Origin of the sequence: Gluconacetobacter tumulicola, assembly GCF_014174215.1 — a bacterium.
Lineage (GTDB): Bacteria > Pseudomonadota > Alphaproteobacteria > Acetobacterales > Acetobacteraceae > Gluconacetobacter > Gluconacetobacter tumulicola.
In genome coordinates, this window is record NZ_JABEQL010000008.1 from 1 (window position 1) to 115343 (window position 115343).

Below are 115343 nucleotides of genomic sequence, written 5' to 3' on the forward strand. Positions count from 1 at the left end.
TATCGTCCGCCGCAGGTCTTTCGGCGGCGTCTTGCCCCGCGGACGCACCGCTTCGATCAGTGGCTCCCAAACCGCCCACGCTTCGTCGGTGAAAATCTGTGTCGCATTGCTGTCTGTCATTCCCCATATATAGGAATAAACTGCAAGATCTGACAGGCCCTAGCTGATGAATTTTGGCATGACTTTTGACTGACAAAGAAAGATGTGCATCTCGGGAATCAAGATCTTCGGGCCATAAGCCGACGTTACTCCAATCCCTCCGAACGTTTGAACGCATTATCGCTTCCCGTTCTGTTGATAGCATATTCACCTCCATCTGACTGAAGTAATACGCTTCGAAACAATTGCGATCATAATGTCTCACTAACTGGATCAGTGCGAACCTATTTAAGAGCCTGTTTGGAAAATTTGATCTGGTGTGATTCAAGCTCTGGATGTGGACGCCAGAGCAGAGGGCCCGGATGGCCGTAACCATCCGGCGAGAACAGCGGAATCAGTTCTTTTTGGCTGTTACCTTGGATAGCCTTTTGCGCGCGGCGTTTCTGCGGTTGGCAATACGGCTCAGGGCGATCCTGATGGGTAATTCGTCAATATCCTCGGGATCCCACTCCTTGAGGAATTCTCTGGCTTCCGCGTGATTTGGGTGCTTGGGGTCATTACGGGCTTCCAGCAGATGGTAGAATCCCGGAATGCCGCCACAATCTTCCGGTGGACCAGCATTTTCACCGGCAATATACCGCGGGTAGCTTTCGCCGATTTCGGCCTGGCGGATGTCATTGAGGACCAGCCGGTGACGCCAGCCATCGCCAAAATCGTATTTATAGACGAGCTCGATGCCGGTTTTCTTGCGCAGGAGGTTGCGCAACCGGGTTTTGGTCGCGTCGCGCCGCGGCGGCTCGCGCCAGTCGTCCAGATTAGGAGGGCCATAGGATTGCTCGCCCAGCGCAAAAGCCCACAGATGGCAACCGAACCAGCCCATGGTCGCCTGGATGACGTCGTGCAGCGTTTTGGAGTGTCAGCGACGTCGGCACCTCGAGCGCCCGCCAGATCAGCGGCGTGCTGTCTTCGAGCTCGATATGCAAGGAGGCGAGTTCGTTGAAACTGTCGGCCGCTTGCTGGCCGCCGCGGTCGGATCCGGCGAACAGCCACGCCTTGCGGCCGATCGCAATTCCGCGCAGGGCGCGTTCGGCGGCATTGTTCGTGAGGCAGATCCGGCCGTCCTCGAGGAAACGGGTGAATGTCTCTGCGCGTCGCAGCATATAGGCCATGGCCTGGGCGACAGGCGCCTTCGCTGACATCCGCGCACAGGACTGCCGCATCCAGTCGACCGACCCGGCCACCATCGTGGCGGCCGTGAGCGGCCGGTTACTGAAAATCGGGGTGACCTCTGTCGAGACCGTTGCGTATGTTCGGGGCTGGAAATGTGAAAGATAGATACAAGATCGCTAGCGGCGACATGGATGAGACAGTCTGTTAGATGTCAGGGCAGGATTGCCCCGTATGAGGGTGCCGGGGACGATGGAGGAGCGTACCGATGCCAAATCAGACTCTCGGCTCTGGCCCGATGGGTTGTTGCCATCCGCGACAGGCCGCGGATGGCGGTGCGCCGGCGGGTGCGGTCCGCGACCTGCCGCGCTGGGACCTGCGGGATCTGTATGAAAGCCCCGAATCGGATGTGCTGCGCACCGATCTGGAGCAGGCCGAATCCGACGCCGCCGCCTTTGCCGCCGCCTGGAAGGGGCGGTTGGCCGGGGCTGCGCCTGGCGAAGTGGCGGAGGCGATCGGGGAGTATCAGCGGATCGACGAGGTGCTGGGGCGGGCGGCGTCCTATGCGCAATTGCTGTTTGCCGGCGATTCGTCCGATGCCGGGATCGGGCGGTTCTCGCAATCGATCAATGAGCGACTGACGGATATTTCCAGCCATCTGCTGTTCTTCACCCTGGAATTGAACCGAATCGGGGACGAGGACCTGTCCGCCCGTCTGGCTGACCCGGCGCTGGCGGTGTGGGCGCCGTTCCTGCGTGACCTTCGGGTTTTCCGTCCGCATCAGTTGAGTGATGAGATCGAGCAGGTCCTGCACGAGAAATCGGTGACGGGGGCCTCGGCCTGGAGCCGTCTGTTCGACGAGACGATGGCCGGGCTGCGTATTCCGCTGGATGGGCGGGATTTGACGGTGGGAGAGGCGCTGAACCGGCTGTCGGACCAGGATCGCGGGGTGCGCGAGCGGGCGGCGAAGGCCATCGGCAGCGTGTTCGGCGGCAATATCAAGCTGTTCTCGCTGATCACCAACACGCTGGCCAAGGACAAGGCGATTACCGATGGGCTGCGGCATTATCCGCGCCCGGGGTCCTACCGCAATCGCAGCAACATGGTGGAGGACGAGGTCGTCGACGCGCTGGTGCAGGCGGTGACGGAGGATTATCCGCGCCTGTCGCATCGCTATTACGCGATGAAGGCGCGCTGGCTGGGGCTGGAGAAGCTGGAACATTGGGACCGCAATGCCCCGTTGCCGGCGGCGGACGAGCGGACCATTCCGTGGGATGAAGCCACGCAGCAGGTGCTGGCGGCCTATGAAGGGTTCGACCCGCGGATGGGCGCGGTGGCGCGGCGGTTCTTCGACAATCCGTGGATCGATGCGCCCCCGGTGCCGGGCAAGGCGTCAGGCGCGTTCGCGCACCCCACCGTGCCGTCGGTCCACCCGTATCTGCTGCTGAATTATCATGGCCGCACCCGTGATGTGATGACGCTGGCGCATGAGCTGGGCCACGGGGTGCATCAGGTGCTGGCGGCGCCGCAGGGCTATCTGATGTCGGGCACGCCGCTGACGCTGGCCGAGACGGCCAGCGTGTTCGGCGAGATGCTGACCTTCCGCGCGCTGCTGGATGCCGAGACCGATCCGGCGCGGCGGCGGCTGATGCTGGCGGCCAAGGTCGAGGACATGCTGAACACGGTCGTGCGCCAGATCGCGTTCTACCGGTTCGAGACGCTGGTGCATGACGAGCGGAAATCGGGCGAATTGCTGCCCGAACGGATCGGCGCCATCTGGCGGCAGGTGCAGACGGAGAGCCTGGGGCCGGCCTTCAACTTTACGCCGGATTATGACGTGTACTGGACCTATGTCCCGCACTTCATCCATTCTCCGTTCTATGTCTATGCGTATGCGTTCGGGGATTGCCTGGTGAATGCGCTGTATGGCGTGTTCACCTCTGGCCATGTGGGGTTCCAGGACAAATATCTGGACATGCTGCGGGCAGGCGGCACGATGCGGCACCGCGAATTGCTGGCGCCGTTTGGGCTGGACGCGGCCGATCCCGGTTTCTGGCGCAAGGGGCTGGACGTGATCGCCGGATTTATTGACGAACTGGAGCGTGCCTGACGTGGCGGACGAACGGGATCTCGACAATACCGGCATGTTCGGCGAGCTGCGCCGGATGGTGCGGACGTCGGGCGCGGTCGGCGGCATCGCCGCGCGCATTGCAGGCCACAAGATGGGGCTGCGTACTGATCACGCCACCCATGCCGGTGACCTGAAATCGGTGCTGGGCGGCCTGAAGGGGCCGCTGATGAAGGGCGCGCAGCTTCTCTCCACCATTCCCGGTGCGCTGCCGGACGAATATGCGGCGGAACTGGCGCAGCTTCAGGCCAATGCGCCGCCGATGGGGTGGAGCTTCGTGCGCCGACGCATGAGCACCGAACTGGGGCGCGACTGGGAGCGGCGCTTCCGCTCGTTCGAGCATGAGGCCGCTGCGGCCGCCAGCCTGGGGCAGGTGCATCGGGCCGTGCTGCCGGACGGGCGCCGGGTGGCGTGCAAGCTGCAATATCCGGACATGCAGGCGACGGTGGATTCCGACCTGCGGCAGTTCCGCATGGCGGTGGGGCTCTATTACCGCATCGACAGCACGATCAAGCAGGATGACGTGCTGGTGGAGCTGACGGCCCGCCTGCAGGAAGAACTGGACTATCTGCGCGAGGCGGCGAACCTGCGGCTGTACAATCTGATGCTGGCCGAGTGTCCGGATGTCAGCGTGCCGATGCCAGTCGAGGATCTGACGACGCGGCGGCTGCTGGTGATGGACTGGCTGGACGGCAGGGGCGTGCAATCGGTGCTGGATACCGACCCCGCGCAGGAGCAGCGCGATTCCATGGCGCGCGCGCTGTTCCATGCCTGGTACGTGCCGCTCTATCGTAACGGCGTGATCCATGGCGACCCGCATATGGGCAATTTCACGGTACGGTCGGATTATGGGCTGAACCTGCTGGATCTTGGCGCGATCCGCATCTTCCCGGCCCGTTTCGTGCAGGGGATCATCGACCTGTATCGCGCGCTGGAGACCAATGACGAGGATCTGGCCTATCACGCCTATCAGGCCTGGGGCTTTGTCAACATGTCGCGCGAGACCATGCGCGTGCTGAACGAGTGGGCGCGCTTTGTCTACGAACCGCTGATGCAGGACCGCGTGCGCGCGATCCAGGAGAATGACGACCCGCAATATGGCCGGGCGGTGGCCGAGCGGGTGTATGCCGGCCTGAAACAGACCGGGGGCGTGCGGCCGCCGCGTGAGTTCGTGCTGGTGGATCGCTCCGCGATCGGTCTGGGCAGCGTGTTCCTGCGGCTGGGGGCGAAGCTGAACTGGTATCGGCTGTTCCAGGAGCTGATTGCCGATTTCGATGCGGCGAAACTGGCGGCGCGGCAGGAAGAGGTCCTGCGGCAGGCGCGGGTGCCTCCCACGGCCTGAGACGCTTTTTCAGCATATCTTAACCCTGCTCGATCGAACATGGCCAAGCCTTCCGACGGAGGGCGGGGCGGCTGTGCCTGGTCCGTGTCATGTGCGATCGCGGAGAATCGGGCAGAGACTGTTTCCCAGAAGCGGTTTGTTTCTCAAAACCATGCGATATCGTGCTATCGTGAGCGCCTCGACGGTCCCGAAAGGGGAGGGGAAAGCGGGATAGGGGCGAACCGATCGGGAAGATGCCATGTCCGCCTGCCTCGTTCCGATGGTCGTGGCGGCGAAGCGTGTCTGGCCGGGTGGAATCGGTCCTCTTGATCTTTCTGTTCGAGGTTTGAATGCGACTCGTAGTCATTGTCGACGACCGTTCGACCAATCGGACCATCTTCGCCCGGCTGGCGGTGACCCTCGGGACCGACATTCGGGTTGAAAGCTTCGCGACGCCGCAGGAGGCGCTGGACTGGTTCGGGACATCGCCGGTGCCCGATCTGATCATTACCGACTACAAGATGCCCAGGATGGACGGCGCGGCCTTTACCGCCCGCATCCGCGCGCTCGACTGGGGATATGACGTGCCGATCGTGGTCGTCACGGCCTATGAGGACCGCAATTACCGGATCAGTGCCCTTGATGCCGGCGCGACCGATTTTCTGCTCAGTCCGGTCGATCATACCGAATTCCTGACGCGTGCCCGTAACCTGTTGCAGTTGAGCTGGTACCAGAAGCGGGTGCGTTCGCGCGCCGTGCAACTGGAAGAAGAGCTGATCAGCAGTCGCCAGGCGCATGACGATCTGCTGCGCGGCAGCCGCGACCGGCTGCTGCAGGTGATCGATACTGTTCCCGCCATGATCAGCGCGACGGATATCGACGGAAACTATATCTTCGTTAACAAGTTTCACGAGAGCGTCCTCGGGGGGCAGTCGCGCACGGTCGATGCGGCGTCATTGACGCTGGACCGGCAGGTCCTGGAGGGCGGGGTGCCCACGGCCCGTTACGAGGAAACCATTGTCGATCGGCATGGCGTGACATGGAGTCTCCTGACATCGAAGATTCCGTTTTATGACGATGCGAACGGCAAACATTATGTATTGACCACGTCTCTTGATATAACGGACCGTAAGAAATCCGAAAAGGAGCTGCACAGTCTTGCATATTACGATCAGCTGACGGGCCTTCCCAATCGATCCAATCTTGAAAGACATACGCAGACGCTTTTGCTGCGGGGTGATGATCGGCCATTTGCTTTTTTTCTTCTGGATCTCGATCGGTTTAAAAGTGTCAACGATACGCAGGGTCATACGGTCGGGGACCAGTTGCTGCGCCAGGTTGCGGTACGGCTGACATCGGTTTTGCCCCGTAACTGCTTTGTCGCCCGTCTGGGTGGTGACGAATTCGCGATTGTCCATGATATCAGGCGTATGGACGATGCCGGCGAACTGGCCGAGCAGATCATTGCGATCTTTGCGCGCCCGTTCATGCTGGGCGACCTGGCGGTGAATGTCGGCGTCAGCGTCGGGATCGCATTGAATTCCGACCCGGCCCTCACATTCGAGACGATGCTGAAACGCGCCGATCTTGCGATGTACCGCGCGAAGAACGAGGGGCGGCATCGATATACCTTCTTCGAAACGGCGATGGAGCAGGCCGTCTCTGTCGCGGCCGATCTGGAGCAGGCGCTGCGCCAGGCGATCGAGAGTGGTGCGTTCACGCTGCACTATCAGCCCGAGATCGACCTGGCATCCGGCCTGGTGACAGGGGTCGAAGCGTTGATCCGGTGGGTGCGGCCGCAGGGGGAACTTGTCTATCCCGGCCATTTCCTGCCGCTGGCGGAGGAAACCGGCCTGATCGTGCCGATGACGGTCTGGTCGTTGCGCGAGGCCTGTCGTCAGGGAGCGGCATGGGTGCGGGAGGGCATCCCTATCCGTATGGCGGTCAACCTGTCCGGCATGTTGTTCCGTTATCATGACGTCCAGCAGATGGTGCTGGATGCCATCACCGAAAGCGGCCTGGACCCGGGTTTCCTGGAACTGGAACTGACCGAGACGGCATTGATCGAAAATCCGGAAAAGGCGGGACGACAACTGGTGGCGTTGCAGCAGATGGGCGTGTCTGTCGCGATCGACGATTTCGGGACCGGCTATGCCTCTCTCGTCTATCTGACCACATTGCCGATCCACAGGCTGAAGATCGACGCGGTTTTCGTCCGGGAAATCGATTCCTCGTCCAGCAGCCAGGCGATCATCAAGGCGATCATCGCTCTGGGCAACAATTTGAATATCCCGGTGATTGCGGAAGGTATCGAACGGGAAGACCAGTTGTACTGGTTGAAGGCGCAGGGATGCCACCAGGCCCAGGGTTTCCTGTTCAGCCGTCCTGTTCCGCCTGACCAGTTCCGTCACCTGGTGCGAAGTGGGGCCTTGAGCGTGTCGGATGGTCCGACCCCATCGGCCGAACGACCTTCCGGGAAGTGAGATATGGTGAGTCATATGCTCATTCCCTGGTTGCGGGGTGGTCGGGCCGTCCGTGTTCCGGACACTGAAGGCAGGGTGGGTCGACGTGCGTAACCTGCTGGCGCTCATGCGGCGGGGTGGCGACGGCGAGCACCAGATTGTCCTGAACCGGCTGGCGATCGCCGTCATCATTCTGATCTATGTCGTCGGACTCTTTCTGTGTGGCGGTTTCGAGGACAGGGATCAGTTCATCTGGTCGGTTGTATGTGCCGTCCTTTATCTGGCGGGCGGCGTGGCTATTGCCGCCGCCCTGGTTGCGTGGCCGCGTCCCTCTCCGGCGCGGCGGATCGTCCAGATGATATGGGACATCGGTTTTCTGTCGTTTGGCATGTATCTCGACGGGGTCGCGGTCATCCCGTTCTATCCGCTCTATCTGTGGGCAATCCTCGGATACGGGTTTCGTTTTGGCCTGCCTTATATTACGGGTGCCGCCTTTCTGGCCGCCGGGGGGTTCATGCTGGCGGTGCATGCGCTGCCCGTATGGCGGGATGCCGGTCACCTGCTGGCCGGTCTGACGCTTGGTCTGCTGGTTGTCCCGCTTTATTCGGCGTCACTGATCCGCTTCCTGTCCAATCTCAGGCGACGCGCGGAAGAAGCCAATCGGGCAAAGACGATGTTTCTGGCCAGCGTCAGTCACGAACTGCGCACACCGCTGAATGCCGTGATCGGCATGACGCGCCTGCTGAACGACACGGCGCTGGATGCCGAGCAGCGCGAGATGCTGCAGACGGTGCGCGTCGCGGGGACCTCGCTTCTGGGGATGGTCGAGGGGTTGCTGGATTTCGCGCGGATCGAGAACGGGCGCATGCCGGTACAGGCACAGCCGGTCGACCTGATGGCCCTGCTGAACGCGGTCCGGCGCATTGCGGGGGTGTCGGCGGGGGAAAAGGGCCTGCTTCTGGCCTGTCATGTCACCGCCCGTACGCCGCTATGGCTGATCGGGGATGAAAAGCACCTGCGGGATGTCTTGCTGAACCTGGTCGGCAATGCGGTCAAGTTCACCGCGCAGGGGCATGTGACCATCCGGGTCGATGCCCTGCCCGCCGGAAGCGGTGGGCAGGCCCGTCTGGCAATTGAGGTTGTGGATACCGGTATCGGCATCTCGCAGGCTGCGTTGGAACGGATTTTCGACCCGTTTACCCAGGCGGATGCAACCGTGATCGACCGGTTCGGCGGGTCTGGACTGGGACTGGCAATCTGCCGCCAGCTGGTCACGCTGATGGGGGGCGAGATCGGAGTCCGCAGCCGGGAGGGGCATGGCAGTACGTTCCGTGTGACCTTGCCGCTGAGGATCGGGACGGCACCGGGCGGCGAAACCGGGACGGGGCTGCCGCCTGTGCTGCTGTGGGCGCGCCAGCCTGATCGTTATCAGGCGCTGACGGCCCGTTTGACGGCCCTGGGGGCGCGGCTCGCCACTGTTTCACCCGATGAGGGCGTATCGGATGTTCTGGAGCGGCTGGAGCATCCGTACGTTGTGTTGACCGACATGCCGGACGAGATGCTGCCTTTGCCGGCCGACCTGCCGGTGGTGCTTCTGCAGCCGTCAGGCGTGGAGGGATCGCTGGCCGAAACGGTGCGGCGCGAGAGTGTATCGATGCTTCCCGCCGATGCGGACGATGGGTGGATTGGGACGGCGCTGACCGTCGCCGCGGCCTTTTTGCCCGTTCCCCAGGGAGATCCGTCCGATTCGGATGCGGGCGGGCCCGACATGTCTACCGGCCGTTCGCTCTCGATCCTGGTGGTCGAGGATAATATCGTGAACCGGAAGATCCTGTGCAGGCTGCTTTCCCGGATCGGGCATCGCTGGCAGGCGGTGGCGAACGGCGAGGAAGCCCTGGATATCCTGCAGGAGATGCCATTCGATCTGGTCCTGATGGACCTGAACATGCCGGTCATGAACGGGATCGAGGCGACGAAACTTCATCGGTTTTCCGAGGTCGGGGGCGGGAGAGGGATTCCGATCGTCGCGTTGACGGCTGACGGGACGCCCGAGACCCAGAAGCGGTGTCGGGAGGCGGGGATGGATGCGTTCCTGCTCAAGCCGGTGGCGCTGGAGGCCCTGGCGCAGGCGATCGAGGCGCTGGTGCCTGCTGAGGCGGGTATCCGACATTCATGCGATCGTCCGTCCGGCGGCGATGACCGCCCTAGGCGGGTGGACGCGACCGTGGTGGTGCCCTTTCCTGTCCCCACCATCAATCGCAGGCTGGTGCAGGATCTGCTCGACCTGGGCGGCGAGCGCTTCCGCGCCGAAGTCATTGGCGATTTTCTGCTGGACGCCGCGGAGATCGTCATGCGGATGGATCACGCGGTGAAAGATGGGGATCGGTCGCGCCTGCTGGACGAAGCGCATGCGTTGCGCAGCGCCGCCGCCAATGTCGGAGCGGAGCGTCTGGCGGCCTTATGTCATGAATGGCGGGGCATCCCCCATATGAACGGGCAGGAAAGGGCGCGGGCCCATCAGGAGGCGATCTGGCTGGAGATGAACGCGGTGGAGGACGCATTGCGGCCTTATACGGTCGTGCCGTTTGCGGACCGTTCATCCTAGAGGCTGCCCGGAGCGTTTTCAAAGGGCGGGTGCCTGATGAGAACGCTCCGGTATCCTGTTCGGTTAGCTGGCGACGCTTTCCGGTCGCGGTGCGCCTATGCGCCGGTTCTGGGCGTTGACCAGCCGCATCATCTTGCGCAGGTCGGCTTCGGTGAGTCTTAGCGCGGCCTCCACCCAGATATCGGTAATGTCGCGCAGTTCCTGATGGCTGATCGGATTGACCAGGCGCTTGATGCGTTGGATCGCGTCATGCGCGTTATGACGCCTGTCGATCCGGGCCAGATGTTCGCAGACGGCAGATTCGCCTTCACCCGTTTCGGCGACAGCGTCGACGATCCCCATCTCGTGCAATTCCGTCGCCGTGTAGGTCTGGCCGCTGAGGATGATCTTTTCGGCCATGCGGGGATTGAGGCGCCGCGACAGGAGCGTGTATGCGCCCATGCCGGGGAACAGGTTGAACAGGATTTCCGGCAGGCCGAACTTGGCGTGCTTTTCGGCAATGATGACGTCGCACGACAAGGCGGCTTCGAACCCGCCGCCGAGTGCGTCGCCTTGCACCAGCGCGACGGTGGTCAGGCAATGGCCGTAACCGTCGGCGTTGGCGAAGACCACGTCGACGCAATGATAGGCATAACGGCGCAGGCCGTCCCGGTCGCCCTGCATGATTTTCTCGGCGAACAAGGAGAGGTCACCGCCGAGATTGAAGATGCCCGGAACCCGTGACCCCACGACGATATGCCGGAACGGCAGGGCGCCATCCGTTTGCTGGGCCAGGTGGTGGATGTTCTGCTGCACGGTGTGCAGATCGCGCAGCAGGGGGGGAGAAAAGCTGGGGCGCCCGCCGGGCCGCATGAAGGTCCACAATGTCTGCGCGGCCTGATCGAGCCGGATGTCCACGGTGGGCAGGCTGTCCAGCGTGGGCGATGATGTCTGGCCGAAGACCGCGTGGTGCGGGTCGCGCGCGTTGTCCGGCGCCAGATGGGCCGGGTTGAAGGGCAAGGCAGGCGCGACGGCTCGAAGGCTGGATTTCAGTGACATGACACTCTCCTTTTCTGAACCGGGCAGACGCCTTCATGCCTGTCGGATGCGGGCGTTTCGGTTCGCGCTGGAGCGTAGCTGCCGGTCGCGTGTCATGGCGATCATCAAATCCAGGCCTTCCGTTTCTTGCAGAAGCAGGAAGGGGGCCGGTTCAGGCATAATGAATATTGCCGATGGATTATTCTGTCCTGGCGTCGTTTGTTGGCTGTTTCGGGCCTGGATGGCTAGCGGAACTTTGATCGTCTTCAGCCTGGGGGAAAAGGCAGGGACGGTTGGCGCGTGAGGGCAGGGATGCCGTCCGGCATGGCGCGTCGGGCGCGTTCGAGGCGCAGGGTAAAGGCCAGGTCGGGACCGGGCGGGTGGGGGGCCGCCAGCAATCGGTCCAGATCGTCGGTGGCCAGGCCCCGGATGCGCCGCCCGCGCAGGGGGCCGTGGGGCACCTTCACCAGCAATGCCGGCTGGCGCGACCATTGCAGCAAATCCTCGATCGAGGCCAGCGCCAGCATGTCGCGCAGATGGTGGGCCGTCACATAGGCGTCGGGGCCGGCGCGGTGGGCGGGGTTGCCCAGATGCGTCTCCAGCCCGGCCGGACGGCGGGAATAGCGCAGCCCCTGGTTGGAGTGGCCGGGCTCGTCCGGCCACAGGCGCAGCGCGCATTTATAGGTGCAGATCCATCCGGTGCCGGCCATCAGCGTGGGCGGCAGGTGGGCGCGCAGCCAGCCCTGCTCGAAGCTGGCGCGATGGGCGGCGAAGGCTAGCGGGCGGGCCGGTGGGCGCAGGATGTCGGGTGCGATGGTGGCGATGGACGGCGCGTCGCGCACGTCCTGGTCGGTGATGTGGTGGATGGAAGTGGTCCAGGGCGCGATCGGGCCGCCGGGGTGGGTCAGCCGTGCGCGGGGGCTGTCCGCCAGTTGCCAGCCGTCCGGGGCGTGGGCCACGTCCTGCCAGCCGATTTCGACGATTCCGCCACGTGTGGCGTCGCGGTCGCTGGTTTCCAGGTCGATGACGCGGACATAGGGTGCGGATTGGGGGGACAGGGTGCCGTCCATCCAGCCAGTCTAGGGACAGGCCGTGCGAATCCCAAACCGATTCGGCACGCCCGGCGTGCGGGCTGGTGCGCGTATGACGGCTCTTGCGCTGGCGCCGCGCGATCCCCACAGTCCAGAACCATGTCCGCGCCCGCCCGCAAGAAGACCCGTCGTCCCGATCCCTCGGAAGAGATCGTGACCTTTCAACCCGAACGCCAGCCGGCGAAGGAGAAGACGCGGCGGCTGGTCATCCAGTCGCCCTATGAGCCGGCGGGCGACCAGCCGCGTGCCATTGCCGAACTGGTGGCCGGGGTGGGGGAGGGCGAGCGCGACCAGGTGCTGCTGGGCGTCACCGGATCGGGCAAGACCTTCACGATGGCCAAGATCATCGAGGCCACCCAGCGGCCGACCCTGATCCTGGCGCCGAACAAGACGCTGGCGGCCCAGCTCTATGGCGAGATGAAGCAGTTCTTCCCCGACAATGCGGTGGAATATTTCGTCAGCTACTACGATTACTACCAGCCGGAAGCCTATGTGCCGCGCTCGGATACGTATATCGAGAAAGACAGCCAGATCAACGAGCAGATCGACCGGATGCGCCATGCGGCCACCCAGGCGCTGCTGGAACGCAATGACGTCATCATCGTGGCCTCGGTATCGTGCATCTATGGTATCGGGTCGGTCGAGACCTATTCGCGCATGGTGGTACGGCTGGAGGCCGGGGGCGAGATCGACCGCGACAAGCTGGTCAAGGCGCTGGTCGAACTGCAATATCGGCGCAATGACGCGGCATTCCAGCGCGGGACCTTCCGTGTGCGGGGCGAAACGGTCGATATCTTTCCGGTGCAGAACGAGGACCGGGCCTGGCGGGTCTCGCTGTTCGGCGACGAGATCGACGCGATTACCGAGTTCGATCCGCTGACGGGCGACAAGACCGGCGACCTGCAGGAGGTCAGTGTCTACGCCAACAGCCATTACGTGACGCCGCGTCCGACGCTGACGCAGGCGGTGACCAGCATCAAGCACGAGCTGCGCCAGCGGCTGGCGGATTTTACGGCGGAGGGCAAGCTGCTGGAGGCCGAGCGGTTGCAGCAGCGCACCACGTTCGACCTGGAGATGATCGAGACCACGGGTGTGTGCAAGGGAATCGAGAATTATTCCCGCTATCTGTCCGGCCGCAAGGCGGGCGATCCGCCGCCGACCCTGTTCGAATACCTGCCCGAGGATGCGCTGCTGATCGTGGATGAAAGCCACGTGACCGTGCCGCAGATCGGCGGGATGGAGCGGGGGGATTTTGCGCGCAAGTCGATCCTGTCGGAATTCGGGTTCCGCCTGCCGTCATGCCTGGACAACCGGCCGTTGAAATTCGCGGAATGGGATACATTCCGGCCGATGACGATCTTCGTCAGCGCCACGCCGGGGCCGTGGGAGATGGGGCGTGTGGGCGGTGTGTTTGCCGAACAGGTGATCCGCCCCACCGGGCTGATCGACCCGGTGACCGAGATCCGCCCCGTGGAGCGGCAGGTGGACGATCTGCTGGCGGAGTGCCGCACCACGATTGCGGCGGGGGGCAGGGTGCTGGTCACGACCCTGACCAAGCGCATGGCCGAGGATCTGACCGATTACATGAACGAGGCGGGCATTCGCGTCCGCTACCTGCATTCCGACGTCGATACGCTGGAGCGGATCGAGATTATCCGCGACCTGCGCCTGGGGGCGTTCGACGTGCTGATCGGGATCAACCTGCTGCGCGAGGGGCTGGATATTCCCGAATGCTCGCTGGTGGCGATCCTGGATGCGGACAAGGAGGGTTTCCTGCGCTCGCGCACCTCGCTGATCCAGACCATCGGGCGGGCGGCGCGCAATATCGACGGTCGGGTGCTGCTGTACGCCGACACCATGACGGACAGTCTGCGCTATGCGATCGAGGAGACCGCGCGGCGGCGGGCGAAGCAGTCCGAATGGAACGTCGAGCACGGTATTACCCCGCAATCGGTCCGCAAGCATATCGGCGAGGCGCTGTCCTCGGTCTTCGAGCAGGATTACGTCACTGTGACGCCGACGAAGGCGGGGGAGGTGGCGGAATTCGTCGGCAAGGATCTGGGCAGCACCATCGCGGAGCTGGAAAAGCGAATGCGTGCGGCGGCGGCGGACCTGGAATTCGAAACCGCGGCGCGGCTGCGCGACGAGATCAAGCGGCTGGAGGCGCTGGATCTGGGGCTGGACCCGGTGCCGGTGCCGGTTTCGACCGCGGGTGTTGCCGGCAGCACCGGCCGGCCGTCGCGGCGCAAGGGGCAGGTGCCCGAGCCGCTGGGGCCGGGCGGGGGTGGCTACGACCCCGCCAAGGGGCGCGGTGGCCGTCGGCGGGGACGCTAGAGCTAACAGGGACGGGAAGAGAGACGGATGATCGAACTGAAGGCGGGGGCGGCCCGGCTGGGCCTGATTCCCGAACTGGGTGGCGCGGTCGCCTTCTGGAAAAGCGGGAAGGTCTGCGTGTTCGACGCCGTCAGCGATCCGAACCTGCTGGCACAGAAGGGGCGCAGGGTTGCGGCCTATCCGCTGGTGCCGTTCTCCAACCGCGTCGCGGACGGGCATTTTCGCTTCGACGGCGCGGAATACCGGATGAAGCCGAATTTTGCCGGCGAGCCCCATGTGATCCATGGCAATGGCTGGGAACATCCGTGGGAACTGGAATTGCTGTCCGACGACAGTGCCACGCTGCAACTGGAATGGCATCCGCCCTATGACCGACCCATGGATGAATGGCCGTTTGCCTATCGGGCGCAGGTCCGGTTCGATCTGCGCGAGGAGAGTCTGGCGGTGGGGATGGTGATCGAGAATATCGACCAGCGGCCGCAGCCGGTCGGGTTGGGGTTTCATCCCTATTTCCCCCGGCGCAGCGGCGTGAAGCTGGGATTTTCGGCTGATACGGTGTGGACGAATGACGAGCAGCATCTGCCGGCGCTGCGCGTGCCCGCCACGGGGGAATGGTCGTTCGAGCGGATGCGCGCCGTTGAAGGCGAGGCGATCGACAATTGCTATGCCGGTTGGGACGGTGCGGCCTTCCTGCGCTGGCCCGATGACGGGCTGGCGCTGACCATTTCGGCCAGTCCGACCTTTCGCCACCTTGTGCTGTTCACGCCGCCGGACCGGAATTTCATTGCGGTCGAGCCGGTGAGCAACATGAACGACGCGCTGAACCATACCGGCGTGACCGACCGGGGGATGACCATCCTGGCGCCGGGCGAGCGGCTGGAAGGGCACATCCATTTTGCGCTGACCGCGTGCTGAGGCACAATGCGGCCCATGACGCATGATGACGACGACGATGACGAAGCACGGCCCCGGGCCATAGATGGGGTGTCGCGCTACATTACCCCCACCGGCATGGATGCGACGCGGCGGGAACTGAGCGCCCTGCTGTATGAAGAGCGGCCGCGCATCGTCGAGATCGTGTCGTGGGCCGCCGGCAATGGCGACCGCTCGGAGAATGGCGATTACCTCTATGGCAAGAAGCGGCTGCGGGAGATCGACCGCCGGGTCCGCTTTCTGACCCGCCGCATCGAGAAGGCGATCGTGGTCGATCCGGCCGCGCAGACGCAGCGGAATCGGGTCTTCTTCGGGGCCACCGTGACCTATGTGACCGAGGAGGATCTGGAGCGGACGGTCGTGATCGTGGGGGTGGACGAGGCGGATCTGGCGGCGGGACAGGTCAGCCTGGCATCGCCCATCGCCCGGGCCCTGCTGGGCGGCCATGTGGGCGACGAAGTGCGGGTCCTGACGCCGGCTGGGGCCGAATTGATCGAGATTCTGGCGATTTCCTATCCCGAACCTGTCGGGGTGGATGCGCTATGAGGTTTTTCGCGGTCGAGAACTCGACTAAGAAGCAAGGGCCGGTGACAGATCGTGTCACCCCGGTATCGGATTGTACCCGGAGGTCGCGTTGATGTCCCGCTCGCTGAAAATTGCCGTGCAGATGGATCCCCTGTCGGGGATCGACATCAATGGCGATTCGACTTTTGCCCTGATGCTGGAGGCACAGGCGCGGGGGTACGATCTGTTCGTCTACCAGGTGCAGGGGCTGAGCCTGCGCGAGGGGCGCGTGGCCGGTGGGGCGCGGGCCGAGCGGCTGACGGCGCGTGCGCGGCCGGCGCGGGTCCGGCGGGTTGCGGGCGACCATGCCGAACTGGGCGAGGAGCAGGTGCTCGACCTGTCCGCGATGGATGTGATCCTGATGCGGCAGGACCCGCCTTTCGACATGGCCTATATCAGCGCCACGCACATGCTGGAGCATGTGCATGGCATCGGGCCGGGCAAGGCGCTGGTGGTCAACGATCCGGAATCGGTGCGCAACGCGCCCGAGAAACTGCTGGTCACCCATTTCCCGGACCTGATGCCGCCGACGCTGGTGACGTGGGACGTGCTGGCGATCCGCGAGTTCCGCGCCGAATGGCGCGATATCATCGTCAAGCCGCTGTTCGGCAATGGCGGGGCCGGCGTGTTCCGCATCCGCGAGGATGACGAGAACCTGAATTCGCTGCTGGAGATGCATTTCGCGCGTTCGCGCGAGCCGCTGATGATCCAGCGCTATGAGCCGGCGGTGCGCCGGGGGGACAAGCGCATCATCCTGGCCGACGGGGTGCCGATCGGCGCGATCAACCGCGTTCCGGCGCAGGGCGAGGCCCGGTCGAACATGCATGTGGGTGGCCGTGCCGTGAAGGTGGAACTGAGCCCCCGGGACCGCGAGATCTGCGAGGCGATCGGGCCGATGCTGCGCGAGAAGGGGCTGATCTTCGTGGGCATCGACGTGATCGGCGACTGGCTGACGGAGATCAATGTCACCTCGCCGACGGGCCTGCAGGAAATCGACCGTTTTGACGGCATCAATTCCGCCGGGCTGATCTGGGACTGCATCCTGCGGAGACTCGACGGTGGCGTGTAACCGGCGCCGGGATAGCGGACGAGAGAGAGGAGTGGGTGATTTGCGCTGTGCCACGGGGCTTTGCTCCACTATCCCCTTGAAGACAATCGCCCGGCAGGGCACAGAGGGTTCCCGATGAGCAACGTTCTTCAAGACGCGCCGGCCGAGGCGGATGCCGCCAGCCTGGCCTGCGCCCCGGCGCCGCGTTCGGCCCTCGATGCCGAGGCCGTCAAGGCCGCCTATCGCCGCTGGGCCGGTGTCTATGACACAGTGTTCGGCGGGGTTTCGGCCTTCGGGCGCAAGCGGGCGGTCGCCGCCGTGAACAGCCTGCCGGGCACGGCGGTGCTGGAGGTGGGCGTGGGCACCGGCCTGGCCCTGCCGCATTATCGCGCCGACAAGCGCATTACGGGCATCGACCTGTCAGGCGACATGCTGGATCGTGCGCGCCAGCGGGTGGCGCGGATGAACCTGCGCAATATCGACGCCCTGCTGGAAATGGATGCCGAGGATACGCGGTTCGCGGATGCGTCGTTCGACATCGCGGTGGCGATGTTCGTGGCCTCCGTCGTGCCCAATCCCCGCCGGCTGCTGGCGGAGCTGAAGCGCGTGGTGCGGCCGGGCGGGCATATCCTGTTCGTCAATCATTTCCTGGCCACCGGCGGCGTGCGGCTGGTGGTCGAGCGCGGGATGGCGCGGGCGTCGCATTCGCTGGGCTGGCACCCGGATTTCGCGATGGAAGCGCTGCTTCCGCCCGACGATCTGGCCCGCGCGACCATCCAGCCGGTGCCGCCGGCGGGGCTGTTCACGCTGGTGACGCTGCCGCGCCTGGCTACGGCGGCCCGGGTGGAGAAGCCCGCCGCCTGACGCTGCCCCGCCATGTCGGCATGGCCGGAATGCCGGCCATGCCGGGGACAGGGCCTGGTGGCTCTCGTCTTGGCGGCCAGGGTTCGGTAACATGATCACGATTTCGAGCACGGCCGCCCTGTGGCGGCCCATCGGCGCAGGAGAAGTGGCGTATGCCGGCAGAGAGGCAGGTCCGGATGAATGTCGCAACCGGCGGCTTCCTGACGCGGAGCGGTGGCGTGAGCGGTCATAAGGCGGTTGGAACGTTCTATCTGGTCATGGCGGTTCTGGCCGGTCTGGTCGGTGGCAGTCTGGCGCTGCCGCTGCGGGCGGGGCAGGCTGCCGGCGGCGCGTGGATGGCGATCGACCACGGTGCGCTGATGGTTCTGTTCTGCGCCCTGCCGGCGCTGGTCGGCGGGTTCGGCTCGTGGTTCGTGCCGCTGCTGCTGGGCGCGCCCGACATGGCATTCCGCCGCCTGAACCTGGCCTGCTGGGCCGGTATTGCCGCCAGTTTTGGGCTCGTCGTCGCCGGCGTGTCGACGGCGGGTGCGATGATGCTGTGGTGTGTGGCGATGCTGGGGCTGGCGATCAATATCGTCGCGACGGCGTTGAACATGCGGGGTCGTGGCGTGGGGCTGGGCGATATGCCGCTGTTCGTCTGGGCGCAGGTTCTGACGGCGATGATGATGGTGATCGTGCTGCCGGTGCTGGCGGCGGCGCTGACGCGGGGCCTGCTGGCCGGTGCGGCCGTCGATGTCGCGGCGCGGGCCCTGCGCGTGTTTTCGGGCCCGGAAGTCGGTCTGCTGCTGCTGCCGGCGGCTGGTGTGATCTGCCAGTTGGTCGAAACTTTCTCCGGTGTGGCGCTGTGCCTGCGTCGGCCGGTGCTGGGGGCGATGGTCGTGCTGTCGGTCGGCGGGGCATCTGTCTGGGTGCATGATCTGTTCGCGACCGGGTTGGCGGCGCAGCCTGCCGCGCGGCCGCTGGTCGAGCAGGCCGTCATGGCGCTGCCGATGCTGGTGCTGCTGGTGGCCTGGGGGCGGACGATCCTGGCCGGTCGGCCGGTTTTCCGTGTGCCGATGCTGTGGGCCGTTGCCTTCATGGCGATGTTGGTCGCCGCCCCCTTGCAGGCGTTGGCGGTCGGCGGGTCCGACGCGCATGCGCTGGTGCTGCCGGCGGCGCTGTTCGCCGCGTTCGGCGGTTTCTATTACTGGATCGGCAAGATGGCTGGCGGTGCCTATCCGGAAGGGGCTGGGCGTTTTCATGTGGCCCTGGCGGTTGGCGGGAGCATCGCGGGCTTGGTGCCCGGCGGTATGATGGCTGGGGTGGCGATGCAGGGCCTGTCGATGGTCGTCTTCGTTGCCGTGCTGGGTGTGGCGCTGCTGGGGCGTCGCCATGTTGCCGGGAATTACTGGGGGACGGGTGCCCGCACCCTGGAATGGACGCTGCCGTCGCCCGCGCCGCGTGATTCGTTCGCCGGCTTCATGGTGGGGGGAGCCGGGGCATGAGCGCCACCGCCACCGCCACCGCGCCGGAGGCGCCGCGTTTCGAGGCGGCGCTGGTCGGGACCGAGGCCCGCGACTGGTTCGCGCTGCTGAAGCCGCGCGTGATCTCGCTGGTAGTGTTTACCGGTGCCGCCGGTATGGCGATGGCGCCGGGGCATCTGAACCCGGTGATCGCGTGTGTTGCCATCCTGTGCATCTGCATGGCGTCGGGTGCGGCGGGTGCGATCAATATGTGGTACGATCGCGATATCGATGCGATCATGACCCGTACCGCGCGCCGCCCCATTCCTGATGGGCGTATTCGGCAGGATCAGGCGCTGGGGTTCGGGATTGGCCTGTCGGCGGCGTCCGTGCTGCTGATGTGGCTGGCGACGAATGCGCTGGCCGCGTTCATCCTGGCCTTTTCCATCTTCTTCTACGCCGTGATTTATACGATGTGGCTGAAGCGCTCGACGCCGCAGAACATCGTGATCGGCGGGGCGGCGGGTGCCTTTCCGCCCATGATCGGCTGGGCGGCGGCCACCGGGTCGCTGGATGTGATGCCGGTCGTGATGTTCGCGATCGTCTTTCTGTGGACGCCGCCGCATTTCTGGTCGTTGTCGCTCTATGCCTGCAAGGATTATGGCCGGGCCGGTATTCCGATGCTGCCGGTTGTGCGTGGGGCCCGGCATACGCGCTGGCAGATCCTGATCTATACGCTGATCCTCTCGGCGGTATCGCTGGTGCCGTCGGTGCTGCATCAGGCGGGGTGGTTGTATTCCGCCACCGCGCTGCTGCTGGATGCCGGATTCGTGGGCTGCGCGGTGCGTGTGCTGAGGGACCGGCAGGATGCGACCGGTGTCAGCCTGACGGGCGATGGCGCGGCGCGGCGGGCGTTCCGCTTCTCGCTGCTCTATCTGTTCCTGCTGTTCTGTGGCCTGCTGGCCGATCATTTCCTGATCATGGGCTGAGGAGGCCGGTGATGGAGCAACCGCTTGCCCTGACGCAAGACGAGGCCCGCGAATGCGTGCGCCGCCATCGCGGCCGGGTCCTTGGCGTGGCCTTTACCCTGCTGGGACTGGCGGCCGTGTTTTACGGTCTGGCGCTGGTCCGCATGTGACGGGCCGCCTGTCCGTGAAGGCGGGCAGGGATGGTCAGGGACTGGTTTTTTCGGCCGTGTCTGCTTTCAGATAGAGGAATGCCAGCGCCGCTTCGTCGTTGGGAAAATAGCCCCGCGCCTGGACAGCCCGGCCGAGCATCGCATTCAAGGCCTTGATGGCGTGTGTGGTGGCCAGGAGCATCCGGCCCCAGGGGCTCTCTGCCGCGAAGGCGGCTTTCCCGGCCAGGGCGGCGCGGTCCTTCAACGCCATGAAATCCGGTAGATGGTGCAGCAGATGGTCGATCGAGGGGTGGACCCGCGCCTGCGGAAAGGCCGTGCGGACGGCATCCGGAAAGCCGTCGGGCCCGTCGACCACGGCCATCAGAATATCTTCCACGCCCCGGCGCTTCAGTGAGTCCATGATATGGCGGCCCAGTGCGGCGCCCTCATGCCGTTCGATCCATAGGCCGAGAAGATCCGTGGTGCCGTCGAGGCGCATGCCCAGCACGATATGCACCGGCTTGTCGCGGATGATGCTGTCGTCGCGGATTTTTACCAGCAGCGTGTCGAAGAAGATCGCGGGATAGAGTGCGTTCAGCCGGCGGCGCCGCCAGGCGGTGAGCGCATCGCGAAGCGGGCCTGTCCGGCCGGTCGGTTCCGGCGCGGGCGCGTTTTTGTCGATTTCGGGAATATGATCCTGGAGTTCGCGGCTGCCGGGGAGCGGCGCATACATCGCGGCAATCCGTTCATCGACGCCGGGAACTGGCTGCGCGTTGTGGGCGGTGGATGTGGGGTCAAGGGCGTTCGCGAGGTCGGGTCGCGTGTCCGCCGCGATCTGGTCGGTGGTGGCCTGCGGCCTGTTGCCCGTGTGGTCGGTGGCCTGGCCGTTGAGGATGCGGGTGCCCGGGTCTTCTTTCAGGCCGGTATTGAGCAGACGCTCGATCAACGCCTTGTCCATATCGCTTGCCAAGGCCCAACTGTGGGGCGTGTCCGCGGTCGTGCGGTCGGTTTGCGCCTGCGTGTCGGTTCCTGGCATGCCGCCTGCCGGGTTGGTTCGATCGGGAGCCGACATCAGGGTGCGTTCATAGGCGCGTCCCCAGATTGCAGGATGGGTGGTTTCCCCGCTGATGGCCAGGGCGAGGGCGGCGGCGTCGGTGGCTGCGGGGAGTTGGTCTGCCGGAATGGGCAGGGCAGCGGGGTTTGTGGCGTTTTCGGGGTTGGGCGCGGGCGTGTCCGACAATGTGGGGGAAAGCAGCGCATCAGGGAGTGCCAATGGGCCGCCTGCCGCTTCGGCTGAGAGGATGGCCAGGGCTGTGATGGCTTCCGCCGACAGGGTGACGGTATCGCCGCCACCCGATGCCGAAGCGGGATCAGAGCCGCTGCCGCCATGGGGCGATGCGCCGGCGATCTTTGACGTGTCGCCCTCGGCACCCGGAAAGGAGAGGGGGACCGAGTCAGGCTGTATGGCGTCGATCCTGATCATCGGGCTGTTCCCTCGATGGATGGGGGTGTGATCAGGCTCCGTTTCAAGGATTAGAGAATCGTTAAATCATGCTGAAACGCCGCCCGGGACAGGATCGGCCGCTTATGTTGCGTTGGTGGTCGGGGCTCCGTCGAGGGCGATGTGCCGTGTCCGGTAGCGTTGATAGAGGAGGGTCCACAGGGCCAGGCCGCCCATTGTGGCGTAGCCGAGGATGGGGCCGACCACGAGATAGGTGCCGATCGGCAGGCTGTAGATGAGCGCGATCGAGACGCCGACGTGCGCCAACTGGCCGAAGCCCCATACCAGCGTCATGACCATGATCGTATGCCGTAAGGGCGGGTCGTCGCGCCGTGCGTCGAAATCGGCCAGGGCCCGGGCGGATGTACGGGCCATGGTGGCCCGGGCCAGCGGGTAGATCAGCGGCTTGCTGATCGCGGCCGAGAACAGGAAGGCCAGGCCGATCAGGAACGTCGCCATCTGTTCGCGCAGTTCCAGCAGCCGTGCCGAGCCGCCGCCGACGAATGCGAGCAGGGAGAGGGCGATGCCGGCCAGGGCGATGAAGGACAGCGCATCGATCCGTCGCCTGTAGATGAAGCTGCCGATGCTCCACAGCACCGGGGGCGCGGACGAGGCCAGCAGCGCGTCGACATCACCCCAGCCTGTGTGCATCCGGTCGTAGATCAGTGCTGGGGCGGCGAAATTCACTGCCAGATCGAGCGCCAGGAGCGCGAGGCGGGGGGCGCGGCGATGCAGGCTGTTCATTGCGCTTCACCCCTGGCGATCCAGTTGCCGTGGAAGCCGGGCGGCACGCGGTGGGGCAGGCGGATGGTGGCGACCGGTGGTTCCTGGACCCGGCGGGCGTCGAGGATGACGAGGTCGGTCGTCTCGGTTGCCATGTCGATGACGAAGCCGATCAGCCAGCCATGGCCTTCGGGACTGTCCGCGGTCTCCGGCACGAAGACGAATTCGCCGGGATGGCGGTTGGCGCCGAAATCATGGATTTGCCGTTCGCCGGTTACGAGATCGTGCGCGTAGAGCGCCGTTGCGCCGAAGAAGCGATTGGCGGGATCGGCCGGCAGGGCGATGCTCCAGGCGTGGCGGTAGGGTTGGCCGAAGAATCGTTCGTCCGGGCGGGGGAATTCCTGGGGCGCTGCGTCGAGCATGCGGATGGCGACTGTGCGGCCGGCGGGGTCGATGGTCCAGCGTTCCAGCCCGCGCGACCGTGCATCCGGCCCCTGCGCGCCGTCGCTGAACATCGTGTCATAGACGCAGAGATCGAGGATTACCTGCCCGTCATCCGTGTCATGGGCGTTGGTGACATGGAAGGCGTATCCCGGTGCCACCGGGCACCAGATGATGTCCTCCTGCCGGCCATGGCGCGGCATCAGCCCCACCCGTGCCTGGTGCGCCGGGTTCCAGCGATAGGGAAAACCGTGGCCTGCGGCCAGTGCCTTCATGGAAAAGGTGACGGGTAGGTCGAGGATGATCACGAAACGGTCGGTGATCGCGCAATCATGGATCATCGGGCCGTGCTTGACCGCGATCGGTTCCTCGCGGATCACGCGGCCGGTTGCATCGACCACGACGTGGCGGATGGTGCCGGGGTCGCGGCCCTCGTAACAGATGGCGTGCTGTTCGCCGGTTTTCGGATCGCGGTGGGGATGGGCGCTGAAGGAGCCTTGCAGTGAGCCGTCGAAAGGATTGTAGCGCTGATCGTCGAGTGTCTCGCCGAGTTCGACCGGATAGCTGCCGGCCTCGACCAGCGCGAAGGTGCGGCCGCCGATATCGACGACATTGGTGTTCACCGTATCGAATGCGTGGCGCGGCCCCGGCGCGGGGGCGACGCCGCGCGCCTTGGCGACGGCGTTCGAGCGGACCCAGCGGTTGCGGTACCACAATGCGCGGCCATTGGCGATCGCGAGCCCATGAACCATGCCGTCGCCGATGAACCAGTGATAGGAGGCCGGATCGGGGGCCACCGGGTTGGGGCCGATGCGCAGATAGCGCCCGTCGAGCCCGGCGGGGATCGTGCCGGTGACCGTCAGTTCGGTCAGCGTCCGTTCCTCGGTCATCGGCGTGTGCATGCCGGTCAGGAACGGGTTGCCGTTGGCGGGTGGCGGCAGGTGTTTGCGGTTGAACGCGGCCAAGGTCCCGATGCCCTTGGCCACTGTTCCGCGGATCAGTGTTTCGATCGGGCTTCCCATGTCGGCCTCCGATGTTTACGCTGTTAATATGAGTGAGAATGGTAACAGCGTCAACTTAAAGAAGCGGTCCTATCATCATGGCGGTCTGCGCGCGGCGCTGATTGCCGAGGGGCTGCGCTTGCTGGGGGAGCGGAATGTGGACGCGTTGTCGCTGCGCGAGGTCGCGCGCGGCGTCGGGGTGAGCGCGACCTCGGTCTACCGCCATTTTCCCGACAAGGATGCGCTGTTGACCGCCCTGGCGCTGGAGGGGCTGGCGCAGCTCGGCGCGGCGCAGCGCGCGGCGGGGGAGGAGGCTGGCGGCGGCTCGGCCGGTTTCGCGGCGACGGGGCGCGCCTATGTGCGGTTTGCGCTCGCCCATCCGGCGCTGTTTCGCCTGATCTTCACCTCGCCCGTGCTGGCGCCCGCAAAGGCCGCCGGCACGCTGGATTCGGAAGCCGGGACGCTGTTGCAGGCCAATGCCGCGATGATGGCGGCCCGGCAGGGGGGCGAGGCCGCCATCCGCGCCATCGAAGCCTGGGCCCTGGTCCATGGTCTGGCCATGTTGATGCTCGATGGCCAGATCCCGGCAGACGAGACGATTACCGAGAAGGTGATCGGGTAGGACCAATCGCCACGATGGGCTGTGGCGGGATGGCCTGCGGGCGGTCGGTCACGGATTGCCTCCGCGCTTGCGGCCGACGCGGATCGCGATCAGGGCCGCCAGGCCTGCGAGGATGATGGCGAAGACCAGTTTGATGGGGAGGCTGGAGCCGCCCTGTGCCTGTGTCTGTGTCTGTGTCTGTGTCTGTGCCCGGGTCGTCTGCGGTGCGGGCTGGGACGGCACGTTGGCCGTGGCCGCCATCGGTGGTGGCGGGGCCGGTGTTGCCGGGGTGGTTGCGACCTGCGGCGGGGGGATCAGAATGGCCGCGTCGTCATCGGATAGGAAGCCGTCGGTCCTCGGGCGGTGGGCTGCCTGCTGCCAGGCGGTGATCGCGGCGCGCGTGGCTTCGCCATAGATGCCGTCCACCACCGTATCGGCCGGCAGGAGGCCGAGTTCGACCAGTTTTTTCTGGAGCGCGATGTGGCGATCCAGCGGACGTTGGCTTTCCGCGAGGGCGGCGCTGGAGAGCCGGACGCGATATTGGGCCGACAGACGGTCCATGGCGTCGCCGTAACAGGCGGCACCGTTGGGTGGGATGGTCTGCGCCCCTGCGCCCGGAACGGGCAGGCCGCAGGATTGGTTGGCCATGTTTTCGTCTGCGACGACCTGCTGCCTGAGGTCCTTCCATCCGTCCTGACCGACCTGATGGCGCAATGCGTAATAGACCTGGTCGAACATCAGCTCGTGCCGTGCGGCCTCGCTGTCCTGGCACAGCATGGTGGCCACGCCGTTGCCGGCCGGCGGAGGGTCGCAGGGGAAATCGGGATGGTATGGCCCGGACGGCGCGGAACCGGCGCCCGTGGCGGGTCGGTCGGACAGGAGTGCGCGGGCCTGTGCGGCCGAGATATAATCATTGCGGGTCAGGAAGGCCGCCAGCCCCTGCGGGAAGGGAAGCGGGATGCGATCGGCCTTGGAGCAATAGCGGCCGTTCGCGGTTTCCTCGGTGGATTTCAGGCTGCATGGCGATACGCCGAACCCGCTTTTCGTCGAATTCTGCGCACGCGGCAGCATATGGGCCCAGGCGGTGGAAAGCTGGCCGAGGCGGGCCCGGGTTGCGACGTAATAGGCCAGATAGCCATTGGGCTCCGACCGGCCGGAGGACTCCCACTGCCGGGTCTGCTTCGCCAGATCCTCGACCAGATAGGACCGGTAGGCCGGATCGTCGCTGACATTGGTGAGTGCGCCGTCGTGATAGCGATAGAGGATCACGGGGGTGAAGGACCCGGCATGCGAGGCGAAGGTGTATAGAAAAGCCTGATCGTAGGTCACGATGACGGGGTCGTGCCCCGGCACCGCGACGATGGCGGGCGGGCCGCCGCCATCCTGCATGCCAAGGTCGGCATGCACCCATTGCCCGTCCGGACCCCGGCCGAAGATGGAGGTGACCTCGCAGCAATGGGCGCCGCCCGTATAGGCCGAGACCATGATCTGCGGCACGGCCGAGGTGGCATCCAGCCTCTGGATGCTCACCCTCAGGTCCATGAAGCCCGCATCCTGCCCGTAAGGTGCCAGCGGAAAGGATGCCGGGCGTGCCTGCCCCTTGGCCCTGACGGACAATGTGGCGATGCGGCAGGTGGATGACGGATTGGGATCGGCTGGCTGCCATGCCATGGCGGCGCCGCATTGCGTCGAGGGTTTCAGCGTGATGGAGGCTGTCAGCCCGCCGGCGGCGAGATCGAGCCGGGCGCGGTCGCCGAGGCTTGCCTCTGCCAAAGCCGGCACGATGGTCGATGCCGCGTGCGCCAGCCGGCCGCCGATGGACAGTATGACAAGGGCGAGCAGGCCGGAGACGGCAAGTCGGTGTCCGGTTGCGGCATCGTGAAGAAATGGCTGGGACATCAAGCTGCTCTTTCCGATAGAGGGTTCCGGCGACGTTCTGCCTGGAAACGTCATTTCGGCTTTCGGCGGGCGCCTTTTCGCGCGGGTTTGCTGCTGGATGGCCGGCGGGCCGGTTGCGGGGGCGGTGCCATGAGGTTCATGAGAAGGGCCATGATATCTTCGTCGACTCCGTCCGGCATGCCTTCGTCTATTGTGAACGAGGCGGCAAGCCGTGCCTCCAGTGTCTGGTCGATGATCGCCGCCATCACGGGTATGCGCCGGAGCGGGTCGCCCTGGCTGATCGCGCGTGCGGTCATCGCGAAGGAGGGTGCCTCAGGATCGCCCTGGTCCTTCAGGAGCAGCGCCGTCCGGGCGATGATGGAGGCCCAGAAATCCCGACGTGTTTCAAGCCAGGTCCATAATGCATGCGCGCGGGCCGTGCTGGTGGCCTCGGTTCCGTCGAATATGTCGTCATTATCCTCGAACCAGTGGGCGATCATGGGATAGGAGGGGGGCCAGTCCTCGCTCGCGGCAACGAGTGTCTCACGCTCCTCCGGATCGAGGGAGGCAAGGGCGTTTTCCGGATCGTACGCGCTCAACATTGCCTGGACGGAGGCGTCCTGCGTCGGGCGAAGAGACGTCAGGGCGCAGGCCTCCGCGACATCGGCCAGGCCGGGCGCGGGATAGACGGCATTTTCACGCCCTTCCGCCAAGGCGAAGCTCAGGGCGGCCTGGATATAGTCCAGCGAGACGTCGCCCTTGCCGCCCAGGGCTGAAATCTGTTGCAGGAGGCCACGCTGCTCCGCCACGTTGGCGCAGGGGACGACATAGGCGTCCTTTACGCCAAATCCCTGCTTGAGCAGGATCATGGCGATTGCCCGGGCCCGGCCTTTCTGAAGCGCGATCGCGAGGCTTTGCGCGCCCGCGCCGTCGATAGGGCTGGAAACGCATCCTACGATCCGATGCGATGGCGGGGTGTCCCTGTCCTGGGAAATACCGGACCGGATGGCGTTCCTGATCAGGGCGTCCACGCGCTGCCGAACGGGTTCGTCGACGATCCAGCTTCTCAGAACCGCCAGGCGGCCGAGGGCCCGCGGACTGAGTCTGCCGGCGGCCAGGCGATCGGTCAGGCCTTCGAGGGCGCCGCTCCGGACCTGTTCGGACATATCGAGAAGCCAGGCGCAGGCCAGTTGTTCGAAGCGCGTATCGGGATTCGCGGCGGCGACCTTGCACAACAGGGTTCTGGCGTCAGGGGGGATGCCGGGCAGGATTTCGGCAAATGCCTGATGCAGGATCGAGGGATCGTCGCCGACATCGTTCAGGAAGCTCTCGGATATCTTTGCGAACGCGGCTTCGGGACTGGTTTCGTCCCCTGGGAGAAGTGAGGACGTTTCCCGCAGGATGGCCTGCTCGCCGGGCGCCAGACCTGCCGGGACGGGGAGGCCGGCCCTGACATAGCATCGGGTTATCGCAATGTTGCCGCCCACCGTGACCAGGCCTTTCCGGGACAGGTCGACCAGATGGTGCGATACGGCATCGAGGCACCGTTTGCCGGAACGCTGGCCGCCTTCCTGCGCCATGCGGGCCTGGTCGAGCGTTATCGTCAGGAGCGTGCACAGTGCCTCGTCCGCATCGTCGCCGGCCGGTGTGGAGGCGATTTCCTGCGCGAGGGCCTGGACATTCTGTGGGTCGGCGGCAAGCGCGCGGGCTGCTTCAGTCTGCATTTCGTGAAACAGGTGGCCCGCATCCGGTGGTGGGGCGGAGGTGCGCGGCGGACCGGGTTTCTTGGTGGCCATACTGTTCCTTCAGGATTAGGAAGGGCAGGACGCCCCCGGATGGACCTGTTTTTCTGATATTGAACGAAAAACACTATGAAGTGGTTACGGGGCGGGTCAACTGTAACCGTCTGGTCCGGTGGTGGCGGGGGCGCGATTCATGTCGGGTTTCGATCGTATCGATCTGGCTTTTCCGCTGATCCAGGCGCCGATGGCTGGGGTTTCCACACCGGCGCTCGCAGCTTCGGTCTCCGATGCCGGCGGTCTTGGGTCCATCGGTGTCGGCGCGGCCGATGCGGCCGGGGCGCGTCGGATGATCGCGGAAATCCGGGAGCGGACCGATCGTCCGTTCAACGTGAACCTGTTCGTCCATCCGGCACAGCGCCGCGATCCGGCGCGGGAGGAGGCGTGGCGTGCGTGGCTTGCACCCGTGTTCGCCACGTTCGATATGCCGGCGCCGGCACGATTGCGTGCGCCTTACAGGAGCTTTGCCGACGATCCGGAGATGCTGGACATGCTGCGGGTGGTTCGGCCGCCGGTGATCAGCTTCCATTTCGGGTTGCCCCCGGCGGATATCGTCGCGGCGCTGCGGTCGGCCGGGGCGGTGCTGCTGGCCACCGCGACCAGCGTGGATGAGGCGCGCGCGGCCGAGGAGGCTGGCATGGACGCGATTATCGCGCAGGGGATCGAGGCCGGCGGTCATCGCGGGATGTTCGACCCTGCCGCGCCTGACGATGCGCTGGGCACCTTCGTGCTGACCCGCCTGCTGGTCCGGCAGTGTCGCTGCCCGGTGATTGCCGCCGGCGGGATCATGGATGGTGCGGGCATTGCGGCGGCACTCGATCTGGGCGCTGTTGCCGTCCAGATGGGGACGGCGTTTATCCTGTGTCCTGAATCCGCTGCCGATGCGGCCTATCGCGCGGCGCTGACGGGGCCGGCGGCCCTTCATACGCGGTTGACCAGCCTGATTTCCGGCCGGCCGGCGCGGGCGCTGGCGAACCGTTTCACTGCCCTTGGCGACGGGGGCGACGTGCCGGTTCCGCCGGATTATCCCGTGGCCTACGATGCGGGCAAGGCGCTCAATGCCGCAGCCAAAGCGTGTGGAGAAACCGGGTTCGGCGCCCAGTGGGCCGGGCAGGGGGCACCGCTGGCGCGATCCATGCCGGCGGCGCAACTGGTTGCCTGTCTGCGGGAAGAATTTGCGGCTGCCCGCGCGGAGGCAACGGCTTTGCCGGATCGGCGGTAGCAGCCCAGCCGACGCGCGCGGCCATTTCTATGGGACGAGCAGGTGGGGCACGATGGGCGATGCATGGCGGATGACGGCATCGGCACTTTCGCGCACCGTGATCCCGGCAAAATGGCTGCCGATGATCCATGCCCCGATGGAGGCGGTGACACCGTCGATGCGATGATCGGTGTATTGCTGACAGATGCGGGGATAATCCCCGTAGGTGCCGGGCTCCAGCGCCAGTGTTTCCGTGCCGGAGACGATGCGGACATTCTCGCCGCCGCGCGCGTGGATGGGCTTTTCGACGTAGCGTTCCATGCCGTCGGGCGTCCAGGCGGCAGGCAGAAGGAGCGGGTGGCCGGGATGGCGCTGCCATAGCGCTGGCAGGAGCGCCTTGTTGGAGAGAAGGGCCGTCCAGGGCGGGTTGAGGAACCGGCAGCCGCATTGGCGCAGGTGGCGGGCGCCCGCATCGCGGAACATCAGTTCCCACGGATACATGCGGATCATGGAGCGGATGATGCGGCCGCGATGCAGCAATCGTCCGCCGGTGCTGATCTCGAGGTCGCGCAATTCGCAATGCACCGCTTCCAGCCCGGCCTGTCGCACCCAGTCGGCATAGTAGCGGGCGTGGACCGCATCCTCGCGATTGTCGGGATAGGGAACGACATGGACGATATCGTCCACGCGGCCCTGGGCGCGGAGCGCCATCAGATGGTTGACCAGTGCGGCTTCGCTGAGCGCGCGGTCGGTTTGGGCGGGATGGGTCGCGTGCCGCCATGCCGTCTGCATGCGCGTGCTTTCCGGCAGGGTGGCGGGCGTATCGGCATTATATTCGATCAGTTTCGGCTGCTCGTCCTGCCACGCGAAATCGAAGCGGCCGATCAGGAAGGCATCGCGGCGTTCCCAGGAATCGCGCACCACCGGCTGCATGGCCTCGGGAATGTGGAACGCGTCCAGGCCGCGCCGTGTGCGGACGGCGTCGTCCACCAGGTCGAGGCACATGCGGTGCAGGCTTTCGGCCGCGCGGCGCAGGGTCTCGGTGGCGGCCGGCGCGATGGCGTAATACGCATCTTCACGCCACGCGAAGCTGCCGTCATCGTTGCGGTAATAAGTGTAGCCGATGGCGTCGGCATGGCTTTGCCAGTCGGGGCGTGGGATGCACGCGATGCGCCTGATGCCGGGGAGCATGGGGAGACGAGGGTTATTCGCCGCCGCCGCCATGGCCGGCGGCGCTGGCGCCGAAACCGGCATGGCCCGCCGATTCCGCCTCGCCGCTGCCGCCCGTGCGGCCGGCGCGCGGTGCGTCGTCGTCATCGCTGCTGCGGTTACTGGTCGGGGTGAAGAATGCGCCCCCGCCGGAGGTATGGTACGAATGGTGCTGTTGGTGATCGCAATCCTCCGGCTTGCGGTTCTGCGGATCGGCCGGTCGGGTGGCGGTCGCTGCCGTGGGCTGGCCCTGCGCGGCGGGAGCGTCCTGACGGCAGGCCTGGTTATCCGCCTGATGGCTGGAGTCGACCAGGAACGCTGTTGCGCCGGCAACCCCTATCGCTCCCGCGGTCGCCACAAAAATGATTGTCGTGGGTTTGGTCATTGAAAAGATCCTGACAGATGCCCGGTTGTTAGGGGCGCACTCATTCCTGCACCACGGCGCGGCTGGCGAGCGTGCGCATGCCGTCCGAGATCCGGTCGCGCAACTGGCGCAACTGCGTTTCCTGCGTGCGGGTGCGCTCGACGGCCAGGCGGTCGTTCTCCGCCATTTCGGCCAGCGCCTGCGTCACCTTGTCGGCGGCCTGGGAGAGGGCTTCGATCTGGCGTGGATCGACCCCGCGCTGGGCGGCCGTGGTACGCGCGGCTTCCAGCGCGCCGTCGGCCACCAGGCCCAGCACCTGGCGATCGGCCTCGTTGAGCTTGTCGCGGGCGGCGGCGGCGTGGCGATTGTCCACCTGCCCGACGGCGACGGCGCAGGCGGCCTTGAGGTTGGGAATGGTCTTGGTCAGCGCCGAATGCAGCGCCACGATCCGGGCCTCGGCGGCCTCGCGCGTGCTCTTGAGCATCGGCACGGTCAGGGCCGCGCGCATCAGGCCTTCACGCTGCTCGGCGAGGTGCCCTGCGAAATTGGCCAGCCGGCCGCGCAGTTCCATGACCTCGGCGGCGTCCACCGGGTCGTTGGTTGCGAGTGCGTGCCGGCGCAGGCTCTCGGCCTCCTGCTGTCCACGTTCCAGGGCCAGTTGGCCGGCGGCGATGTCGATGTTCAGTTCGCGCACCGCGTGCCGCAGGGCCTGGTACATCGATTCGAAATTCTCGATATTGCGCTTGAGGTCCGCGATGGTGGTGCGGGCCCTGGCCTCCTGCTGGTCCATCAGGGTGGTGAAACGCTTGCGGTTTTCGGCGAAGCCGGACAGCGCGTCCTTCGCGCCGCCGACCAGGCCGCCGATGCGGGCCGGCAGGCCGCCGGGCCGCGCGTCCTCGCCGCTGGCGATCTTGCGCAGGTCGGCGATGCGCAGGATCTTCACCCCGTCCAGGACCGAGGCCGCGATATCGCCCACGGCGTCGGACTGGCCCAGGGTGCGGCCGGCCAGCATGCGGTCGGCGATCTCGGCAAGCTGGGTCAGCGCGCCGGTGCCGTGTTCGAGCAGGGTATTGAGATCGTGGAAGTTCACCGCGTCCGCGCGCCGATGGGCCTCGGCGACCATGTCGGGCGGCAGCCTGTCCAGTTCGACCAGCCGGGCGAAGGCGGCCAGCGGCTGGTGCAGCGGGCCTTCGGAAGCCGCTGCGGGCGGGGGTGCCGATGGTTCGGCGGGCAGGGCGGGCGGTGTGGGTTCGTCCTCGGCATACAGGGCGCTGAGGTCGAGGGGCTTGTCCTTGTCGGCGTCGTTTTCCGGCGGCATTTCAGATATCCATCGACAGGGTCAGGGTCGGGGCGATGTCGAAATCGGGGTCGGGCTGGCCGGTGTCGAGCATGGCGGTTCCGACTGCCAGGAATTCGACGATATGGTCGCCCCAGACATGGGAATCCTCCTGCAGGCGGGTGCCGATGATCTCGTTGGCGCCGCTGGCGGCGGCGTGGGCGGTCATGCGCTCCATCGCGGCCTCGCGGGCCGTGTAATAGGCCTGGGTGAACAGGTCCAGTTCCACGCACTGGCCAGTCTGGCGCAGCGTGGTCAGCAGGCTGCGCCGGGGAATATGCTGGACGCAGCAGCCGATGACCAGATCCAGCGGCCGGCGGCCGGCCTTGAGCGCCAGGGCGAAATCCTGGCCCGACAGGTCGGACGTGAAGGGGCGCCCGTCGGGGCGGCGGTAGCCGGAATGCCCGTCCTGATGGACGATGGCGGTGCCGAAGGCGCGGAATTCCAGCATGCCGGAATCGGCAAGCTGCGCGATTTCCAGCCTTGTGCCGACGATTCCGTCCGCGCCCAGCGCCTCGGCTTCGGCGCGCATGATCTCGACCGCCTTTTCGCGTGCGCCATACATGGCGCCGGTGATGTCGGTCAGTTCGTAGGCGCTGTTATTGAGCTGGAAATTTGCTTGGACCTTCCAGATGCTGTTGCCCATGCACAGGCCGAGCGCGCGGAAGCCCGCATGTTCGACCACCAGCAGTTCACGGACGCTGAAATCGGAGGTGGTGACCCCGCCCCGTGCATGGCCCGCCATGAAGCCGGCGGGCGCGGTCGCGGACGGGCCGTCGCCGGAAGGCGCGGCATTGGGAGCGGCGGGTGTCTGGTTCCAGCCTGGCGGGCTGGCGGCGGGGTGGCCGGGACCGTCGGCCGGGGGAAAGCCCGGCATACCATCGAAAATGCCCATGCGCTGTCGTCTTTCTTCCCTAGCTGAACAGGTCGCCGATATTGCCGAGCAGGTCGCCGACGGCGCCGGTCGCGTCGGCGGCCCCGGTTTCGATGGCCGCGCCGATGATCGCGGCCGCGCCGGCCAGACGTTCTTCGCCCGCCAGTTCCACGGCCGTGTCGAGCAATTCGGTCTTCTCGGCGAGGTCGGCGTCTTCTTCCGCGACGTCCACCCCGTTTTCGATCTCGGCGAAGAGCGGGCGGTGACGCGCCATCCGCGCCGCGTGGCCGTCGAGCGCGGCCAGGAAGGTGGGGATGAGCGGGAATGTGCCGGGCAGCCGTCGGTAGCCTAATTGGGTGATTGCGGCGCGCAGGCGGCAGGAGGTGATGATCCCGTTGTTTGTTTCCACCGCAATCGAGACGATTTCGTCATGGGCCAGCGCGCCCGTCCAGAAGGCGCGCAACGGATCGTCGGCCAGGCGGGCCAGGGCCGCGTCGCGCGCCTGACGTTTCCACTGACCCAGCAATGGGGTTTCGCCGCCGCCCCAGGGAGCCAGTGTCGCGTCATAGTGGAACGGAACATCCACTGTTTCGATTGCGCCGACCGAAAAGCCGATCGGCACGAGGCCCGCGCGCATGGCAAGGGCGAAAATGGTGGCATTCCATGGGACGCAGGGCAGTGCCGCGCTGGAGTCGAGGCCCGGAACCGTCACCGCGTCGCCATGCAGCAGGAAGCCCAGCGTGCCGCCACCGCCCGCCAGCCGATAGCGCAGGTTCAGCACGGCATTGGCACCGCGCGACAAGGCGGCGGCGCGCAGGCGGAACATGGCTGTGCGCCAGCCCTGTTCATGCACCGTCGCCCAATGCGACTGGCCTAGGGAAAAGCCGGTCTTCCACCATGCTTCGGCATGGACGCTGCCCAGCGCGCGTGTTGTGCCTCCGGCGAGGCTCTGGCGGATCGAACCCAGCCGCACGATCGGGGGCGGCCGGCCATCAAGTTGGGCGAAGGCATTGCCGGCCGATTGTGCGCTGGCGGTGGGTGGGGAGAAGGGGATGGCATGTGCCGGAGCCGGCCCGGTGGTGCGCGCGGATCTGCCGCCGCCCAGGAATCCGAGGAAGCGCCGCAATGTCATCCGGACCAGCGTGTGGCGTGTGCCACGCGTCGCCTTCGCCGAAGACGGTGCCACCCAGCGCGCGGGCCTGCCCCATGAGGGTGGAGATCCATTCACGCAGCGGCACGATTCGGCGGCTGAGGGCCACGCCGCGGACCTCGTGGACGATGGTGGCCTCGATATCTCCGCCGGCGCGGGTCAGGCGGAACAGATATGTGGCCAGGCGGATGTCCAGCCCGTCGATGGTTTCGGTCTTGCGGAAAAGCCCGCGTTTGCTGCGCGACACGGTCGTCTGGCGTGGCAGGGCCTGTTCGCAGAGATGGGCAAAACGGTCGAGGAAACGATCCCGTTCGGCTTCCGCTTCCCGGATCAGGGCTGCCACGTCGTCGAAGGAGTCGGTCATCGTCCGCGCCCACCTCCTCGTGCTTCATGCAACGGGCTGTGTAACGTTTCGTCAAAAAAACGGGCGCGTCAAGAACGGATCGTGCGACGGAAGATGCGCTCGCGCGGGATCATGGATGACGGTCCTGACCCTGTTCCGCCGTGTATTCCGACGTTATTTCGAAAGATCTGCGGATCGTGAATAGGTCGCGTATCGGGAGAAAGGGTTCCTCCCGGTCGCGACGCCAGACGGGGTTGTCCCCGCCTGGGAAAGCCTGTCAGCGCGTCTGCTGGATTGCGGAGAGCAGCCAGGCGCCTCCGCGTGACGGGCGCATGAAGGTCCAGAGTTCGGTGATGGTGACCCGTTCGGTCGAGCTGCCGTCGATGACGCGGCCGGTCATGTCGGTGGTGATGTCCACCATCGAATAGCGCATGGCAACCGTCGCGTAGTCGAACCCGTTCTCGCTCCATGCCTCGGACAGGTCGCCATGTTCGAAGCGCACGTCCGACACGACGTTGCGCGCGCCACGGCTGGCCAGGTCGGAAAGCTGGGCGTTGAAATAGCCCACCATCTCCGGCGTTGCCATGTGCTGGAGGGCCGGCAGGTTCTGCTGGCTCCACGCCGCCTGGATATCGAGCAGCAGGCGCTGGAAGGCACGGTAATTGTCCGGGGTGATCGTCACCTGTGCTGCCGCTGCCGACGGGCCGCCCTGGCCGTAGGCGGGGGAAGCCGCGATGGGGGTGCCCTGCCGGGCCCCGCCGCTGAACCGGCGCACCAGCCAGCCGATCAGCAGGCCCAGCAGCAGGAGCTGGATCAGCAGGCCGAAGAAGCTGCCGCCGCCGGTCAGCCCGCCGGCGATGCCGTGGCCGAACAGCACCCCGAACAGGCCGGCGCCCAGCATGCCGCCCAGGAAGCCGCTGGCGAAGGGATGCGGCCGCGCGGCATAGGGCGCGCTGTATGGTGCGCCGTAGGGTGAACGCGGATAGGAGGACGGGCCGTTGACGGAACCGCCGGATGAGGGCTGCGTAACCGAACGCTGCATCGGCGACGCGCCGTACGGGGCGGTCTGGGTGGGGGCAGGCGCGCTGTAGGTGCGCGACCCCCGGCTGCCCATCGAATAGCCGCTGCCGGGGCGGGCGTCGGCGCCGTGCGGCAGCAGGGGCGATACGGCCAGAACGGTGCCCAGCAGCAGGATGGTGAAACGGCGGGTCTTGTGGACGGGCTGGTGTCGGTTGGTCATTGCTCTGTCCATATCCTGTCGTGCGGGGCTGCGTTCAAGACCCGGCGATCATCATATCGTCGATGCGGATGGTCGGGGCGTTGATGCCGTGGCGGAACACCAGGTCGTCCGCCAGGACCATGCGGGCGAACATGTCGTTCAGGTTCCCGGCGATGGTCAGCTCCGCGACCGGTTCCGCCAGTGTGCCGCCCCGGATCATGAAGCCGGCGGCCCCCCGGCTGTAATCGCCGGTCAGGCCGTTGATGGCCGAGCCCATCAGTTCGGTGACATAGATCCCGTCCTGGATGTCGGCCATCAGCGCCGCCGGGGTCGGGGCGCCGGGGCGGGCATACAGGCTGCCCAGCGACGGGCTGCCGCCACGGCTGGCCCGGCCGTTGCCCGGCAGGCCCAGTTGCCGGGCGCTGCGGGAATCCAGCGCCCAGTTGATCAGCATGCCGTCCTGCACGATGGCCAGTTCGCTGCAACGCACGCCTTCGCCGTCGAACGGGCGGGCGGACAGGCCGCGTCCCCGCGTCGGGTTGTCGAGAATATCGATGCCCTGCGGCATGATCCGCTGGCCCATCTTCTCCTTGAGGAACGAGGTGCCGCGTGCGATGGCGCTGCCGTTGACGGCCCCGGCCAGGTGGCCCAGCAGGCTGGACGACACGCGCGGGTCGAAGACCACATGCATGCTGCCCGTGCGCGGGCGGCCGGGGTTCAGGCGCGCCACCGCCTTTTCGCCGGCGCTGCGTCCGATCGTGCCGGCATCCGCCAGGTCGGAGAGATGCACGGTGGCATCGTAATCGTAATCCCGTTGCATGCCGGTGCCCTGGCCGGCCAGCACGCTGACGGAGACGGAGTGGCTGCTGCGGGCGTAGCGGCCGGAAAAACCCGCCGAGGTCATCAGCACGATATCCGCCAGGCCGAAACTGGCTGAACCGCCGCTGCTGTTGGTCACGCCCGATACCGCCAGTGCCGCGTCCTCGGCCGCGCGAGCGCGCTCCATCAGCACCGCCGTGTCGGGGCGTGCCGTGTCCAGCAGGTCCAGGCCGGCGGCATCGAGGAAGCCCTGTTCGGCCTGGGGCGACAGGCCGGCATAGGGGTCCTCGGGCAGGACGCGCGCCATGGCCAGCGCCTGTTCGACCAGCGCGTCGAAGCGGGCGGGGTCGAGGCTGGTGGCTGAGACGGACGCCGATTGCCGGCCGAGGAAGACGCGCAGGCTCAGGTCGCAGGTCTCCGACCGTTCCAGATCCTCGGTCTTGCCGTTGCGGATCTGCACGCCGTGCGCCGTGCGCGCCGAATAGGCCGCGTCTACCGCGTCGGCGCCGGCGGCGCGGGCCTTGCCGATCAGGGTGCCGATCAGGTCGAGCGGGTCGGTGCTCATGCCGCCAGTGCCTCGGCGATCGAGCCCAGGGTGGGGATGTTGTGCACCGGCCCCAGCGACGCCAGCGTGGGCGTGCCGCGGAACAGGCGGGCGGCAACGCGCTTGACGTCGTCGATCGTCACCTTGTTGACCTGGGCCACCGTCTCGGCCGTGGGCACCAGGCGGCCGAAGACCTGGAGCTGGCGGGCCAGCTGCTCGCACCGGCTGCCGGTGCTTTCCAGCGACATCAGGAGCGAGGATTTGAGCTGTGCCCGGGCGCGGTCCAGTTCGTCCTGCTCGACCTGGAGCTGCACCTTGCGCAGTTCCTCCAGCGTGACGGGCACCAGTTCGCTGGCCTGGTCGGCGCCGGTGCCGGCATAGATGCCGAACAGGCCGCCGTCGCGGAACGGGGCGTTGAAGGAATAGACCGAATAGACCAGCCCGCGCTTCTCGCGGATTTCCTGGAACAGGCGCGACGACATACCGCCGCCCAGCAGGGTGGAGAGCAGCAGGACCGGATAATAATCCGGATCGCCATAGCCGACCGAGGGGAAGCCCAGCACGACATGGGCCTGGTCGAGATCCTTCTCGCGCCGGAATTCGCCGCCCGCGTAGCGGGAGTCGAAGCTGGCGGGGCTGCCCAGTGTCGGCAGGTCGCGGAAATGGCGTTCGGCCAGGGCCACCACATCTTCATGACGCAGGTTGCCGGCCGCCGCGACCACGGTATTCGCCGTCGTGTAATGGCCGCGCATGTAGCGCATCAGGGTCTCGCGGCTCATGTCGCGGATCAGCGCCTCGGTGCCCAGCGTGGGGCGGCCCATCGGCTGCTCGGGGAAGGCGGTTTCCTGGAAATGATCGAAGATGATGTCGTCCGGCGTGTCGTTGGCCTGCCCGATTTCCTGCAGGATCACGCCGCGCTCGCGTTCGACTTCATCGGGGGCGAAGCTGCTGTGGGTGAGGATGTCGCCGATGATGTCGGCGCCCAGGGCCAGGTCTTCCTTCAGCAGCTTGACGTAATAGGCGGTGTGCTCGCGCGCGGTGTAGGCGTTGATATGGCCGCCCACATTCTCGATTTCCTCGGCGATGCCGGCGGCGCTGCGGCGTTCGGTGCCCTTGAAGGCCATATGTTCGAGGAAATGCGAGACGCCGTTTTCCTCGGCGTGCTCGTGGCAGGTGCCGGCGGCGACATAGGCGCCGAACGAGACGGTTTCGACCCGGTCCATGCGCTCGGTGACCACGGTCAGGCCGGAGGGGAGGCGGGTAACGTTGATCTGGTCGGTCATCAGGGTCCTGCGTGACGGTCCGGCCGGCGGGGCCGGGCGTCCGAAGAAAGGGAAGGTATAGGCGTCAGCTGTTCTTCATCACCGCCGCGCGGACACGGTCTTCCACCGCGTCCAGTTGGTTGGGCACAACGTCGTAACGCTCCGGCCGGTCGAACAGATCCGCAAGATGTGGCGGAAGGGAGGGCCGGATGCCGACCGCCTGCGCCATCGCGTCGGGGAATTTGGCCGGGTGGGCGGTTGCCATCGCCACCATCGGGATGCCGGGCTCGCGGAACATCCGCCCGGCCGCGATGCCGATCGCGCTGTGCGGGTCCGCCAGATACTGGCTGGCCTGGTAGAGAGACCGGATTTCGGTCTTCGTGTCCTCGTCTTCAAGGGCCAGGGCGTGGAACAGGCCCGATGCCTGGCGCCAGACCGGATCGGGGACGCTCATGCGGCCCGTGCGGCGGAAGTCGGTGACGATCCGCGCGCAGGCTTCGGCGTCGCGGTTCAGCAGTTCGAACAGCAGGCGCTCGAAATTCGACGACACCTGGATGTCCATCGACGGCGACAGGCTGGGCACCACCTCGCGCGCGCTCATGTCATTGTCGCGCAGGAAGCGGGTCAGGATGTCGTTGCGGTTGGAGCCCACGCAGAGCGCGCGGACCGGCAGGCCCATGCGGCGCGCGGCCCAGGCGGCGAGGATATTGCCGAAATTGCCGGTCGGCACGGCGAACGACACTTCGCGGTCGGACGCGCCGAGGGAAAGGGCGGCGTAGACGTAATAGGGGATCTGGGCCGCGATGCGCGCCCAGTTGATCGAATTGACCGCCGAGAGGGCCATTTCCTGCCGGAAGGGGGCATCGGCGAACATGGCCTTCACCAGGTCCTGGCAGTCGTCGAACGTGCCCTGGACTGCCAGGTTGGTCACGTTGGGTTCCAGCACCGTCGTCATCTGCCGGCGCTGGACGTCCGACGTGCGCCCCTCGGGGTGGAGGATGACGATTCGCACGCGTTCGCGCCCACGGACGGCCTCGATCGCGGCCGAGCCGGTATCGCCCGAGGTGGCGCCCACGATGGTGACGTGTGCGTCGCGTTCGGTCAGCACATGGTCGAACAGGCGGCCCAGGAGCTGCATCGCCATGTCCTTGAAGGCGAGCGTCGGGCCGTGGAACAGTTCCTGGACGAACAGCCCGTCCTCGACCTGGACCAGCGGCACGATGGCGGCGTGGTCGAACCCGGCATAGGATTCACGGCACAGGCGCAGCAGCACGTCGGGCGCGATGCAGCCCGCGGTGAAGGGCGCGATGATCCGTGCCGCCAGGTCGGGATAGGGCAGGCCGCGCAGAGCCCGCCATTCATCGGCGGTCAGGACCGGCCAGCTTTCCGGCAGATAGAGGCCGCCATCCTCGGCGAGACCGGCCATGAGAACCGAGGAGAAATCGCGGACGGGGGCCTGTCCCCGGGTCGAAACGTAGCGCATGGCCCCTTCATACCGCCAAGCGGGCGCCACGCGAAGGGGGTGCGTCAGCGTACGGGTGCCGGAAGGGCGGCGGTGTCGATGCGGTAGATCGTCAGCGGCCATTGCACCGCCATCTGCCCGTGATTGAAGCGCGGCGTGCGGTCGAGCTGCGCGGTGGGGACATAGAGCTGCCCGTCTGCGGTGATGGCGGGGGTGGCCGGCCAGCGGAGGCGCGGGTCGACGACGATGCGCTGGTAGATGCGCCCGGCGGTGAAGCGGAAGATGCTGCCGGTCGAGATGTCGTCGAAATACAGCGTGCCGTCGCGGGCGACCGTCATGCCGCCCAGCGGTGGTGTCTTGTACCAGAGCGTCGGGCTGTCATCGAGTTCGAAGCTGGTGATGGTGGTGTCGGTCAGCAGGTCGGTGCCGAGCCGGTAGAGCGGGCCGCAGGGAGGCTGGTAGTACAGCCATTGCCCGTCGGGGCTGATTTCGATTTCGCTCGCATGGACGATCGCGGCGTGGCCGGTCGTATCCTGCATCACGTGCCCATCCACCGTGATCGGGCGCTGGGCGGTCAGTGACGGGTGATGGTCCAGCAGGCGCCGCTGGGTGCCGTGGTCCAGATCGATCACGATCAGGCCGGGCACGCCGGAATCGAGGATGAAGGCGTGGCCCTTGCCGACCCGGACGCCCGCGACGTGGCTGCCGGAGCGTAGGACTGTCGGGTCGATCGTCCAGGTTTGGGTTACGGATGCGGTTTTGGTGTCGATCCGCACCAGTTTGGCCGGAGTGACGGCGTGGTTGCCGCTGTCGATGCCGCTGTCGAGCACCCAGAGCGTGCCGTCATCGGTCAGTTGGAGGCTTTCCACCGACACTAGGCGTTTTTCGGGTGGAGTGGCGGGGGCGTTCCAGCCGGCATCGGGATAGGGATGGAGTGTGCCGTCGGTGTCGCGCAGGGCGAGCGTGGGGCCGGGCGCGCCGGTCCAGGCGGGGGAAACCAGGATCATGCGGCCGTCGGGCAGGACCGCCAGGGCGGTCCAGACCTGTGTGGTCGATTCGGCGGCCACGACCATGGGCGCCGAAGGATCGAGCGGCGGCGCGGGCTTCGCGGCGAGGGCCGGGACAGCGGCGGACAGGATCGACACGGCCAGCGCGGCCGGCATCGCACGGGACGGGAAGGGGCGGGTGCGGAACATCGGCGCCATGTCGCCACGATCGGCCGCCGAAGGCAACCGGCCGGGGCGGCATGGCGGCCATGGTGTCATTGACGTTGGCCTGTCCTTGCGGGGCCATGCGGGCGTGGCTGGGTGGGTGCGTCGTTCAGTCCCGGATTTCGATGATGCAACCTTTGCGCGAGAGTGGCGAGAAGAGCCATGGACCAAGTTTGCCAGGGGAGCGCCACGTCGAACACCATACGACCGCGTCGCACCCACGCCGGCCATTCAAGACTGAACGTCAGATTGCGTGCAAGCTTTTGGACATCCTGGGAAACTCCGGTTTGTCGCGCATCGCAACGCTGCTCCGTTGGCAGGTCACGGGAGCCCTTGTATCATGCTAAAAGGCGGCCTTCTATGTCGGGTGGCCTGCCGAATACAACACCCGGATCTATGGTCCAGTGGTGCGCGGTTCTGTCGCGTATCGTCTGGGAAATAGGCAGGGCGTGCTTTTGCCCTTTTGAAACACGTTATCACCCGCCCGACGCCAGGAAGGGGGAAGGATGCGTGTCTGGGTTCGCCTTCATCCCCGGTACAGGGCGCGGCGACTTGCATTGCCGATTGCAGACATCAAAAGTGGTGATTGCGGCGCGCATGCCGGAAGAACGACTCGTGCCTGTCTGGCGCGGATACGAGAGGACGACATGACCGAGAAGGCGCCTACGATCGTCAACATGCACACGGCGCCGGAAATCGCGGCAGACGTGCCCGCCGCCTGGACGCATTTCCGGCGCGCGCTGACGCCTGCGATGAGGGATGCGGGGCCGGGGCGTTTCGGGATGGGCCGTCTCGGCATGGGCGCCGTGCGGGTGCCCCCAGGCCACAGCGCGTGCCCGGCGCACACGCACCTTCAGGCCGACGAGATCTTCGTCGTGCTCGAAGGGCAAGGTCTATTCCGCTACGGCGATCGCGTGCATGAGATCCGCCCGGGAGACTGCATTTCCTGTCCAGCCGATACGGGCATCGCCCATCAGATCGCCAACCCCGCGACCCCGGACAGCACGGGCGACTTGGTCTATCTCGCGATCGGCGCCGAGCCGCCCGCGGACGTCTGCACCTATCCTGACAGCGGCTCGCTCGTTATCGATGGTCTCGATCTCCGCGGATTCCTGCGCGAGGCCGATTATTACGAGGGGCAGCCACAACCCACGCCGCTTCTGACACGCGGCTGCGACGCACCCGTCTGATCGGGGCGCGCGGGTTTGGTCATCGGGTGGGGTCCGGCTCGGGCCGCGTCAGGAACGCACTGACGCCTCCGGCAGGGTCGCTGCAATCGCAGCTTCGTGCAATCACAGTTTGCGCTTTACCGCCCGGGCGACGACATGGATGCTGTCATTGAACAGGTTGCTCGAGATGGCAAGGCCGCGACACACACGGACCTAGCGTGAGAAAAATTTCGACTAAGGAGCCGGCCGCCTCACGGCAGCTTCCGCCTCAAATCGGCCGCTCGCCTCAGCGATTTGATCACGTGAGAGCGGTCGTCTTATCCTTCAAAATTGAAACGATATGCGTTGCGCAGACATAGATTAACCGCATTTCTCATTCCTAGATCGTATTGGTTTTTTTGTTGGAACAGAGCGGGAAATCAACGTGTCACCCAATGTAATTAAGGGCGGAGAAAGAAATCCCGGCATTGATGCCCTACGAGGCATTTCTATAATATTAGTTATTGTCAATCATCTATCAATAAGATATCCGCTCTACAAGACAAGTATATCGAATGTAATCCCGGCATTGATTCTCAATATTTTGGCGCACCAAGGACACGGTAGCGTATTTATATTCTTTGTTATTTCTGGATTCTTGATCACCTCAAACATTACAAAAAGAGAGAACGGATTAAGAAGTATCAACCTTGCCGAATTCTACAGTCGTAGGTTCGCCCGCATTGCCCCGTGTTTGTTCCTGTTAGTAATTATTTTAACAATACTGGGATATGTAAGGGTCGATAACTTTGCGATTAACAACCCAAGCCAGTCGTTGGGAGGGGCGGCATTCTCTGCATTGGGTATTCATCTAAACTGGTATGAATGTCTGACAGGATACCTCCCGGCAAATTGGGATGTCCTTTGGTCCCTGTCCATCGAAGAGGCATTTTATATAGCATTCCCACTATTCTGTTTGCTGCTCTCCCGGTCTGAAAAGGTTCAGTTCGCGGCATTCAGCCTCTTTGCCTGCTCCTTACCGCTCATCATGTTTCTCATGGCAGCATCACCAACCATCTGGCGTCATAAAGCATATACGCCCGGTATGGCGGCGATTTCGGCTGGTGTTGCAGCGGCGATCGTAGCTCCACATCTACGCACTCGCCCCGCCCTTGTTGGCTGGGTTGGTACGACAGTACTGACGACAGCAGTCGTGGTATCATCTGTTTCGTCAGTTCTAACGGCCGATTATCTCATGATTTTCGTAACAGGGGGCACGGCCGGTGCCCTGATTGCGTTCTCCCATGGCTGGGGCCGCAGGCTGGCAGGACGCTCATCAGCATGGGTCAGGTCATTTGGTATGATGAGCTATGAAGTGTATTTGACGCATATGTTCGCGGTCTTCTTTATCATGTGGGTATACGGTGCTTCAGGTCTTCCTTTTACATCTTCCTGGGTCGCGTTTCCGATCACCCTCGGCCTGTCGTGGCTCATTGGCTATAGCGTCGATCGGTTTTTCTCTTACCCAGCGGATCGTTGGCTACGGCGAGCGTTTCGAGACGTTGTTCGAAATCCGAGTGTCATAAGGCAGACCTCCACGTGAGGTATTTCGGAGTTGGTCTGTTAGCGCCAGATGTTTTCCACGGCCGGCGACAGGCGTGAGGCGGGTCAACACCGTACAATCGGCCTGCCGCTATGAATGTCCGGTATTCGCGTTTCCCGCCCGAAACCGGGCCGTCGTCCTTCCCGCCAAAGCCGACATCCCTTCGACGCGGAAAGCTGTCTCAGCGCATAGGGGTGAAGGGGACGACTGTTCCCTTCCGGGTCCAGGGCGGCGCCCTGGTCGTGGGGCGTTTTCATTGTGGGGTGGCGCCGCAATAGCGTTCGCGTAGATGGGTGCGGTAGGCGTCGGTCGAAGGCGGTGCGCCGGTGGCGGCGGCCACGATGCCGGCGGTGGACAGGCGGCTGGCCTGTCCATGCACATGGAGGCGCAGCCAGGCGACCAGCGGGGCGAAGTCGCCGCGTGCGATGCCCTGCGCGATGGCGGGGTCGGCGTCGAACGCCGCCTGGCGCAGTTGGGCGGCGAGGATGGCGCCCAGTGTGTAGGTGGGGAAATAGCCCCAGGCGCCCGAGGGCCAGTGGATATCCTGCAGGCAGCCCAGCCGGTCGTTCGGCACCTCCAGCCCCAGCAGGTCGCGGATGCCGGCATTGAAGGCGTCCGGCAGGTCGCGCAGCGCCAGCGAGCCGTCGATCAGCGCGGTTTCCAGCTCGTAGCGGACCAGCACATGGGCGGGGTAGGTGATTTCGTCGGCGTCGACGCGGATGAAGCCGGGCTTGACCTGGGTGACCGTGCGATACAGCGCGTCGGCCGACCAGCCGGCGTCGGTCCCGGCCGCGCCGAACGTCTCGCGCAGCAGGGGGGCGATCCAGTCGATGAAGGGGCGGGAGCGCGCGATCTGCATTTCCATCAGCAGCGACTGGCTTTCATGCAGGCTCATGCCCCGGGACTGGCCGACGGGCAGGGTGTGCCACGCCGCCGGCAGGCCCTGTTCGTAGAGCGCGTGCCCGGTCTCATGCACCACGCCCATCAGGGCGGAGAGGAAATCGGAATCGTCATAGCGGGTGGTGATGCGCACATCGTCCTCGGCCCCGCCGCAGAAGGGATGGATGCTGACATCCAGCCGGCCGCGAGACATGTCGAAGCCCAGCGCGGTCATGATCCGCCGGCCCAGGGCCTCCTGCTGCGCGACGGGGAAGGGGCCGGCCGGGGTCACGATCGGCGGCAGGGTGGCCTGGTGGGCCTGGGCCTCGGCGATCAGGCCGGGGAGGTCGCGCCGCAATTCGGCGAAGACGGGGTCGATATCGGTGCGGCGGGTGCCGGGATCGTACTGGTCCAGCAAGGCGTCGTAGGGCGAGAGGCCCAGCGCCGCGCCCTTGACGATGGCCAGTTCGCGCGTGCGCTCCAGCACGTCGGACAGCAGGGGCAGCAGGGCGGCGAAATCGCCGTCGCGCCGGGCCGTGCGCCATGCGACCTCGCACCGCGATGCGGCGCGGGAGGAGGCTTCGACCAGTTCGGCGGGCACCGATGCGGCGTGCAGCCAGGCGCGCCGCATTTCATGCAGGTTCGCCGCCTCCCACGTGCCGGCGGGGGCTTCCGCCCGCTCCAGCAATTCGCCGACGCGCGGGTCGGTCAGCATGTCGTGGCACAGGACGCTGAGGGTGGCGATGCTGTCGGCGCGGCTGTCGGCGGCGCCGGAGGGCATCATGACATCCTTGTCCCATCCCAGGATGCCCAGCGCATTGCGGATGCGCCCGATGCGGGCGAAATGGCTGGTCAGAGCCTGGTAAGCGCTTTGTGGCATGGTCTCTCTTCTTGCGAATGGGACGGGCTGCCGCAGTGTGGGCGATGGCGGGCGGCGGATGCAACCGGGACGAATGGAATGGACGGACGACGGGACAGGGTGGCCGGAGCGATGAGGCTGCTGGCGGATGGCGACCGTGATGGCGCCACGTCGGTGCTGCGCGCGGCGCTGGCCGAGGCGCCGGACGACCCCGATATTTTGCATGGCATGGCCTGCGTTGCCCGTGCGTCCGGCCGGCCGGACCTGGCGATCGGGCTGGCGGGGCGGGCGATCGCGATCCTGCCGGCCGCGCATTTTCATATCACGCTGGGCTGCGCGCTGTGGGAGGGGGGACATCAGGAGCCGGCGCGCGCGGCCCTGCATGTCGCGACCCTGCGCGAGCCGCGTGATGCGCGTGGCCATGCGGCGCTGGCGGCGGTGCTGGGGGAGATGGGGCGGTGGGGGGAGGCCGAAGCGAGCCTGCGTGCCGCGCTGGGGCTGCGCCCTGCCGACACCGCGCTGCTGCTGGACTGGGCGCGTGCCGCGATCATGGGGGATGGCGTGGGGATTTGGCCCCGGCTGGAGGCGTCGGCGAGGCGGTTTGTCGCACAGGATGCCGGGCGGCTGCATGAGCTGGCCGTGCTGCTGTCCGAGCGGGGGCGGCATGGGGAGGCGGAGATCCTCTATCGGCTGGTGCGGGATCTGTGCCCGGACCAGGGGGCGGCCTGGGCCAATCATGGGGCCGTTCTGTTTGCGCTGAACCGGCATGAAGAGGCGCTGGCGGCGCTGGAGCAGGCCGACAGGCTGGCGCCGGATGTGCCGGAGACGCTGAACAATCTGGGGCTGGTGCTGATGGCGCTGGGCCATCTGCCGAGGGCGGGTGAGGCGCTGGCGGCAGCGCGGCGATGTGCGCCGGCTGATGTGCGGATCGTCGTCAATGATGCGACCATCCTGACCGACATGGGCGAGGTTGCGGCCGCCGAGCGCCTGCTGCGCGGCGTGCTGGCCGAGCCGGAGGCGGCACGGGGCGCGGAGGGCGCGCGGGCGGAATTCAATCTGGGCACGCTGCTGCTGGCGCGGGGCAGGATGGCGGAGGGGTGGCGCCATCTGGAAGCGAGGGAGCGCCTGTTGCCCGAGATGCGCTGGCCGGCGCTTGCGCCGTGGGATGGATCGGCGCTGCCTCATGGGCGCCTGCTGCTGCATGTGGAACAGGGGGTGGGCGATGCGATCCAGTTCCTGCGCTATCTGCCCTCTTGTCTGCGGCGGGTGGGGGTGGTGGTGGATCTGCCGCCCGCGCTGCATCGGCTGGTGCGGACGATGCCCGACCCGGAGGGGCTGATTGCGTCGCGCTGTGTGGTGCTGCCGGATGGGACACCAGTGCCGGACGATGTGGTGGTGCGCTGCGGGTTGCTCAGCCTGCCGCATCTGCTGGGGATGGCGGAGGTGCCGCCCTTTGTGCCCTATCTGCTGCCGCCCGTGCCCGAAGGTGCTCGGGTGGGGGCGCCACGGGTCGGGCTGTGCTGGGCAGGCAATCCGGCGTTTCGGTTCGATCGCAGGCGGTCGATCCCGCCGCAGATGCTCGCGTTGCTGGGCGATGTCGGGGGGGTGTGCTTCGTCAGTCTGCAGCATGGGGCGGCGGCGGGTGATCCGCCCTTCGCTATGGAACCCGCTGCCACGGGCGACTGGCTGGACACCGCGCGGGTCGTTGCCGGGCTGGATCTGGTAATCACGGTCGATACCGCGATGGCCCATCTGGCCGGGGCGATGGGGCGGCCAGTCTGGCTGCTGAACCGTTTCGGCGGCGACTGGCGCTGGTCCGCCGCGTTCGACCGGGCGGAGGCGCCGCGCTGGGGGAACGGGACCAGTCGCTGGTATCCGTCGCTGGAGCAGTTCAGGCAGGATGGTCCTGAGGTGCCCGCGTGTGCGTGGCAGGCTTCAATTGCCGCGCTGCGGGCCGCGCTGGAATGCTGGCGATGCGTTGATCGATGAGGATTGCGATATCGTAGGGATTTTTATGAGGGGGCTCGGCTTTCCCGGATGCCGATCGCAGGCGGATTGAAGGCTGTCTTCTGAAATTGCAGGGCGCGTAGGCGAAGATAGCTGAAAAGCCCCAGAATGGCCGTTGCCGCCATCATCCAGCCGGGGATCAGCGGATTGCCGGTAATGGCGATCAGACAGGTGACGACGGGCTGCGTCAGGCCGCCGAATACGGACACGGCAGTCGCGTAGATGACCCCGAACAGAAAGGAGCGGCTGTGCGGCGGGAGGGAATCCAGCAGGACCTTCCACATGCTGGTCATCACGAATCCTGAAAGCGCGAACATGGAAATGTTCAGCGCCAACTGGCTGCCGAGGCCGGGATCGTGGATGGCATAATAATAGACGATTGGTGACAGAGCGCCCATCAGAAGGGTGACGCCGATCACCGTGCCGGCCGGGTTCGGATGGCGGGCGACGAAAAACATGCTGGCAAGGACGCTCAGCGCGCCGAAGGTCAGGCCGGCCGTCATGGCGGCCATTCCCGTTGCCGGCGAAAGATGCAGTACCGACACCGCGTAGCTGAGGCCGAAGGTGCGGAGATAGGTGGAGACGGTTCCGCTGACGAGGGCGAGGAATACGAACAGAATGACCTTGCGGACCGCGAGCCGTTCCTCGGGCGAGGGCGCCATTGCGGGGTGGGGTGCAATGGCGTGGCCGGCGGCAAGGCGGCGGAGGAACAGGCCCGCTGGAACGATGACGAGGCCGAAGAGGAAGGGCACCCGCCAGCCCCAGGAAAAGAGGGCATCGTGCGACATGCTGAGGGATAGGATGAGGCCCAGCAGGACGGCGAGCAGGCTGCCGAGCAACTGTGTCATGTACTGGAGCGTGCCGAAGACGCCGCCGAGGCCGCCGGGTGCGGCAGAATAGAGCAGTTCGGTCGCCGGTCCGACCTCGCCGCCATCGGAAAAACCCTGGAGCATCCGGGCGAAAACGATGATGACAGGCGCCGTGATGCCGATGGATGTCGCCGGCGGTGTGGCGGCGACCAGGAACGAGCCGAATCCCATCATGCCGAATGTCAGCATCAGGGCCGCATGCTGCCCGTGGGTGCTGGCAAAGCGCCCGATCACGACGGCGCCCAGTGGCCGCATGATGAACCCGACGGCGAATGTCATCAGCGCGTAGAGCAGGTTCATCAGATTGTTGCTGCCACTGGGAAAGAATGCATGGCCGATCATGGGCGCGAAGAACGCGTAGGCCATGAAATTGTAGAATTCGAGGAAATTGCCGGCACAGGCGGCCCCGATCAGAACGTTTCTCCTGGTGCGGCTGGCATTCCGTTCCATCGATACGTCTCTCCCTTCTGTTCCGTTGGGCCGGGGCTGGCGAGCCGCGCGCGATATCGTGACGGGTTGGGCGCCACGATATATTACCGGTTTCGGAATGTTCTGGAAGCGGTTCGATGCCGCGAAGGCGTGATGAGGGACCGGAGCGGCGAGGTGTCGTCTCAGGCGGGAGGAGGCATGACCGCGCCGGTCAGGGCCGAAAGCAGCACGACGAGAAGCGGTGGCGCGCGCCAGACCAGGAGGAGGACGAAGGCTGTGACGACAACCGCGCAATCCGCTGCCCCATGTACGGCGCTGGTCCAGACCGGGTTGTAGAGCGCCGCACCCAGCAGCCCGACGACGGCGGCGTTGGTGCCCCGCATGGCGGCCTGGGCCCCCGGCCGGCCGCGCAGATCGTGCCAGAAGGGCAGGGCGCCCAGCAGGCAGAGAATGCCGGGCAGGAAGATGGCGCCTGTCGCGATGGCCGCGCCGGCCAAGCCGCCCGGCGGTAGGCCCGCGATCGTGCCGAGATAGGCCGCGAAGGTGAAGAGGGGGCCGGGGACGGCCTGTGCGGCGCCGTACCCGGCCAGGAATGCGTTGTCCGACACCCATCCGGGCGTGACGACCGCATCGCGCAGCAGCGGCAGCACGACGTGGCCGCCGCCGAAGACCAGGGCGCCCGATCGGTAGAAGGCATCGAACAGGGCGACGGGGCCGGGAAGCATGGGGATGAATGCGAAGGCCAGAAGCCCCAGGAAAACCGCCATGCAGCCCATGCCCGCGCGCCGTGACAGGGGCAGGAGCAGCGTGTCCGCCGGTAAGGCATCGGGCCCCCGGCACAGGAACCAGCCGGCCACGCCGCCGGCGATGATGGTGCCGATCTGGAAGAGGGAGCCTGGCGCGAGCAGCATCGTCACCAATGTGGCCGTGGCGATCGTGGCGCGCGGGCGGTCCGGGCACAGGCTTCGGGCCATGCCCAGCACGGCCTGCGCGACGATTGCCACCGCCACGAGCTTGAGGCCATGGAGCATGCCGGCCCCCGGACCCGTCGCCGCGATGCCGCCCGCGCCGTATGCGAAGGCGACCAGCAGGGCCGCCGAGGGAAGGGTGAAGCCGATCCAGGCCGCAATGCCGCCGGCCAGGCCGCCCCGTATGAGGCCGATCCCGAAGCCCGTCTGGCTCGATGCCGGTCCTGGCAGGAATTGCGACAGGGCGACCAGGTCCGCATAGGCCTGTTCCGTCAGCCATTTTCGGCGTTCGACGAATTCCGTCCGGAAATAGCCGAGATGTGCCACCGGGCCGCCAAAGGCGGTGCAGCCCAGACGCAGGAAGATGCGCAGGATCTCGAATGCCGCGCTGGTCGGCGGGCGATCGGACGGCATGCTAGTCCGCATGATGGAAGATGGTGTTGCGCGGGGACGCGCTACACACCGAAGATCTGCCCGATACCGCCGGTGACGATCATCGCGATCAGCCCCCAGAACGTGACCCGAAGCGTGGGGCGCAGCGGCCGGGCCCCGCCTGCCACCGCGCCGACGGCTCCGAGACCGGCGAGTGCCAGGACGGAGATGGCGGATACGGCCCAGGACACATAGGGTTCCGGCGTCAGGACCGCCGTCAGGACCGGCAGGAGGGCGCCGGAGGAAAAGGCCGAGGCCGAGGCGAGTGCCGCCTGGAAGGGCCGGGCTGCCGTGGCATCGGAGAGCCCGAGTTCGTCACGGGCATGTGCGGCGAGCGCGTCATGCTTCATGAGTTCGACCGCCACCTGGCGGGCCAGGGCCTCGTCCAGCCCCCGTTTGCGGTAGATTCCGGTCAGTTCGTTGACCTCGCCACCCCAGTCGGTGGCCAGTTCGCGCTTTTCGCGGGCGAGGTCCGCGTGCTCCGAATCCGCCTGGGAACTGACCGAGACATATTCGCCGGCGGCCATGGACAGGGCCCCGGCCACAAGCGCCGACAGGCCCGCGACCAGGATGCTGCCGCGTGACGCATGAGAACTGGCGACGCCCACGATCAGGCTGCCGGTCGATAATGTGCCGTCATTGGCGCCCAGGACGGCGGCCCGCAGCCACCCCAGTTTCTCGATGGCATGGTGTTCGGCATGCATGCGAAGTCGCGACATAAGACGGGCTGCCCTGATCAATGGAACCGGTAGTTATCTATGATGTAAAATCTCTTTTTCTTGAAATGCATTTTTCAGGATGCATCGATGTCCGGTTTCATTTTGTTTTTATGTTCGCATTGCCGGTCTGTTCAGGTTGTCGTCAGGAATTCATGCCATGATTTCCAGTCGCGTAACGGCCGACGCGAACGTGGAGGAAGCCGGCCTTGGCCGGTCAGGACGAGAGCGCCGGTCCTGCCGATGCGCCGTCGCCCCGTGCATGGCATGCCGTCAGATGGAGAACGTTTCGACGGGCGGAGCGTCGGTGTCGCTGGTTGCGGCTTCCTCGGCCTGGCGCAGGCCGTGGATCAGGGCCTCGCGGATTTCGGTCAGGCGGCGTTCGTCGGTGATCTTCAGCCCGAACAGGTCCTTGACGTAGAAGACATCGACCGCGCGCACGCCGTAGGTGGTGATGTGGGCCGAGGCGATCTGCAATTTATGGCCGCTGATCGCCTGCGTCACGTCATGCAGCAGGCCGGGCCGGTCGCGGCCGTTGATCTCGATGACCGTGTAGCTGTTCGAGGCGCGGTTATCGATCACCACACGGGGCGGCACGTGGATCGCGCGCATGCGGCGTCCGTAGCGCATGCGGCCGATGCCGCCGATTTCGCGGGCGATGTCCACCCGCCCGGAAAGGCTCTGCTCGACCAGTGCGGACAGGCGGGCGAGCTGGTGCGGTTCCTCGAACGCTTCGCCGCTGGCGTCCTGAATCCAGAACGTATCCAGCGCCATGCCGTTGATCAGCGTGTGGATGCGCGCGTCCACGATCGAGGCGCCCGCGATCGCCAGCGCGCCGGCGATGCGGGAAAACAGGCCGGGATGGTCGGCAGTGTAGATCGTGACCTCGGTCACGCCGCGTGTCGGCAGGGGCTGGGTTTCCACCGTCAGCGGCGAATCGCGCCGTTCGGATTCCCGGATCAGCAGGGCGTGGCGGGCGTGGGTGTCCTGGTCGAAGGACAGCCAGTAGCTGCCATAGCCCAGGCCGAGGAAATGCTCGGTTTCCTCGGGGATGAAGCCGTCTTCTTCCAGGATTTCGCCCACCGCTTCCTTGGCGCGGGCGACGCGGACGTCGCGTTCGGTCGTGGCCAGTCCGCCTTCCAGCACCTCGGCCACGCGCATGTACAGCTCGTGCAGCAGGGTTGCCTTCCAGGCGTTCCAGACACGCGGGCTGACGGCGCGCATGTCGACGATCGTGAGCAGCAGCAGCAGGCGCAGCCGTTCGGGCGACTGGATGGTGTCGGCCAGGTCGAGGATGGTCTTGGGGTCGTCGATATCGCGCTGGAAGGCGGTCTGGCTGAGCAGCAGATGGTGCAGGACCAGCCACGAGACGGTTTCGGTTTCCTCGCCGGTCAGGCCCATTTCGGGGCAGACTTCCAGCGCGATCTCGGAGCCCAGTTCGGAATGGTCGCCGCCGCGCCCCTTGGCGATGTCGTGCAGCAGGATGGCCATGTAGAGCGCGCGGCGGGACTGGAGATTGCGCGCGAGGTCATAGGCCAGCGGGATCTCGTCGGCCATGGCGCCGTGTTCGATCCGGCCGAAGATGCGGATGGCCTCGATCGTATGCTCGTCGACCGTGAAGACGTGATAGGTGTCGAACTGCATCTGGCCGACGATTCGCGACCAGTCGGGCATCAGGCGCCCCATGATCCCGGTTTCGTTCAGGATATGCAGCCAGTAGGCATTGCCCTGCCGCCGGTCTTCCGCAGTGGCGTGGAAGCTGGGTGCTTCCTCGCGCGGTGCACCCGTGCCTTCGGTTGCGGGGGCAGGGCGGAGGGCGCGCTCGGGCGGCGCGCCGCACAGCAGGTCGAGGAAGATCCGTGCCGCCTCGGGATTGCCGCGCAGGCTGGCGGCGCGGCGTTCCCAGCGGATCAGCTTGTGCATGGCCAGCGGGTGGATCGGCAGCTTGCGCGTCCGCGCCCATTCCAGCAGGCGCATCATCTGGATCGGCTCGGCATCGAAGGAGGAGCCGCGTTCGGGCAGGATCTGGCCGTCCAGCACCGTGAAGCCCGCATCGCGCATCGCGGCGTCGGCCTGCGGCGCGTTTGCGGTCGGGCCCAGGGCCTGGCGCATCACCGCCGGTTCCAGCACATGGGTCAGGCGCATGACCTCGCGCACCGTCAGGAAATAATGGCGCATGAAGCGCTCCACCCCGACCTGGCGGCCGTGGCGGGTATAGCCCATGCGCGCGCCGACCACGGGCTGGACGTCGAAGGTCAGCCGTTCCTCGGCGCGGCCCGAGATGTAATGCAGGTGCAGCCGCACGCTCCACAGGAAGTTCCACGAGCGGCGGGCCCGCTTGGCTTCCTGCTCGGTGAGCAGGCCCAGGCTGCTGAAGCCGGGGGCCAGCAGGTCGGAGACGTGGCGTGTGCCGAACGTGTAGCGGCACATCCAGTACAAGGTTTGCAGGTCGCGCAGGCCGCCGCGCCCTTCCTTGACGTTGGGTTCCACCAGATAGGGGCTGTCGCCGAACCGGTGGTGGCGGGCCGTGCGTTCCTTGCGCTTGTCGGTAATGAAGCGCGCGGCCCCGGCCTCGACGCAGGCGACGATGTAACGGGCCTCGAACATCGCGAACAGCGCGTCGTCACCCGCCAGCAGCCGTGCATCCAGCAGCGTGGTGCGGACCGTGGTGTCGGCCTCGGCCTCGGCGATGCATTGGGGGATCGACCGGGTGGCATGCCCGACCTTCAGCCCCAGGTCCCACAGGAAATACAGGATATATTCGACGACGCGGCTGACATCGGCCGACGGTTCGTCCGGCGTCAGGAACAGCAGGTCGATATCGCTGAAGGGGGCCAGCATGCCGCGCCCATAGCCGCCGGTCGCGGCCACCGCCAGGGTGGGCCGTCCGGATTCGGGCGCGAATTCCAGCGCGTGCTCGACCGTGAAATCGACCAGCGTACGGATCATGCCGTCGGTATATTGCGCCAACTGCTTGGCGGCGGAGGCGCCATGCAGGCGATGGGCCTCGAATTCCTCGCGCACCGAGGCCTGGAACCGGGCGAGATGCCGGCGAAACAGGCCGATGGCCACGTCGCGCGGGACGGGGCCCCCCGTTTCCGATGACAGGAGAGAGGCCGCGAGGCTTCGGGTCAGGTCCCTGACGGACAGGGAAGGAGAAGACAAGGTCGGCATCGCGGCGTGATCGGTTTCCTGAAAATGTTGACGGCCGGACGCTCGTCTGGCCTCCAAGGCTGCTTCAAAAGCCCCGATTGCGGCGGCCTGATGGCGGTTTTCCGCGCGTCGCGGCGGGCAGCGATCAAGGGCGCTCCGCTCCGATGCTCGAAAACAACCGCCTGACGCGCGGCAAGCCGCGCCTCCGCTCACCATCGACGCTTTTGAAGCAGCCTTTATCCTGTTCTATCCGTGGTCCAGATGCCGCGATTCTTCAAGCATCAGTTTCTTGAGGGCGTAGACCAAGTCCAGCGCGCCGCGCGGCGTCAAGGCATCCGGATTGAGCTGTTCGAGCATCTGGCGCACCGCTTCCGGCACGCCGGGCTCGGCCGCATCGACCGGTTCGGGCATTGCCGGCGCATCGGTGGAGGCGAAGAGCGGCAGCGGCCGGGCGCCGACCGCGCGTTCCTTTTCCAGACCAGTCAGAAGCCTAGCTGCACGGCGGACAACCGGCTCCGGCACGCCTGCCAGCCGGGCCACATGTACGCCCCAGCTTCGGCGTGCCGAACCCGGAACGACCTCGTGCTGGAACACCACCTGACCCTTCCATTCGCGCACGCTCATGGTGTGGGGAGAGAGGCGGGGGAGGCTTTCGGCCAGCTCGGCCAGTTCGTGGAAGTGCGTTGCGAAAATCGAGCGGCACCGCAACGTGGAATGCATGGCTTCCAGGACCGCCCAGGCGATCGCCAGGCCGTCCAGCGTTGCGGTGCCGCGGCCGATTTCGTCCACCACCACCAGCGAGCGTGGGCCGGCCTGATTCAGGATCGCCGCGGTCTCGGTCATTTCGACCATGAAGGTCGAACGGCCGCGTGCCAGGTCGTCCGACGCGCCGACGCGCGAGAACAGCCGGTCGACGATGCCGATCCGCGCGGCCTTGGCCGGCACCGGCAACCCGGCCTGGGCCAGGATTACGGCCAGCGCGCCCTGGCGCAGGAAGGTCGATTTGCCGGCCATGTTCGGCCCCGTGAGCAGCATGACGCGCTGGGCGGGTTCCAGCACGCAGTCGTTCGGGGTGAAGCGCTCGCTGCGCGGCAGCGCGGCCTCGACCACCGGATGGCGGCAGCCGGTCAGGGTGAAGGCGGCATCGTCGGTGACCTCGGGCCGGCACCACAGGCCGCCGGCTGCGAGATCGGCGCAGGATTGCAGCACGTCCAGCACCGCCAGCGCGTGGGCGATGGCCGGCACCGCCGGTTCGGCCAGGATGTCGCGCACCAGGGCGGCGAAGATGCCGCGTTCACGGGCGCTGGCGCGCTCTCCGGCCTCGGCGATGCGGCGGTCCAGGTTGATCAGTTCGTCGGTCGAAAAGCGCGCGGCGCTGGCCGTGCCCTGGCGCAGGATCAGGTCCGTGCGGTCGCGCACGCGCGCGGCGGCGGCGGTCGGGATTTCGATGACATAGCCAAGCTGAGCGTGGTGGCGGATCTTGAGGCTGGCGACCCCGAACTGCTGCGCATAGTCGTTCTGCAAGCCGGCGATGATCCGCCGGCTGTCGTCGCGCAGGCCGCGTTCGGCGTCCAGTTCGGGATCGAAGCCGGGGGCGATCACGCCGCCATCCTCGACGCGGGCGGGCAGGGATTCCGCCAGTGCCTGTTTCAGCCGGTCCTCCAGCATCGTGCCGCCGCCCAGATGGCCCATGGCATCGGCGATCGGGGCGGGGGGCGCCGCGCGGCCATCGGCCAGGGACGCGGAGATGCGCCGGGCGATGGACAGCCCGTCGCGCACCGCTGCCGCGTCGCGCGGCAGGCCCCGGCCCAATGACAGGCGGGCCAGCGCGCGGGCGATGTCGGGCGTGCCCCGCAGTCCCTGGCGCAGGGCGGCGCGGACGCCGCCTTCCTCGATCAGCCACGACCATCCGTCCTGACGGGCGGCGATCGGTTCGCTACGGGTGAGGGGGGCGGCGATCCATTCTGCCAGCAGGCGGCTGCCGGGTGCGGTGACGGTGCGGCTGACGCTGGCCAGCAATGTATGTTCGGTGGTGCCGTCGCGGGTGCGCAGCAGGTCCAGGCTGGCGCGGGTGGCCGGGTCCAGGCCCAGGATACCGCCATTTTCATGGGCGTGCGGGTGTGCCAGACGCGGCATCTGCCCGGCCTGGCTGCGCCGGACGTAATCCAGCGCCATCGCGGCGGCGACGGCCTCCTCGTCCGAGAAGGTGCCGAAGGCGTCGAGGCTGGCGACTGCGAAGGTCTCGGCCACCCGGCGGCGTGCCGTTGCGGCGGCCGGCGTGGTGGCTTCCGGCGCGCGCCTGGCATCGAAATCGCCCAGGTCGATGCCGCCGGCGGCCAGGATCTCGGCCGGGTCCAGGCGGCCTAGCAGGTCCATCAGCCCGTCGGGCGGGACGGATGCGGTCTCGAACGCGCCGGTCGAGATGTCGATCCAGGAGACGCCCCAGTTCCGGCTGGCCGGGGCACGGCCCGCACCGGCCGCCACCGCCACCAGCAGGTTCTGCCGGCCGGCTTCCAGGAGTTCGTCCTCGGTCAGGGTGCCGGGGGTGACCAGGCGCACCACTGCGCGGGCCAGCGGCCCCTTGGGGACGCCCTTGCCGGGTTTGCGCGGCGGTTCGGTCTGCTCGGCCACCGCGACGCGGAAGCCCCGGCGGATCAGCCGCGCCAGATAGGCCGAGGCGGCCGCCACCGGCACGCCGCACATCGGTATCGGCATGTCGCCGTGCGTGCCGCGCGTTGTCAGCGAAATGTCCAGCGCGCCGGCCGCCGCTTCGGCGTCGGAGAAGAACATTTCGTAGAAATCGCCCATGCGGAAGAACAGCAGGGCTTCGGGATGTTCGGCTTTCAGGGAAAACCATTGCGCCATGGCCGGGGTGGCGCCGTCCGGAGAAGGGAGCGTCATGCGGGCCTGTGTACAGGCCCGGATGCCGATGTGCCAGCCGGGAAATGCCGCGTCATGGCCGGGGTCAGGCCGCGCTGCCGCGTCGCCGGGCCAGCCGGGCGCGCAGCATCGTCCCGGCCGCGCGGAGTTCCATCACGCCGAGCAGTTGCAGCCCGAGGCCGTAGGCCAGCATGCCGGCGGTGACCAGGAGCATCAGCGCCACGATCCGCAAGGGGCCATGGCGGACGGCCAGGGGGCCGAGGACGGTCAGGTTCAGCATCAGCAGCACCGCCGCCATGCCCAGTGCCGCGAGCATCATCCGGGCGACCCGCGACAGCGTGGCGGGGGCGATGTGCAGCAGGCCCCGGCGGCGCAGCACGAAGCCGAGCGTTGCCACATTGACGATCGCCGCCAGGCTGCTGGCCAGGGGCGGCCCGGCATGGAGCAGCGGATGCATCAGCAGCAGGTTCAGGACGAAATTCAGGGTGAGCGTGAACAGGCCGATCCGCACCGGTGTCGCCGTGTCGCCCCTGGCGAAAAAGCCCGGGGCCAGGACCTTGATCAGCACGAAGGCGGGCAGGCCGATGGCGAAGGCGCGCAGCGACTGCGCCGACAGCATGGCGTCGCGCGGGGTGAAAGCGCCATGCTGGAACAGTGTGGCGATGATCGGGTGGGCCAGTACGATCATGCCCAGCGCGGCCGGCAGGGTCAGGACCATGGCATAGTCGATCGCCCGGTTCTGCGCACTGTGGGCACCGTCATGGTCCTTGGCCGCCACGTGGCGGCTGAGGACCGGCAGCAGGGTGGTGCCGGCCGCAGCCCCCAGCACGCCAAGCGGCAACTGGTTGATCCGGTCGGCGAAATAGATGAACGACACGCTGCCGGCCGGCAGGTACGAGGCGATGATGGTATCGACCAGCAGGTTGATCTGGCTGATGCCGCTGCCCAGGCAGCCGATCGCCATGCGCCGGATCAGGGTGTGGATGCGCGCCGTCAGGCGTGGCGGCATCAGCATCAGGCGGAAGCCGGCACGCCGGACCGCCAGCAGCAGCAGCCCCAATTGGGCGACGCCCGATGCGGTGACGCCCCAGGCGGCCGCCTTTCCGACATCGCCGGTCAGCGGCGGCAGCAGGAGGATCGCCGCGATGCCGACGACGTTGAAGGACACATAGGCCGCCGCCGCCACGCCGAACCGGTGCAGGCCATTCAGCACGCCCGACACCAGTGCCGCCGCGCAGATCAGCACCAGATAGGGAAAGGTGATGCGGCTGAGTGAGACCGCCATATGGTAGCGGTCGCCATCCATGGGGAAGCCGGCGGCGATCACGCTGACGACCTGCGGCATGAAGATCTCGCCCAGTACCGCGATCAGCGTCAGCCAGGTCAGCAGGACGCTGAAGGTCTCGCTGGCGAAGCGGCGGGCCTTTTCGGTGCCGTCGGTCGTGAGCATGGCGGAAAAGAGCGGCACGAAGGCGGTGTTCAGCGCGCCTTCGCCGAAGAGCTGGCGGAACATGTTCGGCAGGCGGAAGGCCACCTGATAGGCATCCTGGATCGGCCCGGCCCCCAGGAAGGCCGCCAGCAGCTGATCGCGCACCAGACCCAGCACGCGGCTGAGCATCGTCCAGCCGCCGACCGTAAGAAAACCTCTGAGCAAACGGGACCTCCTGCCTTGCCGCGCGCATACTGCACGACCCCATTCATCCGGCCCAGCTTGATTCGTGCGGCGGAAGGAGGGGTCAGTGATCCAGGATCGTGCGCTCGATGGCCAGGCGCATGCGGCGGGATTCGGGCGAGGTGAGGCTGACGAACCAGTCTGCCAGCGTGCCGTCGCGGCCGATCAGGTATTTATAGAAATTCCAGCGCGGGCGGGCGAGCAGGCCGCCCTGCTGCCCCAGCCAGCGGAAGAGGGGAATCGCCTCGGGGCCACGGACGTGGCTGCGCGTGGCCATGGGAAAGGTGACGCTGTAATTGCGGGCGCAGAAGGTGGCGATCTGGTCGGCGGTGCCGGGTTCCTGGTTGCCGAAATCGTTCGACGGCACGCCGATCACCGTCAGGCCGCTGCCGCGATAGAACGACCAGAGTGCCTGCAGGCCCTCGAACTGGGGGGTGAAGCCGCATTTCGACGCGGTGTTCACGATCAGCACCGGTTTGCCCCGCAAGGCGCCGAGGTCGATCGTGCCGCCTTCCAGGGCCGGGAGGGTAAAGTCGTACGCGGTCGTCATGGGAGCCGATTCGGTCTGTTGCGGTCTATAACGGGTTGGAGCCTAGAGCAGTTTCCATCGCCGCACGAGTGGGGACGCCCGGCGCTGTCCGCCACTCTGGACAGCACATCGCGCAGGGCACAGTGTCGTTACGGTTTTGTGCCGTTACGATGTGGATTGGTGGGGTGGAATGGCGGTCCTGCATGGAATTCTCGGGTTGGCCTGCCTGATTGCGCTGGCGGTGGCGTTTTCGGCGGACCGGCGGGGTATCCGCCCCCGCATCATACTGGCGGCGGTGGCGATGCAGGTGGCGTTGGGTGGGCTGATCCTGTTCGTGCCGCCGGGGCGGGTGGCGCTGCATGCGATTTCCGGCGCGGTCGATACCGTGCTGGGATATGGCGCGCAGGGGAGTGCCTTCCTGTTCGGGCCCCTGGTCGGCCCGCGCATGGATGTGCTGTTTCCCGATGGCGGCTTCATCTTCGCGCTGCGGATTCTGCCGCAGATTGCCTATATCTCGGCCCTGATCGCGATCCTGTATTACTATCGGATCATGCAGCGGCTCGCGCGGCTGCTGGGCGGGCTGGTGCGGCGGGTGCTGGGCACCTCGATGATCGAATCCTTCTCGGCCGTCACGACGATTTTTCTCGGCCAGAGCGAGATGCCGGTGGCGCTGCGCCCGTATGTGCCGCTTCTGACGCGGGAGGAACTGTTCGCCGTCATGTCCAGCGGCACGGCCTCGGTCGCAGGCTCGGTGCTGGTGGGGTATGCCGGGCTGGGCGTGCCGATGGATTATCTGCTGGCGGCGTCGGTGATGGCGATTCCGGGCGGGCTGCTGTTCGCCAAGATCCTGATGCCGTCGCGCGAACGGACGCGAATCTCGGGCCTCGACCTGGAATTCGGTCATGAGCATCCGGTCAATGTCTTCGAGGCTATCGCCATCGGCACCGCCAGCGGTGTCGGCGTTGCGGTGGCGGTCGGTGGGATGTTGATCGCCTTTATCGGGCTGATCGCGCTGGCCAATGGGTTGATTCATGGTCTGGGAGGCTGGTTTGGCGTGGGCAACCTGTCGCTGGAGACGATCTTCGGCGTGATCTTCGCCCCGTTGGCATGGCTGATCGGGGTGCCGTGGCATGAAAGCGGCGTGGTCGGCGCGATCATGGGACAGAAGCTCGTCTTCAATGAATTCGTGGCCTATGTCGCCCTGGCGCCGCATTTTCATGATGCGACGCTGGACCCGCGTGCGCTGGCGATTGCCTCTTTCGCGCTGTGCGGGTTCGCCAATCTGTCATCGGTCGGCATCCTGATTGCCGGGTTCGGCAGCATCGCCCCCGAGCGACGGGGAGAGGTCGCGAGCATGGGGCTGCGTGCGGTGTTCGCCGGGTCGCTGTCGAATTTCGCCAGCGCCACCATCGCGGGCATGTTCATCGGTTAGCCGTGTGGGATGTCGTTGGAGAAAGTGCCAGCTGTCTGACGGTATTTCCGTTCTGGTGTGAATGTCCACCAGTTATGGGCCTCGCTGGTGCCGTCGTCGTGACGGGAAAGGCGACGCAACTGCAAATAGCGCGAGAATACTGGAAATATCGATAATTTGATATGATTCCGGTCCAAAGAAGGGCTCATATGCCGATTGTTGCGCCGGGGCGGCTGCAAACCATTGTCACGTGTGGCTTTTCACCCGAGGCGATCATGCTATAAAAATCGTTACTTTGTGATAATTTTCAGGATCGATTCCATTGTCTCTCCGCAACATGTTCCTGCCTGAAAGTGGCGATTGCTCCATCTCGCCGAAAATCGACGCGGCGTCGCCCCCTTGCGTTTTCAGATCCGAAAGAAAACATGCGTTCCTCGGGTCGGCATTGGGCGTTGCTCTGGCATTCGGCGTAGCGGGCCAGGCCTGGTCCGCCCCCGTTGGCGACCATCATGCGGTGGAGGCATCCCTGGCACTGGCGGAAAAAGCGATCGCGCTGCGCTCGGTTGCCGGGCCCGGCAACCAGACGCCGCAGGTGGCGCAACTGTTTCGGGATGCGCTGATCGCGGGCGGCTTTGCCGCGTCGGATATCGTGATCACCCCCGCGGAGGGGACTGCCTATCTGATCGCGCGTTGGCCGGGAAGCGATCCGTCGCTCAAGCCCCTGGTGATTTCCGGGCATATGGACGTCGTGGAAGCGAAGCCCGAGGATTGGACGCACGATCCCTTCAAGGCGAAAATCGAGAAAGGCTTTCTGCTGGGGCGCGGCGCGACCGACATGAAGCTGGATGATGCCATCGCGATCGAGGCGCTGATTCAGTTGAAGCGCGCGGGATACAAGCCGCGGCGTGCGATCATCATCGAATTTTCCGGCGATGAGGAAACGACGATGGCGACGGGTGCCATCATCGCGGACAAGCTGTCGGGTGCGGAAATGGTCCTGAACGTGGATGGGGCGAACGGCGTCATCGATGAAAAGACCGGCAAGCCCGATTATTTCGCCTGGGAGGGCGGCGAGAAGACCTATGCCGACTATCAGCTTGTCGTCACCAATCCCGGCGGCCATTCCTCCGAGCCGCGTCCGCTGAATGCGATCGACGAGATGGCGGAGGATCTGCTGCGCATCCAGCATTATCGCTTCCGGCCCGAACTCAACGAGCTGAGCAGGGGGTATTTCCTGGGGGCGGCGCAGTGGGAGTCGGCGTCGATCGGGGCCGCGATGCGTGCCTTTGCCGTCGAGCCGACGAATGAGGATGCCATCGAAATCCTGTCTGCCGATCCGTCTTTCGTCGGACGGATCGGCACGACCTGCGTCGTGACCGAAATCAACGGTGGCCATGCCCTCAATGCGCTGCCGCAACGGGTCACGGCCAACGTCAATTGCCGTATCTTTCCCGGCCATCCGCGGGCGGACATCCTGAACGAGCTTCGGCAGGCGGCGGCCGACCCCGGCATGACGATCACGGATGTCACGGCCGGGTCGGTCGAGACGCCGGCCTCGCCCATGCGTGCGGATGTCGTCAGGGCTATCGAACATGCGGTGCATGGCGTTTATCCGAACGTGGCCGTTTTCCCGGCATTGGGATCGGGTGCCAGCGACAGCATGTGGTTTCGGTCCCACGGCGTGCCGAGCTATGCCGTGAGCCCGCTGTTCATCAGGAATTCGGATTCGTTCATGCATGGGCTGAACGAGCGGACGCCCGTCGCGAGTGTGGGACCTGCCATCGATATCGTCGCGACGCTGGTGACGGATCTTTCGCGTTAGGGGCGGGCGGATATGCGCGATCGCTCCGCAATGGATCGTGCCACGTCGCGGCAGCCTGCGGTGGACGGTCTGTACTCGTCGGGAGAGAAGACCCGATGACGGGGGCGATTATGCGGACGGCTGGGCGGTCGCTCCGTTTCGGGAGTGCGGTCTTCCTGTCCATGTTGCTGGCGCATGCATTCAATTACTTCCTGCATGAATACGCCCATTCCTTCATGGCGTGGCTGCTGCGCTGGAAGGCGGACCCGTTCGCCCTGAACTATGGAACGGCCTCGATCGACAACATCCTGCTTCAGCAGCAGATCGATGAAAATGTCGATTATGGGCCGATCCTTGCCAGTGGCGAGGGCTGGCAGGCCGCGCTGATCGCCGCCGCCGGACCCTTGCTGGCCAACGGGGGGACCGCGCTCCTCTGTCATCGCCTGATCGTGCGCGCGGTCCGTCCCGCTGCCTTGTGGTGGCTGGTGTGGGTCGATGCGTTCTCGACCTTCAATGTCTGGAGCTATGCCCCGCTGAGGGTGCTGACGACCCATGGGGATATGGCGCTCCTGGCCAGGGGACTGGGGGTGTCGGTATGGGTGCTGTTTCCGTTCGCCACGTCGTTCGCGGCCTGGCTGCTCTGGCGCTTAGCCTTTGCGCATTGCCGCTGGCGCAGAAACGGCTCTACCCGGACGATGCCCAGATCAGCTTCAGCATGGTGGTCCTGGCGATCAGCGTCCCGTTTTTCTCCATTTCCGGTCTTTTCGGATGCGGACCGTTTTGTGCCATGCTGGCGATCGTGAGTTTTTTCATGATGATGCCGGCGTTGATGGCGGCGCAGCGAACGGGGGCGGGCCGCTGAGCGTTCGCTCCTGCCGCCAGGTCACTCGATCCCGACGGGGCGGCTGAGCAGGCGGTCGCGGGCTTCGTTCAGGCCGATATCGCCGGCCAGCAGCAGCGACATCGTTTCGATCACCGGCACGGCGATGCCATGGGCGCGGGCCAGGGCGAGGATTGCGGGGGCGGTGGCGACGCCCTCGGCGACGGTGGTGCGGCTGCCCAGGATCGCGGCCAGTGATTCGCCCCTTCCCAGTGCCAGGCCCAGGCTGAAATTGCGCGACGATGGGCCGGTGCAGGTCAGGATGAGGTCGCCGACGCCCGCCAGGCCCGAGAGGGTGGAGGCGCGGCCGCCCAGCCCCAGCGCCAGCCGGCCCAGTTCGGCCAGGCCGCGCGTGATCAGCGAGGCCCGGGCGTTTTCGCCCAGGCCGGCGCCGATGGTGGCGCCGGCGGCGATGGCGATGACATTCTTCGCCGCCCCGCCGACCTGCACGCCGATCGCGTCGTCACTGGCGTACAGGCGGAAGGTCGGCGTGGTCAGGTGATCGGCCAGGGTGCGGGCCAGCGTCAGGTCGGTGCAGGCCAGGACGGCGGCGGTGGGCAGGCCCTGTGCGACTTCATGCGCGAAATTGGGGCCGGAGAGCACCGCGCGCGGCAGGTCGGGATAGCGGTCCGCGATCACCTCCAATGGCAATGCCAGCGTGTCGCGTTCCACGCCCTTGCAGCAGGCGATCATGGGCCCGGCTGGGGGGATGTGCGCCAGTACGGCGCGCAGATGCTGCATGGGCACCGCCAGCAGCACCGCATCGGCCTGGGTCGGCATGGCGTCGGTCACGGTGATGGTCTCGGGTAGCGTGACATGCGGCAGGCGGGGCAGGGTGCGGGCATCGCTCAGGGTTTCGGGGTGGCGGGCCCACAGATGTACCAGCGCCCCGGCGCGGGCGGCCTGGGTGGCCAGCGCGATTCCCCAGGCGCCGGCCCCGATGACGGCAATGCGTGCGGCGGCCATGATCCTATTCCTCCACGATGCGCGTGACGGTCGCCTCTCCCGTCCCGTCAGGGGAGAGATGGGTCAGGGCGCGCAGGGCCGGAAGAGCGGCTTCGGTGAAGCCGAAGGGGGGATTGATCACCACCAGTCCGCATCCGTTGAGGCGTGTGGGGTCGAGTGGCGGACGCAGGGTGAGTTCCAGCGCCACGATGTCGCGAATCCCCGAACCGCGCAGCGAATCGAGGAAGGCGCGTACCGGCGCGCGGTGCTTGATCGGATACCAGCCCGCCAGGATGCCGGTGGCGAATCGCCGATGCGCCGTTATCAGCCCTTGGGCCAGACGGCCGAATTCGTCGGGCTGCTCGAAAGGCGGATCAATCAGTACCAGGCCGCGCTTCGCATCGCGCGGCGGCAGCAGCGCGCCGAGGGCCGCATAGCCGTCGCGGGCATGGACCGAGACCTGGCTGTTGCCGGCGAACAGGTGGCGCAGCACGAGACTGTCTTCGGGATGCAGTTCGCAGCACACCAGCCGGTCCTGTGGCCGCAGCATCATCGCCGCGATCAGGGGGGAGCCGGGATAGACCTCCGGCGCGCCGGCCCGGCGGACCAGGTCCAGATAGGCAGGGGGCAGGTCGGAGGGTGGATCGGCCAGCAGGCGGCCGATCCCGTCCTGCCATTCCATGGTGCGGGTGGCCTGCGCGCCGCCCAGATCGTAGCGCCCGATGCCGGCATGGGTATCCAGAACCGAAAACGCCGCCGGCTTGCGCGCCAGCGCCTGGAGCAGCAGCACCAGCAGCGCGTGTTTCATGCAGTCGGCGAAATTGCCAGCGTGGAAGGCGTGGCGGTAATTCATGCGGCGGTCGCGTCGAATCGGGCGGCCATCTGGTCCAGCGGCCAGCGCGGGCGGGGCAGAAGGTCCAGATCGTCCACCGGTGGCAGGCCGAGGGCGAGCCGGGCGCGCATGGTTTCGATGGCCGCCCAGCCCACCATCACGGCGTTGTCGGTACACAGGCGCAGCGGTGGTGCCGCGAAGGGCAGGCCGCGTGCCTCGGCCAGCGAATCCAGCCGTGCGCGCAGGGCGCTGTTGGCCGCGACGCCGCCGGCCGCGACCAGCAGGGTGGCGTCGGGCATCATGTCCAGCGCGTGGGCCACGCGATCGCCCACGATATCCGCCACCGCGTCCTGGAAGCTGGCGGCGATGCCGGCGGCAACCGGGCGGGGCAGGGCGCCATTGTCGTAGGGGGCCAGTTTCTGAACCACGGCAGTCTTGAGGCCGGAGAAGGAGAAATCGCAGCCGGGGCGCCCGTGCAGTGGGCGGGGAAGCGGCCAGGGGGCCGGATCGCCCTCGCGCGCCAGGGCCTCCACCGCCGGGCCGCCCGGCCAGCCGAGGCCGAGCATTTTCGCCACCTTGTCGAAGGCCTCGCCGGCCGCGTCGTCGATCGTGCCGCCGAGCTTGCGATAATGGCCCACGCCCTCGACGGCGATGCACTGGCAATGGCCGCCGGAGACCAACAGCAGCAGGTATGGGAACGGGGCGCCGCCGGGCACCAGACCGGGCAGGCGCGCGGTCAGGGCATGGGCTTCGATATGGTTCACGGCGATGAACGGCCGGCCCAGCGCCACGGCCAGCCCCTTGCCGACGCCCGCACCCACGATCAGCCCGCCGATCAGGCCCGGCCCGGTGCTGGCGGTGACGGCACCCAGCGCCCCGGCCGGCAGGCCTGCCGCGTCCAGCGTCTGGCGCACCAGGCCGGGCAATGCCGCCAGATGGGCCCGGGCCGCGATTTCGGGCACCACGCCGCCGAAGGGGATGTGCCCGGACTGCGACAGCACGGTTTCGGCCAGGATAGTGCCGTCCGGCGCCAGGATGGCGCAGGCCGTGTCGTCGCAGGACGATTCGATGGCCAGAACGGGGGCCAGCACCGGGGCCAGAACGGGCGCCTGGGCTGGGGATTCGGCCGACGCCGGGGCGCCGAGGGGAGGAGAAGACATGATCATTGCGCAAAAGACAGTTCCGCCGGGCGTTATGTCATCTTTTCTTCGGGCCGTCGCGGTAATAGAGACAGTACATGGTTTTCGCTCCGTCCTCCGTCTCCGACGGGTCCGCCGCCCAGGCTTCGGCCCAAGCTTCGGCATTGCAAAAGATCGCGGCCGAGGCTGCCGCGCGCCAGAAGCTGGGCGTGGTGCGCCCCGCCTTGCCGCATCGGCGCCAGTTGCCGTTGCGCGTCGGCACGCGGGCGTCGCCGCTGGCGCTGGTGCAGACGCGCGCCTTCCTGACCATGCTGACGCGTTTCTGCCCCGTGTTGCGCGACATGGGGGCCTTCCAGGAACACCAGATCAACACCACGGGCGATCAGGTGCAGAACCGCCGCCTGGCGGAAATTGGCGGCAAGGGCCTGTTTGCCAAGGAAATCCATGACGCGCTGTCGGATGGGCGGATCGATTTCGCGGTCCATAGTCTGAAAGACCTGGAGACGACGCTGCCGTCCGGGCTGGTGCTGGCCTGCACCCTGCGGCGCGAGGATGCGCGGGACGTGCTGATCCTGCGGCCCGGCGAAGGGCGGCCGGAGGTCGATCCGGCGGCGCCGTTCGACGCTCTGCCGCGCGGGGCCCTGGTCGGCTGCGCGTCTGTGCGGCGGCAGGCCCAGATGCTGCACGAGCGGCCCGACCTGCGCTTCGGCCTGCTGCGGGGCAATGTGCAGACGCGGCTGGATAAGCTGGCGGCGGGGCAGTGCGACGCCACCCTGCTGGCGCTGGCCGGCCTGCGCCGGCTGGGCATGGGGGACCGGGCCGACATTATTCTGGACCCCGAGATCATGGTGCCGGCGGCCGGGCAGGGGATCGTGGGCGTGACGGTGCGCGAAAGTGACATCGAACTGCGCGAACTGCTGGCGGCGATCGAGGATTACGAGGCCCGGGCCGTCTCGACGGCCGAGCGTGCCCTGCTGGCGGAGCTGGACGGGTCGTGCCGCACGCCGATCGGCGGCTACGCCCGCCTGATCGACGATGCGCAAGGGGGCGAACCGGTGCTGCGCCTGACCGGGCTGGTGGCGCGGGAGGATGGATCTTTCCTGCTGCGCCGCGTGGTGACCGGCGCGCCGACGGATGCGGAGCGGATGGGGCGCGAACTGGGACACAGCCTGCGGGCCGACAGTCCCGCGGATATTTTTGCGCCCTGACCTGCCGACCGGCCTGCCATCTGGCGGGTCGCGACCGGCGGTGCTGGTCACCCGGCCGGAGCCGGGCCTGAGCGAAACCATGGCGGCCGTGACGGCACTGGGCTGGCGTGCCGTGGCCTTGCCGGCGTTGCGTGCCGAGCCGATCCTGCGCGCGCCGCTGCCGGTGCGCGGTGTGCAGGCGATTCTGGTCACGAGTGGCCAGGCGGTTACCGCGCTTGCAGGCCGGGTGCCGGTGAATATGCCTGTTCTGGCGGTTGGTGTCGCGACGGCGCGCCGGGCGCGTGCGGCCGGTTTTGCGCATGTGACGCCGGCCGATGGTACGGCCGATGCGCTGGCCGATCTGGTAAGGGCGGAGTGGCGCCCGGCCGGGGGGGCGCTGCTGCTGGCGACCGCGCCGGGATATGGGCGTGATCTGGCGGAAGCCTTGCGCCGCAGCGGCTTCAGGGTTCTTCGGCGTTGTGTCTATCGCATCCGGCCGGGGATGCCGCCTGCCGACATCCTGCGCGGGATGATCGGGCGGGAGGCGGTCGCGGCGGCCCTGTTCTTCTCGGCCGAAACGGCGCGTCAGTTCCTGCGGCATCTGCCCCGCGACGTGCGGGAGAGGCTGCGCGGGGCGCGGGCCATCGCGATTTCCGACAAGACGGCCGAGATTCTTGCCACGACGGGGTGGCGTGAAATCGTCCTGGCCGCCACGCCCGATCAGGCCGCGATGCTCGACCTTCTGGGCGTGGCTGGACAGGCGGAAGGGTAGGTGGGGCCCGGCCGCCTGTCGTGCGGCCGGGCGCGTTCTTTGCGTCAGTGGAAGGCGGCGGCGCCTTGATGCAGGTCCTGGCCTCGGGCACGGGCCTGCCGCATATAGGCGCGCGCGTGTTCCGGGATCGAGAGAGACAGTGTCAGCACGCCGGCAAAGACATAGAGGCCGGAGAAGATCCAGATGACCCCCTCGATGCCATGCCACGACTGGAACCAGGTGACGATGGCCGGGCCGACCCAGGTGCTGGCCCCGGCGCCAAGGCCGAGCGTCGAGAGGGCGGCGGCCTTCTCTTTCGGGCAGATCTGCGGGACCAGGCCCGACAGGGGCACGAACGCCGCGATGGTCGCGCCGTAGAAGATGCCGACCAGCGCCGCGACGAGGAAATTGCGTGATAGGCCAGCGGCACATAATAGAAGGCGGGAACCGAGATCGCCGCCCCCAGGCAGCCTGCGACCGAAACTACCGTCCGATGGCCCAGCCTGTCGGCCAGCATGCCCGACATCAGGTTGAACAGGATGTTGCTCATGAACACGATGGAGAGCAGCACCAGCCACTGCGACAGGGAGAAGCCGACCACCTTGGTGAAGAAGGCCGGCATGATCACCAGGAACGCATACTCGGACGAGGTGTTGATGGTGCGGACGATCATCGTCAGGAATGTCCTGGGCTCGCGCCACAGGATGGAGATCGATCCGAAGAAGATGCCGCCCACCGAGACGTCGCGCGGTGCCAGGCGCGAGGCGCCATGCGGTTCACGCGTCATCAGCAGCGCGACGCAGCCGCCCGCGACGACCAGTACCAGCGACAGCCAGAAGGTCGTGATCTCGCCGACCAGGGGGATCGTGACGCTGGCGAAGAGGGAGCCGAGGGTCGGCAGGCTGCCGGAGAAGGTGAACCAGAACCATCCCGCGGCCGAGCCGAGTTGGTGGGGCGGTGTCGCGGCTGCGATCCGCTTCGCCTCATTACGAAGCATCGATGCAAGCTGCGTTCGAAATCGCGATGCGGTGTGCGCAGGGTCGATTCCGAAATCATCATGTAGGGATGCGCGTCCAGGACGCGGAAATCGTCAGTTTCGTGACGAAATCTCGGTATACGATAATATATCGCGTGGGACTGTTTTTGTTGTCGAAATATTCTGAATAGTTCGGAGTAAAGTAAAACCGGAATTGATCTCATATTTGCGCGTTTTGTGCGCAAAATTTACTTATTTTTCTCCTACCATCAATGTCGTATGGATACGTTATAAGAAATATACGAAGATTTGGATGGAAAATATCATAAAAGTGGATAAATTCTGGCAAATATATGACGATATTATGGTATATTATTTTGAAAATAAATAGCCTTAATGAGAAATTATTTTGTAAATTCGTGCGTGATCTATGTAAATACCGCTTCGAATTTTATTATATTATTGTAGATCTGTGCAAATATAAAATATATGTTCTTGGCCCGCTCGGGCGGTGCCAGAAACAGAAAGGCCCGCACGAGGCGGGCCTTTCCAGTCAGAAATGATCGTTCAGCGCGGGATCAGGCGTTGCCGGCCGTCTGGGGGAAGCTGCTGCGCTTGGCCTGCCACAGGGCGACGAAGTCGATCGGCTGCAGCACGACCGGGGGGAAGCCGCCGTCACGGGTGACTTCGCTGATGATGTTGCGCACGTACGGGAAGATCAGGCGCGGCACTTCGACCAGGAGGATCGGCTCGATCAGGTCTTCGGGCGCATTGCCCAGCGTCACCACTGCGGCATAGGCCAGTTCGGCGACGAAGACCACGCGGCCGGGGGCGGCGCCTTCCTTTTCCGGCGCTTCCACGGCTTCGGTCTTGATCGACAGCACGACCTCGAAGACCGGCTGCTCGGGCGGCAGGCGGTTGGCCTGCACGTCGATGTTCACCGAGATCTGGGGGTTCGCGCGCAGCGTGGCGAAAATTTCGGCGCCCGAGGGAACTTCGAACGACAGATCCTTGATATACTGCACATTAATGGCCAGCGGCAGCGCCGGCGGGGCATTCTGGCTTCCGTCGGCGGGGAGCTGAGTCGTATCGGACATGAACGAAGATTTCCTTGCGGGCAATAAGTGCGGATACCGACATCGCCGGTAGCACGCTCCGCGACGTTCGCCAACCTTGACGGGACGGAGGGGCGGAAATTCCTCCTGCTCTGGATCGGCCTGCCGCATTGTGTCGGCGGAGTGCGTTCCCTATGTGTTAGGGCATCATAAAGGGATCGCGCTGCCGGCAGGCCCGGCGCGCCTTTCGGTTAGGCTTGGTGATGGATCTTTCGTTCAGTCATTTTCCGTTCGACCTGGTGCTCTTCGGGCTGATTGCGGCGTTTCTCGCGCTGCGGCTGCGCGGCATCCTGGGGACACGGGTGGGGGTCGAGCCCGCATCGCCCGCCGCCCCGGCACCCCGGCCGGGGCCGGTGATCGAAGGCCGGGCCGAGCCGCCGGCCGCGCTGACCGACTATGACGTGCCGGCGCCCGAGACCAGGGTGGGCCAGGTGCTGGGTGCCATCGCCGGGCAGGAACGTGAGTTCGTGCCGGCGCAGTTCCTGCGTGGGGTCGAGGTGTCGTTCCGCCAGGTGGTCCAGGCTTTCGGCGCCGGCGACCGCGCCATGCTGCGCGAACGCCTGACCGCCGAGGCATTCAGCGCGTTCGACGCCGCGATCCAGTCGCGCGAGCAGGCGGGTGAGACCCAGAAGAGCGAGGTCCGTGCCATCGGCGGCCTGGCGATCGTCGATGCGGCCATCGACCAGATGGCAGGAGCGCCGTGCGCGCGGATCGACGTCCGTATCGTCTCGGACCAGATCAGCCTGACGCTGGACAAGGACGGGCATCCGGTGGCCGGAACCGACGCCGTGACCGAATTCTCGGATCTGTGGACGTTCGAGCGTCTGCTTGGCGTGTCGATCGGCGGCGCGGCCTGGCGTCTGGCGGCCAGCCGCAGCGCCTGAAGGATCTCCCTCCGCGACCGTCGCGGTTCCCGAATATAAGAGCAAGTCTGGCTGTTTCCTTGAGCTATTTCCGCCTGTCCAACGTCATGCGGGGCGTCTGTGCCGCCGCAATCCTTCTGCTGTCCGCCTGCGCCGAAACGGGCCAAGGCGAGCGTCAGCCCGTCGCTTTTTCCTCCCTGTCGGGCTGGGGCCCGGACGAGGCGGGGCGGGCCCTGCCGGTATTCCTGAAGGAATGCCGCCATCTCGGCCGCCTGCCCGCCGAGACGACGCTGGGGACCGAAAGCGGCCCTGGGGCGCGTGTGGGCGACTGGCTGCCCGCCTGCCGGGCGGCGGCGGTGCTGCCCGTCGATGACAATGCGGCGGCGCAGCGCTTCTATGAAACATGGTTCCAGCCGGTCCTGATGTCGTCGTCGGCGCTCTTCACCGGCTATTACGAGCCGGAGGTCCGGGGCGCTTTGTCGCGTGGTGGTGTCTACCAGACGCCGGTCTATCGCGTGCCTGACGATCTGACGCGGGCGCGGGCCACCGATGGGCGCATGGTGTCTGGCCATTGGCAGGGCGGGCAGTTCGTGCCGTACTGGTCGCGCGCGCAGATCGATGCCGGGGCATTGGCGGGGCGGAACCTGGAAATGCTCTGGGTCGCCGATCCGGCGGACCTGTTCTTCCTGCAGATCCAGGGGTCGGGCCGGGTGCGCCTGCCGAGCGGGCAGATCGTGCGGTTGTGCTTCGGCGGCAAGAACGGGCAGCCCTATGTGCCGCTGGGCCGTGTCCTGGTACAGAAGGGCGAGATGAGCGAGGATGACGTCAGCATGCAGTCGATCCGTGCCTGGCTGGCGGCCCACCCCGAGCAGGCGCGCGCGGTGATGGAGGAGAATCCGAATTACGTGTTCTTCAATGCCCTGGATGATGTGCCGGTCAGTCTGGGTGCGCCCGGTGCGATGGGCGTGCCGCTGGAACCGGGCCGGTCGGCGGCGGTGGATCGGGGGGTGATTCCCCTGGGCACGCCCATGTGGGTGGAGACGAGCTTGCCGGCGCCGTCGAACCAGACCTGGCGGCGGCTGGTCTATGCGCAGGATATCGGCACCGATATCAAGGGCGCCGCGCGGGCCGACCTTTTCCTGGGCTGGGGCGACGAGGCCGAACAGACCGCCGGAGCCATGCGCCAGTCCGGCCGGCTGATTGCCCTGCTGCCTCGTCCTGTCGTTACCCGACCCTGATGGCACCGCGAAGCGGGTCTGGCACCCGCACCCGTCCCCCCCGCGCCGTGCGCCAGGCGATCGGGCCGCATCTGCTGGTGCGGAATGACTGCCTGCGCGAGCTGCGCCGGATGGAGGCGGATTCGGTCGATGTCGTCGTGACCTCGCCGCCCTACAATATCGGCCTGGGCTATCGGACCTATCGCGACCGTATGTCCGAACCCCAGTATCTGGACTGGATGATGGCGGTCGCGCGTGAACTGCATCGGGTGATGCGGCCGGATGGTTCGTTCTTTTTGAATATCGCGGGATCGTCGGCGCAGCCGTGGCTGCCGTTCGAACTGGCGGTTCGGCTGCGCGAGATTTTCCATCTGCAGAATCATATCAGCTGGATCAAGTCGATCTCGGTCCATGACGACACGTATGGGCATTTCAAGCCGGTCAACAGCACGCGTTACATGCACCGTAACCACGAGCATCTGTTCCATCTGACTCGTTCCGGCACGGTGGAACTCAGCCGTCTGGATGTCGGGGTGCCGTACAAGGACAAATCGAACATCGCGCGGCGCGGGCATGAACAGGACAAGCGCTGTCGTGGCGACACCTGGTTCATTCCCTATGAAACGGTGCGCGACAAGGCGCAGAAATTCAATCATCCCGGGACGTTCCCGGTGCAGTTGCCGCGCATGTGCATCCGTCTGCATGGCCGGCCGGACCCGCTGGTCCTCGACCCGTTCATGGGCACGGGCACAACCCTGGTTGCCGCGCAGGCGGAAGGCGCGCGCGGCATCGGAATCGAACTGGACGCGGCCTATGTAAAAGTGGCGCGGGACCGGTTGAAACTGGCGATGGACGGGCATGATCTGTCCGATTGATCGACCCGATCAATCGTTTTTATGAAAAATATGATTTTGACATATGTTTTATAGATCCGGCACACCCTTCCAGAAATGGTAGGAGAAATCGACGTGTCGGTGCGCAAGGCAATAGTTTCGGTCGCGGTTCTGGGGATTGTCGCCTATGGCGGCGTGGTGGGTTATCTGACCCATTTCGACCGTGAAACGGCACCGACGCTGGATACCCATTCGCCGACCCTGGCGGACCCGGTGGCTTCGGCGGCATTTGCCGCCATTCGTGAGGCACGATGCGATTATTGCCATGCGCGCAATGTCGATTTGCCCTTCTATTTCCACGTGCCGGTGGCCAATCAGCTGATGCAGCGCGATCTGGATCAGGGATTGCGCCACTTCCGGGTCGAACCGGTGATCGAGGCCTTCCAGACCGGTGCCGTTCCCTCCGAGGAACAACTGGCGCGGATCGAGGAAGTGGTTCGCCAGAACCGCATGCCGCCGACGCTTTACCTGCTGATGCATTGGCATGCCCATCTGTCGCAGGCGCAGCGCGATGCGCTGCTGAACTGGGTTGCCGCCGAGCGGCGCGCGCATTACGCGACGCCGGGCGTTGCTGCGCGCTTCGCCGGGGAGCCGGTCCAGCCCGTGCCCGAAAGCGTGTCCGTCGACGCGGCCAAGGTGGCCCTGGGCCAGCGCCTGTTCTTCGACAAGCAATTGTCGGGCGATGGCACGCTGAACTGCGCCAGTTGCCATGCGCTGGATCATGGCGGCGTGGATGGGCGCGTCACGGCGCTGGGGATCAATGGCCAGCATGGCCCGATCAATGTGCCGACCGTCTATGACGCGGTGTTCAACAAGAGTCAGTTCTGGAACGGGCGGGCCGCCACGCTGGCCGACCAGGCGGCCGGTCCGGTCATGAACCCGCTGGAAATGGGCTCGCATGACTGGACGCTGGTTGCCGACAAGGTGAAGCAGGACCCGAGCTATGTCTCGGCCTTCCATGATGCGTTCGGTTCCGACGATATCGACAAGGACCGGATGACCACGGCCATCGCGGAATATGAAAAGACGCTGATCACGCCCGACAGCCGCTTCGACCGCTACCTGAAGGGCGATGAGCAGGCCCTGAATGCGCAGGAGAAGAACGGTTACGCGCTGTTCAAGAGCGTGGGCTGCTCGGGCTGCCATACCGGCGTCTCGCTGGGTGGCCAGGCGTTCGAGGTGATGGGGCTGGAAGGCGATTATTTCGCGGCGCGCGGGGGAGCCGTGACCGATGCCGACAGGGGGCGCTACACCGTCTCCGGGTCACCGGACGACATGGAGCGTTTCAAGGTGCCGAACCTGCGCAATATCGCGCTGACCGCACCCTATTTCCACGATGGCAGCGTGAAGACGCTGGAAGACGCGGTGCGGCTGATGGCGCGTTATCAGACGCCCGATCACACCCTGTCCGACCATGACGTCGCCGATATCGTGGCCTTCCTGCGGACCTTGACCGGCACCTATCAGGGACAGCCCCTGGCCGGTACCGAGGCGCCCTGAGGCACCATCGGTGAAGCAGCGCGCGTCCGGGCTTCGATTGGGGCGCGAACTGCTTTAAGATCAGGTGCATCGGGGCGATGGGCGGCATGGGGTCGCCCGCCGGCAGGCGGGGAGAAGGGTGGTGCGCCGTCGGCGGGTTCTCGGGAAAGACGAACAGGCGCTGTGGACGGCCTTCGTGCGCGATATCCGGCCGCTGGCCCGCAAGGCGGTGCGGCCGAAGCCGGTGGATGCTGCGCCGCCCGTGCCGGCGGCCTCCGCCCCATCGGCTGATGATCGTGTTGCCCGTTCTGCGCCTCCGGCGCCGCCGTCCGACCTGCCTCGTGTGGGGCGGCCGGCCTATACGCTGGTCCGGTCGCGGGCCGAGATTGCGATCGGCCAACGGGGGCCGGGTCTGGACGATACAAGCTGGCGGACGTTGGTCAGCGGCAAGCTGCGTCCGTCGCGGACGCTCGACCTGCATGGCCAGAACGCGCAGGCCGCCTTTCAGCGCCTGCATGCCTTTCTGGTGCAGGCGCGTTCCGACAATCTGCGATGCGTGGAAGTCATTACCGGGCTGGGCTCGGGCCGGGAAGGCGGGGTCCTGCGGCGCGAACTCCCGTTCTGGCTGGGGCGGCCGGATCTGCGGCCGCTGATCCTGGCGGTCGTGCATCCTCATGCCGCCAATCAGGGTTCGGTTCGTATCCTGCTGCGCCGGGCGCGCGGCTGAGCTTGAAACCGGCGCTGCAGGCTGCCTCTTATCCTAATCGCCATTCCGGCGTGTGAACGGCCAGCCAGCGGCGCAGCATCAGGACGGCCGAGATCTCGCCGGTCATGTCATGCAGGTAGCGGCCGCAATCCGGTCCGCTGACCAGGGCGCGGCCGGAATCATTCTTCAGCGGGTCGAGCGCGCCCTGGGTGACGGCGACGCCGACCGCGTGGCGCCAGGCGGCGACCTGTGCCGGTGGGGTCAGCATCGGCAGCACGAGTCCGATATCGAGCGATGCGGCAGCCGCGACGACCTTCCATGCCTCGTACAGCAGGCCCGTGGGGGCGCGGCCGCGTTCCTGGCTGAAACGTTCGGCGAAGGTCTGCACGGGCTGGCCATGCACGGTCGCGCGTACGGTGTCGTTCAGCGTGAAGAGGGGCGTGACGCCGCTCTGTTCCAGCGGTGCCAGCAGGGCGTCCAGAGCCTCGGGCGTCATCGGGTCGGAGATCTGCACCACGTCCACCTTGCCGTCGCGCAGCGCGGCCAGGGCCTCCTGCGGGGCGGCAAAGCCCATGACCGGGATCGGCCGGAAGCCGAACATCGCCATTGCCATCACGGTGGCCAGTTCGATGCCGTGGTCGCTGGAAACCGCCACGCGTATCGGCCGGTCGCGGACGAGGTCGCGCAAAGTGCGATGCAGGTCGGCCCGACCCACCACGATGGGCGAGACCAGGCTGAACATCAGCGGGACCCAGCGCCCGAAATCGTAATGGGCGCGCGGGTCGCCGGCCAGCGAGGCCACCAGCGCCGCGCCGGGCACCAGCAGGGCCGTGGTGCCGTCCGGCACCGTCCTTGTATCGAACTGGTTGGCGCCGGTTACGCCGTCCAGCCCGCTGGTCAGGTGCGTGGGGAGCGGAGAGGGAGATTCCAGTCCCTGTGCCAGTGCGGGGGCCAGCACCGTACTCCAGCGGCCGGCGGCACTTTCAGCGCTGCCGGCGACCAGCAGGGTGGGGTCGACGATGGCGCCGCCGGCCGGGGCGATGGCGGCGACGTGCGTCAGGGAGCCGGCATGGGCGGCAGGAATGCCGACGAGTGCGGAGAGACCCGCCATGGCAAGAAACTGGCGGCGGCGCATGCGCATCTAGGCCCGACCGGGCTGGTGGTCAGAACAAGGGTGGGGTCGGGTAGCGGGCAAAGGCGGCATCTCCACGGCAGGGGACATTCCAGCGCCTGTGTTGCGCTGGAATGCGGCGAGTCTATGGCAGGTGCCGGGGCGGCCCACGGCGGCGAAGGCGTGATTTTACGGCCAGTGGACCTCGGGGGGAAGACTCATCAGGATCGCTTCGGTATTCCCGCCGGTTTTCAGGCCGAACAGGGTGCCGCGATCGTGGATCAGGTTGAATTCCACGTAGCGGCCGCGCCGGACCAGTTGGGCGCGGCGCTCCTCCTCGGTCCAGCGTTCGTTCATGCGGTGCCGAACGATGGCGGGGTAGGTCTCGAGGAAGGCCAGGCCGACATCGCGGGTGAAGGCGAAATCGGCCGCCACGTCGCCGGTGTTCAGCCGGTCGTAGAAGATGCCGCCCAGGCCCCGGGGCTCGTTCCGGTGGGGCAGGAAGAAATAGCGGTCGCACCATTCCTTGAAGCGCGGATAATAGGCCGGGTCGTGCCGGTCGCAGGCGGTGCGGAAGCCGGCATGGAACCGGACAGCGTCCTCCTGTGCCTCGGCACTGTCGGGGAACATCGGCGTCAGGTCGCCGCCACCGCCGAACCACCCTTCGGTGGTGATGATCATCCGCGTGTTGAAATGGGCGGCGGGGACGCGGGGATTGCACATATGGGCCACCAGGCTGATGCCGGTGGCGAAGAAGCGCGGGTCCTCGGCGGCGCCGGGGATGTTGGCGCGGAATTCCGGGCTGAACGTGCCCGACACCGTCGAGACGTTGACGCCCACCTTCTCGAACACCCGGCCGCGCATCAGGCTGATGACCCCGCCGCCGCCGGGCGTGCCGTCCTCGTTCACGCGGTCCCAAGGGGTGCGGGCAAAGGTGCCCGGGGCCTCGCGGCCGGGCAGGGTCTGTACGTCGTCGGCATCCTGCTCGATCTGTTCGAAGACGCTGCAGATCCGGTCGCGCAGGGTCTCGAACCAGGCGCGGGCCTCTTCCTTCATATGGTCGTGGGGGATGGGCGCGCGGGTCTCTGTCATGCTCGGATCATCTTCTGTGTCGAACGGGTCGTCTGGGTAGGCGGAAAGGGGCTTTTGAAACAGCGTCCATAGAGTCCGATCATGGGGGCAATTGCAAGAAGGGGCGGGGGGCCGTTATGGAAGGCGGGCGCCGTTGGGGCGGAGGATTGAGGACCGATGACGGACGCTGGTTCCCGCGATATGCCGGATGAACGGGAGAAGACGGGCGTGGTGGCCTGGCTGGACGCGCGCCTGCCGGTCGTCTCGGCCTTTCGCCGGGAATATGTCGACTACCGGACGCCGCGCAACCTGAACGGGCTGTGGAATTTCGGTGCGATCCTGACGGTCGTGCTGCTGGTGATGCTGGCCACGGGCATCTTCCTGGCGATCAACTATACGCCGACTGCCGCCGGGGCCTTTGCGTCGGTCGAGGCGATCGAACGCCAGGTGCCCAGCGGGTGGCTGCTGCGGTCGATCCATGTCACGGGCGCCAGCATGTTCCTGGCGGCGCTGTATATCCACCTGTTTCGCGGCCTGTATTACGGGTCCTACAAGGCGCCGCGCGAGATGCTGTGGCTGACCGGGCTGGTGCTGCTGGCCATGGTGATGTTCACCGCCTTTGCCGGTTACGTGCTGCCCTGGGGGCAGATGTCGTATTGGGGCGCCGATGTCGCGGGCAAGGCCGTCGATGCGATCCCTGGGGTAGGGCCGTGGCTGGAACATTTCCTCCGGGGCGCCGATGCGCCGGGGGACGTGTCGCTGCACCGCTTCTTTATCCTGCACATGGTGCTGGCCTTCGCGGTGCTGGGCGTGGTGGGCGTCCATGTCGCGGCGCTGCATGTGACCGGCTCGAACAATCCTCTCGGGATCGAGCCGGCGGGGCCGCGCGATACGGTGCCTTTCCATCCTTATTATACAAGCAAGGACGCGCTGGGGTTGGTCCTGTTTGCGCTGCTGTTCGCGGTGGTGATGTTCTTCCTGCCGAATGTGGTGTTCGAGGCCGAGAATTTCCGCCCCGCCAACCCGCTGCATACGCCGGCCGATATCGAGCCCGAATGGTATTTCCTGCCGTTCTACGGGATATTGCAGTCGGTTCCGTCGAAATTCGGTGGGCTGCTGGCTTCGGTGGGCGCGATCCTGGTGCTGTTCCTGGTGCCGTGGCTCGACCGTTCGCCGATCCGCTCCGCGCGGTTCCGGCCGCTTTATCGGGTCTGCATGGGGTTGCTGGTCGTCTGCTTCATCCTGCTGGGCTTTGTCGGTCGCCATCATGCGCAGGGAGGGTGGATGATCGCCGGACGGGTGGCGGTGGTCTATTATTTCGCGCATTTCCTGGTCCTGCTGCCGCTGTCGGCCCGCACCGAGCGCGGGATCGTTCTGCCGGATGGCATTACCGATGCCGGGAGGCGTGGGGCATGAAGGGAGAGATGCGGTTGCGGTTCGGCTTCCTGCTGGGCCTTCTGGCGTCGCTTGCCGATATCTCTCACGCGATGGCGCAGGCGGGGCCGCATGATCGGCCACCGCACCAGGTCTGGAGCTTCGAGGGGGCGCTGGGCCGTTTCGATCTCTCGGCCGTCCAGCGCGGCTACGCCGTTTATGCGCAGGTCTGTTCGGCCTGCCATGGCATGAAATCCATGACCTATGGCGACCTGGCGGCGATGGGGCTGACCATGGAGCAGGTCAGCCGGATCGCGGCCACGCAGCAGGTGCCGGGTGGGGTGGATGCGCAGGGCGACCCTGTCACGCGGGCTGCGACGCCGGCCGATCATTTCCGTGATCCGTTCGCCAACCCGGAGGCCGCTGCGGCAGCCAATAACGGTGTGGCGCCGCCGGACCAGTCACGGCTGGCGCTGGTCTATCCTGGGGGGGCGGACCGGATCTATGCGGTGCTGACCGGCTATCGGGAGGCTCCGGCGGCCTATCGCCCCAGCCATGCCGGCGCGGTATACAATCCCTATGCAAGCGGTCGGGAAATCGCGATGCCGCCGCCATTGCGTGACGGGCAGGTTGTCTATACCGACGGCACGCCCGCCACCACGGCGCAGGAGGCGCGCGATGTCACCACCTTCCTGGCGTGGGTGGCGCAGCCCCACCTGGAGGCGCGCCATCGCCTGGGTATGCAGGTGGTGTTGTATCTTCTGTTCCTTGCCGTCCTGGTGTTCCTTCTGAAACGGAGAGTCTGGTCCGATGTCCACTGAAACCGCCCCCCTTTCGTCTGCGCAGGACGCCGTCGAACCCGTGATCGGCCTGATCGGCGGATCGGGCCTGTATGATATCGACGGGTTGGAAGAGAAGGAGTGGCGCACGGTTGAGACCCCGTGGGGGCTGCCGTCCGATCAGTTGCTGTTCGGCCGGCTGGACGGCGTGCGCTGCGTGTTCCTGCCGCGTCATGGACGGGGGCACCCGATCCCGCCGTCGCGTCTGAACTACCGCGCCAACATCGCGGCGCTGAAGATGTCGGGCGTGACCGACATCGTGTCGCTGTCGGCCGTGGGCTCGCTGAAGGAGGAATTGCCGCCGGGGCATTTCGTCATTATCGACCAGTTCATCGACCGCTCCTTCGCGCGGGAAAAGAGCTTCTTCGACACCGGGTGCGTGGCCCATGTATCGGTGGCCGATCCGCTGTGCCCGCGTATCGGCGACGTGCTGGAAGAGGCGGCGCGCGAACTGAAGCTGGATGTGACGCGCGGCGGCACTTATCTGGTGATGGAAGGCCCGCAATTCTCGACCAAGGCCGAGAGCAATCTCTATCGCTCCTGGGGGTGCTCGGTCGTCGGCATGACCAACATGCCGGAGGCCAAGCTGGCTCGTGAGGCGGAGATCTGTTACGCGACCGTCGCGATGGTGACGGATTATGATTGCTGGCATCCGGACCATGACAGCGTGACGGTCGATGCCGTGGTCAAGGTCATGCTGTCCAATGCTGACCGGGCCCGGGCGCTGGTCAAGTCGGTGATCCCGACCCTGGGCCGTTCGCGCGGCCTGTGCCCGGCCGGGTGCGACCGGGCGCTGGAGCATGCGCTGATTACCGCCCCTGAGAAGCGCGACCCGGTCCTGCTGGCGAAACTGGAGACCATTGCGGGCCGGGTGCTGTCGCGCGGCTGATGTCTCGGCGGGATGCGCCGGGGGTGCCCGGCGCATCTGTCTGGCGGCTCCGGTCCTGTGATGAAGGTGGACAACCTTCCGCGCCGGCTTTCTGGCCGATTCTGTTGAAAAGAATTATAAGATATGGGACGTAGTATCTTCCTTGGCGGGGGGCACTACGTCCCATGGTCTTTCCGTTTATCGACGTGCTGCGCGGCTTCGCGGCGATAAGCGTCGTCGTCTATCATGTGATCATGCATTTTAACTGGGTTGGATTTCCGACCTCGGGTCCCCTGGTGTGGTTTCGCACGGGGTGGATGGGGGTCGATCTTTTCTTTGTCATTTCGGGTTTTGTAATAAGCCTTTCCGCTTTTTCTACCCTTGATAAGACTGCGGATAGAAGAAAATTCCTGGCGCATTTTGCACGGCACAGGATATTACGCATTGTGCCGCTGCATTATGCGACGTGTGTCGTGTTTGTAGTCTATATATATCCTTTCATGTTCTTCAGTCTGGATGGATGGAAGCAATTCGCGACGCATGCGTTATTTATTCACAATTTATTCTTGATGCACCAGGGTGGAATAAACGGTGTCAATTGGTCTTTGGGTGATGAGGCGCAGTTCTATGTTCTGATGATGTTCGTGGCCGTCTGGCTGCGCCAATGCCCACCCTGGATCATCGGGGTGGGTGCCGTTGCGATTGCCTGGACGTGGCGGTTATTCATCTATCATGTAACGGATATCACGGGACCGCTCGGGGTGTTTCCCCGCTTTGTCTATGCGACTCAATTGCCGGGGATGCTGGATGAATTTGCCTGTGGGATTCTGCTGGCACGGTTTGTTCGCACACGGGTAGGGGGGCGCTTTATAACGACCAACCCTGCGCGGTTATGGGTATTCCCTGCGGCGACCGTACTCATGGGAGGCATATCGTTTCTCGTATATTGGCATAATGCAATATATTGGGATTCGGAATGGATGGTGGTGAGTTACAAGACGCTGTTTTGTGTCTCTTGTGGTCTTCTTGTGATGTCGGCATGTTCCGTTAATCAGCAATCCCTGCTGCTGATTTCAGCGCCGTTCAGATATCTGGGCACGATATCCTACGGGATATATTTATGGCATCTGTCCATTATCGAGGCGTTCAAGAGATTGGGTTGGCTTTCCGGTCCGCAGGCCTTGCCGGCGATCCTTATCCTGACCATCCTGTTTGCGTCCGCGTCATGGCATTTTTTTGAAAAACCCATAATGCAGCGATTTGGACGCCGGCTCTCTCCTGACGCGGGCGCGTAATCGGGTCTTTCGAGGGGTAAGAAATTTTCTCGCGTGCGTCAGGGCATGGATGGCATGCGCCGTTTCCTTCTGACGCCGCAATATCAGCGTACCTCCCGTTCCTTCATGAAATTTTCGAATGAGTTTGCGCCGCTGGAGAACGGATGGGGGAATTGCCGCCGGAGAGCGCCATCCTGTCGATAAGCCAGCCTGTGCTGGGGAGGGATCGGGTTTCCGCTCTCGTAACGGGCGAAGGCCCACCAGCGTTCCGGCAGGCCCTTGGGTGCCCTTTGCGCCAACTGGTCCCGGTACCAATACATCAGTTCAAAGACTTCGATACGATTGCCGCAATAGCGTTCCAGCATGACTTCGCCGGCCCATGTGACCTTGGTGAAGTGAAAGAAGCGCAGTACGCTGTCGGCGGCGCGAATGACGCCGTTGGAATCAATTGCGATCGGACGCTGGCTGAGATTCCAGCTGGCAACATTATAGCCCGGGTCACGCAGGATCAGCACGTCGTCAAAGAATGCGGGAACGTGATCGCACCATTTTTGATCGGTAAACAATCCGTTGGGAACGTCGTCAAAGCAGAACGAAAGGAGCCGGTCACGCCACCATTCGGCGAAACGCCGACCTTCGGGGCGCCCGGATACGGCCACGAAGCCAAGATTGTAGATTCCGAATTTCAGGGAGCCGATTTCGTTATCCCGAATGGCGATCTCGCTGGTGTCCGGCCGCAGCTGATGAGGCGTCAGGATGACGTTATGGGTATCCAATGCACGTTCGATATCCGTCAGATCCGCAAAAATCGCGATGTCGGGGTCGATATAGACGATTTTTTCAGCGCCCTGTTCCAGCAGGCGGCAGAGCATCTTTCCCTTTACGGCCGTGCAGAGTTCGACGATGTCATGTTCGAACATCCATGAATCGAGATTGGGTATTCCGAGTTCCCCGATGCGGACGAGGGCGTCGATCGGCTCTTCATCCAGGTTGAAGACGAACCCTTCGGGTTCGATATCCGACAGGCAGAACGTGAACTCCCAGTCCGGATGATGGCGATGCAGGGTCTCGCCCAGAACGCGGACGCGATCGAGATAGGAAAACGAAGCACTTGTGAAGCATCTTACCTTAGTCATCCTGCACCTCGGACAAGAGCTCTGAACGGTTGGTCATTTCTTGTTCGCGCTGATCGCGGAGCCAGGCGATGCTACCCTCCTCGGCCAGGAGATAGCCGCGTTGGCGGCTGGAAAGCTTCAGAATGTTCGATAATTTGCCTGTGGCGAGAAGTGCCACCAATTCGTCTTCGCTTTCCAGAAGAAGACCCTGTCCGGGGGCAGAGCGGCGCAGGAGGACGGGAACGTTGCCTTCTCCGTCGGGTGCCAGCAGGAAGGCGCCGCCGGCCAGAGCCTCGTAGGCTGCGTAGCAGAAGGTCTCGGGCCAAAGCGACCAGTTGACGACCACGTCGATGTTTCGGGCGACGACGGCCCTGATCATGGCATCTGGTCCGTCAAGGGCAATATTGACTTTTGTATAGATAATGTGCCCCGCCGCAGGAACGGAATGTGCCAGTCCGATATGATGGAATTCATAGCGGGGATCGTTCTGGAAATGCTCGGCCAGATTCTGGAAGATCGGCCATCCTTTCGGGTAGGCCCGCTGACCGAGGAAGGCGATCCTGATCGGACGCCCGGTGCTGCCCGTTTCGAAAGGAATGTGCGAGTCACTGAGCAGCAATCGACCAAGTGGACGAGCCAGGGCAACGGCATGAGAAAAGGAGGCATGCTTCAGCCAGAGGGCCAGCGCGGCTTCGGATGGCGCCATGACACATGGCGTGAAGCGCGTGAAAAAGGCCTCGATGCGGGCCAGGAAAGCGGGCCGATCCTCGCCATGGCTACAGATTCCGCAGGCCATCGAATGGGAGGGCGGCGCATGGCAATAGACGGTATCGTTACGCAGCAGTTGGACACTGCTGCAGAGGGTGAAGAAATCGTGGGTCCAGACAATAATGCGATCGTGACACACTGCCTGAATGATGTTGCCGATATCTTCCGGAGCATGGCCCATGAGATGGTGGATGACGGCGTGAACCGGATGGCCTTTCGGCCGGGCGTGTACAAGTGCCTGGATCAGGCTGGCCGGCGTGGCGTTGCCCAGTTTCGTGCCATTCAGGCAAACGGACAAGGCGACCGGCAGCCCGGGGACCCGATCGGCCAAGCCCAGTCGGGGGCAGGCAGGAGACAGATGCAGATAATTCCATGAAAGCTCCGAGCAGGTAGCCTGCTCGACCGAAATCAGCTTCTGTACGCCACCGACATTCTTGCGGTAGTCGTCATGACTGACCGACAGGATGATCGGTCCATCGAGGAATCCGGCTTGCAGCAGGCTCGACAGGCGCTCCGCCGACAGGACGCCCTCGTCTGGTATCGTGGGTGCCGGGTTTATATCCAACTTTGCCCGGAAGCTGTTCTGGACGCGTGCGCGCATGTCTCGCAAAGGGGGAATGGCCTTTCGTCCTTCATGTCGGCCAGCGAAGACATAGTGATGAAGGGGGTTTATCCCGGCTTTGGCGACGTCGGGATTTCGCTGCAGGTAGAAGCCCGTATCGAAGGAGATGCTGGGATTGCGGCCCTCTCGCCAGCCAGTCGCGCAATAATGTTCCAGCGGGTCGATGCGCAGTTCCGCCACATCGGGGTAGGAACGAAGGTAAAATGTTCTGTCGAAGAAATGTTCGAGAGCCGCAATATGGTCGTTCATGGCCCGATCCCAGGTTGGCGCTTCGTTCAGTTCTTGAAATATTTATTGCGAATGCTGGCCGCGACGCGGCGTCCTGTTCGGGCCACCTTCTGGATCGCTGGATGCCTTTCGGCAATCTGCCGCATCGGTGATGTCACCCGCCAGATCGTACTGATCTCGATGTCCCTGATTCGATTCTGTAGCTGTTGATATAAGCTTTGTAGAACAATGGCCTGTCCGGAGTGGTAATCGACCAGGGATTGCATTTGGTCGAGTTGTAATTCCTTGTCTCTCAGATCATCGCGGATCGTGCTTTCCAGATATTTTCCGGCTTCGGCGATCGGATCGAGCATATTGGCCGTCGTGGCGGCAAGTTCTCTCTCAAGGCGCTGGATTTGCGCCTCGGCTGCCGTCAGTGCGCGGGCGCGATGCGCGAGTGCGTCGACCAGCTTCTGATTGTGCGCCTGTGCTGCCGTGAGTGCGCCGGCTCGATGCGCGAGTGCGTCAACCAGTTCCTGATTGTGCGCCTGGGCCGCGGCATGGGCTGTCTGCTCGTGCACGAAGCTGTCTGTCAGATCCTGGTAGCGTGCTGAAAAATCGTTCAGCGCCTGCTGTTGGATCGTGTTCTGTTCATGAGCTTCGCGCAGGGCGTCGCGCGCAGAACGCTCCAGTGCTGTAATTCTGTCTCCGATCAATTCGCCATTATGCCAGCCGGGCGCCAGGAAGGTCTCGAAATCTTCGCCGCGCATGTAATGTCCGGCCCGAGCCGCGACGGCCGGGACGTCCTTGCCCTCCCATTCCGGCATGCCCCAGCGGGGGGTCTCCCATAATGCTTCCCGCAGGTCCGCCACGCTGCTGATCGTGCGCAGGATGCAGTTATGGGCGCGCAGTTTTTCGTCCAGGACCGGCTGGAAGCGGGGGGCAGCCAGCAGGCCGGCTTCAAAGGCGAAGGGAAAGATCGGGGTGGCCGCGTGACGGAAATTTTCCGGATTGTGGCTGGGGAAGGCGAAGTAGAAGACCTCGAGACCCCAGGATAATAATCGTTCGCAGAGCGCGAGGGACTGGGCATCCTCATTGCATTCCAGCCAGAGGGTTACCTGGCCTTGGGAGAGGAGGCGGGCATGGCTGTCGAGGATGCTGAGTTCCATTCCCTCCGCATCGATCTTGATCAAGTCGAACGGTCCCTCCTCCTGCCAGAGATCGGACAGCTCCTTGATTGCCGGCACTGTGGGTTGCGAGGTCTGGACCGACGCGTCGGGGGTAAAGGATGTGGCCCCAATGTTGCCTGGATCGCCATGGGCAGCGGCCACCTTCATACCCGCCCTCCCGATCAAATTCTCCTTGATGGTATGGGGGATGCGTGCGTTGCTGGCGACGTTATGGGTCAGGAAGGGAATGACTGCCGGATTGGCGTCTACGAAACAGACATGGGAAATCTTGCGCAGCAACGAGATGCCAAGGCCGAAGGTACCGAAGCACGCGCCGATATCCAGAATCCGTGCGTTCTCCGGCACTATGGAGGCGACGAAGGAGACTTCATCCCATGCCCATTCGCCATAATGGGCAAGAAAACGGCCGATAAGGTCATCTTCTGCCGTGGGGATTCTGAACGCCCCGTAGCGCGTGTCGATGTCTTGCAAATGTCGTGCTTCCTCGTACCCCAGATACATCACGCTGTTGGAACAGTGTGTGGTAAGGATCGCACGTAGCGCCGCCCCATCGCAGATGTCGGCTTGCGCCCGTCCAGCACCAGATTTGGCATGATCCGCCTATTGCCTCGGTTCGCTCATCAACAGTTCAAGGGCGCATTGCCCTGGAATTACGTGAACGCGAGACATGCCCGGCGGTTATATCGCGTCGATGCAAATATTTTGACTGATGATGTAATCTGCGCCGGACGGTCTTGTGATGAGAAGCGGAAGGTCATGCCCCCAATGAGGGCTGACCAACACGTATTCGTGATATTTCTGCAGATATCATGCTGGCTGCGAGGCGGCTGCCGCTGGGAGGCTCAGAGCTGCCGGTCGAAGAAGGCCAGGCTGCGGGTCTGGGCCAGTTCCGCCGCCGGAGCATTGAAGCTGGCGCGTTCTGAACAGCCGAACCCATGCCCGGCATCGGGGTAGATGTGGATCGGCAGATCAGGATGGGCGGCACGGATGGCAGCGATATCGGAAAGCGGGATCGATCCGTCGGTCTCGCCGAAATGCAGTTCCACCGGGCAGCGGGGGAGCAGGTTCCGCTCGGCGGCGATGCCGGCGCCATACCATCCGACCGCCGCCCCGAAACTGTCGGTCCGGCAGGCTGCCTGCCAGGCGAGCGTGCCGCCCCAGCAATAGCCGATGATGCCGGTATGGGCCGGTTCCAGCCCCAGCGCCCGTGCGGCGGCGACGATATCGAGCAATGTGTCTTCGGGCGGGATTGCGGCGCGCAGTTTAAGGCCCTTCTGTACCCCGGCCTGGTCATAGGCCAGTTCCACATTCCGCTCGGCGCGGTCGAACAGGGCAGGGGCGATGACGCGATATCCTTCGGCGGCGAAGGCGTCGGCAACCGTGCGGATATGGTGATTGACGCCGAAAATCTCCTGCACCACCACCAGCGCGCGGGAGGCATCGGCCGGGCCGGCACTGTAGGCGGAAAGCGTGTGACCGTCCGAGGCGGTCAGGGTGATGGTCTGGCTCATGGGCGGGTCCTTTTCTGTGCCAACGATGGCCGGTAGAGTGGCGCCATGGCTGAGATCGTCAACCTGCGGCAGGCGCGCAAGCGTAAGGCCCGCGCGGAACAGGCCGCCGTGGCGGCGACGAACCGCGCCCTGCACGGCAGGACGGCCGCCGAGCGCGATCGCGACCGGCAGGAGGCCGATCGGGCCCGACGCACGCTGGATGGTGCGCGGCTGCCCTCCGGGACCGAGCGGGACGGGCAGGGCTGACATGACCCTGGCGGCCTGCCAGCCCTGTGCTGTCAATGTTGGGCGGTCAATGTAATGTGAGACAGGCCGAGGCATGGCGCAGTGCCGGAGGGCCGATCAGGGCCTGCTGCGCCACCCTGACCGAGTGCAGTTGGCCCTCCAGCGAACGGGTCCAGAAATCGAGAAACCGGCGGAGCTGCGGATAGGACGGCGCCAGATCGAGTTCCTGCCAGATATAGGTCTGGAGCAGGGTTGGATGGTCGGGAAGGCGATAGAGGATCTCGGCGGTCGTCAGGCGGTAGTCGTTGAGCTGGAGCCGCAAGGACATGGACACCTCGGTGCGGGATCGACGGTTGTGGACACATCGTCAGCCTGCGGGATAGGCCGGGCGTATTTCAACAAAAATTCTTTATTCCCAGAAACTTGGCAGTCGTCGAAAGAAAGTGCTGCCAAAGCGTTGACATGGGCGGGGTGGGCACCTACCTGTTTGTTGGCACTCTCGCAAGGAGAGTGCTAAAGCGACGCGGCTCTGGCGCGCGTGCCAACCCGGTGGCGTTGCTTATTCAAGGGCGTTACCTTTTTTGATGTGGAGCGATCCATAATGACGAATTTTCGGCCCCTGCATGACCGTGTGGTCGTCCGTCGCCTGACCGGCGAAGAGAAGACGGCTGGCGGCATCATCATCCCCGACACCGCCAAGGAAAAGCCGATGGAGGGCGAGGTCATCTCGGTCGGCCCCGGCGCGCGGAACGAGCAGGGACAGATCGTCGCCCTCGACGTGAAGGCGGGCGACAAGGTGCTGTTCGGCAAGTGGTCGGGCACCGAGGTCAAGATCAATGGCGAGGAGCTGCTGATCATGAAGGAAAGCGACATCATGGGCGTGATCGCCTGAAGTCCTTCCTCTTTCCTTTCTGATCGACGAGTTTCCCACAGGAGAATTCTAAAATGGCAGCCAAGGACGTAAAGTTCGGCGGTGACGCACGCCAGCGCATGCTGCGGGGCGTGGACATTCTGGCCGACGCGGTGAAGGTGACCCTGGGCCCGAAGGGCCGAAACGTCGTGCTCGACAAGAGCTTCGGCGCGCCGCGCATCACGAAGGACGGTGTGTCGGTCGCCAAGGAAATCGAGCTGGCCGACAAGTTCGAGAACATGGGCGCCCAGATGGTGCGCGAAGTGGCCTCGAAGACCAACGACGTCGCCGGTGACGGCACGACGACCGCGACCGTGCTGGCGCAGGCCATCATCCGCGAGGGTGCCAAGGCCGTGGCCGCAGGCATGAACCCGATGGACCTGAAGCGCGGCATCGACAAGGCCGTCAAGGCCGTCGTCGAAGAGCTGAAGAAGAACACCAAGAAGATCACGACCCCGGCCGAGACGGCGCAGGTCGGCACGATCTCCGCCAACGGCGAGCATGAGATCGGCGAGATGATCTCGCAGGCCATGCAGAAGGTCGGCAGCGAGGGCGTCATCACGGTGGAAGAGGCCAAGGGCCTGCACACCGAGCTGGACGTCGTCGAGGGCATGCAGTTCGATCGTGGCTATATCTCCCCGTATTTCATCACGAATGCGGAGAAGATGGTTGCCGATCTGGACAACCCCTACATCCTGATCCACGAGAAGAAGCTGTCGTCGCTGCAGCCGATGCTGCCGCTGCTCGAGAGCGTCGTGCAGTCCGGCCGTCCGCTGCTGATCCTCGCGGAAGATGTCGATGGCGAAGCGCTGGCGACCCTGGTCGTCAACAAGCTGCGTGGCGGCCTGAAGATCGCCGCCGTCAAGGCGCCGGGCTTCGGTGATCGTCGCAAGGCGATGCTGGAAGACATCGCGATCCTGACCGGTGGCCAGGTGATCAGCGAAGATCTGGGCATTAAGCTGGAGACCGTGACCCTGGCGATGCTGGGCCGCGCGAAGAAGGTCCGGATCGAGAAGGAAAACACCACGATCGTCGAGGGTGCCGGCGCATCCGACGACATCAAGGGCCGTTGCTCGCAGATCCGCGCGCAGATCGAGGAGACCTCCTCGGACTACGATCGCGAGAAGCTGCAGGAGCGTCTGGCGAAGCTGGCCGGTGGCGTTGCCGTCATCCGTGTCGGCGGCTCGACCGAGGTCGAGGTGAAGGAGCGCAAGGATCGCGTCGACGACGCGCTGCATGCGACCCGCGCCGCCGTCGAGGAAGGTATCGTTCCGGGTGGTGGCACGGCGCTGGCGCGTGCGTCGACCGCGCTGAGCCATCTGGAGTTCCACAATGCCGACCAGCGCGTCGGTGCGGAGATCATCCGCAAGGCCCTGCAGGCTCCGCTGCGCCAGATCGCCCACAATGCGGGCGAAGACGGTGCGGTGATCGCCGGCAAGGTGCTGGAAGTCAGCGACTACAACTATGGCTTCGACGCCCAGATCGGCGATTACAAGGATCTGGTCGCGGCCGGTATCATCGACCCGACCAAGGTCGTCCGTACCGCGCTGCAGGATGCGGCGTCGGTTGCCGGCCTGCTGATCACCACCGAAGCGATGGTGGCCGAGAAGCCGGAAAAGAAGGCCCCGCCGGCCCCCGGTGGCGGCATGGGCGGCATGGGCGACATGGATTTCTGAGATCCATCAGCCTGCCGGTCCGGGCTTCGCGCCCGGGCTGGATGCTGCTTTATCCGGCAGGAAAAGAGCCGTCCGTTCGCGGGCGGCTTTTTTTTGTCTTATTGCCGGGTGGAGGCGGTGATGAAGGCCAGCAGGGCTTGGGCCGCCATGCTGCGATACCGTTCCTTGTGGCGCAGCCCGAAGAAGGCCCTGGGGCCGAACGAAAGCGGTGCCGCATGCAATGTGCCGGCGCGGATGCACGGTGCGACGACCAGGGATGACAGGGCGGCGATGCCGGCGCCGGCTTCGACAGCGGTGCGAACGCTTTCGTTGGAGGGCAGAACCAGCGCCACGTCCAGAGAGTCGGACGCGATGCCGAGGCGGCGCAGATGCCGGTCAAGCGTCGAGCGTGTGCCCGAGCCGTCCTCGCGCATGATCCAGCGGGCGCGTTGCAGCCAGGTGGCGTCGACAGGAGTATCGTCGAACGGATCGGCCTGTACCAGCAATAGTCTGTCTTCGCCGATCGGCCAGTGGGTCAATGTGGGATCGTCGACCTGGCCTTCGATGATTCCGATCTCGGCCTCGCCCGTGTGGACCTGGGCGGCGGCCTGTTCGGTATTGCGGATGGCAAGGGCGATCGACAGGGCCGGATAGTGGCGGCGAAAATCTGCCAGCAGGGGTGGCAGCCAATAGGCGGCGATAGTCTGGCTGGCGACTACGCGCAGCGTGCCGCGCCGGAGTGCACCCAGATCGTCCAGCACATTTTCGGCGGCGGCCGTGCGGGCCAGAACGGCGCGGGCTTCGGTGAGGAACAGACGGCCGGCCTCGGTGAGGGCGATGCCCCGACCGACCCGGTGGAAGAGCCGGACGTCGTGACGTTCCTCCAGGGCCGCGATGGCGGCGGAGGCGGCCGACTGGGTGACGTTGAGCGCCTTTGCCCCGGCCGTCATGTGCTCGCGTTCGGCGACGGCGATGAAGATGCGGAGCTGTTCGAGGGTCATGGAAGGGGGTGAGATCCTGATTGATCTGAATTTACGATTAAAACCACAAGAATGATGCGTTGGATAGAATGGTTGGTCGGGCGGTAACACGGGCGGTGAAAGGAAGCCGCCATGATGAATTCCGTACCCCGTACCGCAGGAGTGTCCGCCTGTTTCCGCCGGAATGAGGTCCGTCTGGCGCCCGGCATCGCGCTATGCCTGCTGGTTACGGGGGTGGCCTATGTGCTGGCAGCTCTGGAACGCGCATGGACCGGGCGGGCGTGGCTGGAGGCGCTGGTTCTGGCGATCCTGTGCGGAACGGTGGTGCGCAGCCGATGGACGCCGGCCCGGAAATGGCGCCCCGGCATTGCCTTCTGTGCAAAATACCCGCTGGAACTGGCCATCCTGCTTCTGGGGGCGTCGGTCAGCGACACGGTGATCCGCGCCGCCGGTCCGGCGTTGCTGGTCGGGATTGCGGCTGTGGTGGCGGTGGCGATCCTGCTGGGATTTGGCATCGGCCGGTTGTGCGGGGTGCCGGCGCGCATGGCGCTGCTGGTTGCCTGCGGCAACGCGATCTGCGGCAATTCGGCCATCGCCGCGATCGCGCCCGTGATCGCGGCTGATGATGACGAGATTGCGGCGTCTATCGCTTTCACCGCGCTATTCGGTGTGGTGGTCGTGCTGGGATTGCCGTTGCTGGGTATCCTGCTTGGCATGGGAGGGGTTGCCTATGGCGCGCTGGCGGGGCTGACCGTCTATGCCGTGCCGCAGGTCATGGCCGCGGCCGCGCCGATGGGAACCGTGGCGATACAGATGGGCATGCTGGTCAAGCTGGCGCGGGTGCTGATGCTGGGACCGGTCTGTCTGGTGCTGTCGGTGCTGGCGCACCCGGACGGGCGGGAGAATCGGGCGACGCGGAGGGAACGGCCGCCGCTGGTGCCGTGGTTCCTGGTCGGTTTTCTGGCGCTGGCGGCGTGTCGCCTGCTGGGGCTGGTGTCGGACGGCGCCATCCGGCCGCTGGGAACCGGGGCGGCGGTTCTGACCGTGCTGTCCATGGCGGCACTGGGGCTAGGCGCCGATTTGCGGACGGTGATGAAGGCCGGTAGACGGGTGATGGCGGCGGTCGTGCTGTCGCTTCTGGCCCTGACGGGGCTGGCTGTCGCGCTGATCGGGGTACTGCGCCTGGCCTAGTGACGGCATTTCGACAGGGTCATGTTTTTTTGCGGAGCGTCATCGGCATGGTTTGACAAAGCGGCAGAGTTCGTGCGCCCATAACCCATCTGGATCGATGCTGGTCGTCGGCGGGCAGTCCGTCGGGTATCGCGTGTCGGGCAGACATCGGTCGAGCGGCATCATGCCGGCAACAAGGGACGAAGTGACTATGGCGACGGGTACCGTGAAGTGGTTCAACGCAACCAAGGGTTTTGGCTTCATCATGCCCGAGGACGGGGGCAAGGATGTGTTCGTGCACATCACCGCCGTCCAGGCGGCGGGCCTGCGGGGGCTGAATGAGAACCAGCGCGTCAGCTATGATGTCGTGACCGAGCGCGGCAAGGCGGCGGCATCGAACCTCAAGCCGCTCTGACGGCAAGATTACGGGGCGGGGGGCCCTGCGTGCTCCCCGTCCGCCGAGGCGCGCAGGAACGCTTCCAGTTCCCGCGCGGTTTCGGCAAGGCCGGCCCGGCGGATGGCGACGCCGTCGGGGAAGGCCGACATCAGCCGTGATGGCGCCCGCCGATCGAGCAGGACGAACGCGCCCCGGTCGCCGGTGCTGCGGATCAGCCGGCCGAAGGCCTGGCGCAGGCGCAGGCGCGCGATCCGGTCGTCATATTCGCCCGGCGCCCCGTGCGACAGATGCGTGCGGCGCTCGCGATGCAGGATGTCGGGGCGGGGCCATGGCACGCGTTCGAACACCACCAGACGCAGCGACCGGCCGGGCACATCCACCCCGTCGCGCATCGCATCCGTACCCAGCAGGCACGAATTTTCTTCCGAACGGAAGATATCGACCAGTGTGGCGTTATCCATGCCGTCGACATGCTGGGCATAAAGCGGGATGCCCGCTTCCTCCAGCGGTTGCGACAGCCTTCGATGCACGGCACGCAGACGGGAAATCGCCGTAAACAGGCCCAGGCCTCCGCCACCGGCCGCCAGGAACAATGTACGATAGGCTGCGGCGAGTGCGCCGATATCGTCATGGGCCACGTCGGTCACGATGAAGGCGCGGCTCTGGTGCCGGTAATCGAACGGGCTGGCCAGCGATGCCCGCAGCGCGGGCGAGGGGAGGTGGCTGGCGCCGGTCCGGGCCTCGGCGGCCTCCCAGGCGCGTTCGGCTTCCTCCGGGTCGCCTCTTCCGTTTTCGTCGCGCAGGGTCGCAGAGGTGATCAGGACCCCGTGCGCCGGCGCCGCCAGCACGGTGGCGAAGGGAATGGTCGGGTCCAGCCAGTGGCGGTGCAGTCCGACATCCTGCTCGCCCGGTCGTTGTCCCTCGCGCCGGTCCATGCGGATGAAATCGACATATTGCGGGGCGCCGAGCTGTGTGTCGTCACGCGTCTCGCCGATCGCGCGCAGCATCGCGCTCCATCCGTCGACACGGCTCAGGGCACGGCGGCGCATTGTCCGCACGGCGGCTTCGATCCGCTCGCGCGTGGCGGGGTCGAGTTCGCCCGATTCGTCATCCAGCCGCTCCAGCAGCCGATCGACCAGGGTGCGCAGGGCGACCGACAGCCGGTCCAGTGCCCGGGCCAGCGTGGTTGCGGCTGGCGACACGTTCTCGGCCAGCGGGTGCAGGTCGCATTCGATGGAGCCCTGCTGCATGGCGGGCGACTGGGCGGGGTCGCCGGCGCGGCTGCGCGCGAGGACCTGGCAGGCCAGCAGGTGCAGGAACTGTTCGCACGGATTGGGCAGGGTGTCGGGAGAGGGCGCTGCCGTCGTGGCCGGATCGTCGGCGGGTGGTGCAGGTGTGGATGCGCGCAGCATGTTGGCCAGACGGCCCGACCAGCCGGGCGCGGGCAGGGCGTGGGCGGCCTGAAGGACGGCATCCAGTGGGGATTCCAGCCTGGCATCCCCCACCACCAGATCGTCCAGGCGGCGTTTCAGGCCACGGGCGCGGGAGCGTGCCCCTTCCGCCCCCAGAAGCCAGCGGCGCAGTTCCGCCGCTTCCAGTCCCGACAGTTCGACGGAGAAGGCGCTATCGGCCGCGTCCATCACATGATGGCCTTCGTCGAACACGTAGCGGGTGGGGATATTGTCTTCGTCCGAGGCGGCGTCACCGCCCATGGCGTGCCATGCGGCCTGGGTCATCACCAGCGCATGATTGGCGATGACCAGGTCGGCCTGGCGCGCGCGCCGGATCGAATGTTCGACGAAACAGCGTTGATAGTGCGGGCAGGCACCATGGATGCACTCGCCCCGACGGTCCGCCACGCCAGCGATGGTGCCGCGCCCGAACAGGTCGCCGAACCAGCCGGGCAGGTCGCCGCCCATCAGGTCGCCGTCGGCGGTGACCCCGGCCCAGCGGGCCAGCAGCGACAGCGCGACGATGCCGCCTGACGGGCCGCCCCGGTTGCCGGCGACATTCACGGCCTCTTCCATGTTCAGCAGGCACAGATAATTCTCCCGTCCCTTGCGCAGGACGACATGCTGTCGCCGGATGGCCGGGTCGGGGTAGAGCCGCGTCAGTTCGCCTTCGATCTGGCGTTGCAGGTGCCGTGTATAGGTGCTGATCCAGACGGAGCCGCCATTGCGTTCGGCCCACAGGCTGGCGGGGGCGACGTAGCCCAGGGTCTTGCCGGTGCCCGTTCCCGCTTCGGCCAGCACCATGTGCGGATCGCCCCGTGTCAGGCGCGGGGCGAAGGCAGCGCTGGCCGCGCCGGCGAAATCGGCCTGGCCGGCACGGGTTTCCGCCTGCGCGCCCAGCATTTCGGCCAGCCGGCGGCGGGCATCGGCGATTGGCACCGGCAGGCTGGACGGGGCGGGGCGGGGGGCGGTTTCCTCCCATTTCGGCAGGCGGCGCCAGACGCGGATGGCATCGCCGGGCTGCAGGGCCTCCGCCGGGAGCGGGTGGGCGGCGCGCAGGGCCGCCAGCACGCTGGGGCCCCATGCCCAGCCGGCATGGTCCATCCGCACCGCCAGCGCAGCCATCTCCTCGCCGGCCGGGGTCGGCTGTCGGGCGGCGATGTGGTCGAGCAGGATATCGGCGAGATCGGGCAGCAGGTCGGCCTCTGCCCCGCCGATCCGCGCATCGTCCAGTCCCAGGGCCAATGCCAGCCCACGCGCCGTGGGCGGGACCGTCCGGCCGGGCATGGCGAACAGGAACAGTTCCAGCAGGTCGAGCCATGGTGTGGGCTGGGGCAGGGGTGGAAGGCCCAGCCGGCGCGCGGTCAGGGGGGCATGCACGACCAGGGGCGGCGGCATGTCGCGCAGCAGGCGTGCGGCTTCCTCTCCCGGCACAGTCAGCAGTTCGCCGTCCGGGGTCAGCAGCGAGCAGGTGCCGTGGCGCGCCACCAGGGCGGGCGGGAGGTCCGGGGAAGGGGGCGGTGTGGCCATCAGGGGAACATATAGGGGACAAATCGCCGTCTGTCGCCCATCTGGCAGACAGATGATGTATGGTATGGATTGACCCATCAGGTTTCAGTTCATAGCTTCCGGCGCATCATGTCCGATCAGAACCGTCTCGACCCCGCTTCCCTGCCCAAGGCCTGGCCGTTCGAAGAGGCGGCCAAGCTGGCCGCCCATGTCGAACGCAAGGCCCTGCCGGCCGATGCGCCCGCCCTGCTGGAAACCGGCTATGGGCCTTCGGGCCTGCCGCATATCGGCACCTTCGGCGAGGTCGCGCGGACCTCCTGGGTTCGGCAGGCCTATACGCGCCTGACGGGCCGGCCGACGCGGCTGCTCGCCTTTTCCGACGATATGGATGCGCTGCGCAAGGTGCCGGACAATGTGCCGAATGGCGACATGCTGCGCCAGCATCTGGGCAAGCCGCTGTCGCGCATTCCCGATCCGTTCGGTACGCACGAATCGTTCGCGGCGCACAATAACGCCCGGCTGCGCTCGTTCCTGGACGGATTCGGCTTTGAATATGAATTCGCGTCCTCCACCGAGTATTATGCCAGCGGCCGGTTCGATGCGGCGCTGCGTCGGGTGCTTGAGGTGCATGACGAGATCGTCGCGGTTATCGCCCCGACCCTTGGCCCGGATCGCCGGGCGACCTACTCCCCCGTTCTGCCGGTTCATCCGCGTACCGGGCTGGTGATGCAGGTGCGTATGGACGGCATCGACCCCGTTGCCGGGACGGTGCGCTGGACCGACGAGGATGGCGAGACGTTCGAGACCCCGGTGACCGGCGGCCATGCGAAGATGCAGTGGAAGGCCGACTGGGCCATGCGCTGGTTCGCGCTGGGCGTGGATTACGAGATGTCGGGCAAGGACCTGATCGACAGTGTGAAGCTGTCGGGCAAGATCTGCCGCATCCTGGGTGGCGAGCCGCCCGCCGGCCTGACCTATGAACTGTTCCTGGACGAGAACGGCCAGAAGATCTCCAAGTCCAAGGGCAACGGCATCTCGGTCGAGGAATGGCTGCGCTATGCCCCCTCGGAGAGCCTTGGCCAGTATATGTTCAACGCGCCCCAGCGGGCGAAGCGTCTGTTCTTCGACGTCATTCCCAAGGCGGCGGACGAATATCTGGCCAATGTCGCACGCGCCCGGACGCAGGGGGATGATGCGGCGCTGCTGTCCAATCCGGCCTGGTTCATCCATGCCGGGAAGATCGACGACAGCGCGGGCAGTTCGTTGACCTTAGCCATGCTGCTCAATCTGGCCAGCGCCGCGAATGCCGATACGCCCGATGTGCTGTGGAAGTTCATCCACCGCTATGACGAGGCGGCGTCGCCCGAGACCTGCCCGATGCTGGCGCGGCTGGTGGACCACGCGATCGTCTATTACGCGGATTTCGTGCGTCCTTCGAAGACCTATCGCGAGCCCGACGCGCGGGAGCGTGCGGCGCTGGCGGATCTGGCGGAGATGCTGCGCGGGCTGGATGCCGGGACGGCAGACCCCGATACGCTGCAGAACCTGGTCTTCGAGATCGGCAAGCGCCATGGGTTCGAACCGCTGCGCACCTGGTTCGGCTGCCTGTACGAGGTTCTGCTGGGCCAGACGGAAGGGCCGCGATTCGGCATTTTCATCGGACTGTACGGAGTGGCGGAAACCGTGGCGCTGATCGAGGCGGCGCTGCTTCGGGCGTCGGCGGCGACCGCGTCTGTCGTCGCCGGTTGACGCACCGGCGATGAGTTCCGCCATGGCCGGGTTCGCTCTCTCATGGTTCTGAATTGCTCCCTGCCGCCGGAGGAGCCGGCATCTCCGACACCGGGCTGGCGACGCCTGTTGCGGCACCTGCCGCATGTCGTCGGGCTGGGCCTGATGATCGCCGCGATCGTCGTGGTCCAGCACGAGGTGCGGGACCTGCATTGGGATGACATCCGCGCGGCCCTGGGGACGATACCGGCCACGACCATGATGCTGGGGATCGGCTGCACGATCCTGTCCTATTTCATCCTGTCCTTTTACGATTGCCTGGCGGTCTTGCAGGTCGGTCGCCGGCTGTCGTTCCGCAGGGCGGCCTTCGCATCGTTCTGTTCTTATGTCCTCTCGCACAATCTGGGCTTTGCCGCGATTTCCGGGGCGGCGGTGCGCTTTCGGCTGTATGGCAATTGGGGGCTGGGGTCGTTCGATATCGCGCAGATCATTGCCTTCTGCTCCGCGACCTATCTGCTGGGGGCGGGGGCGCTGATCGGTGCGGTGCTGCTGCTGGAGCCCGGCGCGGTTCCCGTCATCGGGGCGCATCTGCCGCATCTGGTCCTGTCGGGGATCGGGCTGCTGCTGTGGGCGGGGGTGGCGGTCTATATCATGCTGGGGCTGTGGCTGACGCAGGTGCGGATCTGCCGCTGGACCATCGTGCTGCCCCGGCCGGCGATGGCGTTTGCCCAGATGCTGGTCGCGGCCGCCGAGGTCGCCGCTACGGCCGGGATTGCCTACATCTTCCTGCCGCCGGGGATCGGGCTGGGCTATGGCGTGTTCCTGGCCATCTATATCGCTTCCTACACCGCCGGGCTGGTGGCTAGCGTGCCGGGTGGGCTGGGGGTGTTCGATGGTGCGATGATGCTCGCGCTGGGGGCCTATCTGCCGCCGTCGCAGATCGTCAGCACCATTCTGGTCTTTCGGCTGTTCTATTACATCATCCCGCTCTTCCTCGCCGGGCTGATGTTTGCGGGGCATGAGCTGTTCCTGCGCGGCGATGCCGCCCTGGCGCGCAAGGCGGCGCCCCGTGCGCCCCGGCGCGGGCCGCGTGAGGTCCGGCCCAGCCATGTGATCCGCGAGAGCGAGGCCGATTTCTCGGTGGTCGTGGCGACGGGGGCGGTCTCGATCTGCGGCGCGCTGCTGATCGCGCTGACGATCCTCGATCCCGCATCCTGGAGCAATGCCGGCGGGCTGCATCATCTGGTGGGCGTGGCGGGCGACTATCTTCTGTCGCTGATCGGGGTGGCGCTGATCGGCCTGGCCGTGGGCCTGTCGCAGCGCGTGACCCTGGCGTGGAAACTGACATTGGGCCTGCTGGTCGGGGCGGCCGCGCTGACCCTGCTGCGTGGGGCGTCGCTGGCCGTGCCGGGCATTCTGGGTCTGGTGGCGGTCCTGATCGCACCGTTCCGCAGTTCCTACTATCGGCATGCGCGGATCCTGAGCGAACCGCTGTCGTTTCGTACCGGACTGTCACTGCTGCTGCTGATCGGCTGCGTGCTGGTGCTGGTCTGTTCCGGGCCGCAGGACGAGGTTGGGGGAAGCTGGTGGGAAGTGATGCTGTTCACGGCCTCTCGCGGCGTCGCGCAATGGGTCATGGGCCTGGCCGTCGTGCTCGGTCTGGTCATGATCGGTCGGCTGGTTCGCCCCGGCCGGATCGCGGTGCTGCCCTGGGATAGCGCAGGCGAGGCCGAATATCGCGCGCTGGACCATGCGGCGGACGATCTGGGGCCGATCCAGCCAGCCGGGCTGATCCCCGGCGAGTCCGGCCTGGCGCTGCTGCCGTTCCTGCGGACGGAGAATTTCCTGATTGGCCTGGGCGATCCCGCCGGCGCATCGGCCGATTGCGCCTCGGCCATCTGGTGGTTGCGTGACCTGGCGGTACAGGAGCGCCGGCAGCCGGCATTCTGGCAGGTTGGGGCCTCGATGCTGGATGTCTACAACGATCTGGGCCTGACATCCTGGCCGCTGGTGGAAGAGACCGGGGACGATCTCTATCTGTGCTGCGTGCCGCAGAGCGTGCAGAATGTCATTTCCGTCATGCAGACCGCTGGTGCCGCACCCGCACTCCGGCTGGACGGGGCTTGACTGGCGGGCCGGTCTGGGAAAGACGATAGGCGGCTTTCGACTGGCGGCGACTGGTCGGGCATTGCCGCACGATCGCTCCCTGGAATGCGTTCCGATGTCCCCTGCTCTTCATGCCATTCCTTCCCTCGGCTGGAAGGACGTGCTGTCGGTCTTCAGCAATACGTTCCTGCTGGCGTTTCCTGCCCTGTTTTCGATCGTCAACCCGATTGGTGCCTCCCTGATCTTCTCGCAGGTGACGGCAGGGTGGGAGCGGAGCGAATCCCTGGTGCTGGCCCGGACGGTCGCGTTCTATTCGGCGGGGCTCCTGATCGCCTCGATCTGGGCCGGCAGTGCGATCCTCGCCTTCTTCGGCATCACGGTGGATTCGCTGCGCATCGCCGGCGGGCTGGTGGTCGCCGTTCGCGCCTGGTCATTGCTCCAGGCACCGGAGGAAGCGGCCGCCCGCAAGGAGAAGCAGGCCATGCAGGGCGGGCGAACCGTCGCCGTTCCGAGCTGGACGGAGATGGCCTTCTTCCCGATGACCATGCCGTTCACGGTGGGGCCCGGATCGATCGCGGTTGCCATTGCCCTGAGCGCCTCGCGGCCGGCATCCCCGGCGTGGCTCATCTTCTACCTGGCTGTTTCGGTCGCCGCGATCGCGGTGGCTGCCACGGTCTGGCTTGCCTACGCCTATGCCGAACGGCTGGTCGTGATGCTGGGTGTGACCGGTGCGCGGATCGTCTCGCGCCTGGCCGCGCTGATCCTGTTGTGCATCGGCGTGCAGATCCTCTCGGCCGGAATCGAGGGGCTGGTTGTCACCATCATGCACGCTGCGGCGGCGTCTTGAGCTATTTGGGTTCCGCCAGCAGGGGGCTGATGGCGGCACGCAATGCGGGTAGCACCTCTGCCGCGAACCATGGCGTGCGGCGTTCCCAGGCCCCGGTACGCCACGAGGGATGCGGCAGCGGGAAATAGCGGGGAAGATAGGCGCGGAAATCGCGCACCCGGTCTTCCACCCGGCCGGGCCCCAGAACTGCCGCCTGGGCATAGGACCCGACCAGCAGGGTCAGAGTGATATCGGGTATGCAGGCCAGCAGCCGTGCCCGCCACAGCGGGGCGCATTCCGGCCGAGGGGGCCGGTCGCCGCCCTTGGGCAGGCGCCCCGGATAGCACAGGCCCATCGGCAGGATAGCGATGCGGCTGGAATCGTAGAAGGTCTCGCGATCCATGCCCAGCCAGCCCCGCAGCCGGTCGCCAGACGCGTCATTGAACGAGATCCCGGTTTCATGAACCCGCGTACCTGGAGCCTGGCTGGCGATCAGCAGGCGGGCGGTGGTCGAGGCATGGAGCACGGGCCGTGGCCCCAGCGGCAGGCTGTCGGCACAGACCCGGCACGCCCGTATCTGCGCAACCAGGGAGGCCAGATCTTCTGCTGCTTCGTTGTTCTGCCCGGTCATGAGTTCAGGATTTCGGCCACCCATTGGGGGACCATCCGGGTCGCCGGCCCTACCAGTGTACGATCGAAGAGGGCAGGGATGACGGGGGCTTCCAAGTTGATGTCCAGCGTGTCGGCATGGTCGCGGACCTCGGCCACGAAGCCGGCTGCCGGATAGACGGTGCCGGATGTGCCGATGGTCACGAAGCGGTCGCAGGCGGACAGGGCCGCCTGGATACGCTCCATGTGCAGCGGAATTTCTCCGAACCAGACAACATCGGGCCGCAGGGCGGGGCGGCGGCAGGCCGGGCATGGGGTCTGGGGCAGGCAGCCGTCCAGCCATTCGGGCGTGGCGCCGCAGGACATGCAGCGGAGCCGCCGCAATTCGCCATGCATATGCACGACATTGCGGCTGCCCGCGCGTTCGTGCAGGTCGTCGATGTTCTGGGTGACGATCAGGATCTCGCCATCCCAGCGCCCGTCGCGTGCGGCCTGTTCCAGTTCCGCCAGCGCCCGATGGGCGGCGTTGGGTTCGACATGCGCCAGTTCCGCGCGTCGCCCGTTATAGAAGCGGCTGACCAGCATCGGGTCCCGCTGGAACCCTTCCGGGGTGCAGACATCGTTGATGTCATGCCGACTCCACAGGCCGTCGGTATCGCGAAACGTCTCCAAGCCGGATTCCCGGCTGATGCCGGCGCCGGTCAGGACGACGATGCGCTCTGCTGGACGAGCCTGGGTCATTCTTTTTCTATGCCCGATCGCAGCGCATAAGAAAACCGCCGCGGGGAGGCCCCGCGGCGGCTGAAAGGAATGCTGGCTGGTCGGGCGCGATTACTGCGCCTGATCCACCCCGGAGTGGGTCTGCGGGGCGAAGGTCCAGCCTGTGCCGTAAGGCTGCGGGTGCAGAAGCAGCCAACTGCTGCTCGGCGCGCCGAAGCCTACGCCGGCGACCGCGGCACCGGTGTCACGCAGCTTGGCGACATCGGCCGCCGTCACGTTCGCCGGGGCGTGGTTGCCCCATCCGGTACGGATGAAGTTGACCACATCCGCGATCTGCTGGGCCGACAGGGTCTTGCCATAGCCCGGCATGGCCACGGCCGACGGTGCCCAGTTGGTCGGCGGCAGCACGCCGCCATGGACGACCACGTTGACCAGCGAGGTCGGGTTTTCCGTCACCACCACCGGGTTGCCGGCCAGCGGCGGGAACATGCGGGCCACTCCGCCGCCGTCATTGCGATGGCAGATGGCGCATTCACGCAGATAGACGTCCGCGCCCGGCGACGAGGTGGTCTTGCCTGCGTTCAGCATGTCCGCGGTGGACGCGTCGTACGTGTAGCTGCCCTGCGACGGCGGAACCGGCGGCAGGCTCTTCAGGTATTTCGCCATCGCGCGCAGATCGTCGTCGGTGAAATACTGGGTGCTCCAGCCCACCACGTCGGCCATGCCGCCGAACACGGCGGAATGGTCGATACGGCCCGTCTTCAGGAAATAGTACAGATCGTCCTCGGACCAGCTGCCGATGCCGACCACCGGGTCGTTCCGCAGGCTGGGGGCCACCCAGTTGTCGATCGGCGCGCCGCCGGCCAGGAAGGCCGCGCCGCCGCTGGCATCGAGCGCCTTTTCCTGCATCGCGAAGCCGCGCGGTGTATGGCAGGCGCCGCAATGGCCCGGACCGGTGACCAGATATTCACCGCGTGCCACCACCGGATCGGTGCCGGCAGCCGGCTTGAAATCGGCCGGTGCCGGGGCGAACAGGGTCCGCCAGATCGCCAGCGGCCAGCGCATGGACATGGGCCACGAAATCTCGTTGGCCTTGTTGGGCTGTGCCACCGGCTTTACGCCATGCATGAAATACGCATAGAGCGCGCGCATGTCGTCCTGCGTCATGCGCGCGAAGGCCGGATAGGGCATGGCCGGGTAGAGCGTCGAGCCGTCCTTGCGGATGCCGTGGCGGACCGCCTGGTCGAATTCCTCGAAACTATAGCCGCCGATACCGTTGGAATCGGGCGTGATGTTGGTCGAGTAGATCGTCCCGATCGGGCTCTTGATCTCAAGACCGCCGGCATAGGCCTGCCCGTGCAGTGCGGTATGGCAGGCCACGCAGTCACCCAGGCGGGCGACATACGCACCCTTGTCGATCAGCGCCTGATCCGGCGCCTGAGCCATTGCGGCCGTGGCAAGGAGGCTGAACGCCGCCGTGCCGATCGCAACCTTAAGCCTGTTGAGCATTCTGTTCACCATGCGTCGTGTTGATGCGGAAAAAATGGAAGATCGAGGGGAAGGGGCTTATTGAGCGGGAATGCCTTCCGCGTTCTTCCGGGCATCAACCTCCCTCTGGTAGGTCTCGTTGGCGCGTTTCAGCAGGAACTGCCGGATGTCCTCGATTTCCTTGGGCGACATCGAGGAGTCGAAGCGGTCCATGCCGTAGGCCGTCAGCGCACCGCGGCCGACCACGTTGTAGAATGCATCCTGGTGACGGATCGCGCCGGACCAGCGCAGATCGGGCAGAACGCCGCCGGCTTCACCATTGTCGCCATGGCAGGCCGCGCAATAGGTCTGGAACTGGAAATAGCCGTTATCCGTCCGCTTCTCGTCGAATTCGGCGGGCGGCTTGACCGGCAGGTAGCCCTTGTCGTTCTGCGGCGGCAGCTTGGCGTTGCCGTCCAGCGAGAAGGCGATGACGCGCGAATGGTTGACGGTCCAGCCGCTGGTGCGCGCGAGGCCGCCCAGGAAGAACGGATAGATGCCGCCCCAGCCCACTTCGACGGCGACATACTGCTTGCCGTTCGCCAGGTAGGTGACGGGCGGAGCGATGATGCCGCTCTGTGCCGCGAAGCTGAACAGGTCGTTGCCATTGGTGGCGTCATAGGCGTGGAATTCGCCGTTCGCCAGGCCCTGGAACAGAAGGTCGCCGCCTGTGGCCACGATGCCGCCGTTCCACGGACCCTTATGATCGACGCGGAAGGCTTCCTGCTGCTTGATCGGGTCCCACGCCACGATCCAGCCCTTCAGGTCCTTGATGAAGGCGTCCTTGGCGTCCTGCTTGTCGAGAATGCCGACCTTGTTCATGTCCAGGCCGAGATTCCAGCTGTCGGGATGGGCCTTGAAGCCGCCGACCTGGTTCGAATAGAGGAAGGGAACCTGCTGTGCGGGGATGTAGACCAGGCCGGTGCGGGGGCTGAAGGCCATCGCGGCGAAATTATGGCCGCCCAGGTCGCCCGGGATGCCGTACCAATCCTTGCCGGTCAGGGTCCACAGGGCTTCCGGATTATAGATCGGACGGCCGGTCTTCGGGTCCAGGCCGCTGGCCCAGTTCACGTAGACATAGTTCTTGCCCGACAGGAATTCGCCGGTCTTGGCGTCGAGAACGTAGAAAAAGCCGTTCTTGGGCGCGTGGACGATGACGTGACGCATCTGGCCATTGATCGGCAGATCCAGGGTCATGATCTGCTGGACCGACGTATAATCCCACTGGTCCATCGGCGTTTCCTGGAAATGCCAGACATATTCGCCGGTTTCAGGCTTGATCGCGACGATGCTGCCCAGGAAGAAATTGTCGCCCTTGCCCTCGGAGCGGAACTTGTAGTTCCACGGCGAGCCGTTACCCACGCCCAGATAGACCAGATCGGTCACCGGGTCATAGACGATCGAATCCCATACGGTGCCGCCGCCGCCCTGCTTGGTCCATGCGCCGGTCGGGCTCCAGGTCTGGTAGGCCTTGTTCATCAGCACGCTGTCCGAGGCCGCGTTGTCCGGCTTGTTCTCGGGATTGGGCACGGTGAAGAAGCGCCAGTCGAGCTTGCCGGTCTCGGCATCGAAGGCCGATACGAAGCCACGGGCCCCGAATTCCGCACCACCATTGCCGATGATGACGCGTCCCTTGGCGATGCGCGGCGCACCGTCGACCGTATAGGAGCGCTGGTGACCCAGTGCCGCGTCGGTCGGGATGGTGTTGACGCTCCAGACCAGCTTGCCGGTCTTGGCGTCCAGCGCGATCAGGCGGCCGTCGAAAGTGCCGAAATAGACCTTGCCGTTCCAGTACGCCGCACCGCGGTTGACGGTGTCGCAGCAGCCTTTGTCGGCGATGTTGCCGGGCACGCGCGGGTCATAGGCCCACAGCAGCTTGCCCGTGGCCGCATCGAGGGCCTTCATCTTGCTCCAGTTCGTCGTCGCGTACATGACGCCGTCGACAACCAGCGGCGTGCCTTCCTGGCCGCGATTGGTGTCCAGATCGTAATACCAGGCCAGCTTCAGGTTGCCGACGTTGGAGCGGTTGATCTGGTCGAGCGGGCTGTAGCGCTGCTCGGAATAGGTACGACCGTATGTCATCCAATCGCCCGGATGGTCATCGGCATGGATGATCGCCTCTCCGGTATCGCTTGAAGCTGGGTCAGCCGCAACGGCGGCGTAGCCGCACAGAGTGACAGCGCATATCGTTCCGGCGGCAAGCGTTCCTCGCAGAGAACGCCCTTTCCGGAAAGCAGCTCGCATCATGTCCGATGTCCTCGTGACAATAGAAAAACAACCTGACGGCCCCGGTCCCGGACCGGGAAAAATCAGGCCCGATGCGACCATACTGAGGCTGAAAATTCAGTCTTCTGACGATTTTGTGTTCTTCGGGGAAGGGGACTGATACATGAGGGGTCGATCGGCCATTGTGGGCCCTGTCATGCAACAGCATGATATGGCTCATTATATTGATTTTATGTCGTTTTTTATCACTCATATCAGGTATGCGTGATATATGTTCGGTCAGTGGGCGTAACATTAATATGCATTAATGTAATTAAATATATGCGCTGGGCGAATGGGTTATGTTCATAGTTTTGTGAGGAGAGACGATTCGCACTTCCCTCATCCCGCCAGATCGTATTCGGCCAGATTCTCGTAAATCGGCTCGTCCGGACCCCGCAGGGACCGGAAGAGGGTCAGGTGCAGGGTGTCGACCGGCTGGAGGAGGGGGAGGGTGGACCATCGTGCCAGCCAGGGGGCCAGCATGTCCGGCGATGGGGTCGCGATCGTGCCGATCGTGACATGGGGCACAAAGCGCCTTCGTTCGACCGCCAGGCCGGCGGCGCGGCGCATGGCTGTATCCACCTTGCGATGCAGGTGCAGCAGTGTCGCGCTGCGCTCGATCCCGATCCACAGGGTCTGCTGGCCGCCATCCCGCTCGAAAATGCCTGGCGCGGTGGGCTGCAGGCGAACGGCGGGGGCGCGGATCGCCGACAGGGCCATGTCGATATCCTCCAGCCGGTCGCGGCCGGAGACCTCGCCGATGAAGCGGAGCGTGACATGATAGGTGGCGGGATCGACCCACCGGACGCCGGCGAGGCTGCCACGCATGGCCGCGATCGCTTCGCGGAGCGGCGATCCGACGTCGAGGGCGATGAAGAGTCTCACTGTCGTGCCTCGTGCGGGAAGGTTTTCGCGATTCCGTCCTTTGCCTTATAATATACTGGTCGTCGTGGGAGCGGCTCTTTTGCAGAAAAGTCATCCGGAAGCGAGATGATTTTCCTTGAAATATCGCCCGCTCCTCCCACATCTCTGACATGTTACGTCCGGAATTGCCCGGACAAAGGAAGGATGTCATGGCTTTCAGCCCGGATTTTCGAACAATGTCCCGACCCGCTGGCACCGGGGTCGGCGCTGGAGTCATCGACCAGGGGCTGCGGGCCTATATGCTCCGGGTCTATAACTGGATGGCTTCGGGCCTGGTACTGACCGGGCTTGTGGCCTATCTGGTCGCCAATACCAGCCTGCGCGCCGCGTTCTTCGCCGCCGTGATGACGCCCAACGGGGTGGCCGTGCGGCCGACCGGACTGGGCATGCTGGCGATGATCGCGCCGCTGGGCTTTGTGCTGATCATGTCGCTGGGGGTGAATCGCCTGTCGCGGCAGACGGTGCAGATGCTGTTCTGGGCGTTCTGTGCCGTGATGGGCGCCAGCCTGTCGAGCATTCTGCTGACCTTCACCGGGGTATCGGTGGTGCGCGTCTTCTTCGTCACGGCCGGCACGTTCTCGGCGATGTCGATCTGGGGATATGTCACGAAGACCGACCTGACGCGCTTCGGCTCGTTCCTGATCATGGGCCTGTTCGGGCTGGTGATCGCGGGGCTGGTGAACATGTTCCTGCACAGTTCGATGGTCTATATGCTGTACAGCATCGTCGGCGTGTTCATCTTTATCGGCCTGACCGCCTTCGACACCCAGCGGATCAAGATGACCTATCAGCAGGTTGCCTATTATGACGGGCCGGATGGTGCGGCCAAGCGCGCGGTCTATGATGCCCTGGCGCTGTATCTGAACTTCATCAACCTCTTCCAGTTCCTGCTGCAGTTCATGGGTGTGCGCAGCAACCAGGACAATTGAGGGCGCGCGAATCTGCCTTTTGATGTCTTGGCCAGAAATCAGGCCCCGCCTCACGGCGGGGCTTTTTTTTTATCTCGTGGTCGAAGGTGGGAGAAAAACGGACCCGGCCCGCGAACGGCGTGGAAATTCGGCTAAAATAAGACTTATTCTTCCACGGAAAGAGTGTGATGACGTGTATGTGATGTCAGGCACGCCAGATTACTATATTGAAATAAAACGATTTAATTTGGACACCTCGGCGTATTCGAAATAATCTGAAACATTATGTGAAGTCTTGCTTGTGAGGTCCATCCAGTCGGATAAGGCGGTAAGAGAACTATGAACGAAAGGATAGCTGCGCAGACAGGACGCTCGAGGCACGCGGCGGCACATGAGGTGCCAGTTCGGCCCTGCGGATGGAAAAGAGGCTTGACCGTTCCGATCCTTGATCAAGATCAAGGCCAAGAAGCCGGCGGCTGATCATGACGGGATCGATCCGGCGAAGGCCTCCTATTCCGAGAGGGAGGTAGACGGCGGTTTGATATCAACGGATGTAACACACGGCGAGAGACCCGCACCGGGATTCGCGGCAGACGTGAGACATGGCCGTTGTTGCTTTGGGGGCCCGTGAACGAAGCGAGCATATGAGCAAGGGTGATGTCGAAACCAACGAGGCGTGAGATGAAGAAAAAAATCTTGCCAAGATTATCGAGTTTATTGTGTTTGTCCTCAGCGTTCCTCTTGGCGGGATGTGACTGGGCACTGTTCGATCCGAAGGGCACCGTGGGTGTCCAGGAGAAGAGCCTGATCCTGACCTCGACCTACGCGATGCTGCTTGTGGTCGTGCCGGTCATCGTTCTGACGCTGCTGTTCGCGTGGCAGTATCGCCAGTCGAACACGAGTGCCGAATACCTGCCGAAATGGTCGCACTCGAACAAGATCGAAGTCGTGATCTGGGTGGTTCCGTCCCTGATCATTCTCTTCCTGGCAGTGCTGACCTACCAGACCTGTCATTCTCTGGACCCCTACCGTCCGCTCGAAGAAGAAGCCAATGTGAAGCCGATTCACGTTGAGGTCGTCGCGCTGGACTGGAAGTGGCTGTTCATCTACCCCGACGAGGGGATTGCCACGGTCAACCAGGTGGCCTTTCCGGTGAATACGCCGGTCGACTTCCGGATCACCTCTGACGCGGTGATGAACTCGTTCTTCATTCCGCAGCTTGGCTCGCAGATCTATGCTATGGCCGGCATGCAGACGCAGTTGCATCTGGTGGCCAATACCGCCGGCAACTATCTCGGCGAGTCCGCGAACTTCAGCGGCCGGGGCTTCTCCGACATGCGCTTCCGCGCGCTGGCGCTGAGCAACGACGACTACGCCGCCTGGATCCAGAAGGTGAAGGCAGCGTCCGAGCAGCTCGACAATTCGAACTATCCCAAGCTGGCCGCGCCCAGCGAGGCGAATCCGGTCGAGTATTTCTCGCATGCCGAACCCGGCCTGTTCGACCAGATCGTGGCCAAGTACAACAATGGCATGGTCATGGATAAGAGCACGGGCAAGATGTTGCATGTGCAGTCCGCGATGTCCGACATGAATATGAAGGAATAGGACCGATGTTAGGAAAATTAAGCTGGTCGGATATTCCGATCGATGTGCCTATCCTTGTTGGTACCTTTGCCGGTGCCGCGATCGCCGGTCTGGCGGTGCTTGGGCTCATCACCTATTACGGCAAGTGGGGCTATCTCTGGAAAGAGTGGCTGACCTCGGTCGACCATAAGCGTCTGGGCGTGATGTATATCGTGCTGGCGCTGGTTGCCCTGTTCCGTGGCTTCGCGGACGCCATCATGATGCGCTCGCAGCTCGCGCTGGCCTATGCCGGCAACCCGGGCTACCTGCCACCGCATCACTACGACCAGATCTTCTCGGCCCACGGCACCATCATGATCTTCTTCATGGCGATGGCGTTCATGACCGGGCTGATGAACGTGATCGTGCCGCTGCAGATCGGCGCGCGCGACGTGGCTTTCCCCTTCCTGAACTCGCTCAGCTTCTGGATGACGACCATCAGCTTCGTGCTGATCAACGTGTCGCTGTTCATCGGTGAGTTCTCGCAGTGCGGCTGGCTGGCCTATCCGCCGCTGTCCGAGCAGCAGTTCAGTCCTGGTGTCGGTGTCGACTACTATATCTGGGCGGTTCAGCTTTCGGGCGTCGGCACACTGCTGACCGGTGTGAACTTCTTCACCACCATCGTGAAGATGCGCGCTCCGGGCATGACGTTCATGAAGATGCCGGTGTTCACCTGGACCATCTTCTGCACCAGCGTGCTGATCATGCTCTCGTTCCCGATCCTGACCGTGGCCCTGGGCCTGCTGGGTCTGGACCGTTACCTCGGCATGCACTTCTTCACCAATGACGGTGGCGGCAACCAGATGCTGTATCTGAGCGTCATCTGGGGTTGGGGGCATCCGGAAGTCTATATTCTGGTTCTGCCGGCCTTCGGTGCGTTCTCGGAAATCACGCAGACCTTCTCGCGCAAGCCGCTGTTCGGCTACAACACCATGGTCTATGCGACCTGTTCGATCATGGTCCTGTCGATGGTCGTGTGGCTCCATCACTTCTTCACCATGGGTGCCGGTGCCAACGTCAATACGTTCTTCGGCATCATGACGATGATCATCGCGATCCCGACGGGCGTGAAGATCTTCAACTGGCTGTTCACCATGTATAAGGGCCGCGTCGAGTTCCACGCGACCATGTACTGGGTGATCGGCTTCATGATCACCTTCACCATCGGTGGCATGACCGGCGTCATGCTGGCCATCCCGGCTGCCGACTTCGTGCTGCACAACTCGCTGTTCGTTATCGCCCACTTCCACAACGTCATCATCGGCGGTGTGTATTTCGGCTACGTCGCGGCGATGAACTTCTGGTTCCCCAAGGCATTCGGCTTCAAGCTGAACGAAGCGTGGGGCAAGCGGGCGTTCTGGCTGTGGTTCGTTGGCTTCTACTTCGCGTTCATGCCGCTCTATGTCCTGGGCTTCGAGGGCATGACCCGTCGTATGAACCATTACGACAATCCGGAATGGTATCCGTGGCTGCTGGTTGCCGAAGCCGGCGCCGTGATGATCGCCCTGGGCATCGTCTGCCAGCTGACGCAGCTCTATGTCTCGATCCGTGACCGCAACCTGGCCGAAAACCGCGATCTGACGGGCGATCCGTGGAACGCGCGCACGCTGGAATGGTCGACCTCCTCGCCCCCGCCGTTCTACAACTTCGCGGTTGTTCCGGTGGTGCATGACCTGGATGCGTTCGCCCATGACAAGGAGGCCGGCATCGATACCCGTGCCGCCGGTTCGAACTATCAGCCGATCCATATGCCGAAGAACACCGCCGCGGGCTTCTTCATCGGCATGTTCAGCCTGATCCTCGGCTTCGCCGCGATCTGGTGGATCTGGTGGCTGGCGGCCGTTGGCCTGATCGGTGTCATCGCGACCGTGATCGCGCGGAGCAGCAACAACGATGTCGACTACTATGTGCCGGCGTCCGAGGTTGCCCGTATCGAGAACGAGCATACCCGTAACCTTCTGGCGGCACAGGCGGCGGAATAATGGCGCACGATATCACTGCTGATGCGGCCCACGCCCACGAGGAACACCACGAATCTCCCGTGGTGTTCGGGTTCTGGCTGTATCTGATGACCGACTGCATCATCTTCGGAACGCTGTTCGCGGTGTTCGCTGTGATGCGCAACCAGTTTGCCGGTGGTCCCACCGGCAAGGACATCTTCGATCTGAACGGGGTGGGGATCGAGACGGCGCTGCTGCTGCTGAGCTCGATCACCTACGGTTTCGGGATGATCAGCGCGCACCAGAACAAGCTGGGCGCGCTGCGGGGCTGGCTCGGGGTGACCTTCATCCTGGGCCTGGGCTTCCTGTTCATGGAGCTCCGCGAGTTCTCGCACATGGTTGCGGAAGGCAACGGACCGGATCGCAGCGCGTTCCTGTCGGCCTTCTTCACCCTGGTCGGGACCCATGGTCTGCATGTGACCTGCGGCCTGCTGTGGATGGCGGTTCTGATCGTCCAGACGGGTGGGAAGACCGTCCTGTCCGAGCGCATGACGAACAAGCTGACCTGCCTCAGCCTGTTCTGGCACTTTCTGGACATCGTCTGGATCTGTGTCTTCACCTTTGTCTATCTGATGAGTGTGATCTGATGGCTGACGCGCATACGGACCATTCGGGAGCGAGCCACGGAAGTGTAGGGTCTTACCTTACCGGGTTCGTCATCTCTGTCCTGCTGACGGTTGCCGCCTTCGGTGTCGTGATGGCACACAGCTTCTCGCCCTCCGGGACGATTGCTGCCATTGCGATCCTGGCTGCGGTGCAGATCGTGGTTCATCTGGTGTTCTTCCTGCATATGAACACGTCTTCGGAGCAGCGCTGGAATGTGATGGCGTTTGTCTTCACCGTCCTGACGGTCTTTATCCTGATCGTTGGCACGCTGTTCATCATGCATGACACCTCGATCAACATGATGTCGCGCTGATATCCGCCTTCCCGGGTGCCGCAAGGCCCCCGGACCGGCTGGATGCCAGACATGAAAAAGGCCGGGGAGGGAAACCTCGCCGGCCTTTTTTCATGTCCGTGCCGGAAGTGTTGGATTCAGCTCGAATGAGGCCAAGTGGGTGGCGGCGCGAGCGAATCTGGGATTGCCCGCTGAGAAGCGGTTGCATGCTGGCCGCGCGGATAAACGGCGGACCAATCCGGTCCGGCAAACTTCGCTGCGGCCATTATCTATGAGGTTCTTGCATCACAAAGGATCAGAACCGATGCCGCTCGTCACTTCGTGCACGATTTAGTGATTATTCTTTTCGTATGACTCTCTGTTTGGGCGCACGTTTATGACGCAATTTTGCCCTACTTTTGCCTTCTTTACAAAATGAAACAAAAATGCTTAATCGCTATTTGGGAATGATTTCTTTCGAATGCCGGCATTCCCGGATGCGATGAGAGATATATATATGAAAAATTCAAGAATTTTGGTTTCTTGTGCTTTGGCGGCGCCATTGGTCCTGTCCGCTTGCGCGACGCCTGGTGACGAGAACAGAGCCGACACTTACAATGCTGCTCAAGTCAACCAACGGCAGTTGGCTCATGTGATCAATATTCTTGCTGTAATGCCTGCCCGGGTCCAGGTCAGCAATGCGCAAAACCAACGCACTGCGCAGATCGTGGGGGGACTATTGGGCGCCGGTCTTGGTGCCGGCCTCGGCGCGGGTGTAGCGCATTCGACCACAGCTGGGGTGCTGGGCGGCCTCGGTGGCGGCGGTGTCGGCGCGGCCGCCGGGTCTCTCGTTCCCGGGCAGACTCTGGTCGATGGCGTTTCGATTACCTATCAGGACGGCAATCAGACCTTCAGCTCCGCTCAAGTCGGACGTTTGTGTGAATACGTGCCGGGCAAGGCTGTCATGATTCAAGGGAGCCCAACCGAAACCCGCGTTCAGCCCAACCATGAGTGCCCTCCGCCGCAGAAATCATGATCTGAGGAAATGTAATGAAACGGGTTGCCTTACTCGCGTTTCTTGCCCTGCCGTGTTCCGGTTTCGCGCAGAGCCTTACCGACCAGATTAATGCGGTTTCTGCCGCACAGGATCAAAATGAGGCGGCGGCACGTCAGGCATGGGCAGCACAGCAGGCGGAATTGCGGCGCCAGGAGCAGGCGCAGGCCGCCAGGGCTCAGCAGGCTCGGCGTCAGGCTGAAGCCGTTGCGGCTGCTCGGCGCGCCAAGTTGGAGGCGCGTGAGGCCAAGGATGAGGCCTACGCGGACAAGCTGCGGGAACTGGACCTCCAGAGCCGGGAACTGGATCTTCAGGCGAAAAAGACGGATGTCTCTCGTGAGAACGACATCATCGACAGCACGCTGAAGCAGAAGGACGCCGCGGCTGATCTGACGCAATCCCAGGCTGATGCGAACAGGAGTGTTTCGCAGGGTGCGAAGGTGTTGATGGAGAAAAACGGCGCCAAAGCCGAATTGGAGGGCCAGGCTGCCGTGAAGAAGGAATCGGGCTGGTTCCATTAGCCCATGATCCGACGCACCCTGGTTTGTGGGCGTCGCTCTGTTTTGCAGTTCTGATTAACATTCAGCCCGTTCAGGTGGGATCATCTGAACGGGCTTTTTATTCGCATCCGAGATCGTACAATGTGTCGGTCTTGTCGATCATAGTGACGAGGCCCAGAGGTCGGATCATCGCATTCCACGGCCGCACGCAGCGAGAGACAAGAATAATCGCGAGTACCGCCTGCTGATATGCAGCATGGGGCGGTGGGTGGATGCGCCGGTCGAATTGGTCGTGAGCAGGACCAGTAGCTGCATCTTGAGGCAAATTCGCTCTTCACCGCACGGGATGTCGCCGAAAAGCTGAATCTGCCTCGCAATACCGTCTGATCTCTACCGGTCAGAGACCATAATCCTTGATATCAATCCTTGTGCGGCTCCGGCGACAGCAGGTCCTTCTTGCCGGGCTTGTCCTTCCATTCCTCGGCATCGGCGGGGGGAGTGCCCTTGCGCGTGATGTTGGGCCATTTGGTGGAATAGCTGGCATTGATTTCGGCCCAGGCGGCAGCGCGGTCGTCGCTGTCGGGAACGATGGCTTCAGCCGGACATTCCGGTTCGCACACACCGCAATCGATGCACTCGTCGGGGTTGATGACCAGGAAGTTCTCGCCGGCATAGAAGCAATCGACCGGGCACACCTCGACACAGTCCATGAACTTGCAGCGAATGCAGTTTTCGGTGACCACGTAGGTCATCGTTCATCTCCGATTATCTGTAGCTGCGATAACGTCGATCGACGACATCATCAGCCTTGGGGCCTGCGAGGTGCCGCCAACGGGAGCCTCGCCTATGATGGGCGTTGGTATGAAAGTCTTTTGAAGCCATGGCAAGTCAAAGACGCCATGCCGGCCTGTCGGAGGGCGGCGACGGTCAGTCCACGGGCGACAGGGCCCGCTCCGGCACGATCTCGTAGAGCAGGCGGGCCACCGTTGCCGGGCCGCGCCGCTGTGCCAGCGACACGATCCGCAGCACCATCACGCCGTCGCCGGTCGGGGGTGGCAAGGTCAGGATATCGCCCGGGCGTACCAGCGCATGGGCCTTTTCGGTCCGCTGCCGGTTGATCCGCACCAGGCCGGCCTGGGCCATGCGGGCGCAGTCGGGCCGGCTGCGGGCAAAGCGCGCGCACCATAACCAGCTATCGAGCCTCTGTGTCGCGACGTCATCCGGTGCGGTGCGCTCGCGGCTCATCGGCGCGGGGATTTCAGCACGGCCAGTGCCGCGAACGGGCCCTCCGGGACGGGATGCGGGGCCCGGGGGATGATGGTGCGGGTCGGTATCGGTGCCTGGCCCTTCGCCTTTCCGGACGGGCGGGGTGGGCCGTCATGGGGGGCGGGAGCCGTCCGGTGCCGTTGGCGGCGTCGTGCATCCTGCGTCACTGCCAGCATGGCCGGGGCGGCCGGGCCGTATTCGCTGGCGCCCAGCGGGCGGGCGGCGCGGACGGGAATATCCAGGGCCTTGAGGATCGCCGCCACCATTTCCGGCCGGACACCCAGGCGCGACGGCAATCCGTCGGGCAGGGGCACTGGTCCGTTGCGGGCCCGCCAGCGCAGTTCGCCGGACAGTTTCTCGGCAATATCGAGGCGCAGGCGCACCGGGCCGGCGGCGATCCAGCCCAGCTGCGCCAGGATGGCGTCATGCGGGCCGTCAGCGGGGACCGAGACCGCGCCGGGGGGCGGAAGGTCGGGCAGTTTTCGCCCGGTGCGCGCGGCTAGCAGGATCGCGCGCAGGCGCATGGCATGGGGCCGCAGCAGGGCGGGCATCAGCACCGCATGCCGGCCGATGCGCACGCCCAGATCCTTGAGGCGGGCACGGAGGGCAGGGGGCACGGACAGGCTGTCGGCCACCACGCCGCCCTGTTCTTCCAGCCGATGCAGGATGCCGCGCAGCGTCGGGTCCGCCT

At 65.2% G+C, this 115343-nt stretch carries 94 protein-coding genes and 2 pseudogenes (1 of these 96 running past the window's edge); 46 read left to right on the forward strand and 50 right to left on the reverse strand.

What is annotated here, in order from left to right:
* Positions 1-493: 493 nt before the first annotated feature.
* Both HLH29_RS07685 and HLH29_RS07690 read right to left on the reverse strand, forming a co-directional pair.
* Positions 494-979 (reverse strand): plasmid pRiA4b ORF-3 family protein, encoded by a 486-nt coding sequence (locus HLH29_RS07685; RefSeq protein ID WP_182965706.1) that lies wholly within the window; start codon positions 977-979, stop codon positions 494-496.
* Positions 980-1105: 126 nt separating this feature from the next.
* Positions 1106-1325, reverse strand: a pseudogene (locus HLH29_RS07690) (IS66 family transposase); the annotation flags it as partial.
* A gap of 239 nt (positions 1326-1564) precedes the next feature.
* On the opposite strand from HLH29_RS07690, the gene HLH29_RS07695 reads away from it, so the two are divergent.
* The 4 genes from HLH29_RS07695 to HLH29_RS07710 all read left to right on the forward strand — a co-directional run bounded on the left by HLH29_RS07695 (position 1565) and on the right by HLH29_RS07710 (position 9782).
* Complete coding sequence (locus tag HLH29_RS07695) at positions 1565-3376, forward strand: M3 family oligoendopeptidase (protein ID WP_246374004.1); 1812 nt, start codon at positions 1565-1567, stop codon at positions 3374-3376.
* Positions 3377-3410: 34 nt separating this feature from the next.
* Positions 3411-4736: an ABC1 kinase family protein gene (locus HLH29_RS07700; protein WP_182965686.1), complete on the forward strand. Its 1326-nt coding sequence runs from the start codon at positions 3411-3413 to the stop codon at positions 4734-4736.
* A 329-nt stretch (positions 4737-5065) separates the two neighbouring features.
* On the forward strand, positions 5066-7198 hold the full coding sequence (locus HLH29_RS07705) for a putative bifunctional diguanylate cyclase/phosphodiesterase (RefSeq protein ID WP_182965472.1): 2133 nt from the start codon (positions 5066-5068) through the stop codon (positions 7196-7198).
* 85 nt (positions 7199-7283) lie between these two features.
* On the forward strand, positions 7284-9782 hold the full coding sequence (locus tag HLH29_RS07710) for an ATP-binding protein (RefSeq protein ID WP_182965474.1): 2499 nt from the start codon (positions 7284-7286) through the stop codon (positions 9780-9782).
* Between the two features lie 63 nt (positions 9783-9845).
* On the opposite strand, the gene HLH29_RS07715 is transcribed toward HLH29_RS07710, so the two are convergent.
* Positions 9846-10820 (reverse strand): crotonase/enoyl-CoA hydratase family protein, encoded by a 975-nt coding sequence (locus HLH29_RS07715; RefSeq protein WP_182965476.1) that lies wholly within the window; start codon positions 10818-10820, stop codon positions 9846-9848.
* A gap of 245 nt (positions 10821-11065) precedes the next feature.
* Positions 11066-11869: a DNA polymerase III subunit epsilon gene (locus HLH29_RS07720; protein ID WP_182965478.1), complete on the reverse strand. Its 804-nt coding sequence runs from the start codon at positions 11867-11869 to the stop codon at positions 11066-11068.
* A gap of 120 nt (positions 11870-11989) precedes the next feature.
* On the opposite strand from HLH29_RS07720, the gene uvrB reads away from it, so the two are divergent.
* The 8 genes from uvrB (at position 11990) to HLH29_RS07760 (ending at position 20213) form a co-directional block, all read left to right on the forward strand.
* The gene (gene uvrB, locus HLH29_RS07725; RefSeq protein WP_182965480.1) at positions 11990-14224 is read left to right on the forward strand and encodes an excinuclease ABC subunit UvrB; all 2235 of its coding nucleotides are present in this window, start codon (positions 11990-11992) and stop codon (positions 14222-14224) included.
* Between the two features lie 27 nt (positions 14225-14251).
* On the forward strand, positions 14252-15139 hold the full coding sequence (locus tag HLH29_RS07730; RefSeq protein WP_182965482.1) for an aldose 1-epimerase: 888 nt from the start codon (positions 14252-14254) through the stop codon (positions 15137-15139).
* Between the two features lie 15 nt (positions 15140-15154).
* Positions 15155-15703 carry a transcription elongation factor GreB gene (greB, locus tag HLH29_RS07735; RefSeq protein WP_182965484.1) on the forward strand — a complete coding sequence of 183 codons (549 nt, stop codon included), beginning with the start codon at positions 15155-15157 and terminating at the stop codon, positions 15701-15703.
* Positions 15704-15794: 91 nt separating this feature from the next.
* Positions 15795-16790, forward strand: coding sequence for a glutathione synthase (gshB, locus tag HLH29_RS07740; protein WP_182965486.1), 996 nt, complete (start codon positions 15795-15797; stop codon positions 16788-16790).
* Positions 16791-16904: 114 nt separating this feature from the next.
* Entirely contained in the window at positions 16905-17633 is a 729-nt protein-coding gene (locus HLH29_RS07745) for a class I SAM-dependent methyltransferase (RefSeq protein ID WP_182965488.1), read from the forward strand.
* Between the two features lie 218 nt (positions 17634-17851).
* Entirely contained in the window at positions 17852-19117 is a 1266-nt protein-coding gene (locus tag HLH29_RS07750; RefSeq protein WP_338030201.1) for a cbb3-type cytochrome c oxidase subunit I, read from the forward strand.
* On the forward strand, positions 19114-20064 hold the full coding sequence (locus HLH29_RS07755; protein ID WP_182965492.1) for a heme o synthase: 951 nt from the start codon (positions 19114-19116) through the stop codon (positions 20062-20064). Before HLH29_RS07750 ends, HLH29_RS07755 begins: the two co-directional genes overlap by 4 nt.
* 11 nt (positions 20065-20075) lie before the next feature.
* Positions 20076-20213 (forward strand): hypothetical protein, encoded by a 138-nt coding sequence (locus tag HLH29_RS07760; protein ID WP_182965494.1) that lies wholly within the window; start codon positions 20076-20078, stop codon positions 20211-20213.
* Positions 20214-20247: 34 nt separating this feature from the next.
* On the opposite strand, the gene HLH29_RS07765 is transcribed toward HLH29_RS07760, so the two are convergent.
* The 3 genes from HLH29_RS07765 to HLH29_RS07775 form a co-directional block, all read right to left on the reverse strand.
* Entirely contained in the window at positions 20248-21675 is a 1428-nt protein-coding gene (locus tag HLH29_RS07765) for a transposase (RefSeq protein WP_182965496.1), read from the reverse strand.
* Positions 21676-21777: 102 nt separating this feature from the next.
* The gene (locus HLH29_RS07770) at positions 21778-22437 is read right to left on the reverse strand and encodes a VC0807 family protein (RefSeq protein WP_182965498.1); all 660 of its coding nucleotides are present in this window, start codon (positions 22435-22437) and stop codon (positions 21778-21780) included.
* Positions 22434-23879 (reverse strand): 8'-apo-carotenoid 13,14-cleaving dioxygenase, encoded by a 1446-nt coding sequence (locus tag HLH29_RS07775; protein ID WP_182965500.1) that lies wholly within the window; start codon positions 23877-23879, stop codon positions 22434-22436. The genes HLH29_RS07770 and HLH29_RS07775 overlap by 4 nt, the downstream gene beginning before the upstream one ends.
* 28 nt (positions 23880-23907) lie before the next feature.
* On the opposite strand from HLH29_RS07775, the gene HLH29_RS07780 reads away from it, so the two are divergent.
* On the forward strand, positions 23908-24480 hold the full coding sequence (locus tag HLH29_RS07780; protein WP_220791432.1) for a TetR/AcrR family transcriptional regulator: 573 nt from the start codon (positions 23908-23910) through the stop codon (positions 24478-24480).
* 48 nt (positions 24481-24528) lie between these two features.
* On the opposite strand, the gene HLH29_RS07785 is transcribed toward HLH29_RS07780, so the two are convergent.
* The gene (locus HLH29_RS07785; RefSeq protein WP_182965504.1) at positions 24529-26358 is read right to left on the reverse strand and encodes a peptidoglycan-binding domain-containing protein; all 1830 of its coding nucleotides are present in this window, start codon (positions 26356-26358) and stop codon (positions 24529-24531) included.
* A gap of 50 nt (positions 26359-26408) precedes the next feature.
* Positions 26409-28133, reverse strand: coding sequence for a hypothetical protein (locus tag HLH29_RS07790; RefSeq protein ID WP_182965506.1), 1725 nt, complete (start codon positions 28131-28133; stop codon positions 26409-26411).
* A gap of 139 nt (positions 28134-28272) precedes the next feature.
* Here HLH29_RS07790 and HLH29_RS07795 point away from each other — a divergent pair, with 139 nt between their 5' ends.
* Positions 28273-29358, forward strand: a complete 1086-nt coding sequence (locus tag HLH29_RS07795) for an NAD(P)H-dependent flavin oxidoreductase (RefSeq protein WP_182965508.1) — start codon at positions 28273-28275, stop codon at positions 29356-29358.
* Positions 29359-29385: 27 nt separating this feature from the next.
* Here HLH29_RS07795 and HLH29_RS07800 read toward each other — a convergent pair whose 3' ends face one another.
* From HLH29_RS07800 to HLH29_RS07850, 11 genes are all read right to left on the reverse strand, one after another.
* Complete coding sequence (locus HLH29_RS07800) at positions 29386-30591, reverse strand: glutathionylspermidine synthase family protein (protein ID WP_246373990.1); 1206 nt, start codon at positions 30589-30591, stop codon at positions 29386-29388.
* A complete protein-coding gene (locus tag HLH29_RS07805) occupies positions 30542-30931 on the reverse strand; it encodes a hypothetical protein (RefSeq protein WP_182965510.1) in 390 nt (129 codons plus the stop codon). The genes HLH29_RS07800 and HLH29_RS07805 overlap by 50 nt, the downstream gene beginning before the upstream one ends.
* A gap of 40 nt (positions 30932-30971) precedes the next feature.
* Positions 30972-32228: a toxic anion resistance protein gene (locus HLH29_RS07810; protein ID WP_182965512.1), complete on the reverse strand. Its 1257-nt coding sequence runs from the start codon at positions 32226-32228 to the stop codon at positions 30972-30974.
* Position 32229: 1 nt separating this feature from the next.
* On the reverse strand, positions 32230-33141 hold the full coding sequence (locus HLH29_RS07815; protein ID WP_182965514.1) for a heavy metal-binding domain-containing protein: 912 nt from the start codon (positions 33139-33141) through the stop codon (positions 32230-32232).
* Between the two features lie 19 nt (positions 33142-33160).
* Positions 33161-34093 (reverse strand): hypothetical protein, encoded by a 933-nt coding sequence (locus tag HLH29_RS07820; RefSeq protein WP_182965516.1) that lies wholly within the window; start codon positions 34091-34093, stop codon positions 33161-33163.
* A gap of 19 nt (positions 34094-34112) precedes the next feature.
* Positions 34113-34634 (reverse strand): hypothetical protein, encoded by a 522-nt coding sequence (locus tag HLH29_RS07825; RefSeq protein WP_182965518.1) that lies wholly within the window; start codon positions 34632-34634, stop codon positions 34113-34115.
* A gap of 256 nt (positions 34635-34890) precedes the next feature.
* The gene (locus HLH29_RS07830; protein WP_246373992.1) at positions 34891-35853 is read right to left on the reverse strand and encodes a Tim44 domain-containing protein; all 963 of its coding nucleotides are present in this window, start codon (positions 35851-35853) and stop codon (positions 34891-34893) included.
* Positions 35854-35887: 34 nt separating this feature from the next.
* Positions 35888-37216, reverse strand: a complete 1329-nt coding sequence (locus tag HLH29_RS07835; RefSeq protein ID WP_182965522.1) for a TldD/PmbA family protein — start codon at positions 37214-37216, stop codon at positions 35888-35890.
* Entirely contained in the window at positions 37213-38478 is a 1266-nt protein-coding gene (locus HLH29_RS07840; protein ID WP_182965524.1) for a M16 family metallopeptidase, read from the reverse strand. The genes HLH29_RS07835 and HLH29_RS07840 overlap by 4 nt, the downstream gene beginning before the upstream one ends.
* A 64-nt stretch (positions 38479-38542) precedes the next feature.
* Positions 38543-39940: a threonine synthase gene (thrC, locus tag HLH29_RS07845; RefSeq protein WP_182965526.1), complete on the reverse strand. Its 1398-nt coding sequence runs from the start codon at positions 39938-39940 to the stop codon at positions 38543-38545.
* A gap of 44 nt (positions 39941-39984) precedes the next feature.
* On the reverse strand, positions 39985-41184 hold the full coding sequence (locus HLH29_RS07850) for a major royal jelly family protein (protein WP_246373994.1): 1200 nt from the start codon (positions 41182-41184) through the stop codon (positions 39985-39987).
* Between the two features lie 593 nt (positions 41185-41777).
* Between HLH29_RS07850 and HLH29_RS07855 the strand changes: the two genes are divergently transcribed.
* The gene (locus tag HLH29_RS07855) at positions 41778-42320 is read left to right on the forward strand and encodes a cupin domain-containing protein (RefSeq protein ID WP_182965528.1); all 543 of its coding nucleotides are present in this window, start codon (positions 41778-41780) and stop codon (positions 42318-42320) included.
* Between the two features lie 403 nt (positions 42321-42723).
* Positions 42724-43881, forward strand: a complete 1158-nt coding sequence (locus tag HLH29_RS07860; protein WP_182965530.1) for an acyltransferase family protein — start codon at positions 42724-42726, stop codon at positions 43879-43881.
* Positions 43882-44134: 253 nt separating this feature from the next.
* Here the strand turns inward: HLH29_RS07860 and HLH29_RS07865 are convergent, their stop codons facing one another.
* On the reverse strand, positions 44135-45640 hold the full coding sequence (locus tag HLH29_RS07865) for a carboxypeptidase M32 (protein WP_182965532.1): 1506 nt from the start codon (positions 45638-45640) through the stop codon (positions 44135-44137).
* Positions 45641-45718: 78 nt separating this feature from the next.
* Here HLH29_RS07865 and HLH29_RS07870 point away from each other — a divergent pair, with 78 nt between their 5' ends.
* Complete coding sequence (locus HLH29_RS07870; RefSeq protein ID WP_182965534.1) at positions 45719-47608, forward strand: tetratricopeptide repeat protein; 1890 nt, start codon at positions 45719-45721, stop codon at positions 47606-47608.
* Between the two features lie 23 nt (positions 47609-47631).
* Here the strand turns inward: HLH29_RS07870 and HLH29_RS07875 are convergent, their stop codons facing one another.
* The 7 genes from HLH29_RS07875 to HLH29_RS07905 all read right to left on the reverse strand — a co-directional run bounded on the left by HLH29_RS07875 (position 47632) and on the right by HLH29_RS07905 (position 59295).
* Positions 47632-48945, reverse strand: a complete 1314-nt coding sequence (locus HLH29_RS07875; protein ID WP_182965536.1) for an MFS transporter — start codon at positions 48943-48945, stop codon at positions 47632-47634.
* A 161-nt stretch (positions 48946-49106) separates the two neighbouring features.
* Positions 49107-50306: a chromate efflux transporter gene (chrA, locus tag HLH29_RS07880; RefSeq protein WP_220791433.1), complete on the reverse strand. Its 1200-nt coding sequence runs from the start codon at positions 50304-50306 to the stop codon at positions 49107-49109.
* Positions 50307-50347: 41 nt separating this feature from the next.
* Positions 50348-51043: a VIT1/CCC1 transporter family protein gene (locus tag HLH29_RS07885; RefSeq protein WP_182965541.1), complete on the reverse strand. Its 696-nt coding sequence runs from the start codon at positions 51041-51043 to the stop codon at positions 50348-50350.
* A gap of 270 nt (positions 51044-51313) precedes the next feature.
* Positions 51314-54214 (reverse strand): [protein-PII] uridylyltransferase, encoded by a 2901-nt coding sequence (locus tag HLH29_RS07890; RefSeq protein WP_182965543.1) that lies wholly within the window; start codon positions 54212-54214, stop codon positions 51314-51316.
* A 225-nt stretch (positions 54215-54439) separates the two neighbouring features.
* Positions 54440-57094: a DNA mismatch repair protein MutS gene (gene mutS, locus HLH29_RS07895; protein WP_182965545.1), complete on the reverse strand. Its 2655-nt coding sequence runs from the start codon at positions 57092-57094 to the stop codon at positions 54440-54442.
* A 64-nt stretch (positions 57095-57158) separates the two neighbouring features.
* Positions 57159-58727: a murein biosynthesis integral membrane protein MurJ gene (gene murJ, locus HLH29_RS07900; RefSeq protein WP_182965547.1), complete on the reverse strand. Its 1569-nt coding sequence runs from the start codon at positions 58725-58727 to the stop codon at positions 57159-57161.
* Positions 58728-58809: 82 nt separating this feature from the next.
* Positions 58810-59295, reverse strand: coding sequence for a glutathione peroxidase (locus HLH29_RS07905; RefSeq protein WP_182965549.1), 486 nt, complete (start codon positions 59293-59295; stop codon positions 58810-58812).
* Positions 59296-59464: 169 nt separating this feature from the next.
* Here HLH29_RS07905 and HLH29_RS07910 point away from each other — a divergent pair, with 169 nt between their 5' ends.
* The 3 genes from HLH29_RS07910 (at position 59465) to HLH29_RS07920 (ending at position 63289) form a co-directional block, all read left to right on the forward strand.
* A complete protein-coding gene (locus tag HLH29_RS07910; protein ID WP_182965551.1) occupies positions 59465-60706 on the forward strand; it encodes a NupC/NupG family nucleoside CNT transporter in 1242 nt (413 codons plus the stop codon).
* 424 nt (positions 60707-61130) lie between these two features.
* Entirely contained in the window at positions 61131-62507 is a 1377-nt protein-coding gene (locus tag HLH29_RS07915) for a M20/M25/M40 family metallo-hydrolase (RefSeq protein WP_408871949.1), read from the forward strand.
* Positions 62508-62602: 95 nt separating this feature from the next.
* Complete coding sequence (locus HLH29_RS07920; RefSeq protein WP_182965553.1) at positions 62603-63289, forward strand: hypothetical protein; 687 nt, start codon at positions 62603-62605, stop codon at positions 63287-63289.
* A gap of 80 nt (positions 63290-63369) precedes the next feature.
* Here HLH29_RS07920 and HLH29_RS07925 read toward each other — a convergent pair whose 3' ends face one another.
* From HLH29_RS07925 to tsaD, 3 genes are read right to left on the reverse strand one after another with little or no spacing between them, the layout of a single operon-like run.
* Positions 63370-64332 carry an NAD(P)H-dependent glycerol-3-phosphate dehydrogenase gene (locus tag HLH29_RS07925; RefSeq protein ID WP_182965555.1) on the reverse strand — a complete coding sequence of 321 codons (963 nt, stop codon included), beginning with the start codon at positions 64330-64332 and terminating at the stop codon, positions 63370-63372.
* A 4-nt stretch (positions 64333-64336) separates the two neighbouring features.
* Complete coding sequence (locus tag HLH29_RS07930; RefSeq protein ID WP_182965557.1) at positions 64337-65164, reverse strand: 23S rRNA (adenine(2030)-N(6))-methyltransferase RlmJ; 828 nt, start codon at positions 65162-65164, stop codon at positions 64337-64339.
* Positions 65161-66309, reverse strand: coding sequence for a tRNA (adenosine(37)-N6)-threonylcarbamoyltransferase complex transferase subunit TsaD (gene tsaD / locus HLH29_RS07935; RefSeq protein WP_182965559.1), 1149 nt, complete (start codon positions 66307-66309; stop codon positions 65161-65163). Before tsaD ends, HLH29_RS07930 begins: the two co-directional genes overlap by 4 nt.
* Positions 66310-66380: 71 nt before the next feature.
* Here tsaD and hemC point away from each other — a divergent pair, with 71 nt between their 5' ends.
* Together hemC and HLH29_RS07945 are read left to right on the forward strand one after the other, a co-directional pair.
* Positions 66381-67490: a hydroxymethylbilane synthase gene (gene hemC, locus HLH29_RS07940; RefSeq protein ID WP_182965561.1), complete on the forward strand. Its 1110-nt coding sequence runs from the start codon at positions 66381-66383 to the stop codon at positions 67488-67490.
* Complete coding sequence (locus HLH29_RS07945; RefSeq protein ID WP_246373996.1) at positions 67480-68241, forward strand: uroporphyrinogen-III synthase; 762 nt, start codon at positions 67480-67482, stop codon at positions 68239-68241. The genes hemC and HLH29_RS07945 overlap by 11 nt, the downstream gene beginning before the upstream one ends.
* Before the next feature lie 44 nt (positions 68242-68285).
* Here HLH29_RS07945 and HLH29_RS07950 read toward each other — a convergent pair.
* Together HLH29_RS07950 and secB are read right to left on the reverse strand one after the other, a co-directional pair.
* Positions 68286-69193: pseudogene (locus HLH29_RS07950) on the reverse strand (MFS transporter); the annotation flags it as partial.
* A 581-nt stretch (positions 69194-69774) separates the two neighbouring features.
* Positions 69775-70293: a protein-export chaperone SecB gene (gene secB / locus HLH29_RS07955; protein WP_182965563.1), complete on the reverse strand. Its 519-nt coding sequence runs from the start codon at positions 70291-70293 to the stop codon at positions 69775-69777.
* Between the two features lie 221 nt (positions 70294-70514).
* Between secB and HLH29_RS07960 the strand changes: the two genes are divergently transcribed.
* From HLH29_RS07960 to HLH29_RS07980, 5 genes are all read left to right on the forward strand, one after another.
* The gene (locus HLH29_RS07960) at positions 70515-71195 is read left to right on the forward strand and encodes a Tim44/TimA family putative adaptor protein (protein WP_182965565.1); all 681 of its coding nucleotides are present in this window, start codon (positions 70515-70517) and stop codon (positions 71193-71195) included.
* A gap of 59 nt (positions 71196-71254) precedes the next feature.
* Positions 71255-72412 (forward strand): murein transglycosylase A, encoded by a 1158-nt coding sequence (gene mltA / locus HLH29_RS07965; protein ID WP_182965567.1) that lies wholly within the window; start codon positions 71255-71257, stop codon positions 72410-72412.
* Complete coding sequence (locus HLH29_RS07970; RefSeq protein WP_182965569.1) at positions 72412-73266, forward strand: DNA-methyltransferase; 855 nt, start codon at positions 72412-72414, stop codon at positions 73264-73266. The genes mltA and HLH29_RS07970 overlap by 1 nt, the downstream gene beginning before the upstream one ends.
* Before the next feature lie 93 nt (positions 73267-73359).
* Positions 73360-74784, forward strand: coding sequence for a cytochrome-c peroxidase (locus HLH29_RS07975; protein ID WP_408871950.1), 1425 nt, complete (start codon positions 73360-73362; stop codon positions 74782-74784).
* A 121-nt stretch (positions 74785-74905) separates the two neighbouring features.
* The gene (locus HLH29_RS07980) at positions 74906-75490 is read left to right on the forward strand and encodes a Smr/MutS family protein (protein WP_182965573.1); all 585 of its coding nucleotides are present in this window, start codon (positions 74906-74908) and stop codon (positions 75488-75490) included.
* Positions 75491-75518: 28 nt separating this feature from the next.
* Here HLH29_RS07980 and HLH29_RS07985 read toward each other — a convergent pair whose 3' ends face one another.
* Entirely contained in the window at positions 75519-76610 is a 1092-nt protein-coding gene (locus tag HLH29_RS07985) for a type 2 periplasmic-binding domain-containing protein (protein ID WP_182965575.1), read from the reverse strand.
* Positions 76611-76769: 159 nt separating this feature from the next.
* A complete protein-coding gene (gene hemF / locus HLH29_RS07990; protein ID WP_182965576.1) occupies positions 76770-77672 on the reverse strand; it encodes an oxygen-dependent coproporphyrinogen oxidase in 903 nt (300 codons plus the stop codon).
* A 156-nt stretch (positions 77673-77828) separates the two neighbouring features.
* Here hemF and HLH29_RS07995 point away from each other — a divergent pair, with 156 nt between their 5' ends.
* The 4 genes from HLH29_RS07995 (at position 77829) to HLH29_RS08010 (ending at position 82027) form a co-directional block, all read left to right on the forward strand.
* A complete protein-coding gene (locus tag HLH29_RS07995) occupies positions 77829-79067 on the forward strand; it encodes a cytochrome b (protein ID WP_182965578.1) in 1239 nt (412 codons plus the stop codon).
* On the forward strand, positions 79064-79846 hold the full coding sequence (locus tag HLH29_RS08000) for a cytochrome c1 (RefSeq protein WP_408871951.1): 783 nt from the start codon (positions 79064-79066) through the stop codon (positions 79844-79846). The genes HLH29_RS07995 and HLH29_RS08000 overlap by 4 nt, the downstream gene beginning before the upstream one ends.
* Positions 79836-80753: an S-methyl-5'-thioadenosine phosphorylase gene (locus HLH29_RS08005; protein WP_182965580.1), complete on the forward strand. Its 918-nt coding sequence runs from the start codon at positions 79836-79838 to the stop codon at positions 80751-80753. The genes HLH29_RS08000 and HLH29_RS08005 overlap by 11 nt, the downstream gene beginning before the upstream one ends.
* Positions 80754-80917: 164 nt before the next feature.
* Positions 80918-82027: an acyltransferase family protein gene (locus HLH29_RS08010; protein WP_182965582.1), complete on the forward strand. Its 1110-nt coding sequence runs from the start codon at positions 80918-80920 to the stop codon at positions 82025-82027.
* An 83-nt stretch (positions 82028-82110) separates the two neighbouring features.
* On the opposite strand, the gene HLH29_RS08015 is transcribed toward HLH29_RS08010, so the two are convergent.
* The 4 genes from HLH29_RS08015 to HLH29_RS08030 form a co-directional block, all read right to left on the reverse strand.
* A complete protein-coding gene (locus HLH29_RS08015; protein ID WP_220791434.1) occupies positions 82111-82926 on the reverse strand; it encodes a hypothetical protein in 816 nt (271 codons plus the stop codon).
* 208 nt (positions 82927-83134) lie between these two features.
* Positions 83135-84760, reverse strand: coding sequence for a glycosyltransferase family protein (locus tag HLH29_RS08020; RefSeq protein ID WP_182965586.1), 1626 nt, complete (start codon positions 84758-84760; stop codon positions 83135-83137).
* Between the two features lie 26 nt (positions 84761-84786).
* Complete coding sequence (locus tag HLH29_RS08025; protein WP_182965588.1) at positions 84787-86379, reverse strand: FkbM family methyltransferase; 1593 nt, start codon at positions 86377-86379, stop codon at positions 84787-84789.
* A 371-nt stretch (positions 86380-86750) separates the two neighbouring features.
* A complete protein-coding gene (locus HLH29_RS08030) occupies positions 86751-87419 on the reverse strand; it encodes a dienelactone hydrolase family protein (protein ID WP_182965590.1) in 669 nt (222 codons plus the stop codon).
* A gap of 45 nt (positions 87420-87464) precedes the next feature.
* On the opposite strand from HLH29_RS08030, the gene HLH29_RS08035 reads away from it, so the two are divergent.
* On the forward strand, positions 87465-87665 hold the full coding sequence (locus tag HLH29_RS08035; RefSeq protein ID WP_182965592.1) for a DUF4169 family protein: 201 nt from the start codon (positions 87465-87467) through the stop codon (positions 87663-87665).
* A 46-nt stretch (positions 87666-87711) separates the two neighbouring features.
* Here the strand turns inward: HLH29_RS08035 and HLH29_RS08040 are convergent, their stop codons facing one another.
* A complete protein-coding gene (locus HLH29_RS08040) occupies positions 87712-87972 on the reverse strand; it encodes an usg protein (protein WP_182965594.1) in 261 nt (86 codons plus the stop codon).
* A gap of 273 nt (positions 87973-88245) precedes the next feature.
* Here HLH29_RS08040 and HLH29_RS08045 point away from each other — a divergent pair, with 273 nt between their 5' ends.
* Positions 88246-88536, forward strand: a complete 291-nt coding sequence (locus HLH29_RS08045) for a co-chaperone GroES (protein WP_114726807.1) — start codon at positions 88246-88248, stop codon at positions 88534-88536.
* Between the two features lie 53 nt (positions 88537-88589).
* Positions 88590-90230, forward strand: a complete 1641-nt coding sequence (groL, locus tag HLH29_RS08050) for a chaperonin GroEL (RefSeq protein WP_182965596.1) — start codon at positions 88590-88592, stop codon at positions 90228-90230.
* A gap of 98 nt (positions 90231-90328) precedes the next feature.
* Here groL and HLH29_RS08055 read toward each other — a convergent pair whose 3' ends face one another.
* Positions 90329-91210, reverse strand: coding sequence for a LysR family transcriptional regulator (locus tag HLH29_RS08055; RefSeq protein ID WP_182965598.1), 882 nt, complete (start codon positions 91208-91210; stop codon positions 90329-90331).
* Positions 91211-91321: 111 nt separating this feature from the next.
* On the opposite strand from HLH29_RS08055, the gene HLH29_RS08060 reads away from it, so the two are divergent.
* Both HLH29_RS08060 and HLH29_RS08065 read left to right on the forward strand, forming a co-directional pair.
* A complete protein-coding gene (locus HLH29_RS08060; RefSeq protein WP_338030202.1) occupies positions 91322-92380 on the forward strand; it encodes a YeiH family protein in 1059 nt (352 codons plus the stop codon).
* A gap of 190 nt (positions 92381-92570) precedes the next feature.
* The gene (locus tag HLH29_RS08065) at positions 92571-92774 is read left to right on the forward strand and encodes a cold-shock protein (protein ID WP_012225746.1); all 204 of its coding nucleotides are present in this window, start codon (positions 92571-92573) and stop codon (positions 92772-92774) included.
* An 8-nt stretch (positions 92775-92782) separates the two neighbouring features.
* Here HLH29_RS08065 and HLH29_RS08070 read toward each other — a convergent pair whose 3' ends face one another.
* A complete protein-coding gene (locus HLH29_RS08070) occupies positions 92783-95737 on the reverse strand; it encodes an ATP-dependent DNA helicase (protein ID WP_182965600.1) in 2955 nt (984 codons plus the stop codon).
* A gap of 108 nt (positions 95738-95845) precedes the next feature.
* On the opposite strand from HLH29_RS08070, the gene HLH29_RS08075 reads away from it, so the two are divergent.
* The 3 genes from HLH29_RS08075 to HLH29_RS08085 all read left to right on the forward strand — a co-directional run bounded on the left by HLH29_RS08075 (position 95846) and on the right by HLH29_RS08085 (position 100397).
* Positions 95846-97465: a lysine--tRNA ligase gene (locus tag HLH29_RS08075; protein WP_182965602.1), complete on the forward strand. Its 1620-nt coding sequence runs from the start codon at positions 95846-95848 to the stop codon at positions 97463-97465.
* Between the two features lie 42 nt (positions 97466-97507).
* On the forward strand, positions 97508-99571 hold the full coding sequence (locus tag HLH29_RS08080; RefSeq protein WP_182965604.1) for a lysylphosphatidylglycerol synthase domain-containing protein: 2064 nt from the start codon (positions 97508-97510) through the stop codon (positions 99569-99571).
* A gap of 94 nt (positions 99572-99665) precedes the next feature.
* Positions 99666-100397 carry a MarC family protein gene (locus HLH29_RS08085; protein ID WP_182965605.1) on the forward strand — a complete coding sequence of 244 codons (732 nt, stop codon included), beginning with the start codon at positions 99666-99668 and terminating at the stop codon, positions 100395-100397.
* Between the two features lies 1 nt (position 100398).
* Here the strand turns inward: HLH29_RS08085 and HLH29_RS08090 are convergent, their stop codons facing one another.
* The 5 genes from HLH29_RS08090 to thpR form a co-directional block, all read right to left on the reverse strand.
* Positions 100399-101007 (reverse strand): uracil-DNA glycosylase family protein, encoded by a 609-nt coding sequence (locus tag HLH29_RS08090; RefSeq protein WP_182965607.1) that lies wholly within the window; start codon positions 101005-101007, stop codon positions 100399-100401.
* The gene (locus HLH29_RS08095) at positions 101004-101726 is read right to left on the reverse strand and encodes an NAD-dependent deacylase (protein WP_182965609.1); all 723 of its coding nucleotides are present in this window, start codon (positions 101724-101726) and stop codon (positions 101004-101006) included. The genes HLH29_RS08090 and HLH29_RS08095 overlap by 4 nt, the downstream gene beginning before the upstream one ends.
* Before the next feature lie 90 nt (positions 101727-101816).
* Positions 101817-103214, reverse strand: coding sequence for a c-type cytochrome (locus HLH29_RS08100; RefSeq protein WP_182965611.1), 1398 nt, complete (start codon positions 103212-103214; stop codon positions 101817-101819).
* A gap of 57 nt (positions 103215-103271) precedes the next feature.
* A complete protein-coding gene (locus tag HLH29_RS08105; protein ID WP_182965613.1) occupies positions 103272-105479 on the reverse strand; it encodes a PQQ-dependent dehydrogenase, methanol/ethanol family in 2208 nt (735 codons plus the stop codon).
* Positions 105480-105839: 360 nt separating this feature from the next.
* The gene (gene thpR, locus HLH29_RS08110) at positions 105840-106385 is read right to left on the reverse strand and encodes an RNA 2',3'-cyclic phosphodiesterase (protein ID WP_182965615.1); all 546 of its coding nucleotides are present in this window, start codon (positions 106383-106385) and stop codon (positions 105840-105842) included.
* Positions 106386-106573: 188 nt separating this feature from the next.
* Between thpR and HLH29_RS08115 the strand changes: the two genes are divergently transcribed.
* The 7 genes from HLH29_RS08115 (at position 106574) to HLH29_RS08145 (ending at position 113407) form a co-directional block, all read left to right on the forward strand.
* Positions 106574-107353 (forward strand): Bax inhibitor-1/YccA family protein, encoded by a 780-nt coding sequence (locus HLH29_RS08115; RefSeq protein WP_182965617.1) that lies wholly within the window; start codon positions 106574-106576, stop codon positions 107351-107353.
* A 660-nt stretch (positions 107354-108013) separates the two neighbouring features.
* On the forward strand, positions 108014-108937 hold the full coding sequence (gene cyoA, locus HLH29_RS08120) for a ubiquinol oxidase subunit II (protein WP_182965619.1): 924 nt from the start codon (positions 108014-108016) through the stop codon (positions 108935-108937).
* Positions 108938-108942: 5 nt separating this feature from the next.
* Entirely contained in the window at positions 108943-110937 is a 1995-nt protein-coding gene (gene cyoB / locus HLH29_RS08125) for a cytochrome o ubiquinol oxidase subunit I (RefSeq protein ID WP_182965621.1), read from the forward strand.
* The gene (gene cyoC / locus HLH29_RS08130; RefSeq protein ID WP_182965623.1) at positions 110937-111542 is read left to right on the forward strand and encodes a cytochrome o ubiquinol oxidase subunit III; all 606 of its coding nucleotides are present in this window, start codon (positions 110937-110939) and stop codon (positions 111540-111542) included. The genes cyoB and cyoC overlap by 1 nt, the downstream gene beginning before the upstream one ends.
* Positions 111542-111874 (forward strand): cytochrome o ubiquinol oxidase subunit IV, encoded by a 333-nt coding sequence (cyoD, locus tag HLH29_RS08135; RefSeq protein WP_182965625.1) that lies wholly within the window; start codon positions 111542-111544, stop codon positions 111872-111874. The genes cyoC and cyoD overlap by 1 nt, the downstream gene beginning before the upstream one ends.
* A 439-nt stretch (positions 111875-112313) precedes the next feature.
* The gene (locus HLH29_RS08140) at positions 112314-112868 is read left to right on the forward strand and encodes a hypothetical protein (RefSeq protein WP_182965627.1); all 555 of its coding nucleotides are present in this window, start codon (positions 112314-112316) and stop codon (positions 112866-112868) included.
* Positions 112869-112882: 14 nt separating this feature from the next.
* Positions 112883-113407, forward strand: a complete 525-nt coding sequence (locus HLH29_RS08145) for a DUF5384 family protein (protein ID WP_182965629.1) — start codon at positions 112883-112885, stop codon at positions 113405-113407.
* Between the two features lie 398 nt (positions 113408-113805).
* On the opposite strand, the gene fdxA is transcribed toward HLH29_RS08145, so the two are convergent.
* The 3 genes from fdxA to HLH29_RS08160 form a co-directional block, all read right to left on the reverse strand.
* A complete protein-coding gene (gene fdxA, locus HLH29_RS08150; protein WP_182965631.1) occupies positions 113806-114138 on the reverse strand; it encodes a ferredoxin FdxA in 333 nt (110 codons plus the stop codon).
* A gap of 175 nt (positions 114139-114313) precedes the next feature.
* Positions 114314-114631, reverse strand: coding sequence for an RNA-binding S4 domain-containing protein (locus HLH29_RS08155; protein WP_182965633.1), 318 nt, complete (start codon positions 114629-114631; stop codon positions 114314-114316).
* Positions 114628-115343: the final stretch of a helicase-related protein gene (locus HLH29_RS08160; protein ID WP_182965635.1), read on the reverse strand. It continues 1930 nt past the right edge of the window; the window shows 716 of its 2646 coding nt (coding positions 1931-2646); its start codon lies off the right edge, out of view; its stop codon occupies positions 114628-114630. Before HLH29_RS08160 ends, HLH29_RS08155 begins: the two co-directional genes overlap by 4 nt.

Bases quoted from the DNA above. Each gene is read 5' to 3' on its own strand.
- HLH29_RS07685 (WP_182965706.1), bottom strand. From the start codon at position 979: ATGGGCTGGTTCGGTTGCCATCTGTGGGCTTTTGCGCTGGGCGAGCAA.
- HLH29_RS07695 (WP_246374004.1), top strand. From the start codon at position 1,565: ATGGGTTGTTGCCATCCGCGACAGGCCGCGGATGGCGGTGCGCCGGCG.
- HLH29_RS07700 (WP_182965686.1), top strand. From the start codon at position 3,411: ATGTTCGGCGAGCTGCGCCGGATGGTGCGGACGTCGGGCGCGGTCGGC.
- HLH29_RS07705 (WP_182965472.1), top strand. From the start codon at position 5,066: ATGCGACTCGTAGTCATTGTCGACGACCGTTCGACCAATCGGACCATC.
- HLH29_RS07715 (WP_182965476.1), bottom strand. From the start codon at position 10,820: ATGTCACTGAAATCCAGCCTTCGAGCCGTCGCGCCTGCCTTGCCCTTC.
- HLH29_RS07720 (WP_182965478.1), bottom strand. From the start codon at position 11,869: ATGGACGGCACCCTGTCCCCCCAATCCGCACCCTATGTCCGCGTCATC.
- uvrB (WP_182965480.1), top strand. From the start codon at position 11,990: ATGTCCGCGCCCGCCCGCAAGAAGACCCGTCGTCCCGATCCCTCGGAA.
- HLH29_RS07730 (WP_182965482.1), top strand. From the start codon at position 14,252: ATGATCGAACTGAAGGCGGGGGCGGCCCGGCTGGGCCTGATTCCCGAA.
- greB (WP_182965484.1), top strand. From the start codon at position 15,155: ATGACGCATGATGACGACGACGATGACGAAGCACGGCCCCGGGCCATA.
- gshB (WP_182965486.1), top strand. From the start codon at position 15,795: ATGTCCCGCTCGCTGAAAATTGCCGTGCAGATGGATCCCCTGTCGGGG.
- HLH29_RS07745 (WP_182965488.1), top strand. From the start codon at position 16,905: ATGAGCAACGTTCTTCAAGACGCGCCGGCCGAGGCGGATGCCGCCAGC.
- HLH29_RS07755 (WP_182965492.1), top strand. From the start codon at position 19,114: ATGAGCGCCACCGCCACCGCCACCGCGCCGGAGGCGCCGCGTTTCGAG.
- HLH29_RS07760 (WP_182965494.1), top strand. From the start codon at position 20,076: ATGGAGCAACCGCTTGCCCTGACGCAAGACGAGGCCCGCGAATGCGTG.
- HLH29_RS07765 (WP_182965496.1), bottom strand. From the start codon at position 21,675: ATGATCAGGATCGACGCCATACAGCCTGACTCGGTCCCCCTCTCCTTT.
- HLH29_RS07770 (WP_182965498.1), bottom strand. From the start codon at position 22,437: ATGAACAGCCTGCATCGCCGCGCCCCCCGCCTCGCGCTCCTGGCGCTC.
- HLH29_RS07775 (WP_182965500.1), bottom strand. From the start codon at position 23,879: ATGGGAAGCCCGATCGAAACACTGATCCGCGGAACAGTGGCCAAGGGC.
- HLH29_RS07780 (WP_220791432.1), top strand. From the start codon at position 23,908: ATGAGTGAGAATGGTAACAGCGTCAACTTAAAGAAGCGGTCCTATCAT.
- HLH29_RS07785 (WP_182965504.1), bottom strand. From the start codon at position 26,358: ATGTCCCAGCCATTTCTTCACGATGCCGCAACCGGACACCGACTTGCC.
- HLH29_RS07790 (WP_182965506.1), bottom strand. From the start codon at position 28,133: ATGGCCACCAAGAAACCCGGTCCGCCGCGCACCTCCGCCCCACCACCG.
- HLH29_RS07795 (WP_182965508.1), top strand. From the start codon at position 28,273: ATGTCGGGTTTCGATCGTATCGATCTGGCTTTTCCGCTGATCCAGGCG.
- HLH29_RS07800 (WP_246373990.1), bottom strand. From the start codon at position 30,591: ATGCCGGTTTCGGCGCCAGCGCCGCCGGCCATGGCGGCGGCGGCGAAT.
- HLH29_RS07805 (WP_182965510.1), bottom strand. From the start codon at position 30,931: ATGACCAAACCCACGACAATCATTTTTGTGGCGACCGCGGGAGCGATA.
- HLH29_RS07810 (WP_182965512.1), bottom strand. From the start codon at position 32,228: ATGCCGCCGGAAAACGACGCCGACAAGGACAAGCCCCTCGACCTCAGC.
- HLH29_RS07815 (WP_182965514.1), bottom strand. From the start codon at position 33,141: ATGGGCATTTTCGATGGTATGCCGGGCTTTCCCCCGGCCGACGGTCCC.
- HLH29_RS07825 (WP_182965518.1), bottom strand. From the start codon at position 34,634: ATGACCGACTCCTTCGACGACGTGGCAGCCCTGATCCGGGAAGCGGAA.
- HLH29_RS07830 (WP_246373992.1), bottom strand. From the start codon at position 35,853: ATGACCAACCGACACCAGCCCGTCCACAAGACCCGCCGTTTCACCATC.
- HLH29_RS07835 (WP_182965522.1), bottom strand. From the start codon at position 37,216: ATGAGCACCGACCCGCTCGACCTGATCGGCACCCTGATCGGCAAGGCC.
- HLH29_RS07840 (WP_182965524.1), bottom strand. From the start codon at position 38,478: ATGACCGACCAGATCAACGTTACCCGCCTCCCCTCCGGCCTGACCGTG.
- thrC (WP_182965526.1), bottom strand. From the start codon at position 39,940: ATGCGCTACGTTTCGACCCGGGGACAGGCCCCCGTCCGCGATTTCTCC.
- HLH29_RS07850 (WP_246373994.1), bottom strand. From the start codon at position 41,184: ATGACACCATGGCCGCCATGCCGCCCCGGCCGGTTGCCTTCGGCGGCC.
- HLH29_RS07855 (WP_182965528.1), top strand. From the start codon at position 41,778: ATGACCGAGAAGGCGCCTACGATCGTCAACATGCACACGGCGCCGGAA.
- HLH29_RS07865 (WP_182965532.1), bottom strand. From the start codon at position 45,640: ATGCCACAAAGCGCTTACCAGGCTCTGACCAGCCATTTCGCCCGCATC.
- HLH29_RS07870 (WP_182965534.1), top strand. From the start codon at position 45,719: ATGGACGGACGACGGGACAGGGTGGCCGGAGCGATGAGGCTGCTGGCG.
- HLH29_RS07875 (WP_182965536.1), bottom strand. From the start codon at position 48,945: ATGGAACGGAATGCCAGCCGCACCAGGAGAAACGTTCTGATCGGGGCC.
- chrA (WP_220791433.1), bottom strand. From the start codon at position 50,306: ATGCCGTCCGATCGCCCGCCGACCAGCGCGGCATTCGAGATCCTGCGC.
- HLH29_RS07885 (WP_182965541.1), bottom strand. From the start codon at position 51,043: ATGTCGCGACTTCGCATGCATGCCGAACACCATGCCATCGAGAAACTG.
- HLH29_RS07890 (WP_182965543.1), bottom strand. From the start codon at position 54,214: ATGCCGACCTTGTCTTCTCCTTCCCTGTCCGTCAGGGACCTGACCCGA.
- mutS (WP_182965545.1), bottom strand. From the start codon at position 57,094: ATGACGCTCCCTTCTCCGGACGGCGCCACCCCGGCCATGGCGCAATGG.
- HLH29_RS07905 (WP_182965549.1), bottom strand. From the start codon at position 59,295: ATGACGACCGCGTACGACTTTACCCTCCCGGCCCTGGAAGGCGGCACG.
- HLH29_RS07910 (WP_182965551.1), top strand. From the start codon at position 59,465: ATGGCGGTCCTGCATGGAATTCTCGGGTTGGCCTGCCTGATTGCGCTG.
- HLH29_RS07920 (WP_182965553.1), top strand. From the start codon at position 62,603: ATGACGGGGGCGATTATGCGGACGGCTGGGCGGTCGCTCCGTTTCGGG.
- HLH29_RS07925 (WP_182965555.1), bottom strand. From the start codon at position 64,332: ATGGCCGCCGCACGCATTGCCGTCATCGGGGCCGGCGCCTGGGGAATC.
- HLH29_RS07930 (WP_182965557.1), bottom strand. From the start codon at position 65,164: ATGAATTACCGCCACGCCTTCCACGCTGGCAATTTCGCCGACTGCATG.
- tsaD (WP_182965559.1), bottom strand. From the start codon at position 66,309: ATGATCATGTCTTCTCCTCCCCTCGGCGCCCCGGCGTCGGCCGAATCC.
- hemC (WP_182965561.1), top strand. From the start codon at position 66,381: ATGGTTTTCGCTCCGTCCTCCGTCTCCGACGGGTCCGCCGCCCAGGCT.
- secB (WP_182965563.1), bottom strand. From the start codon at position 70,293: ATGTCCGATACGACTCAGCTCCCCGCCGACGGAAGCCAGAATGCCCCG.
- HLH29_RS07960 (WP_182965565.1), top strand. From the start codon at position 70,515: ATGGATCTTTCGTTCAGTCATTTTCCGTTCGACCTGGTGCTCTTCGGG.
- HLH29_RS07970 (WP_182965569.1), top strand. From the start codon at position 72,412: ATGGCACCGCGAAGCGGGTCTGGCACCCGCACCCGTCCCCCCCGCGCC.
- HLH29_RS07985 (WP_182965575.1), bottom strand. From the start codon at position 76,610: ATGCGCATGCGCCGCCGCCAGTTTCTTGCCATGGCGGGTCTCTCCGCA.
- hemF (WP_182965576.1), bottom strand. From the start codon at position 77,672: ATGACAGAGACCCGCGCGCCCATCCCCCACGACCATATGAAGGAAGAG.
- HLH29_RS07995 (WP_182965578.1), top strand. From the start codon at position 77,829: ATGACGGACGCTGGTTCCCGCGATATGCCGGATGAACGGGAGAAGACG.
- HLH29_RS08000 (WP_408871951.1), top strand. From the start codon at position 79,064: ATGAAGGGAGAGATGCGGTTGCGGTTCGGCTTCCTGCTGGGCCTTCTG.
- HLH29_RS08005 (WP_182965580.1), top strand. From the start codon at position 79,836: ATGTCCACTGAAACCGCCCCCCTTTCGTCTGCGCAGGACGCCGTCGAA.
- HLH29_RS08010 (WP_182965582.1), top strand. From the start codon at position 80,918: ATGGTCTTTCCGTTTATCGACGTGCTGCGCGGCTTCGCGGCGATAAGC.
- HLH29_RS08015 (WP_220791434.1), bottom strand. From the start codon at position 82,926: ATGTTCGAACATGACATCGTCGAACTCTGCACGGCCGTAAAGGGAAAG.
- HLH29_RS08020 (WP_182965586.1), bottom strand. From the start codon at position 84,760: ATGAACGACCATATTGCGGCTCTCGAACATTTCTTCGACAGAACATTT.
- HLH29_RS08030 (WP_182965590.1), bottom strand. From the start codon at position 87,419: ATGAGCCAGACCATCACCCTGACCGCCTCGGACGGTCACACGCTTTCC.
- HLH29_RS08035 (WP_182965592.1), top strand. From the start codon at position 87,465: ATGGCTGAGATCGTCAACCTGCGGCAGGCGCGCAAGCGTAAGGCCCGC.
- HLH29_RS08040 (WP_182965594.1), bottom strand. From the start codon at position 87,972: ATGTCCTTGCGGCTCCAGCTCAACGACTACCGCCTGACGACCGCCGAG.
- HLH29_RS08045 (WP_114726807.1), top strand. From the start codon at position 88,246: ATGACGAATTTTCGGCCCCTGCATGACCGTGTGGTCGTCCGTCGCCTG.
- groL (WP_182965596.1), top strand. From the start codon at position 88,590: ATGGCAGCCAAGGACGTAAAGTTCGGCGGTGACGCACGCCAGCGCATG.
- HLH29_RS08055 (WP_182965598.1), bottom strand. From the start codon at position 91,210: ATGACCCTCGAACAGCTCCGCATCTTCATCGCCGTCGCCGAACGCGAG.
- HLH29_RS08060 (WP_338030202.1), top strand. From the start codon at position 91,322: ATGATGAATTCCGTACCCCGTACCGCAGGAGTGTCCGCCTGTTTCCGC.
- HLH29_RS08065 (WP_012225746.1), top strand. From the start codon at position 92,571: ATGGCGACGGGTACCGTGAAGTGGTTCAACGCAACCAAGGGTTTTGGC.
- HLH29_RS08070 (WP_182965600.1), bottom strand. From the start codon at position 95,737: ATGGCCACACCGCCCCCTTCCCCGGACCTCCCGCCCGCCCTGGTGGCG.
- HLH29_RS08075 (WP_182965602.1), top strand. From the start codon at position 95,846: ATGTCCGATCAGAACCGTCTCGACCCCGCTTCCCTGCCCAAGGCCTGG.
- HLH29_RS08080 (WP_182965604.1), top strand. From the start codon at position 97,508: ATGGTTCTGAATTGCTCCCTGCCGCCGGAGGAGCCGGCATCTCCGACA.
- HLH29_RS08085 (WP_182965605.1), top strand. From the start codon at position 99,666: ATGTCCCCTGCTCTTCATGCCATTCCTTCCCTCGGCTGGAAGGACGTG.
- HLH29_RS08090 (WP_182965607.1), bottom strand. From the start codon at position 101,007: ATGACCGGGCAGAACAACGAAGCAGCAGAAGATCTGGCCTCCCTGGTT.
- HLH29_RS08095 (WP_182965609.1), bottom strand. From the start codon at position 101,726: ATGACCCAGGCTCGTCCAGCAGAGCGCATCGTCGTCCTGACCGGCGCC.
- HLH29_RS08100 (WP_182965611.1), bottom strand. From the start codon at position 103,214: ATGCTCAACAGGCTTAAGGTTGCGATCGGCACGGCGGCGTTCAGCCTC.
- HLH29_RS08105 (WP_182965613.1), bottom strand. From the start codon at position 105,479: ATGATGCGAGCTGCTTTCCGGAAAGGGCGTTCTCTGCGAGGAACGCTT.
- HLH29_RS08115 (WP_182965617.1), top strand. From the start codon at position 106,574: ATGGCTTTCAGCCCGGATTTTCGAACAATGTCCCGACCCGCTGGCACC.
- cyoA (WP_182965619.1), top strand. From the start codon at position 108,014: ATGAAGAAAAAAATCTTGCCAAGATTATCGAGTTTATTGTGTTTGTCC.
- cyoB (WP_182965621.1), top strand. From the start codon at position 108,943: ATGTTAGGAAAATTAAGCTGGTCGGATATTCCGATCGATGTGCCTATC.
- cyoC (WP_182965623.1), top strand. From the start codon at position 110,937: ATGGCGCACGATATCACTGCTGATGCGGCCCACGCCCACGAGGAACAC.
- cyoD (WP_182965625.1), top strand. From the start codon at position 111,542: ATGGCTGACGCGCATACGGACCATTCGGGAGCGAGCCACGGAAGTGTA.
- HLH29_RS08140 (WP_182965627.1), top strand. From the start codon at position 112,314: ATGCCGGCATTCCCGGATGCGATGAGAGATATATATATGAAAAATTCA.
- HLH29_RS08145 (WP_182965629.1), top strand. From the start codon at position 112,883: ATGAAACGGGTTGCCTTACTCGCGTTTCTTGCCCTGCCGTGTTCCGGT.
- fdxA (WP_182965631.1), bottom strand. From the start codon at position 114,138: ATGACCTACGTGGTCACCGAAAACTGCATTCGCTGCAAGTTCATGGAC.
- HLH29_RS08155 (WP_182965633.1), bottom strand. From the start codon at position 114,631: ATGAGCCGCGAGCGCACCGCACCGGATGACGTCGCGACACAGAGGCTC.